General features: G+C 65.1%; 105 protein-coding genes, 2 tRNA genes and 1 pseudogene (2 of these 108 running past the window's edge). 50 read left to right on the top strand and 58 right to left on the bottom strand.

What is annotated here, in order from left to right; translation table 11 throughout:
* Positions 1–65: the final stretch of a tRNA epoxyqueuosine(34) reductase QueG gene (gene queG / locus BP26_RS0101560; RefSeq protein WP_036515793.1), read on the top strand. It extends 1024 nt beyond the left edge of the window; the window shows 65 of its 1089 coding nt (coding positions 1025–1089); its start codon lies off the left edge, out of view; its stop codon occupies positions 63–65.
* 56 nt (positions 66–121) lie between these two features.
* On the opposite strand, the gene BP26_RS26320 is transcribed toward queG, so the two are convergent.
* The 5 genes from BP26_RS26320 to panB all read right to left on the bottom strand — a co-directional run bounded on the left by BP26_RS26320 (position 122) and on the right by panB (position 5275).
* The gene (locus BP26_RS26320) at positions 122–1099 is read right to left on the bottom strand and encodes a PA2778 family cysteine peptidase (protein ID WP_157572304.1); all 978 of its coding nucleotides are present in this window, start codon (positions 1097–1099) and stop codon (positions 122–124) included.
* Positions 1100–1132: 33 nt separating this feature from the next.
* Positions 1133–2770: a glucose-6-phosphate isomerase gene (gene pgi / locus BP26_RS0101550; RefSeq protein ID WP_029918821.1), complete on the bottom strand. Its 1638-nt coding sequence runs from the start codon at positions 2768–2770 to the stop codon at positions 1133–1135.
* 74 nt (positions 2771–2844) lie between these two features.
* A complete protein-coding gene (panD, locus tag BP26_RS0101545) occupies positions 2845–3225 on the bottom strand; it encodes an aspartate 1-decarboxylase (RefSeq protein ID WP_029918820.1) in 381 nt (126 codons plus the stop codon).
* A 284-nt stretch (positions 3226–3509) separates the two neighbouring features.
* Positions 3510–4370 (bottom strand): pantoate--beta-alanine ligase, encoded by an 861-nt coding sequence (panC, locus tag BP26_RS0101540; RefSeq protein ID WP_029918819.1) that lies wholly within the window; start codon positions 4368–4370, stop codon positions 3510–3512.
* A 74-nt stretch (positions 4371–4444) separates the two neighbouring features.
* Positions 4445–5275 carry a 3-methyl-2-oxobutanoate hydroxymethyltransferase gene (gene panB / locus BP26_RS0101535; RefSeq protein ID WP_029918818.1) on the bottom strand — a complete coding sequence of 277 codons (831 nt, stop codon included), beginning with the start codon at positions 5273–5275 and terminating at the stop codon, positions 4445–4447.
* A 359-nt stretch (positions 5276–5634) separates the two neighbouring features.
* On the opposite strand from panB, the gene BP26_RS0101530 reads away from it, so the two are divergent.
* Positions 5635–5877, top strand: coding sequence for a hypothetical protein (locus tag BP26_RS0101530; protein ID WP_029918817.1), 243 nt, complete (start codon positions 5635–5637; stop codon positions 5875–5877).
* Positions 5877–6305: a TA system VapC family ribonuclease toxin gene (locus tag BP26_RS0101525; RefSeq protein ID WP_029918816.1), complete on the top strand. Its 429-nt coding sequence runs from the start codon at positions 5877–5879 to the stop codon at positions 6303–6305. Before BP26_RS0101530 ends, BP26_RS0101525 begins: the two co-directional genes overlap by 1 nt.
* A gap of 47 nt (positions 6306–6352) precedes the next feature.
* Here BP26_RS0101525 and folK read toward each other — a convergent pair whose 3' ends face one another.
* The 12 genes from folK to BP26_RS0101465 form a co-directional block, all read right to left on the bottom strand.
* Complete coding sequence (gene folK / locus BP26_RS0101520) at positions 6353–6901, bottom strand: 2-amino-4-hydroxy-6-hydroxymethyldihydropteridine diphosphokinase (protein WP_245611667.1); 549 nt, start codon at positions 6899–6901, stop codon at positions 6353–6355.
* Positions 6849–8303, bottom strand: coding sequence for a polynucleotide adenylyltransferase PcnB (pcnB, locus tag BP26_RS0101515; RefSeq protein ID WP_245611666.1), 1455 nt, complete (start codon positions 8301–8303; stop codon positions 6849–6851). Before pcnB ends, folK begins: the two co-directional genes overlap by 53 nt.
* Positions 8304–8517: 214 nt before the next feature.
* Entirely contained in the window at positions 8518–10158 is a 1641-nt protein-coding gene (locus tag BP26_RS0101510; protein ID WP_084182684.1) for an amidase family protein, read from the bottom strand.
* Positions 10159–10318: 160 nt separating this feature from the next.
* Positions 10319–11224 (bottom strand): dTDP-4-dehydrorhamnose reductase, encoded by a 906-nt coding sequence (rfbD, locus tag BP26_RS0101505; protein WP_051748025.1) that lies wholly within the window; start codon positions 11222–11224, stop codon positions 10319–10321.
* On the bottom strand, positions 11224–11769 hold the full coding sequence (gene rfbC / locus BP26_RS0101500) for a dTDP-4-dehydrorhamnose 3,5-epimerase (RefSeq protein ID WP_029918811.1): 546 nt from the start codon (positions 11767–11769) through the stop codon (positions 11224–11226). The genes rfbD and rfbC overlap by 1 nt, the downstream gene beginning before the upstream one ends.
* A gap of 18 nt (positions 11770–11787) precedes the next feature.
* Positions 11788–12690: a glucose-1-phosphate thymidylyltransferase RfbA gene (gene rfbA, locus BP26_RS0101495; RefSeq protein ID WP_029918810.1), complete on the bottom strand. Its 903-nt coding sequence runs from the start codon at positions 12688–12690 to the stop codon at positions 11788–11790.
* 71 nt (positions 12691–12761) lie between these two features.
* Positions 12762–13820: a dTDP-glucose 4,6-dehydratase gene (gene rfbB / locus BP26_RS0101490; protein ID WP_029918809.1), complete on the bottom strand. Its 1059-nt coding sequence runs from the start codon at positions 13818–13820 to the stop codon at positions 12762–12764.
* 85 nt (positions 13821–13905) lie between these two features.
* A complete protein-coding gene (locus BP26_RS0101485; RefSeq protein WP_157572303.1) occupies positions 13906–14958 on the bottom strand; it encodes an alpha/beta hydrolase family protein in 1053 nt (350 codons plus the stop codon).
* 138 nt (positions 14959–15096) lie between these two features.
* The gene (locus tag BP26_RS0101480; RefSeq protein WP_051748023.1) at positions 15097–16359 is read right to left on the bottom strand and encodes a glycosyltransferase; all 1263 of its coding nucleotides are present in this window, start codon (positions 16357–16359) and stop codon (positions 15097–15099) included.
* Positions 16360–16379: 20 nt separating this feature from the next.
* The gene (locus BP26_RS0101475; protein ID WP_029918806.1) at positions 16380–17948 is read right to left on the bottom strand and encodes a DHA2 family efflux MFS transporter permease subunit; all 1569 of its coding nucleotides are present in this window, start codon (positions 17946–17948) and stop codon (positions 16380–16382) included.
* A gap of 76 nt (positions 17949–18024) precedes the next feature.
* Positions 18025–19293 (bottom strand): glycosyltransferase, encoded by a 1269-nt coding sequence (locus tag BP26_RS0101470; protein WP_029918805.1) that lies wholly within the window; start codon positions 19291–19293, stop codon positions 18025–18027.
* Between the two features lie 91 nt (positions 19294–19384).
* Positions 19385–20311, bottom strand: coding sequence for an alpha/beta fold hydrolase (locus tag BP26_RS0101465; protein ID WP_029918804.1), 927 nt, complete (start codon positions 20309–20311; stop codon positions 19385–19387).
* Positions 20312–21149: 838 nt separating this feature from the next.
* On the opposite strand from BP26_RS0101465, the gene BP26_RS0101460 reads away from it, so the two are divergent.
* Both BP26_RS0101460 and BP26_RS0101455 read left to right on the top strand, forming a co-directional pair.
* On the top strand, positions 21150–22667 hold the full coding sequence (locus BP26_RS0101460) for an efflux transporter outer membrane subunit (protein WP_029918803.1): 1518 nt from the start codon (positions 21150–21152) through the stop codon (positions 22665–22667).
* A gap of 27 nt (positions 22668–22694) precedes the next feature.
* On the top strand, positions 22695–23885 hold the full coding sequence (locus tag BP26_RS0101455; protein WP_036515789.1) for an HlyD family secretion protein: 1191 nt from the start codon (positions 22695–22697) through the stop codon (positions 23883–23885).
* Positions 23886–24003: 118 nt separating this feature from the next.
* On the opposite strand, the gene BP26_RS0101450 is transcribed toward BP26_RS0101455, so the two are convergent.
* From BP26_RS0101450 to BP26_RS30020, 3 genes are all read right to left on the bottom strand, one after another.
* Positions 24004–24079 (bottom strand) — tRNA-Glu (locus tag BP26_RS0101450).
* Positions 24080–24154: 75 nt separating this feature from the next.
* Positions 24155–24622, bottom strand: a complete 468-nt coding sequence (locus BP26_RS0101445) for a MaoC family dehydratase (protein ID WP_029918801.1) — start codon at positions 24620–24622, stop codon at positions 24155–24157.
* Between the two features lie 307 nt (positions 24623–24929).
* On the bottom strand, positions 24930–25088 hold the full coding sequence (locus BP26_RS30020; protein WP_169740620.1) for a hypothetical protein: 159 nt from the start codon (positions 25086–25088) through the stop codon (positions 24930–24932).
* A 109-nt stretch (positions 25089–25197) separates the two neighbouring features.
* Here BP26_RS30020 and BP26_RS27225 point away from each other — a divergent pair, with 109 nt between their 5' ends.
* The gene (locus tag BP26_RS27225) at positions 25198–25719 is read left to right on the top strand and encodes an RDD family protein (protein ID WP_051748020.1); all 522 of its coding nucleotides are present in this window, start codon (positions 25198–25200) and stop codon (positions 25717–25719) included.
* On the opposite strand, the gene lptG is transcribed toward BP26_RS27225, so the two are convergent.
* Positions 25716–26777, bottom strand: coding sequence for an LPS export ABC transporter permease LptG (gene lptG / locus BP26_RS0101430; protein ID WP_029918799.1), 1062 nt, complete (start codon positions 26775–26777; stop codon positions 25716–25718). The two genes, BP26_RS27225 and lptG, sit on opposite strands and share 4 nt — an antisense overlap.
* Positions 26774–27847 (bottom strand): LPS export ABC transporter permease LptF, encoded by a 1074-nt coding sequence (gene lptF / locus BP26_RS0101425; RefSeq protein ID WP_029918798.1) that lies wholly within the window; start codon positions 27845–27847, stop codon positions 26774–26776. Before lptF ends, lptG begins: the two co-directional genes overlap by 4 nt.
* Positions 27848–28125: 278 nt before the next feature.
* Here lptF and BP26_RS0101420 point away from each other — a divergent pair, with 278 nt between their 5' ends.
* The 4 genes from BP26_RS0101420 to BP26_RS0101405 all read left to right on the top strand — a co-directional run bounded on the left by BP26_RS0101420 (position 28126) and on the right by BP26_RS0101405 (position 33551).
* On the top strand, positions 28126–29637 hold the full coding sequence (locus tag BP26_RS0101420; RefSeq protein ID WP_029918797.1) for a leucyl aminopeptidase: 1512 nt from the start codon (positions 28126–28128) through the stop codon (positions 29635–29637).
* Between the two features lie 102 nt (positions 29638–29739).
* Complete coding sequence (locus BP26_RS0101415; RefSeq protein WP_029918796.1) at positions 29740–30174, top strand: DNA polymerase III subunit chi; 435 nt, start codon at positions 29740–29742, stop codon at positions 30172–30174.
* A gap of 20 nt (positions 30175–30194) precedes the next feature.
* Positions 30195–30632 carry a hypothetical protein gene (locus tag BP26_RS0101410; protein ID WP_029918795.1) on the top strand — a complete coding sequence of 146 codons (438 nt, stop codon included), beginning with the start codon at positions 30195–30197 and terminating at the stop codon, positions 30630–30632.
* A gap of 105 nt (positions 30633–30737) precedes the next feature.
* On the top strand, positions 30738–33551 hold the full coding sequence (locus BP26_RS0101405) for a valine--tRNA ligase (protein WP_029918794.1): 2814 nt from the start codon (positions 30738–30740) through the stop codon (positions 33549–33551).
* Between the two features lie 72 nt (positions 33552–33623).
* Here BP26_RS0101405 and BP26_RS0101400 read toward each other — a convergent pair whose 3' ends face one another.
* Positions 33624–35117: a DUF3336 domain-containing protein gene (locus BP26_RS0101400; RefSeq protein WP_029918793.1), complete on the bottom strand. Its 1494-nt coding sequence runs from the start codon at positions 35115–35117 to the stop codon at positions 33624–33626.
* 171 nt (positions 35118–35288) lie between these two features.
* On the opposite strand from BP26_RS0101400, the gene BP26_RS0101395 reads away from it, so the two are divergent.
* The 4 genes from BP26_RS0101395 to BP26_RS0101380 all read left to right on the top strand — a co-directional run bounded on the left by BP26_RS0101395 (position 35289) and on the right by BP26_RS0101380 (position 40769).
* The gene (locus BP26_RS0101395; protein ID WP_029918792.1) at positions 35289–36620 is read left to right on the top strand and encodes a UDP-glucose dehydrogenase family protein; all 1332 of its coding nucleotides are present in this window, start codon (positions 35289–35291) and stop codon (positions 36618–36620) included.
* A gap of 279 nt (positions 36621–36899) precedes the next feature.
* Positions 36900–38651 (top strand): ABC transporter permease, encoded by a 1752-nt coding sequence (locus BP26_RS0101390; protein ID WP_051748085.1) that lies wholly within the window; start codon positions 36900–36902, stop codon positions 38649–38651.
* 13 nt (positions 38652–38664) lie between these two features.
* Positions 38665–40011 (top strand): ABC transporter ATP-binding protein, encoded by a 1347-nt coding sequence (locus BP26_RS0101385; RefSeq protein ID WP_029918790.1) that lies wholly within the window; start codon positions 38665–38667, stop codon positions 40009–40011.
* 29 nt (positions 40012–40040) lie between these two features.
* Positions 40041–40769, top strand: coding sequence for a class I SAM-dependent methyltransferase (locus tag BP26_RS0101380; RefSeq protein WP_029918789.1), 729 nt, complete (start codon positions 40041–40043; stop codon positions 40767–40769).
* 213 nt (positions 40770–40982) lie between these two features.
* Here BP26_RS0101380 and BP26_RS0101375 read toward each other — a convergent pair whose 3' ends face one another.
* From BP26_RS0101375 to BP26_RS0101365, 3 genes are all read right to left on the bottom strand, one after another.
* Positions 40983–41447, bottom strand: coding sequence for a putative molybdenum carrier protein (locus BP26_RS0101375; RefSeq protein WP_036515782.1), 465 nt, complete (start codon positions 41445–41447; stop codon positions 40983–40985).
* A gap of 660 nt (positions 41448–42107) precedes the next feature.
* The gene (locus BP26_RS0101370; protein WP_029918787.1) at positions 42108–42482 is read right to left on the bottom strand and encodes a helix-turn-helix domain-containing protein; all 375 of its coding nucleotides are present in this window, start codon (positions 42480–42482) and stop codon (positions 42108–42110) included.
* Positions 42483–42490: 8 nt separating this feature from the next.
* Positions 42491–42784 carry a type II toxin-antitoxin system HigB family toxin gene (locus BP26_RS0101365; protein WP_029918786.1) on the bottom strand — a complete coding sequence of 98 codons (294 nt, stop codon included), beginning with the start codon at positions 42782–42784 and terminating at the stop codon, positions 42491–42493.
* 104 nt (positions 42785–42888) lie between these two features.
* Between BP26_RS0101365 and BP26_RS0101360 the strand changes: the two genes are divergently transcribed.
* Positions 42889–43545 carry a HEPN domain-containing protein gene (locus BP26_RS0101360; protein ID WP_029918785.1) on the top strand — a complete coding sequence of 219 codons (657 nt, stop codon included), beginning with the start codon at positions 42889–42891 and terminating at the stop codon, positions 43543–43545.
* Between the two features lie 51 nt (positions 43546–43596).
* Here BP26_RS0101360 and mobF read toward each other — a convergent pair whose 3' ends face one another.
* Positions 43597–46284, bottom strand: a complete 2688-nt coding sequence (gene mobF, locus BP26_RS0101355; protein WP_029918784.1) for a MobF family relaxase — start codon at positions 46282–46284, stop codon at positions 43597–43599.
* Positions 46285–47229: 945 nt separating this feature from the next.
* On the opposite strand from mobF, the gene BP26_RS29140 reads away from it, so the two are divergent.
* Genes BP26_RS29140 through BP26_RS29135 form a run of 3 tightly spaced genes read left to right on the top strand, consistent with a single transcriptional unit; the run spans position 47230 to position 49191 of the window.
* The gene (locus BP26_RS29140) at positions 47230–47994 is read left to right on the top strand and encodes a TIR domain-containing protein (RefSeq protein ID WP_157572302.1); all 765 of its coding nucleotides are present in this window, start codon (positions 47230–47232) and stop codon (positions 47992–47994) included.
* Positions 47995–48029: 35 nt separating this feature from the next.
* On the top strand, positions 48030–48752 hold the full coding sequence (locus tag BP26_RS0101345) for a hypothetical protein (RefSeq protein WP_029918782.1): 723 nt from the start codon (positions 48030–48032) through the stop codon (positions 48750–48752).
* On the top strand, positions 48679–49191 hold the full coding sequence (locus BP26_RS29135) for a hypothetical protein (protein ID WP_157572301.1): 513 nt from the start codon (positions 48679–48681) through the stop codon (positions 49189–49191). The genes BP26_RS0101345 and BP26_RS29135 overlap by 74 nt, the downstream gene beginning before the upstream one ends.
* A 42-nt stretch (positions 49192–49233) precedes the next feature.
* Here BP26_RS29135 and BP26_RS0101335 read toward each other — a convergent pair whose 3' ends face one another.
* From BP26_RS0101335 to BP26_RS0101320, 4 genes are all read right to left on the bottom strand, one after another.
* Positions 49234–50460 carry a hypothetical protein gene (locus BP26_RS0101335; RefSeq protein ID WP_157572300.1) on the bottom strand — a complete coding sequence of 409 codons (1227 nt, stop codon included), beginning with the start codon at positions 50458–50460 and terminating at the stop codon, positions 49234–49236.
* Between the two features lie 206 nt (positions 50461–50666).
* Positions 50667–51902: a tyrosine-type recombinase/integrase gene (locus BP26_RS0101330; protein ID WP_051748018.1), complete on the bottom strand. Its 1236-nt coding sequence runs from the start codon at positions 51900–51902 to the stop codon at positions 50667–50669.
* A gap of 164 nt (positions 51903–52066) precedes the next feature.
* A tRNA-Val gene (locus tag BP26_RS0101325) sits at positions 52067–52141 on the bottom strand.
* An 86-nt stretch (positions 52142–52227) separates the two neighbouring features.
* Complete coding sequence (locus BP26_RS0101320; protein WP_157572299.1) at positions 52228–52731, bottom strand: hypothetical protein; 504 nt, start codon at positions 52729–52731, stop codon at positions 52228–52230.
* Between the two features lie 202 nt (positions 52732–52933).
* On the opposite strand from BP26_RS0101320, the gene BP26_RS0101315 reads away from it, so the two are divergent.
* The 6 genes from BP26_RS0101315 (at position 52934) to BP26_RS0101290 (ending at position 59260) form a co-directional block, all read left to right on the top strand.
* Positions 52934–53470 (top strand): Csu type fimbrial protein, encoded by a 537-nt coding sequence (locus BP26_RS0101315; RefSeq protein ID WP_051748016.1) that lies wholly within the window; start codon positions 52934–52936, stop codon positions 53468–53470.
* 186 nt (positions 53471–53656) lie between these two features.
* On the top strand, positions 53657–54175 hold the full coding sequence (locus BP26_RS0101310; protein ID WP_029918777.1) for a Csu type fimbrial protein: 519 nt from the start codon (positions 53657–53659) through the stop codon (positions 54173–54175).
* Positions 54176–54211: 36 nt separating this feature from the next.
* The gene (locus BP26_RS0101305; RefSeq protein WP_029918776.1) at positions 54212–54769 is read left to right on the top strand and encodes a Csu type fimbrial protein; all 558 of its coding nucleotides are present in this window, start codon (positions 54212–54214) and stop codon (positions 54767–54769) included.
* A 15-nt stretch (positions 54770–54784) separates the two neighbouring features.
* Positions 54785–55588, top strand: coding sequence for a fimbrial biogenesis chaperone (locus tag BP26_RS0101300; RefSeq protein WP_084182680.1), 804 nt, complete (start codon positions 54785–54787; stop codon positions 55586–55588).
* A gap of 76 nt (positions 55589–55664) precedes the next feature.
* The gene (locus BP26_RS0101295; protein WP_169740619.1) at positions 55665–58196 is read left to right on the top strand and encodes a fimbria/pilus outer membrane usher protein; all 2532 of its coding nucleotides are present in this window, start codon (positions 55665–55667) and stop codon (positions 58194–58196) included.
* A gap of 8 nt (positions 58197–58204) precedes the next feature.
* Positions 58205–59260 carry a Csu type fimbrial protein gene (locus BP26_RS0101290; protein WP_029918773.1) on the top strand — a complete coding sequence of 352 codons (1056 nt, stop codon included), beginning with the start codon at positions 58205–58207 and terminating at the stop codon, positions 59258–59260.
* A gap of 64 nt (positions 59261–59324) precedes the next feature.
* Here BP26_RS0101290 and BP26_RS0101285 read toward each other — a convergent pair whose 3' ends face one another.
* The gene (locus BP26_RS0101285; protein ID WP_029918772.1) at positions 59325–60698 is read right to left on the bottom strand and encodes a class II 3-deoxy-7-phosphoheptulonate synthase; all 1374 of its coding nucleotides are present in this window, start codon (positions 60696–60698) and stop codon (positions 59325–59327) included.
* A gap of 53 nt (positions 60699–60751) precedes the next feature.
* On the opposite strand from BP26_RS0101285, the gene BP26_RS0101280 reads away from it, so the two are divergent.
* From BP26_RS0101280 to BP26_RS0101270, 3 genes are all read left to right on the top strand, one after another.
* Complete coding sequence (locus BP26_RS0101280) at positions 60752–61477, top strand: DUF2520 domain-containing protein (RefSeq protein ID WP_029918771.1); 726 nt, start codon at positions 60752–60754, stop codon at positions 61475–61477.
* Between the two features lie 68 nt (positions 61478–61545).
* Positions 61546–64134, top strand: coding sequence for a DNA mismatch repair protein MutS (mutS, locus tag BP26_RS0101275; RefSeq protein WP_029918770.1), 2589 nt, complete (start codon positions 61546–61548; stop codon positions 64132–64134).
* Between the two features lie 89 nt (positions 64135–64223).
* Positions 64224–64742 carry a DUF3617 domain-containing protein gene (locus tag BP26_RS0101270; protein WP_084182678.1) on the top strand — a complete coding sequence of 173 codons (519 nt, stop codon included), beginning with the start codon at positions 64224–64226 and terminating at the stop codon, positions 64740–64742.
* Between the two features lie 53 nt (positions 64743–64795).
* Here the strand turns inward: BP26_RS0101270 and BP26_RS0101265 are convergent, their stop codons facing one another.
* The 4 genes from BP26_RS0101265 to BP26_RS0101250 form a co-directional block, all read right to left on the bottom strand.
* Positions 64796–66619 (bottom strand): DUF885 domain-containing protein, encoded by a 1824-nt coding sequence (locus tag BP26_RS0101265; RefSeq protein WP_245611665.1) that lies wholly within the window; start codon positions 66617–66619, stop codon positions 64796–64798.
* Positions 66620–66739: 120 nt separating this feature from the next.
* Positions 66740–67234, bottom strand: coding sequence for a DUF2505 domain-containing protein (locus tag BP26_RS0101260; protein ID WP_029918767.1), 495 nt, complete (start codon positions 67232–67234; stop codon positions 66740–66742).
* A 79-nt stretch (positions 67235–67313) separates the two neighbouring features.
* Complete coding sequence (locus BP26_RS0101255; RefSeq protein ID WP_029918766.1) at positions 67314–68636, bottom strand: DUF1329 domain-containing protein; 1323 nt, start codon at positions 68634–68636, stop codon at positions 67314–67316.
* A 240-nt stretch (positions 68637–68876) separates the two neighbouring features.
* Positions 68877–70253: an ABC1 kinase family protein gene (locus BP26_RS0101250; RefSeq protein WP_245611664.1), complete on the bottom strand. Its 1377-nt coding sequence runs from the start codon at positions 70251–70253 to the stop codon at positions 68877–68879.
* A gap of 69 nt (positions 70254–70322) precedes the next feature.
* On the opposite strand from BP26_RS0101250, the gene BP26_RS0101245 reads away from it, so the two are divergent.
* The 5 genes from BP26_RS0101245 to BP26_RS0101225 all read left to right on the top strand — a co-directional run bounded on the left by BP26_RS0101245 (position 70323) and on the right by BP26_RS0101225 (position 77482).
* Positions 70323–70781 (top strand): DUF6918 family protein, encoded by a 459-nt coding sequence (locus tag BP26_RS0101245; RefSeq protein ID WP_029918764.1) that lies wholly within the window; start codon positions 70323–70325, stop codon positions 70779–70781.
* 200 nt (positions 70782–70981) lie between these two features.
* Positions 70982–73480, top strand: coding sequence for a DUF1302 domain-containing protein (locus tag BP26_RS0101240; RefSeq protein ID WP_051747988.1), 2499 nt, complete (start codon positions 70982–70984; stop codon positions 73478–73480).
* Between the two features lie 158 nt (positions 73481–73638).
* A complete protein-coding gene (locus tag BP26_RS0101235; RefSeq protein WP_029918762.1) occupies positions 73639–74058 on the top strand; it encodes a MerR family transcriptional regulator in 420 nt (139 codons plus the stop codon).
* Between the two features lie 107 nt (positions 74059–74165).
* Positions 74166–76085: an N-acyl-D-amino-acid deacylase family protein gene (locus BP26_RS0101230; RefSeq protein WP_036515777.1), complete on the top strand. Its 1920-nt coding sequence runs from the start codon at positions 74166–74168 to the stop codon at positions 76083–76085.
* A 164-nt stretch (positions 76086–76249) separates the two neighbouring features.
* Complete coding sequence (locus tag BP26_RS0101225; RefSeq protein WP_029918760.1) at positions 76250–77482, top strand: acyl-CoA dehydrogenase family protein; 1233 nt, start codon at positions 76250–76252, stop codon at positions 77480–77482.
* An 81-nt stretch (positions 77483–77563) separates the two neighbouring features.
* On the opposite strand, the gene BP26_RS0101220 is transcribed toward BP26_RS0101225, so the two are convergent.
* Entirely contained in the window at positions 77564–78331 is a 768-nt protein-coding gene (locus BP26_RS0101220; RefSeq protein ID WP_157572298.1) for a DUF4397 domain-containing protein, read from the bottom strand.
* 204 nt (positions 78332–78535) lie between these two features.
* Between BP26_RS0101220 and BP26_RS0101215 the strand changes: the two genes are divergently transcribed.
* The 4 genes from BP26_RS0101215 (at position 78536) to BP26_RS0101200 (ending at position 82413) form a co-directional block, all read left to right on the top strand.
* Complete coding sequence (locus BP26_RS0101215; RefSeq protein WP_029918758.1) at positions 78536–79228, top strand: histidine phosphatase family protein; 693 nt, start codon at positions 78536–78538, stop codon at positions 79226–79228.
* A gap of 22 nt (positions 79229–79250) precedes the next feature.
* Entirely contained in the window at positions 79251–79997 is a 747-nt protein-coding gene (locus BP26_RS0101210) for an SDR family oxidoreductase (protein WP_029918757.1), read from the top strand.
* Between the two features lie 65 nt (positions 79998–80062).
* Complete coding sequence (locus BP26_RS0101205) at positions 80063–80752, top strand: glutathione S-transferase family protein (protein WP_029918756.1); 690 nt, start codon at positions 80063–80065, stop codon at positions 80750–80752.
* A gap of 218 nt (positions 80753–80970) precedes the next feature.
* Entirely contained in the window at positions 80971–82413 is a 1443-nt protein-coding gene (locus tag BP26_RS0101200; protein ID WP_051747986.1) for an alkaline phosphatase family protein, read from the top strand.
* A gap of 91 nt (positions 82414–82504) precedes the next feature.
* Here the strand turns inward: BP26_RS0101200 and BP26_RS0101195 are convergent, their stop codons facing one another.
* Positions 82505–83011, bottom strand: a complete 507-nt coding sequence (locus BP26_RS0101195) for an MgtC/SapB family protein (RefSeq protein WP_036515775.1) — start codon at positions 83009–83011, stop codon at positions 82505–82507.
* Positions 83012–83182: 171 nt separating this feature from the next.
* On the opposite strand from BP26_RS0101195, the gene BP26_RS0101190 reads away from it, so the two are divergent.
* On the top strand, positions 83183–84964 hold the full coding sequence (locus BP26_RS0101190; protein WP_029918753.1) for a DUF885 domain-containing protein: 1782 nt from the start codon (positions 83183–83185) through the stop codon (positions 84962–84964).
* Between the two features lie 252 nt (positions 84965–85216).
* On the opposite strand, the gene BP26_RS0101185 is transcribed toward BP26_RS0101190, so the two are convergent.
* From BP26_RS0101185 to BP26_RS0101175, 3 genes are all read right to left on the bottom strand, one after another.
* Positions 85217–86005 carry a pseudouridine synthase gene (locus BP26_RS0101185; protein WP_436233345.1) on the bottom strand — a complete coding sequence of 263 codons (789 nt, stop codon included), beginning with the start codon at positions 86003–86005 and terminating at the stop codon, positions 85217–85219.
* Positions 86006–86272: 267 nt separating this feature from the next.
* Positions 86273–87385, bottom strand: a complete 1113-nt coding sequence (locus BP26_RS0101180; protein WP_029918751.1) for a CaiB/BaiF CoA transferase family protein — start codon at positions 87383–87385, stop codon at positions 86273–86275.
* A 108-nt stretch (positions 87386–87493) separates the two neighbouring features.
* Positions 87494–88654: an acyl-CoA dehydrogenase family protein gene (locus BP26_RS0101175; protein WP_436233344.1), complete on the bottom strand. Its 1161-nt coding sequence runs from the start codon at positions 88652–88654 to the stop codon at positions 87494–87496.
* A gap of 69 nt (positions 88655–88723) precedes the next feature.
* On the opposite strand from BP26_RS0101175, the gene BP26_RS26315 reads away from it, so the two are divergent.
* The 3 genes from BP26_RS26315 (at position 88724) to BP26_RS0101160 (ending at position 90083) form a co-directional block, all read left to right on the top strand.
* Positions 88724–89395, top strand: a complete 672-nt coding sequence (locus BP26_RS26315; protein WP_051747984.1) for a TetR/AcrR family transcriptional regulator — start codon at positions 88724–88726, stop codon at positions 89393–89395.
* Positions 89396–89521: 126 nt separating this feature from the next.
* The gene (locus tag BP26_RS0101165; RefSeq protein WP_029918748.1) at positions 89522–89758 is read left to right on the top strand and encodes a ribbon-helix-helix domain-containing protein; all 237 of its coding nucleotides are present in this window, start codon (positions 89522–89524) and stop codon (positions 89756–89758) included.
* Positions 89745–90083 carry a type II toxin-antitoxin system PemK/MazF family toxin gene (locus tag BP26_RS0101160; protein ID WP_029918747.1) on the top strand — a complete coding sequence of 113 codons (339 nt, stop codon included), beginning with the start codon at positions 89745–89747 and terminating at the stop codon, positions 90081–90083. The genes BP26_RS0101165 and BP26_RS0101160 overlap by 14 nt, the downstream gene beginning before the upstream one ends.
* A 52-nt stretch (positions 90084–90135) precedes the next feature.
* Here the strand turns inward: BP26_RS0101160 and BP26_RS0101155 are convergent, their stop codons facing one another.
* Positions 90136–90663: an SRPBCC family protein gene (locus BP26_RS0101155; protein ID WP_029918746.1), complete on the bottom strand. Its 528-nt coding sequence runs from the start codon at positions 90661–90663 to the stop codon at positions 90136–90138.
* A 326-nt stretch (positions 90664–90989) separates the two neighbouring features.
* Here BP26_RS0101155 and BP26_RS0101150 point away from each other — a divergent pair, with 326 nt between their 5' ends.
* Positions 90990–91247 carry a type II toxin-antitoxin system Phd/YefM family antitoxin gene (locus BP26_RS0101150; protein ID WP_029918745.1) on the top strand — a complete coding sequence of 86 codons (258 nt, stop codon included), beginning with the start codon at positions 90990–90992 and terminating at the stop codon, positions 91245–91247.
* A 131-nt stretch (positions 91248–91378) separates the two neighbouring features.
* On the opposite strand, the gene BP26_RS27220 is transcribed toward BP26_RS0101150, so the two are convergent.
* From BP26_RS27220 to BP26_RS0101130, 4 genes are all read right to left on the bottom strand, one after another.
* Entirely contained in the window at positions 91379–92140 is a 762-nt protein-coding gene (locus BP26_RS27220; RefSeq protein ID WP_051747980.1) for an O-methyltransferase, read from the bottom strand.
* A complete protein-coding gene (locus BP26_RS0101140; protein ID WP_029918743.1) occupies positions 92130–92870 on the bottom strand; it encodes an HAD family hydrolase in 741 nt (246 codons plus the stop codon). Before BP26_RS0101140 ends, BP26_RS27220 begins: the two co-directional genes overlap by 11 nt.
* Positions 92871–92957: 87 nt before the next feature.
* Entirely contained in the window at positions 92958–93164 is a 207-nt protein-coding gene (hemP, locus tag BP26_RS0101135) for a hemin uptake protein HemP (protein WP_029918742.1), read from the bottom strand.
* A 29-nt stretch (positions 93165–93193) separates the two neighbouring features.
* A complete protein-coding gene (locus BP26_RS0101130) occupies positions 93194–94126 on the bottom strand; it encodes a LysR family transcriptional regulator (protein WP_036515772.1) in 933 nt (310 codons plus the stop codon).
* Between the two features lie 117 nt (positions 94127–94243).
* Between BP26_RS0101130 and BP26_RS0101125 the strand changes: the two genes are divergently transcribed.
* Positions 94244–94870 carry an NAD(P)-dependent oxidoreductase gene (locus tag BP26_RS0101125; RefSeq protein WP_029918740.1) on the top strand — a complete coding sequence of 209 codons (627 nt, stop codon included), beginning with the start codon at positions 94244–94246 and terminating at the stop codon, positions 94868–94870.
* A 431-nt stretch (positions 94871–95301) separates the two neighbouring features.
* Here the strand turns inward: BP26_RS0101125 and BP26_RS0101115 are convergent, their stop codons facing one another.
* From BP26_RS0101115 to BP26_RS0101080, 8 genes are all read right to left on the bottom strand, one after another.
* Positions 95302–96774 carry a hypothetical protein gene (locus BP26_RS0101115; protein WP_029918738.1) on the bottom strand — a complete coding sequence of 491 codons (1473 nt, stop codon included), beginning with the start codon at positions 96772–96774 and terminating at the stop codon, positions 95302–95304.
* Between the two features lie 83 nt (positions 96775–96857).
* On the bottom strand, positions 96858–98015 hold the full coding sequence (locus tag BP26_RS0101110) for a glycosyltransferase (protein WP_051747975.1): 1158 nt from the start codon (positions 98013–98015) through the stop codon (positions 96858–96860).
* 92 nt (positions 98016–98107) lie between these two features.
* Entirely contained in the window at positions 98108–99250 is a 1143-nt protein-coding gene (hpnH, locus tag BP26_RS0101105) for an adenosyl-hopene transferase HpnH (RefSeq protein WP_029918736.1), read from the bottom strand.
* Positions 99251–99363: 113 nt separating this feature from the next.
* Positions 99364–99945 (bottom strand): isopentenyl-diphosphate Delta-isomerase, encoded by a 582-nt coding sequence (idi, locus tag BP26_RS0101100; RefSeq protein WP_245611678.1) that lies wholly within the window; start codon positions 99943–99945, stop codon positions 99364–99366.
* Between the two features lies 1 nt (position 99946).
* On the bottom strand, positions 99947–102208 hold the full coding sequence (locus BP26_RS0101095) for a hydroxymethylglutaryl-CoA reductase, degradative (RefSeq protein ID WP_029918734.1): 2262 nt from the start codon (positions 102206–102208) through the stop codon (positions 99947–99949).
* Positions 102209–102327: 119 nt separating this feature from the next.
* Positions 102328–103404, bottom strand: a complete 1077-nt coding sequence (locus tag BP26_RS0101090; RefSeq protein WP_029918733.1) for a mevalonate kinase family protein — start codon at positions 103402–103404, stop codon at positions 102328–102330.
* Positions 103401–104429, bottom strand: a complete 1029-nt coding sequence (gene mvaD / locus BP26_RS0101085; protein WP_051747973.1) for a diphosphomevalonate decarboxylase — start codon at positions 104427–104429, stop codon at positions 103401–103403. Before mvaD ends, BP26_RS0101090 begins: the two co-directional genes overlap by 4 nt.
* A 232-nt stretch (positions 104430–104661) precedes the next feature.
* Positions 104662–105108, bottom strand: a complete 447-nt coding sequence (locus tag BP26_RS0101080; RefSeq protein ID WP_029918731.1) for a DUF2147 domain-containing protein — start codon at positions 105106–105108, stop codon at positions 104662–104664.
* A gap of 181 nt (positions 105109–105289) precedes the next feature.
* On the opposite strand from BP26_RS0101080, the gene hpnI reads away from it, so the two are divergent.
* The 7 genes and pseudogenes from hpnI (at position 105290) to BP26_RS27215 (ending at position 112973) form a co-directional block, all read left to right on the top strand.
* Positions 105290–106525: a bacteriohopanetetrol glucosamine biosynthesis glycosyltransferase HpnI gene (hpnI, locus tag BP26_RS0101075; RefSeq protein ID WP_084182674.1), complete on the top strand. Its 1236-nt coding sequence runs from the start codon at positions 105290–105292 to the stop codon at positions 106523–106525.
* A gap of 8 nt (positions 106526–106533) precedes the next feature.
* Positions 106534–107961 (top strand): hopanoid biosynthesis associated radical SAM protein HpnJ, encoded by a 1428-nt coding sequence (gene hpnJ / locus BP26_RS0101070; protein WP_029918729.1) that lies wholly within the window; start codon positions 106534–106536, stop codon positions 107959–107961.
* A gap of 113 nt (positions 107962–108074) precedes the next feature.
* Complete coding sequence (gene hpnK, locus BP26_RS0101065; RefSeq protein ID WP_211254788.1) at positions 108075–108914, top strand: hopanoid biosynthesis-associated protein HpnK; 840 nt, start codon at positions 108075–108077, stop codon at positions 108912–108914.
* A complete protein-coding gene (locus BP26_RS0101060; RefSeq protein ID WP_029918727.1) occupies positions 108911–109915 on the top strand; it encodes a lysylphosphatidylglycerol synthase domain-containing protein in 1005 nt (334 codons plus the stop codon). Before hpnK ends, BP26_RS0101060 begins: the two co-directional genes overlap by 4 nt.
* Positions 109916–109958: 43 nt before the next feature.
* Entirely contained in the window at positions 109959–110858 is a 900-nt protein-coding gene (locus BP26_RS0101055; RefSeq protein ID WP_029918726.1) for a hypothetical protein, read from the top strand.
* 207 nt (positions 110859–111065) lie between these two features.
* Positions 111066–111358 (top strand): annotated as a pseudogene (locus BP26_RS0101050) (thiamine pyrophosphate-dependent enzyme); the annotation flags it as partial.
* A 331-nt stretch (positions 111359–111689) separates the two neighbouring features.
* A complete protein-coding gene (locus BP26_RS27215; RefSeq protein ID WP_084182673.1) occupies positions 111690–112973 on the top strand; it encodes a S1C family serine protease in 1284 nt (427 codons plus the stop codon).
* Between the two features lie 129 nt (positions 112974–113102).
* On the opposite strand, the gene BP26_RS0101040 is transcribed toward BP26_RS27215, so the two are convergent.
* Genes BP26_RS0101040 through BP26_RS0101025 form a run of 4 tightly spaced genes read right to left on the bottom strand, consistent with a single transcriptional unit; the run spans position 113103 to position 114716 of the window.
* Positions 113103–113531, bottom strand: coding sequence for a DUF1801 domain-containing protein (locus BP26_RS0101040; RefSeq protein WP_029918723.1), 429 nt, complete (start codon positions 113529–113531; stop codon positions 113103–113105).
* A complete protein-coding gene (locus BP26_RS0101035; protein ID WP_029918722.1) occupies positions 113528–113776 on the bottom strand; it encodes a hypothetical protein in 249 nt (82 codons plus the stop codon). The genes BP26_RS0101040 and BP26_RS0101035 overlap by 4 nt, the downstream gene beginning before the upstream one ends.
* A 41-nt stretch (positions 113777–113817) precedes the next feature.
* On the bottom strand, positions 113818–114384 hold the full coding sequence (locus BP26_RS0101030; protein ID WP_036515768.1) for an SRPBCC family protein: 567 nt from the start codon (positions 114382–114384) through the stop codon (positions 113818–113820).
* A complete protein-coding gene (locus tag BP26_RS0101025) occupies positions 114384–114716 on the bottom strand; it encodes an ArsR/SmtB family transcription factor (protein WP_029918720.1) in 333 nt (110 codons plus the stop codon). Before BP26_RS0101025 ends, BP26_RS0101030 begins: the two co-directional genes overlap by 1 nt.
* 164 nt (positions 114717–114880) lie before the next feature.
* On the opposite strand from BP26_RS0101025, the gene BP26_RS0101020 reads away from it, so the two are divergent.
* On the top strand, positions 114881–115067 hold the 5' end (the start) of the coding sequence (locus BP26_RS0101020) for a DUF3228 family protein (RefSeq protein ID WP_029918719.1). Its footprint extends 392 nt past the window's final position; the window shows 187 of its 579 coding nt (coding positions 1–187); its start codon is at positions 114881–114883; its stop codon lies beyond the right edge, outside the window.

The raw sequence follows: 115067 nt of genomic DNA, 5'->3' as shown, positions 1-115067 counted from the left end.
ACACGCAGTGGGCGCTCAGGCAGCAAACCGCATGGGAATCGGGAATGGAGAATCGGAAATCGTGAAAAGCTGAAGCGTCAGCGCTTTGCGATTCCCGATTCTCCATTCCCGATTTCCGGCTTCACTCCAGCGGACACACCACCGACGGCCCCGAATGCTTTGCCACTTCGCGCTGCGTCTGCTGGTAAGAGGCGCGCAGATTGGGCGTGCGCTCCAGTTCCAGTGCGCGATTGACTTCGTCCTCGGCCTGATCGGCGCATTGCCGGTCGAGCAGCGCCTTGGCCAAGCCGTGATGCGCGGCGGCATTATCCGGCTGCAAGGTGATGGCCGTGTTGAAGGCAAGCGTGGCGCCACGCAGGTTGTGGATGGCGTAATCGTTGCGGCCCAGCCCGGCCCAGGCCTGCGCCTCATTCGGCCAGCGCCGCGTGACCGCAGCATAGGCCTGCGCGGCGGCGTCGGGCTTACCCTCCCGTTCGATCAGATCAGCGCCGGTCAGCCAGTCCTGCGCGGAGGCCGCCTCCGGAATTTCAGCCGGCAGCGCGGTCAACATGGCCCAGTAACTGCTGTCGTGCCAGGCAGCGAGGAAATCGCCGTAGCTCATCACCCGGCGCTGCTCGGTGCCGGTGCGCAACGTGAACGTGCTGGCGCCGGGATCGACACCCAGCACCACGGCGTATTGCCACTGCTTCAGCACCAGGCCTTCCCGCAGCAGCACCAGCACCGGATGACCGGCCTGCACCTGGTGCACCACGTCGAGGTCGAGCTGTTTCGACTTCAGCACATAGGGCACGCGCCCGTAATGGGCCGCGGCGCTGTGCATATAGCCCTGCGGGGTATCGTTGGTCTTGGGCTCGTAGACCAGGCTGACCAGATCGGCCGGCGCCACCTGTGCGCCGTTCGCCGCCAGCATCATCGCCAGCGCGGCAGGACCGCCCTGGTAACCCTCCTGCGGATAGAACGGCACTTCCTTCAGATCCACCGCCGCCCCGTTGACGTGGTAGTCACGCAGCTGCGGACCGGCTGCGCATCCGGCAAGAACGGCCAGGCACCACAAGGCAAGGGCGTGGACAAGGCGTGAATTGGAATGGGACGGAAGCACGGGGCAATCCTGTCAAAAATACAGGGGAGAGAACTATTGACCGCTGCGCGCCAGCAAAGTGCGGGTCGACGGGTCCAGGCTGACGCCGGCGTCGCCCGCCATCGCCGCCAACACCGACTGCGCCAGCTGCTTGCCCAGTTCCACGCCCCATTGGTCGAAGGCGTTGATGTTCCAGATCACGCTCTGCACGAAGGTGCGATGTTCGTACAGTGCCAGCAGCGCGCCCAAGTGATGCGGATCGAGCTGCGGCAGCAACAGGGTATTGCTGGGACGGTTGCCGCTGAACACGCGATGCGGCAGCGCGGCTTCCAGCGTCTCTCCCTCCAGGCCCTTGCCCTGAAGTTCGGTGCGTACCTGCTGCGGCGTCTTGCCCAGCATCAGCGCGGCGCTCTGCGCCAGGCAGTTGGCGATGAGCATGCGTTGCTGCTCTTCCAGCGCGTGCGCGGCGCGCAGCGGCAGGATGAAATCCACCGGGTGGATGGCCGGCCCCTGGTGCAGCATCTGGAAGAAGGCATGCTGGCCATTGGTACCGACATCGCCCCAAAGCGCGGGAGTGGTGGCGTAGTCCACCGCCTGTCCCTGGCGGTCGATGCTCTTGCCGTTGGATTCCATCTCCAGCTGCTGCAGCCAGGGCACGAAGAATTCCAGGTCCTGCGCATACGGCGCGACCACCTGGCTGCGCGCGCCGAAGCGGGCGCCCAGACAATTGCGGTTCCACACCGCCAACAGGCCCAGCAGCACCGGCAGGTTCTTCTCCAGCGGTGCGCTGCGGAAATGCGCATCCATGGCATGCGCACCGGCGAGCAACTCGCGGAAACGCGCGGCGCCGATGGCGACGGCGATCGACAGTCCCACCGCCGACCACAAGGAATAGCGCCCGCCGACCCAGTCCCAGAACTCGAACATGTTGGCGGCGTCGATGCCGAACTTCGCCACCTCCTTGCTGCTGGTGGATACCGCGACGAAATGGCGGCCCACCGCGCCCTCGCCCAGTGCCGCCACCAGCCAGCGCCGCGCCGCGCCGGCATTGGCCATGGTCTCCAGCGTGGTGAACATCTTGGAGGTGACGATGAACAGCGTCGTCGCCGGCTCCAGGCCATGCAGCACCGCGGTCAGCTGGGCGCCGTCGACGTTGGCGACGAAATGCACCCGCGGACCATCCGCATGCCCGGTCAGCGCCCGGCACACCATGCGCGGACCCAGATCCGAACCGCCGATGCCGATATTGACCACATCGGTGATGGCGCATCCGCTCGCGCCGAGCCAGTTGCCGGAGCGGACCTGCTCGGCGAAGGCGCAGACCCGATCCAGCACGCCGTGCACCTGCGGGCCCACATCGCGCCCACCGATCCGCATAGCGGCATCCCGCGGCGCGCGCAAGGCGACGTGAAACGCCGCGCGATTCTCGGTCTGGTTGATGGCTTCGCCCGCAAACATGCGCCCGATCCAGCCCGACAAGTTCTGCTGTTCCGCCAGCACCAGCAGCAGCTTCAGCGCCTGCTCGTCAGCCTGCTGCTTGGAATAATCGAGATAGATTCCCGCCGCCTCGGCGGAAAAGCGCTGCGGCCGCTGCGCATCGGCGCCGAACAGGTCGGAAATATTGCCTTCGGCCAGCTGCGCCGCATGCTTCCGCAAGGCTATCCAGGCCGGGCTTTCGGTCAAAGAGGACATCACAAGATCGCAGGCAATAAAAAAGAGGTCCAAGCTTACTGGGCCTGGACCTCCGATATCTAGCGAAAACGTCTTTAGGCGGCTTGAACCGGGATCGTGTTAGCAGTGCGCGTCACGCGGTTGCCTTCGTCGAGATACACCAGCTTCGGCTTGTGCACCTTGGCCTCGCGCGCATCGACATCGCAGTAGCTGCAGATGATGACGCGATCGCCGACGCGGGCCTTATGGGCGGCAGCGCCGTTGACCGAGATGATGCCGCTGCCGTTCTCGGCGCGGATGGCGTAGGTGGTGAAGCGCTCGCCGTTGCCGACGTTGTAGATCTGGATCTGCTCGTATTCGTGGATACCGGCGAGATCGAGCAGGCGACCGTCGATGGCGCAGGAGCCTTCGTAGTCGAGTTCAGCGTGGGTCACGCGGGCGCGGTGCAGTTTGCACTTGAGCATAGTCAGTTGCATGGCGTATTCCTGGATGTTTGGGAGACCCCGGGCGGCCCACGAAGACATACACCCGAAATCGACTACAGATAACATCAAGGGCGGCCCAAAAAGACATACGCCCATCGGCTGTGACATCGGTCACAGTTCAATAACGAAAGTGTAACCGTCCGGATCGCGGACGCCAACCCTGCGGACCTAAGCATAGAACCGGTCCGACAAACGGCGGCAGTGGCAAAAAACTCCCACAACCTTCAGAAACCTCGCACAAACATTCAATAAATCAGGGCCTTGAAATATGAACCTCAGGCCGGTCCGTCAACCCTGATCTGCAAATTGTCGATGAGCCGCGTGGTACCCAGATGCGCCGCCGCCAGGATCGCGAAGGCCGCCGCATCCGCCTGCGGCACACCCAGGTCGGGCGCCCGCACCTCCAGATACTGGGGACGGAATCCAGCGCTTTCCAGCGCCGCCCACTGCTCGGCGCAGAGGGCCTCAAAATCGCGGCGGCCGGCCCTGAGCCCTTCGCCGATCGCCGCCAGGGCTGCATACAAACGCGGCGCCAGGGCACGCTCCCGCGGATTCAGATACTGATTGCGCGAGCTCAGCGCCAGCCCGTCGGCATCACGCAGGGTCTGCGCACCGGCGATGCGCAAGGGCATGCCGAGGTCAGCCACCATGCGGCGGACCACCTGCAGCTGCTGCCAATCTTTCTCGCCGAACACGGCCACGTCAGGCCGTACCAGGTTGAACAGGATATTGACCACCGTGGCCACGCCCTCGAAATGGCCCGGACGGAAATGGCCGTCGAGGATTTCGGTGAGCGCACCGCCGACCCGCACCGTGGTGGCCGGCGGATAGCCCGCCGGGTAAACATCCGACACGGCGGGCGCGAACAAAAGGTCGGCACCGGCTTCGCGCAGCAGCTTCGCATCGGCTTCCAGGGTGCGCGGATAGCGCTGGAAATCCTCGTTGGGACCGAATTGCAGCGGATTGACGAAGACGCTGACCGCCACGCATTCGCCGAGCTGGCGTGCACGCTCCACCAGGCTGAGGTGGCCGCCGTGCAGATTGCCCATGGTCGGCACCAGCGCAACGGTTTCACGCCGGCTGCGCCATTCGGCCAGTTCGGTGTGCAGTTCGGAAACTTTGTGGACGATGCGCATGGATTCAGGCAGGTAAGGCGCAGACCAGTTCGGTCCGGTCTGCGCCGTGGGAACACCCGAAATTATGACTTATGTCACTGGAAACAGTGTTCCGGCGCAGGATACTTGCCGCTGCGGACTTCCTGCACATAGGCGCGGATGGCGCCCTCGATGTCCGGCGCGCCTTCCATGTAGTTCTTGACGAAGCGCGGCTTGTGGCCGAGCGTGACCATGGGCGAGATGTTGAGGATGTCCTGCAGCACCAGGATCTGGCCGCTCACGTCCGGGCCGGCGCCGATACCGATCACCGGGATATGCGCCTGTTCGGTGATGCGCTTGCCCAGGCTGCTGGGGATGCACTCAAGCACCATCAGGTCGGCGCCGGCTTCCTCCAATATCTTGGCGTCGCGCACCATCGCCTCGGCGGCGGCGTCCTCGCGGCCCTGCACCTTGAAGGCGCCCATCTTGTGAATCAGCTGCGGCTGCAGGCCCAGATGCGCACACACCGGCACACCGCGCACCGAAAGATATTCGACGATATCGGCCTGCTCACGGCCGCCTTCGAGCTTGACCATCTTGGCCCCGCCTTCCTGCATCAGCCGCTGCGAAGCGTCGAGCGCACGCTCACGCGTGGCGAAGGAGAGGAACGGCAGGTCCGAGACCAGGAAGGCGCGCTGCAGGAACGGCGCCACCAGGCGCGAGTGGTAGGCGATATCGGTCACCGTCACTGCGGTGGTGGAGTTACGGCCCTGGATCACCATGCCGAGCGAATCGCCCACCAGCACCACGTCGACACCGGCGCGGTCTTCGAGATAGGCAAAGCTGGCGTCGTAACAGGTCAGGGCGACGATCTTCTCGCCGGCCTCGCGCATGCGGCGCAACTCGGCGACCTGGATGGCGGAACTGGGTTTGGCCTGGCTGCTCATGGGTGTCTCCCGGTCGGGCTGGTGGAAAGGGCGCCGCAAGATTCAAAACAAAACAGGGGCTGGCCGTACTGAATCACAGTCGGTTGCATGGAAGTTACCTGGATCGGCAATGCGGGGTGGCCCACCAAGACATGCACCCGGCATCGAATTGCTTGAACAGCTGAGGGCGGCCCACCAAGGCATGCGCCCGTTGACGTGGCCTCTTGCCACGTTATTGCGGCAGAAGTGTAACGGCCTGCTCCCGAGATACCAAATCATCGCAAAATCAATCACCTGCCCCCAGGAAATTGCGGATTTACTCACAGAAGCCTAGCATTTGATGCACAATCATCAGATGCAATATCACGCGGACAAACTCTATGCGCACCACACTCGACATCGATGAAGATGTGCTGACGGCGGCCAAGGAACTGGCCCGTCGCGAAGGCAAGACCGCAGGCGCGATCATCTCCGAGCTTGGACGCCGCGCACTGTCCGGTGCCGTGGCCGCTCCTGCACCCGGGAAGGGGCAGCGAATTCCCGGATTTCAACCGTTCGCGTCACGCGGCGGTGTCGTCACCAATGCACGTATCGATGAATTGCGCGACGAAGAGGGTGCTTGATGCGAGCCCTGCTCGACGTCAACGTATTGATCGCATTGCTCGATGCCGATCATATCCATCACAACGCAGCTACCGACTGGCTCGCGGGAAATATCGATCGGGGCTGGGCATCCTGTCCGATCACGCAAAACGGCTGCGTTCGCATTCTCGCCCAGCCCAGATACCCCAATCCACTGCCGGCGGCGCAGGTAGCGGAAAGGCTCGCGACAGCCGCAGCGACGCCGCATCACGAATTTTGGGCAGACAGTGTCAGCCTCCTGAATCCAGCGATAATCGACCGCTCCAGACTGCTCAACGCCAAGCAGGTGACCGACGCCTACTTGCTCGCCCTGGCTGTTGCTCATGACGGCCGTTTCGTCACCTTCGATCGCGCTATTTCGCTCGCTACCGTGATGGGAGCCCAGGCTCGTCACTTGATCGCGCTGTAACCACACACACCGGCAACGCAACGATCGAACCGGTGGAAGTAGCGCTCCTACCGGGATTCGAACCCGGATTTAACCCCCGATCGGTCCACTGCTGCGACAAGATCACGCACTTTGCCAAGGCCTGGGATCAGAAGGTCAGGGGCAATTTCAGCAAGCGGCACCAGCACGAAGGCACGGCGCTGCAATTCAGGATGCGGCAGGGTCAGGCGCGGCGTCCGCGACACCCTGCCCTCCATGTGCAACAGATCGAGATCGAGCAGGCGCGGGCCCCAGCGTTCGCCGTCGCGCTTGCGGCCGGCGGCGTTCTCGATGCCCTGCAGCAGGTCGAGCAACGCCTCCGGCTCCAGCGCGGTCTCGACCACGCAGACGGCGTTGCAGTAGTCGGGCTGGCCGGGCGGACCGAGCGGCGGCGTGCGGTAGAACGGCGAGACGGCAACAACTTCGAGCGCCGGTGCACTGCGCAGGCTGCGCAACGCCGCCTGCAGCTGTGCCGGCGGATCGCCCAGGTTGGCGCCCAGGGCGATATACGCCCTGGTCTTGTTTCTAGCCTTCTCCGCCACCCGGCGCTTCACCCGGCTTGCGGCGGCGACGGCCACCGCGGCGGCGGCGCTTCTTCTTCGGCGCCTCGCCGGGTGCACCCGGGGCCTCGTCCTGCTCCGGCGCCGGACCACGGCCGTGGTCCTCGCGCGGCAGCGGCGGCAGGTCTTCGCCCTTCTGCGCCTGCGTCCACCACTCCGCCAGCTCCATCGCGCCGGGTTCGCCGGACTGGCCGCGCAGCAGCAGGAAGTCGTAGGCGGCGCGGAAACGCGGATGGCTCAGCAGGCGCTTGACCCGGGCGCCGCGGCGGTTTTCGAAGCGCGGCTGCAACGACCAGATCTCGCGCATCGGCAGCGAAAAACGCTTGGGGATGGCGATGCGCAGCTGCTGGTGGGCGATGACTTCCTCGGCCGCCTGCACCTGCGCCACCGGCGGCGCATGCCCCTGCTTGCGCTCCAGTTGCTCCAGGCGCTTGGCATAGGCCGGCCACAGCATGGCGGCGAACAGGAAGGCCGGGGTCACCGGCTGGTCGGCGACGATGCGCGCGGCGGTGTTGGCCAGGGCGCGGTTGATCAGTGTCTCGACACTGGGGCCGTCCGCGTCCAGCGCCTCGTCGGTCAACGGCAGCAGGTGGCTGAACAGGCCGTACTTGCGCAGGCCCTTGAGGTTGGCCACCGCATCGCGGCTGAGGAACAGCTTGAGCACCTCGTCGAACAGGCGCGCCGGGGGAATTTCCCGCAGCAGGGACGCCAGCCGGTGGATCGGCTCGGCGGTGTCCTTGGCGATGGAGAAGCCCAGCTTGTTGGCGATGCGCACCGCGCGCAGCATGCGCACCGGGTCCTCGCGATAGCGCAGCTCCGGGTCGCCGATCAGGCGCAGGCTGCGCTGCCGCAGGTCCTCGACGCCGCCGGCGAAATCGACGATGGAAAAGTCGCGGATGTCGTAATACAGGGCGTTGACGGTGAAATCGCGGCGGAACGCATCTTCCTGCAGGGTGCCGTAGACGTTGTCGGACAGGATGCGGCCGGTCTCGTCGCGCTCGTGGCTGTCGGTGATCGGGCCGCGGAAGGTGGTGACTTCGAGAATCTCCTCGCCCATGCGCACGTGGGCGATGAGGAAGCGGCGGCCGACCAGGCGGCAGGAGCGGAACAGCCGGCGGATCTCGTCGGGATGGGCGCTGGTGGCGATGTCGAAGTCTTTCGGCTCGATGTCGGCCAGCAGGTCGCGCACCGCGCCGCCCACCAGGTAGGCTTCGTGGCCGGCGTCCTTCAGCGTGTACAGGACCTTGAGGCTGCCGTTGGAGATATTCGAACGCGAGATCGGATGCTGATCCCGCGGAATGCGGAGCGGCTCGATGATGATCGGCTCCTTGTCTTCCTTGACCTCGTTGCCCGATTGCGCGCCGAACCAAGCCGCCGCGCGTGTGAAAAACTTTACGATAAAGCCCCCTTGGCCGGTCAAACGAAAAAGCCCGCGCGCGCGGGCCCTCGTGTAAACCGGCACTCATTCCTCGGCGCCCGGCCGACATCGCCGTTCCAGCCACAAGCCCCCGTCGGATGCGGTGCATCGGCGGAAACGCCCGCCATTGGGCGCGTCCACGAGGGAAATTCCTGAGCAGCAGTCTAACATGGGCTGCGCGGCCAACGGCAGGCCGGCAGCCCCACCCGTCGCGGTTTCAGTTGCCGAGGTGGTCGCCGGGCAGCTCCGGCGTGTATTTCGGCAGCACACGGGCCTGCGTGGCCTGCTCGAAATCGTAGCCGTAGCCGAGCAGCTTGCCCTCGCTCCAGGCGCGTCCCATGAAGGAGATCGTCACCGGCAGGCCTTCGACGGTCATGCCCGCGGGCACGATCAGGTCCGGAAAGCCGGTCTGGCTGGCCAGGGCCGCCGGGGAGGCGCCGCCACTGCCCGCGCCGGGCGCCGGGCGGGGTTCGTCGATCACCGACGCCGGGCGCGGCACCGAGGGGTAGACCATGGCGTCGAGCTTGTACTTGGCGAACAGGCTCTCGGCCACCGCCGTGGTCGAAGCCAGGCCCTGGTCGCGCGCCGCGAGGTAGGCGGGATCGTCCAGCGCCAGGGCTTCCTTGTCCATCTTGGCCATGGCGTCGCGCTTCCACGGGCTGGTGTAGCCGGTATGCGGATCGCGCGCTTTGGCCACCACCTCGGCCAGGGTGCGCGGGAAGCCGGGCGCCAGCGTGGCCAGGTAATCGGCCAGCTGCGATTTGAACTCGGCGTCGATGATCAGGGTGTGCAGCGGGCCGATGCCCTTGAGCAGGTAGTCCGGCAGCTTCACCGGGTCGATCACGGTGGCGCCGAGCTGCTGCAGCCGCACGATGGCCTGCTCCATCACGAAATCGGTGCCGGGGCTCTGCCCCATGTAGTCGCGCATCACGCCGATGCGGGCGCCCTTGAGCGAACCCGCCTTCAGGTACTTGGTGTAGTCCGTCTCGAAATGGCCGGCGCTGGCCGCGGTGGCCGGGTCGGTCTTGTCCACGCCGGTCATCACGCCGAGCGATACGGCCAGGTCGCTGACGTTGCGCGCCATCGGGCCGCCGGTGTCGAACGACAGCGCCAGCGGGATGATACCGCTGCGGCTGAGCAGCCCGCGCGTCGGCTTGAGTCCGGCGATGCCGTTGGCCGAAGAGGGATTGCGGATCGAGCCGGCGGTGTCGGTACCGAGCCCGAACTGGGCGAAGGCGGCGGCGATGCCGGCACCGGTGCCGGCGCTGGAACCCGAGGGGCCGCGCGTCAGATCGTGGGGATTGAGGGTCTGGCCGCCGAGCGAGCTGTAGCCGTTCGGCGCACCGCCGGAATAAGCGAATTCGTGCAGGTTGACCTTGGCGACGATGACCACGCCGGCGTCGCGCAGCTTCTTCACCATGAAGGCATCGCTGGACGGGATCGAGCCCAGCAGCGTTTGCGAACCGCCGGTGGTCGGCAGGTCGTAGGTGTTGTAGTTGTCCTTCACCAGGATCGGGATGCCGTGCAGCGGACCGCGCACCTTGCCGGCCTTGCGCTCGGCATCGAGCGCCCGCGCCGTCTCCAGCGCCTTGGGATTGAGGGTGATGACGGTGTTGATCTTCGGGCCGGCCTTGTCGTAGGCCTCGACGCGCTTGAGATAGGCCTGGGTCAAAGCCTCGGAGCTGACCGAGCCGTCACGCATCGCCGCCTCGACCTCGGCAATGGTGGCGTTGGTGATGTCGATGGTCCGCGCCTGTGCCGGCAGCGCCGCCGTCAGGGACAGCAGGGCCGCGCCGATGAGGGCCGGCAGCCGGCGGGTAGGCAGGGACGGGACGGGGGCGCGCAACGGGTGGTGCATGGTCTCTCCGGGGAGGGCCGTCGCGAACGGACGGATTCCGGAACAAGACGCGGCGCGGCGGGAGCCCCCTACCCGCGCCGGTACCGCACCCCCGATTTAAACGAAACAGCCCGTCCTGGCGATATGGCCCATCCCTATGGCACCGGCCGGAGAAGCCGCTCTAAAGCCCCAGGATTTCCCTGAACCGCGGCCCGAAATCATCACGCCAATGCGGCAAGCTTAATCCGAAGGTGCGCGCGATCTTGCCGCAGTCCAGGCGGGAGTTCGCCGGCCGCCGAGCCGGCGTCGGATAGGCCGAAGCGGGGATCGGCAGGATCTCGCGGCAGCGGACCGCCGCTGCGTCCATGGCGCGCAATTGTTCGACGATGGCGCCGGCAAATTCATACCAGCTTGCCTCGCCGGCGCTTTGCAGGTGGTAGAGGCCGCTGATCGCGGCCTCGCCGGCGCCCGCTAATTGCCAGATCAGTTGCGCGGTGGTTTCAGCGATGAGATGGCTGGAAGTGGGCGCGCCGATCTGGTCGGCGACGATGGAAAGCTTCTCGCGCTCCCGCGCCAGCCGCACGATGGTCTTGGCGAAATTGGCACCGTGCGCACCGTAGACCCAACTGGTCCTGAGGATGATATGGGCGCCGCCCTCCGCCGCGATGGCGGCCTCGCCCGCCAGTTTGGAGCGGCCGTACGCATTGATCGGACCCGTGGCATCGGTCTCCAGGTAGGCGCCCTGCGGCTTGTCCCCGGCAAACACGTAGTCGGTCGAATAGTGCACCAGCCAGGCGCCCAGGGCAGCCGCTTCCTGTGCCAGCACGGCGGGCGCGCGCGCATTGACGGCAAACGCGAGGTCAGGCTCGCTCTCGGCCTTGTCCACCGCGGTGTAGGCGGCGGCATTGACGATCAGCGTGGGACGCACCCGCCGCACCAGGGCGCGGATGGCTGATTCGTCGCACAGGTCAAGCGTGGCCCGGTCCGCGGCAATCACTTCCCCCAGCGGCGCCAGCGTCCGCAGCAACTCATGTCCGACCTGGCCGTTGCGGCCGAGCAGCAGGATCCTGGCACCATCGATGGTCATCAGGGAAACACCTCGGCGTCGCGCAGCAAGCTGCCTGCCGCATCCTTCTTGGCCAGGACCGGCTCGAAATCGATCGGCCAATGGATGCCGATCCGCGGATCGTTCCAGATGATGCTGCGTTCATGCGCCGGCGCGTAGTAATCGGTGGTCTTGTAGAGGAATTCCGCCGTGTCGGACAGCGTGACGAAGCCATGTGCAAAGCCGGGTGGCACCCACAGCATGCGCTTGTTCTCGCCGGACAGTTCCATGCCGGTCCATTGACCGAAAGTCGGCGAGGAACGGCGCAGGTCCACCGCCACATCGAACACCCGTCCCTGCACCACTCGCACCAGCTTCCCCTGCGTCTGCTGGATCTGGTAGTGCAGGCCGCGCAGCACGCCGCGGCTGGAGCGCGAATGATTGTCCTGCACGAAGTCGGGATCGACGCCGGTGCCCTGCGCGAACACCTTGCGATTGAAACTCTCGTAGAAGAAGCCGCGATCGTCGCCGAACACTTTCGGCTCGATCAGCACCACATCGGGTAGTTCCAGGCGGATAAAGTTCATGGCCTGCTCTTGAAGGATTCAGAAGATATTGATGTGCAGCAGCTCTTTCAGGTACTTGCCATAGCCGCTCTTGCCCAGCTTGGCGGCCAGCACTTCGAGCTGCTCGCCGTTGATGTAGCCGAGACGGTAGGCGATCTCCTCGGGGCAGGCGATCTTCAGGCCCTGGCGCTTCTCGATGGTCTGCACATACTGGCTCGCCTCGATCAGGGAATCATGGGTGCCGGTGTCGAGCCAGGCATGGCCGCGCCCCATGATGGTGACCTGGAGCTGGTTCATCTCCAGGTAGCGGCTGTTCAGGTCGGTGATTTCCAGCTCGCCGCGGGGCGATGGCCGCAGCGACCTGGCGATTTCGGCGGCGCGGTTGTCGTAGAAATACAGGCCGGTGACGGCGTAGCGGGATTTCGGCTTGGCCGGCTTCTCCTCCAGGCTGACCGCACGCCCGCCGGCGTCGAACTCGACCACGCCATAACGCTCCGGATCGTGCACGGGATAGGCGAATACGGTGGCGCCCTCGGCGCGCCGGTCGGCCGCCTTCAGATCGTCGGCGAGGTCGTGACCATAGAAAATGTTGTCGCCCAGCACCAGCGCCGACGGCGCATCGCCGAGGAAGGACTCGCCGATGATGAAGGCCTGGGCCAGACCGTCCGGCGAAGGCTGGACGGCATAGCTCAGATTGAGCCCCCACTGCCCGCCGTCGCCGAGCAGCTGCTGGAAGCGCGGCACATCCTGCGGCGTGGAGATGATCAGGATGTCGCGGATTCCCACCAGCATCAGCGTCGACAGCGGGTAGTAGATCATCGGTTTGTCGTATACCGGCAGCAATTGCTTGGATACGGCCAGGGTCACCGGATAGAGCCGCGTGCCGGAGCCGCCGGCGAGGATGATGCCCTTGCGTGCGGGCGTAGCGGTGTTGTTTGGCATGGGCGTGGAGGTCCGCGAAAAAGTGGTGAGTGGAAGCCTGTGGTGCTGCTTGTGCGGCCGGCGGGTGAGCCTCAGGGGCCGTACTGGCGGTCGATCCAGTCGCGATAGCTGCCGCTCTGCACGCGCGACACCCAGGGCTGATTGTCCAGGTACCAGTGCACGGTCTTGCGAATGCCGCTGGCGAAGGTTTCGGCCGGTCGCCAACCCAGTTCGCGCTCGATCTTGCGCGCGTCGATGGCGTAGCGGCGGTCGTGGCCGGGCCGGTCCTTGACGTAGGTGATCAACTGCTCATGCGGCGTCACCGGCGAACCCGGATGCAGTTCGTCGAGGATGGCGCAGATCAGGCGCACAATGGAGATGTTGGTCTGCTCGTTCCAGCCGCCGACGTTGTAGGTTTCCCCGACCCGGCCGCGCAGCAGCACCTGGCGGATGGCGTCGCAGTGGTCGCCGACGTAGAGCCAGTCGCGGATGTTCATGCCGTCGCCGTAGATCGGCAGCGGCTTGCCGGCCAGGGCGTTGGCGATGACCAGCGGAATGAGTTTTTCGGGAAACTGGTACGGGCCGTAGTTGTTGGAGCAGTTGGTGGTCAGCACCGGCAACCCATAGGTGTGGTGCCAGGCCCGCACCAGGTGATCGGAGGCGGCCTTCGATGCTGAATACGGGCTGTTCGGCTGATAGGGTGTGGTCTCGCTGAACTGCGCGTCGCCCGGCCCCAGGGAGCCGTAAACCTCGTCGGTGGAGACGTGCAGGAAGCGAAACGCCTGCTGCGCCACCGTGTCCAGCCCCGACCAGTAGCGCTGCGCGGCTTCCAGCAGGGTGAAGGTGCCGTTGACGTTGGTTCGGATGAAATCGCCCGGCCCCAGGATGGAGCGGTCGACGTGGCTCTCCGCCGCGAAATGCAGCACGGCGCGCGGCCGGAATTCCTCCAGCAGGCCGCTCACCAGCGCCGCATCGCAGATGTCGCCGCGGCGAAAGATATGGCGCCGGTCGGCTTCGACAGCCGCCAGGTTTTCCAGATTGCCGGCATAGGTCAGCACATCCAGATTGAGAACCGGCTCATCGTTGTGCGCCAGCCAGTCCAGCACGAAATTCGAGCCGATGAAGCCGGCACCGCCCGTCACTAGAATCACAAATGCTCCGTTTGCGCTTGAAGAATCACTGTATTCCTTCGTCCCTGCGCGGTCGCCGGCTTCGCCCGAAAGATGCAGCCATGGCTCATTCCGGGTTGTCGCGCATGAATTCCAGCAAAGTATCGTTCCACTGTCGCGGCCAGGTGATGTGCTCCAGCTGGCCCAGCGCGTCGCCCGCCGCCGTGCCGGGATCGCACTGGGCATTGCACTGATTCACCGCCTTGGTACTGCTGTCCAGAATCACCCCCGACACCAGCGACGGGGCCAAAACACCGCTGCGCAGATCGCTGAGGAACTGCTGCTCGCCCGGGCAGGCGCCGCCAATGTCGCAGGCGCGCGCCATCAGGTAGAACGGCCGCTTGTTGTTGAGGGCAAAAGCCGCCGTCGGACAGGGATCGGAGGGATCGTCGAACGGGCTGGTGGTCGAGTAGACACCGGTGGCGGCGACACCCGGCGTGTTGAGGCCGTAGAAGCTGCCCATGTCGGCGCCCTCCGACCAGCCGGAGACGTAGACGCGGTTGTCGACCACATTGCCGCGCTGCTTGGCCACGGCGATGAAATGGTCGATGGTGGCGAAATCGACATTGAGATAGGGGCTGCTGCGATCGACGTTGCGGTACCAGTGGTCCCAGCCCACACCGGTGTTGAGCGGCGCCGGCAGGAATTGCTGGATGTTGCGGCCCAGCGGCAGCAGCAGGATGAAGCCCGGGGTGGACGCGTCGCCGCTGAGATTGGCGCTGTTGATCTTGTCCAGCAGCCCGGTGGCGAGGATCGAGTCCTGGCCGAACAGGGTGGGATGCAGCCAGACCAGCATCGGCAGCGGTTTGCTGGTGCTGGCGGCTTTCGGAGTGATCAGGCAGGCATGGCGCGGCGTACCCTCGGAGTCGGTCCAGTCGAGGGTATCGCCGCCCTGGTTGTTGCACACCTGTACCAGCAGCGAGAGGGCGTCGTTGATCAAGCCGTCCGGCGACAGCGGCGCCAGCGGCCGCGGCGGCGCGCCGTATGCGGTGCAGCCCTTGGCATCCACCGCCGGGGGACCGGCGTCTGCGCTGTCGGCAGGCGTGGAACTGCCGCCGCAGGCGTGCAGCAGCAATGCCGCCGCCAGCAAAACCAGAGTCCTGTGCTGCCTGAGTTTCATCCCCAATGTCCCATAGCCCCTGTGGTGTTTGTAGTGCCGCATTTTTCTCCCCTTGTCCTTGATATCCAGCGCGAAATCTTCGTTTCGCGGCAAAGATACAGCGGTCTTCGCCATTTCGCAGCGGTAGCCGCCAGTTCGTTATTGTGGCGTCCGTCCCCCGAATGAATCCCGTCCGAGCTGCTCCACCACGTCCGCCGCACGCGCCGCCGCGATCCGTCCCGGCTCGATCAGCCCCTGGTAGCGCCTGCAGGCCTGGCGCACGCCGTCATTCTCCAGCAAGCGTGCCAGGGCCAGTTCCGCCGCGGGCAACTGGCCAAAATCCTTGAGGCTGTCGCCGCAGCCGAGACGGCGCAGGCGCTCGCCGTTGTCGAACTGGTCGTACGCATAGGGCACCACCAGTTGCGGAATGCCCGCCGCCAGCGCCTCCGCCGTGGTGCCGATACCACCGTGATGCACCAGCGCGGCGCTGCGCGGCAGCAGGGAGTTCATCGGCGCGTATTCCCGATAGAGGATTTCCGCCGGCAGGGCGGCGGGAATCTGCTGCGCGGATTTGCTGAGGAAAACCCCGCGCCGGCCCACCCGCCGCAACAACTCCACCGCGGCGGCGAAGAAGGCATGGGCATGGCGCATACCGGTCCCGGCGGTAAACACCACCGGCGGCGTGCCGGCGGCGAGAAACTGCTCCAGCAGCGGATCGGCGGTATGACGGCCTTCGTCGAACAAGGGAAAGCCGGTGAGCGACAGCTTCTCCGCCCAGTCGCTCTGCCGCTGCGCATACCACTCCGGGAACAGGCCCAGCGTGCCCTGCGGCGAGAACACCCGCCGGCTGCGGATGCGCGACACCGGCGACAGACCCAGCTCGGCGCGGAAGCGGTTGAGATCGGGCGCCATCACGCTGTCGATGGCGAAATCAAGCCCACGCAGCAGGGCGGCCCGCGCCGGATACGGCAACCAGGGCGGCACCGGCAGACCCTTGGCCGGACTTCTTGCCGAAAAGAACACCTGCGGCGACAGCACCACGGTCAGCAGCGGCACGCCGCGCCGTTCCTGCACCGCGCGGGCGAATGCCGCGGTGAGCAGGCCGCAAAGGATCAAGGTGTCGCCCTGCACCTGGCCGTCCAGCAGATCGTGCAAGGGCCGCAGCCGCGGCACCACGATTTCCTTCCACGCGGTAACCCGGGCCTTGCTCGAACTCCACATGTCCGGATTGGACGTATTCGCTTCGTACTCCTGTTCGGTGCCGGTGGAGACGAAGCGGAAGCCGAGGCGCTCGACCGGCGCGCGGTACACGTCGTTGGTGCAGACCACGATGTGGTGGCCGCGCTGCGCCAGTTCGCGCCCGACGGCGAAAAACGGGTGCATGTCGCCGGAGGTGCCGTCGTTGACCAGGACAATATTCATGCGGATGCTGGGAGCAGGGCCTAATGCCCGATGGAGGCGGTGGCGCCGGCCGGCGGCCGCGCGAACCAGATCATCACGGCCAGCACCAGGCACAGTGCGCCGGAAACGTAGAACACTTCGTTGGTGGCGATCATGTAGGCCTGCTGCGTCACCAGTTGATCCATCAGCGCGAGGTCGCGGCCGGAGCCGATGCCGCCGGCATGCAGCACGTCCAGATAGTGCCGGGTGGCGGCCGAGGCATGGGTTACCGACTCGGTCAGCACGGCGTGGTGATAGGTGGCGCGGTTGTCCCACACGGTAACGCTGATCGCCGTGCCGAACGCGGCGAACAGATTGCGCATGAAATTGGACAGGCTCGAGGCATCCGCCAGGCGATGGCTGGGCACGCGCGACAGGGTTGCCGTGGTCAGGGGAATGAAGAAGCAGGCCACGCCGAGGCCCTGCACGAAGCGCGGCAGGATCACCTGGCCGAACGACATGTCGAGGGTGAAATGCGAATTCCAGAACAGCACGCCGGCGAACACACAGAAGCCGAAGGAGGACAGCAAGCGCAGGTCGAGCCGGCTCATGTTTTTCGCAATCAGCAGCGAAAAAATCAGGGTCAGCAGCCCTACCGGGGCGGTGGCCAGACCGGCCTGCTCCGCCGTATAGCCCATCAGCGTCTGCAGCCACAGCGGGAAGATCACCGCCACGGTGGAGAACACCATCATGCCGAGCGAGGCCACCGCCACGCATGAAGCGAAAGTGCGCTCCCTGAACAGGCTCAGGTCGATGGCCGGGTGCTTCTCGTACGATTCCCAGATCAGCAGGAAGCCGATGCAGACGAAGGCGATGATGGCCAGGGTGACGATGAAAGAGGACTGGAACCAGGCGCGGTCGCGCCCCAGGTCGAGCATCATCTGCAGCGCGCCGACGCCGAAGACCAGCAGGCCGATGCCGATGGCGTCGATCGGCGGCTTCTCGATCGCCGTCTCGCGTCCCTTCAGCAGGATGGCGCAGCTGGCGAAGGAGAACAGGCCGATCGGCAGGTTGATGTAGAAGATCCACGGCCAGGAATAGGTGTCGATGATCCAGCCGCCGACCACCGGCCCCAGGATCGGCGCGATAACCAGGGTCATGGCCCATAGCGCGATCGCCAGGTTGCGCTGCGTTTCGGGGAAACTTCGCACCAGGATGGTCTGCGACAACGACATCATCGGCCCGGACACCAGGCCCTGCACGATGCGTAGCGCCACCAGCGCGTGGAAGCTCGGGGCCAGCCCGCACAGCATGGATGCGATGGTGAAGAGCAACACCGACAGCAGGAACAGGCGCACTTCACCGACGCGACGCGCCAGCCAGCCGGTCAGCGGCACCACGATGGCGCCCGCCACCGAGTAGGAGCTGATGACCCAGGTGCCCTGGCTGTTGGACACGCCCAGGCTGCCGGCGATGGTGGGCACCGCCACGTTGGCCACGGTGACGTCCAGCACTTCGATGAAGGTGCCCAGCGACAGGCCCAGGGTGAGCAGGGCCAGGTTGAAGCCGCGCAGGGGCTGCAGCACCGACGAAGGAGCGGCAGCGGCCGGGTCGAGGGCAATGGTGCTCATGCGCTCAGCATGGCCGAAACGTCGTCAGCACAACAGACGGTACAGCGATGGCCGGCCCGCGGGCGGGACCGCGTCATCACCGTCCAGCCGATGCCTGCCGGACCGCGGGCCTGCTCGCCGCCTCGACAAAATCGACCGCCTTGCCGCAGGCCACTTCGCTGCTGTCGACGCGCGCCTGCAATTCCTTGCACTTCGCCGTCACCGCGGGATCTTCCAGCAAGTGCTGCAGCGCTTCAGTCAGCGGCTGCGCCTGTGCCGGCGCATCCAGCCGCACGCCGCAACCCAGGCGCTCCAGGCGCGTGGAATTGTCGAACTGGTCGTGGGCGAAGGGTGTGGCCAGTTGCGGAATGCCCGCGGCGAAGGCCAGCGCGGTGGTGCCGATGCCGCCGTGATGCACCAGTGCCGCGGTGTGCGGCAGCAGCACGCTCATCGGCACATAGGGACGCAGCAGGATTTCCGGCGGCAGCGGCGGCACCTGGCGCTCGTCCTTGGTCAGGAAGATGCCGCGGCGGCCCAGCTTGCGCAGGGCCTGCAGTGCGGTGAGGAAGAAGCTCTGCCCTTCCAGCATGGTCGAGCCCGGCGTGAACACCACCGGCGCGGAACCGGCCGCGAGGAATTCCTCCAGTCCGGCGTCCATCTGGTGAAAGCCGGCCTCGTCGAACAGGGGAAAGCCGGTGAGTGCGATCTGTGAGGGCCAGTCGCTCTGCGGCGGCGCGAACCAGTCCGGGAACAGGCCCAGCACGCCCTGCGGCGAGTGCATCCAGCGCCCCATGATGCGCGAAGCCGGCGCCAGGCCCAGCTCGCCGCGCAGACGGTTCAGTTCGGGGCCGCAGATGCGGTCGAGCACGCCGCGCTCGATCAGCCACAGGATGGCGGACTTGAGGCTGTCCGGCAGCGTGTCCGGAATGGTGAAGCGCTTGTGCACCGGCGGCGACTTGGCGGAAAGGATGGTGGACGGCGACACCTGCGCGGTGATCAGGGGCACGCCCAGCTTTTCCTGCACCAGCCTGGCGCTGAATGCCCAAAGGGAGCCCACCAGGACGGTGTCGTCGTCGCATTCCGCGACCAGGGTTTCGAACAGCGGCCGCAGGGTCGAGGCGATGACCTGCCACAAGGTCGGCAGCGAGGTGCGTGGATTCCACAGCGCCGGATTGCCCATCGCCGTGTTGTATTCCTCCGCCGTGCCGACCGGCAGGAAACGCAGGCCGCAACGCTCCACCAGGGGCTGGAACACCGGGTTGGCGCAGAACGAGACGCGATGGCCTCGCTCCTTGAAGCTGCGCCCCAGGCCCAGGAAGGGATGGACGTCGCCGGCGGAACCGATTGCGATGATGAGAATATGCATAGCGCCAATTGATCTGGAAACTTCAGCCCGATATCAGGCACGGGCCCGCCGACATCGTGTCGGCGAGCCGCTCAGGCAGTGACAATAATTTTCAACTAGTGGCAAACGCCGGCCCGAACGAGCGCACTACGTCCACCGCGCTGGCCGCCGTTTCCGCCGCGTTCTCTGCCTTGGCTTCGGCTTTGGCCTCCGCCGCATCGAGCAGGAATTCGTTGGTGATGCGGCGCACCTCCCCCCAGCTGCGCTTGTTTTCCAGGTCAAGGAAATGCCCGGTAGCCGGCACGGTGACGAAGCGGCTGTGGCGAATGTACTGCGACAGCGGACGGATATCGCTGGCCGTCGTGTATTCGTCCAGTTCACCGTTGACGAACAGCACGGGAATCTTGATGCCGACAAAGCGATTGACGTAGCGCTGCGAATCGAGCTGGCGGATCTGCTGCATGTGGAACGCGATCTGCGCGTACTCGTGCTCCGCCAGATTGCTCAGGTAGCGGTAGTTGTAGAGCTTGAGCAGCCGCGGCAGATACTTGCCCACCGTGCTGTTGAGCAAGGCCGAGGCGCCGGCCTGGTCGTTGGACTCCAGGTACTGCTGGCCCTTGTCCAGGTAATCCAGCATCGCCGCATTCAGCTTCGGCGAGAACGAGCCGATCACCGCCTTCTTCACCGATTTCGGCGCGCGCGACAGCGCCAGCAGCGCCGCGACGCCGCCCCAGGAAATGGAGATCAGATGGCTCGGTTCGAAGCGGCCGATGAGGAACGACAGGATATCGACCTCGTCGTCCTTGGTCAGCAGGGCGCTGTTGGCGTTGTGCTGCTTCGACTGGCCGGCATACGGCAGGTCGTAGAGCACGACGTTGAAGTTTTCTTTCAGATACTTGACGGTCTGATTGAACGAGGTGGTGGTCGCCAGGGCGCCGTTCACCAGGATGACCGTCTCGAATGAAGGATTGATCCGGTAGTGTTCAACGTAAACCTTGAACCCACCCGGGACGCTGATCAGCAGAGTTTCCGGTTCCATATGTTTAGTTTCCCTTCGCCACGACAGTGCTTAAAAACGGTTCAAAATCCGTTTACCGCTTCCAAACGCGCTCTTGATTTTTTTGTTTTTCTAACAGGACAGCTGGTAACCCGCGCGTACCCGCGGCTACCGCACGTCCTCCTCGCTCGCACTGTCACGATCGGACGCCGGATGGCGCGACCGCGGACGGCCTGCAGTTGACCGCCTCGGGTAACCGCGGAAGAATTTCCCGCGATCCCCCTCGTCTACTGCATGCCGCGTGCCAAGATTTGAATCATCGCTCAGCAACAGGCGCGCGCCATGCAAAAAATCCGAAAATGACCCACACTCCGACATGCGCTGCGATGCAGCCACATCGCCTCGCCACTCTGCCAGCCTAGTACTACACGCAGCTTACGGGACGAATATTTACAATTCTTGAACAGTCCGACGTTCGACTCAGGCGCACCCCCCATCACCGATCGCAGGCGCCGGACGGCACGTCGCGCTCACGCCAGTTTGGACGCGCCAAGCTGGCGCCTTCTGGGCTTCATTCCTTGCGCCCAGCCTGCTGGCCGGCAGCGGGCGCTACTTTACCCGCGAGCAATCGTCGCAGCCAGGGCTTTACTAAGAATTATTTTTTGACATATGCGCGTCATGCGCAGCCGGTACTACGCACTGGCGCCAACGGCGGGCGCGCACTAACATCCTGCCGGCCTTAGGGCATTCCGGCATAGAATGCCGCCGCTTCCGGATCATCCGGTCAGGGCTTGGCACGGCGGCTGCGAAGCTTATCCAGCCACCACCGAACCGTCTCTGCCATGCCGTCAGGCCTGTATCCGCATCACGCAAGACCTCAATGACCCTGTCCCGCCCCGCTTCGCCCCGGCAGCACCTGCGCTTCAAGCACCTGGCGGCAGCAATGCTGCTGCTCGGCCTGTCGGGCTGCGCCAATTACTTCGGCATCCACGCGATCGAGCCGCTGGCGCAGCCTGGGACCTACCAGGCTCATTCGAGCCTGGCCGGCAGCGGCGGTACCTGGCCGGATTCCGGCTGGGTGAAACAGTTCGGCGATGCGCAACTGGTAGCGCTGACCGCCGAAGCGCTGGCGCACAATCCGGACATCCAGAGTGCGCGGGCGCGCATCGCCGCGGCGCGGGCACAGGCCGAGGGTGCGCATGGCGCTGCCCTGCCCAGCGCCTACATCTCGGCCAATGCCGACCGCAGCTATATCTATCAGGACATCGGACTGCAGACGCCCTCCGGCCCTACCCAGCCCGGCAGCACTTGGTCCAATTCCGGCCAGGCGCTGCTCGGCCTGACCTATGAGCTCGACCTGTGGGGCAAGAACAGCGCGACGCTGGCGCGCGCCGTGTCGCAGGGCAAGGCCGCAGAAGCACAGGAGCAACAGGCGCGGCTGTCGCTGACCGCCGCGCTGGCCAGCGCCTATAACCAGCTGGCGCAGCAATACGCCACGCGCGACGTGATTGAGCAGCTCGCCAAACAGCGCGAAGGGTTAAGCCGCCTTTCCGACACGCGCCTGAAAGCCGGGCTGGACAGCGAGCTGGAACAAAGCCAGGCGGCGCAGAGCGCCGCCGAGATGCGCACCCAGCTGGCTCAGCTCGACGAGCAGATCCTGCTCACGCGTTACCAGCTCGGCGCCCTGCTCGGCCAGGGCCCCGATCGCGGCCTGAGCATCGCGCGACCGCAGCTGGCCAACCTGCCGCCGCCCAGGCTGCCGGACAATATTCCGCTCGACCTGCTTGGACGCCGTCCGGACATCGTTGCCGCACGCTGGCAGGTGGAAGCCGCCAACCAGCAGACGCGGGTGGCGAAGGCGCGCTTCTATCCGGACGTCAATCTGTCGGCCTTCGCCGGCTACTTCTCCTTCGGCCTCAGCGATCTGGGTAACTCCTATGCCAAGGGCTTCGGAGTCGGGCCCGCGGTCACGCTGCCGATTTTCGAAGGCGGCCAGTTGCGCGCCAACCTCAAGGGCGAATACGCCCAATACGATACCGCCGTCGCCAGCTACAACCAGACGCTGAACAGCGCGCTCACCGACGTCGCCAATCAGATCGCCTCGGTGCGCGCGGCGGAGCTGCAACTGCAATCGCAGACCCAGGCCCTGCAACAGAGCGAGCGCGGCTACGCCATGGTGCGGCAGCGTTACGGCGCCGGCCTCGCCTCGGAGTTGACCCTGCTCAACGCCCAGGCCGGCATGCTCGGCACGCGGCAGCGCAGCATCGATCTGGAAGCACGCCGCCGCAACCTGCAGATCGCGTTGATCAAGTCGCTCGGCGGCGGCTTCGACGCGCGGGCCGCCGGCCTGGCCCTGAACGAGCCTGCGGATGCGCAGCACCGCCCCAATAAACAATGACGCATTGCCGATCCAGGAACATGAACGATGAGTGAGTCCGCAGCGCCCGAGCAGAACGGCTTCGAGGACCGCAGGCGGCAACGCGCCATGCTGGCGTTCGGCGCAGCCGTCGTCATTGCCGGCTTGCTTTACGGCCTGTACTGGCTGTTTCACGCCCGCTTCTACGAAGACACCGACAACGCCTATGTCAGCGGCAACGTGGTGCAGATCACGCCGCAGGTCGGCGGCATGGTAGTCGGCGTCAACGTCGACGACACGCAGCCGGTGAAGGCCGGTCAGCCGCTGGTGCAGATCGATCCTACCGACGCGCAGGTGGCGCTGGCACAGGCCGAGGCCGACCTGGCGCAGACAGTTCGGCAGGTGCGCACGCTCTACGGCAATAACGACCAGTACAGCGCCACCGTGGCCGCGCGCGAAACCGAACTGGCGAGGGCGCAGGAGGATTTCCGCCGGCGCCAGCTGGCGGGCGGCGCAGTATCCCGCGAGGAACTCGATCACGCCCGCGACGCGGTGAAGGCCGCCAACGCCAACCTGGTCGTGGCCAGGACACAGCTCAGCTCCAACCAGGCGCTCAGCGGCTCAGGCGCCGTCGCCGAGCACCCAAACGTGCTGCAGGCTGCCGCCCGCGTGCGCAATGCTTATCTCAACTATGTCCGCACCAATGTACCCTCACCGGTGGACGGCTATGTGGCGCAGCGCGCGGCGCAGGTCGGCCAGCGGGTCGCGCCCGGCAGCGTGCTGATGTCCGTGGTGCCCCTCAACCAGGTCTGGGTCGATGCCAATTTCACCGAGGTGCGGCTGGAGCGCGTCCGCATCGGCCAGCCGGTGACGCTCACCGCCGACCTGTACGGCGGTGACGTGCGCTATCACGGCAAGGTTGCCGGCTTCTCCCCGGGAACCGGCGGCGCCTTCGCCCTGCTGCCGGCCCAGAACGCTACCGGCAACTGGATCAAGGTGGTGCAGCGCCTGCCGGTGCGGATCAGCCTCGACCCGCAGGAACTGATCGATCATCCGTTGCGCATCGGCCTGTCGATGCGGGCGACCATCGACGTACATGACCTGAGCGGCAAGGACATCGCCACTGCCCCGGCCGTGCCTGTCCATCAGACCGATGTCTACGCGCTGGAAGCGCACAAGGCGGATGAACTGGTGGCGAAGATCGTCCAGGACAATATAGGCGAACCGGCTTCCGCCGCACCGGCCGGAGTCAAGCCCTAGCCGCGATTCTGCGAACCCGGTATTACACCGGGCGCCGCGACCAAATGAAGGAACCGCACCGCCGCTTCATCGCGGTGCATGGTTTCGGCCAGTAATACCGGGATGGACCCGGCAAGAATGGCGCTCCTACCGGGATTCGAACCCGGGTTTAAGCCTTGAGAGGGCTCCGTCCTAGGCCTCTAGACGATAGGAGCGTTGCAAGGCGCGCATTATAGGGGAGGCCGCGGCGCGACACAAAAAGCGTGCGGGCCGCGGCGGCCGGGCGCGTTTCAGCGGAACATCAGCACCATCAGGTCCGCCGTCAGGGCCGGGGTGGCCCCGCCCTCCACTTCCAGTTCCACCGCCGCGGTAACCAGGCTCTGGGTCTCGTTGAGCGGCGCAACCCCGGCGATGCCGGCGCGGGCGCGAACCCGCGCCCCGGCCAGCACCGGCGCCCGGAAACGTACGTTGTTGACGGCGGTATTGATGGCGCCGGTGGCGTCCTCCGGAATGCCACCGAGGTCCGCCACCAGCTTGGCCAGCACCGACAGCACCAGGAAGCCATGCGCCACCGGCGCGCCGTAGGGGCTTTCCCGGCGGCAACGCTCGGCGTCGACGTGCATCCACTGCCGGTCCCCGGTGCAGTCCGCGAACAGGTTGATCTGCTCCTGGCTGATCACGGTCCAGTCGGTGACGCCCAGTTCCTTGCCGATGAAATCCGACAAGGAGTCGAAAAGGTACTTTTTACGCACGGCCATCGGCCAGCGATCTCCCATTTTGAATTCAGCTCCCGCCGGAATGCCCTGGTGGATGCCGGATTGCGTCCCGTCACGCGACCCTGGGTTCCAATCCTAACGCAGGAACCGGGCCGTCATGGGCGGATCCAGGCATCGGGAGTCCCGGCTGGTACCGTATACCGGTTTGATGCGAACGGAATATGACGGCCGGCCCGCCGGGCGGCAATCGAGTCGCGGACTCCCGGCAAGGGCAGCCGGCATGCGGCCCGGAAGCCGCCCAGGTTCGGGAACGTCGGCGGGGCTTGGGCCGGTCGTTTTTGCGCCGACTTCAGAAAAACAGGCGCACCACCACGAAACCCGTAGCGAAACCGACCAGCAGGGCCCACAAGGCCCAGTGCGCGCGCCGGGTCAATTTGCGGCGATGCTCGCGCGGGCTGATATAGAAAATGCCACTACGATCAAGCAGTGAAGGATCGTCGTCCGCCATGTTCTCCCCCAGAGCGCAACCGCCAGTTTGTACAATACCCGCTTCCGGCAAGCTGCTGGAATCGTGGCAAGTAGTCCACCCATCCTACGCTTCTGCGACGCACCACACCATGACAGCCCCCGCCCTCCCCGCTTCGCCCTGGCGACGCCTGGCCGCCGCCTGCTACGACGGCCTGCTGCTGGTAGCGCTGTGGATGGTGGTCCTGCTCGCCAGCCTGTTCGCGCACAGCCTGTTGGGAGTGGCCCGTAACGACCATGCCAATTCGCTGCTCCTGTTCCTCACCGGGCTGTCCTTTTTCGGCTGGTCCTGGACCCACGGGGGACAGACGCTGGGAATGCGCTCCTGGCGCCTGCAACTGGTGCGCGCCGACGGCGCGGCCGTGCGCTGGCCGGTGGCCGCGGTGCGCTATACCCTGATGCTGGCAAGCTGGCTGATCGCTCTGGCGGTGCCGATACTGCCGGCGCTGCCTGTCGCCGTCACGGCGACCATGCCGTACCGCGTCGAAGCGACGGGCGCCTGTGCGGCCTACACCTTCATTGCGGTGGCGTTCCTGCTGCTCGACGGCAGGCGCCGCGCATTCTATGACCGCCTGACCAGCACCGAGATCGTGGTGCTGCCCCGCCCGGCTTAACGCGACCGCGACAGCCGCCACCAGGACAGCAGGGCCAGTCCCAGGGTCGGCAATCCGGCCGCCAGCGGCGCCGGCCACTGGTAGATATCGCCGAGGCTGACCGACACCTTGTTGACGACATAGAAGACGATGCCGACCAGGGCGCCCGCCAGCAGTTTCTGGCCGGCCCCCGCGTCGCGCAGCTGGCCGATGACGAATGGCACCGCAAACAGCATCATGACCATCACCGTCAGCGGTTCGGTCAGTTTGCGCCACAACAGCAAGCGGTATTTGGAGGCGTCGAGGTGGTTTTCGTCCATGTAGCCGATGAGCCGCACCAGACCGTGCGCCGACAGGCTGCCGGCTTCGAGGATGAACAGCTTCAGTACGTTGGGGCTGATGCCGTTGCCCAGATCCATCTGGTCGAGCACGGTGACGGTGGTGTGGTCATCGGCGAAATCGGTGCGCTTCACCCCCGACAGCCGCCAGTGGCCATCGGCGTAGACCCCCTCGTCGACGGTCAATGCGGCTTCCAGGCGGCCGTCGCCGCCCAGCCTGAACACCGTGACGTCGCCGATGTGGTCCTCGCTCTGCAGTTTGCTGATGCGCACCACGCGGTCGGCATCGCGCAGCCATACCGACTTGCCGGCATTGCCGCCGCTGCCGCGCGAGCTGTCGCGTAGTTCGGTGGCCACGGCCTCGCTGGTCGGCGCCAGCCAGTCGCCGAGGAAGAAGGCGAAGACCGCCAGCCCCGCCCCGGCGATGAGGGTCGCCCCGCCGATGCGGGACAAGGACACGCCGGCCGAACGCATCGCGGTCAGCTCGCCGCTGCGCGACAGCGCGCCGATGCCCATCAGGGTGCCGAGCAGCGCCACGATCGGCATCAGGATGTAAAGGCTGCTGGGAATCATCAGCAGGCTGTATTCCAGCACCTGCAGCACGCCGTAACTGCCCTTGCCGGTCTCGTTGACGTCGGAAACGAACACCACCAGGGTGTAGATCGAAACCAGGCCCAGCGCGACGATGCCGGTCAGCTGCAATACGTGGCTGATCACATAGCGGTCGAGACGGTTGATCATCGCAGCCACCCCTGCCGGCGCGCGATCAGCACCAGGGCGACGCTCAGCATCAGGCCATGCACCCACCACAGGCCCAGCATCGGCGGCACCTTGCCCTTGCCGACCCAGGTGGCGCCGAAGCTGATCAGGTTGAGGTAGACCAGCACCGCCAGGATGCCCAGCACCAACTTGCCGTAGCGGCCCTGGCGCGGCCGCAGATGGGACAGCGGCACCGCCAGCAGCGCCAGGATCAGCACCGACAGCGGCGCCGCCAGGCGCGACTGCAATTCGGCCTGGTCGCGCGGATCGGCGCTGCCCATCAGGTCGCTGGTGGGGCTGAGCACGCGCTGGTTGTTGATGTAGTCGAAGGCCGGGGGCGACAGGCGCAGGGTCAGTTCCTTGAACTTGACCACATCGTATTCAGCCGTACCCGGGATGCCGGAATAGCGGTAGCCGTCGAACAGCCGCACCGAGCGGTCCCCGGTGGCGGGGTCGCTGTTCTGCTCGCCACGGGTGGCCACCACCACGCTGCTGCCGTGGGCTTCCTCGATCTGGGCGAACACCTGCCCGAACTGGGTGCCGTCGGGATTCATCGAAGCGGTATAGAACACCGCCTTGCCGCCGGCGGTGGGCTTGAATTGCCCGGGCTCGAACGGGGTGTATTGCACCAGCCGCTTGGCGTCCTTGACCAGGAAGTCGGCTTGCCGCCCGGCCCAGGGACCGATGGAAAACGACAGCGCCGCGGTCAGCCCCGCCAGCAGCACCGCCAGCCACAGGAAGGGCCGGTACAGCCGGCCGAGGCCGACGCCGCAGCCGGTCATGGCGGCGATCTCGTTATCGCTGTAAAGACGACCCAGCGACATCATGATGGCCAGCAGCAACGAAGCCGGGATCAGGATGACGAGATAGCGCAGGGTCGACAGCAGGGCCACGTTGAGCAGCAGGTCGCGCGGCAGATCGCCCTTGGCGGCGATGCCCAGCACGCTGGCGAAACGAGTCGACAGCATGATGGCGAGCAGCACGAAGGTGACCGCGAACCAGGCGGTCGCCGCTTCACGCATCAGGTATCGGTCGAGGACCAGTCGGTTCATGAGCCGGGAAGTTTAACTGCTGCCGACCGGCAGCGGGGATGGGGAGCGAACGGGCAAACGGATTCTTGCACCTGGCCGGTGCGGACGGGCCAAAGTGGTCGCCGCCTCTGGCGATTTTCGAAGAATGGCTTACAATCAGCGCCGCATCCGAAACAGCCGGTAAAAATCAGGAATACTCCAGGCCGCCCCGCTCACCCGGGCCGCCCGGCACGAGGCTTGCAGCCCCACACCGGCTTTTGCCTGTTTTCAAGCGTTCTACCGCCAGATTCAGAGAAAAAATGGAATATTTCGTAAAAAGCGGCAATCCCGAGAAGCAGCGTGTCGCCTGCGTCGTCGTGGGCATTTTCGACCGCCGCAACCCGACCGAGTCGGCAACGACCATCGACCAGGTCACCGAAGGCGCCATCGGCAGCATCATGCGTCGCGGCGACATGGACGGCAAGCTCGGCCAGACCCTGGTGCTGCACAACCTTACCGGCGTGTTCTGCGACCGCGTCATGCTGGTCGGCCTGGGCCGCGAGCGCGATTTCGACGAGGGCGCCTTCCGCAAGGTGCACGCCTCGGTGGCCCGGGCGCTGCGCTCCACCGGCGCCATCGACGCCGTGATCTACCTGACCCATCTGGCGGTGAAGGGACGGGATTACCACTGGAACGTGCAGCAGGCCACCCTGGCCATCGAGAACGAGAACTATCGTTTCGACGCCATGCGCGGCGAGCGGGCCCGGGAAGACCTGCCCAAGCCGAAGATGGAGCGCCTGACCTTCGACGTACCGCGCCGCAGCGACCTGCCGGCGGGTGAAAAAGGCCTGGCGGAAGCGCTGGCCATCGGCCACGGCGTGGCCCTGACCAAGGACCTGGCCAACCTGCCGGGCAATTACTGCACGCCGGCCTACCTGGCGGACCAGGCCATGAAGCTGGCCGAAGCCTACCGCTTCAAGGCCAAGGTGCTGGAGAAAGCCGACATGGAGAAGCTGGGCATGGGCGCCCTGCTCTCGGTGGCCCGCGGCAGCAGCCAGCCGCCCAAGCTGATCGTGATGGAATACCTCAAGGGGCCCAAGGGTGAAGCACCCATCGCCCTGGTCGGCAAGGGCCTGACCTTCGACGCCGGCGGCATTTCGATCAAGCCCGCGGCGGCCATGGACGAGATGAAGTTCGACATGTGCGGCGGCGCCTCGGTGTTCGGCGTCTTCGCCGCGGTGGCCGAGCTGAAGCTGCCGATCAACCTGATCGGCATCATTCCCTCCACCGAAAACCTGATCAACGGCGAAGCGGTGAAGCCGGGCGACATCGTCACCAGCATGGCCGGCATCACCATCGAGGTGCTGAATACCGACGCCGAAGGCCGCCTGATCCTGTGCGATGCCCTCACCTATGCCGAGAAGACCTACGACCCGGCGGTGTGCATCGACATGGCCACCCTCACCGGCGCCTGCGTCGTCGCCCTCGGCAGCCACGCCTCGGGCCTGTTCGCCAACCAGTCCGGCCTGGCCCGCTCCCTGCTCAGCGCCGGCGAGCAGATCGGCGACCGCGCCTGGGAATTGCCGTTGTGGCCGGAATACGAACCGCAGATCAAGAGCGAATTCGCCGACGTGGCCAATATCGCCACCGTCGGTGCGCGTGAGGCCGGCGCCATCATCGGCGCCACCTTCCTGCACAAGTTCACCCGCAAGCTGAAGTGGGCGCACCTGGACATCGCCGGCACCGCCTGGACCGGCAAGAAGGCCAGCGGCCGGCCGGTGCCCCTGCTGGTGCAGTACCTGCTGAATTACGCGGCGAAGCATGAAGAATAAGCAGTGGTCAGTGACTAGTGATCAGTGGCTGGTAAAAGCGCGCGCGGCGACAATCTCCGCTTGACCGGCCACTAGTCACCAACCACTAATCCCTGCATTCCAATGACCCGCGTCGATTTCTATATCCTCCCCGAAGGCGGCAAGCCGCCCGAGGGTGCGGTGATGACGGCCTGCAAACTGTGCGACAAGGCGGCTGCGGGCGGCCAGCGGGTCTATGTCTACGCGCCGGACGCGGCGGTGTCGAACGCCGTCGACAGCCTGCTGTGGAGCTTCCGCCAGGGCAGCTTCATCGCCCACGAACGGCTCGGCGCGCCCTTGCAGGAACCCCTGCCCTATGTGCTGATCGGCGACGGCGAACCGCCGGAAAGCCACCACGGGGTGATGATCAACCTGGGCCTCGACGTGCCGCCCTTCTTCAGCAGTTTCGAACGGGTGCTGGAAATTGTCGACGGCGATGCCGCACAGCGCGCAAAATCGCGCGAACGGTACAAGTTCTACCGGGACCGCGGTTACGAGCTGTCCTCCCACAATCTTTGAAGTTCAGACCAAGGCATTCCATGAGCCCCCATTCCGCCCGTTTCGCCGCAGGGCTCGCTGCCAGCCTCCTGATCGCCGGTTGCAGCACCTTCAGCGGCCTGCACGACTACGTCAACAGCACCTTCAGCCAGACCGTCGATCCCAAGATCAGCGACCACGTGCACAGCAGTGTGCCGATCGGCACCACCATGGTGGCGGCCGAAGCGACCCTGTCCTCGCAGGGCTACAACTGCGACACGCGCACCGGCAACTTCACCGACGAGCTGGGCCGCAACCGCAGCGCCTCGCGCTTCCTGTCCTGCGTGCAGCGTGCCGGCAAGCTCAGCTTCGCCTGCGAGAACCGCGACCAGGTCGTGGTGCTGCCCAGCGGCGGCGTGGTCGACGAGGTCGACGTGGTACGCGGCCCGGACTGCGACCGCACGCCCGGCCCAGCGCTGACGCCGAACAACGCCAGCTGAGCCTTGCCGCCCGCCCCCGCGCCGGGCGCGCGGTAAAATACCCCCCGCACGGCGGCCGCAGCGGCGGCCGGTACATTCGCGCCTTTCGCGCCGACAGACCCCGACATGGAAAAGACTTTCGACCCTCGCGCCATCGAAGCACGCTGGCGCGATACCTGGGAACGCAGCGGCTGGTTCGCGCCGCAGGGCCGCGGCACGCCCTATTCCATCATGATCCCGCCGCCGAACGTCACCGGCACGCTGCACATGGGACACGCTTTCCAGCACACCATCATGGACGCGCTCACGCGCTATCACCGCATGCGCGGCGACGACACGCTGTGGCAGCCCGGCACCGACCACGCCGGCATCGCCACGCAGATGGTGGTGGAACGCAACCTCAAGCTGGCCGGCAGCTCGCGCCTGGACCTGGGCCGCGAGAAGTTCGTCGAGAAGGTGTGGGAGTGGAAGAAATACTCCGGCGACACCATCGAGAACCAGATCCGCCGCATGGGCAGTTCGGTGGACTGGTCGCGCAAGGCCTTCACCATGGATCCCGGCTATTCCGAAGCGGTGATCGAGCACTTCGTACGCCTGCACGAGGACGGCCTGATCTATCGCGGCAAGCGCCTGGTCAACTGGGACCCGGTGCTGCAGACCGCAATCTCCGACCTGGAAGTGGTGCAGGAGGAGAAGGACGGCAAGCTGTGGCACTTCCGCTACCCGCTGGCCGGCGGCGCCAGGACGCAGGACGGCCTCGACTACATCGTCGTCGCCACCACCCGTCCGGAAACCATGCTGGGCGATACCGCGGTGGCGGTGCATCCCGAGGACGAGCGTTACAGGCACCTGATCGGCGGAAGGGTGAAGCTGCCGCTGTCGGACCGTGAAATCCCCATCGTCGGCGACGACTACGTCGACCGCGAGTTCGGCACCGGCTGCGTCAAGATCACCCCGGCGCACGACTTCAACGACTACGCCCTGGGCCAGCGCCACAAGCTGCCGGTCATCAATATCTTCACACCCACGGCCGCCATCAACGACGAGGCGCCTGCCGCCTATCGCGGCCTCGACCGCTTCGAGGCCCGCAAACGTGTTGTCGCGGACCTGGAAGCGCAGGGCCTGCTGGCCAAGATCGACGATCACAAGCTCAAGCTGCCGATCGGCGACCGCACCGGCGTGGTGGTGGAGCCCTACCTTACCGACCAGTGGTTCGTCGACCTGACCCGCAAGACCCTGGACGACGGCCGTCCCGGCGGCTGGACCGCGATCACCGAGCCGGCGATCCAGGCGGTGGAAGGCGGCAGCATCAAATTCGTGCCGGAGAACTGGAGCAATACCTACTTCCACTGGCTGCGCAACATCCAGGACTGGTGCATCAGCCGCCAGCTCTGGTGGGGGCACCGCATCCCGGCCTGGTACGACGCGGACGGCAACATCTACGTGGCGCGCAACGAGGCCGAGGTGCGCAGCAAGTACAAGCTGGCCGCCGACCTGGCGCTGCGGCAGGACGAGGACGTGTTCGACACCTGGTTCTCCTCGGACATCTGGCCGCTGGCGACGCTGGGTTGGCCGCGGGAAACGCCGGAGCTGAAGAAGTTCTACCCCAGCAGCGTGCTGGTGACGGGCTTCGACATCATCTTCTTCTGGGTGGCGCGCATGGTGATGATGGGCCTCAAACTGCACGGCGACGTGCCGTTCCGCGAGGTCTACGTACATGGCCTGATCCGCGACAGCGAAGGCCAGAAGATGAGCAAGTCCAAGGGCAATGTGCTCGACCCGCTGGACCTGGTCGACGGCATCAGCCTGGACGAGCTGCTGAAGAAGCGCACCACCGGCCTGATGAAGCCGGAGACCGCGCCGAAGATCGAGAAGGCGACGCGCAAGGACTACCCCGCCGGCATCGAGGCGGTGGGCGTGGATGCGCTGCGCTATACCTTCGCTTCGCTGGCCAGTCCGGGCCGCGACATCCGTTTCGATTTCAGCCGCGCCGCCGGCTACCGCAATTTCTGCAACAAGATCTGGAACGCCACCAGCTACGTGCTGATGAACTGCGAGGAACAGGATCCGAATCCAGACGGGCAAGCCTGGCTGAGCGAGGCCGATCGCTGGATCATCTCCAGGCTGCAGAAGGTCGAGGCCGAGGCGGCCGAGCATTTCCGCACCTATCGCTTCGACCTGCTGGCACAGGCGCTATACCAGTTCGTGTGGAACGAGTACTGCGACTGGTACCTGGAGCTGACCAAGCCGACCCTGCGCGGCGACAACGACTCGGCCAAGCGCGGCACGCGCCGCACCCTGCTGCGCGTTCTGGAAACGATCCTGCGTCTGCTGCACCCGCTGATGCCCTTCGTCACCGAAGACCTGTGGCAGCGCGTGGCGCCGCTCGCCGGCAAGGCGGGCAAGACCATCATGCTGCAGCCTTACCCCACGGCGCAGCCGGAGAAGATCGACGAGACGGCGGAAGCCGATGTGGAATGGCTCAAGGCCTTCATCCTCGGCGTGCGCCAGATCCGCAGCGGCATGGACATCTCGCCGAAGATCACGCTGCCGCTGCTGGTGCAGGACGCGGCAACCGAAGACGCGGAGCGTATCGCCCGCCTCGCCGGTTCGATCATGGCGCTGACCAACGTCCAGGAACCACGCCTGCTCGCCGCCGGCGAGGAACCACCGGTTTCAGCAACCTCCTTGCTGGGAAGCATGAAGATCCTGGTGCCGATGGCCGGCCTGATCGACAAGGAAGCCGAACTGGCACGCCTGCGCAAGAAGAAGGCCCAGACCGAGTCCGACCTGGCGAAGAACCTGGCGCGCATGGGCAGCGAGAAGTTCGTCAACGGCGCCCCGCCCGAGGTTCTGGAACGCGAACGTGCCCGCATCGCTCAGCAACAGCAGGAACTGGCGGCGCTGAACGAGCAAATCGGGAAGATCGAAGCCCTGTAACATCGCAGGGCGGCCCACGGCCGCCCTGCGATCGATGCGCTGCCTTCCTTGCTTCCGGAGTGCAACGCAGCCTTACGCGTCCTTGCTGCGCACTACGCTAAGATTCGGCTTCTTCGCCGCTTCACCACGCACGCTCTTGTTGAGCCGCTGCGGCTCCAGCCGCCGCAGGCAGCGCTCCAGGGTCTGCGCGATCAGCAACTGATTGCGCACCATCTCGATCCGCTTCCAGGTGGCCCGCTCGCCCTCCCTGATGAAGCGCTGGATCACGTCCATGCGCGGATTGGCGGTGACGTTGGCGTAGCGCCACACCGTCAGCTTGGGCACGATCATGATGTTGCCGCGGTAATCCTGGTCCAGGATCGAGGAGGCATAATCCAGCGTGTGCCGCACCTTCTGCACCGGCACGCTGATGCGGCCCACGCCGATCGCGTACTGCGCGGAGCCGCGCACCAGCGAATAGCCGAAGTCGCGCAGATTGCCGACCAGGCCCTGCTCTTCCAGCGAGCCGCGCACGAAGGGAATGACGTGCGGATTGGTCTGGCTGACGATGAAGTGGTTGACGTTGTGCAGGCGGCGCAGGCGCATGCCCGGCAGGTCGGACTTGAGTGAACCATCAGTCCAGCGCAGAGAAGGCATGTAGGGTACGCGACGGCCGTTCTCGTCGCGGGTCATCAGCAGCACCGGTTCGAACAGGAACGGCACCGCGCTGGAGGCCAGCACCGCCTCGCGCAGGTACAGGTAGGGGAAAGTGAGATAGTTGAGCAGACGCGGCGACTGGTTGCTGCCGGCCGGCGACACGGTGATGTTGATGATCTTGCCGGAGCGCTGGTAGGACTCCTCAAAGGTCAGGTCCGGGATGTTGGAGGCGATGGCCTTGCGGATCTGGCGCTGGTCCATCAGCACGCCCTTCTGCCACATTTCGCGCAGGCCCAGCGGCTTCCAGAAGTGGTAGTAGGCATTCTGCGGATCGAGCAGGTCGATCAGTTCGTCCGGAGTGCGCGTGCCGACGGTGGAGGCGACCACCGAGCCCGCGCTGGAGCCCGAGATCACATCCGGCAGCAGATCCTCCAGCACCAGGGCCTTGACCACGCCGACATGGAACAGGCCCAGCGTGGCGCCGCCGGATAGCATCAGGGCGGAGCGGCCATAGGACGCCGCCGTATCGTGGAAGAAGCGGCGCTTGGCGGCGCTGTCGAACTCGGGGAAATCGCCGTCGCTGAGATAATTGAGCGCGATCACCACTTCGGCGACGTAATCATGGATCAGTTGCTTGGTGCCGACCAGGGCGTTGCCGTAGAGCGCCGGATTGCACAGGTTGCCCAGGTTCCAGTACAGGCCCTGGCGCAGGTGGTGCACCAGCTTGACCACCTGCCCGTCCTGGCGCAGCTGGCGGATCTGGCGCAGCCGGTTCTTGACCAGTTTCCAGTCGTATTGATCGGACTCTTCCTCTTGCTTCCAGTCCTCGCGGCCGGTGGCGCGGTCGAAATCCGTCGCCGCTTCCCGCCAGGTGGCGTAGTCGGTGGCATTGCGCATCGCCAGCCGGCACTCACGCGCTCGTGAATCCAAGACCGCCTCCACTTAAATCAAACATTTGTTCAATCAATATGGTCGCCCATCGCGAGCCAACCGACAACCCGGTCACACGCAGTCACAGGTTTTTCGCCGCCCCAGTGCTACCATTTAGTGGATTGCTGCCGATTTTCAGGCGGCGAACAGAAATTTGAACTTCGGAAATTCATGAATATCACCATTTTCGGTTCCGGCTACGTCGGACTCGTCACCGCCGCCTGCTTCGCCGACGTCGGCAACGACGTGCTATGCGTGGATATCGACGCCGGCAAGGTCGAACGCCTGCGCCAGGGACAGATCCCGATCTACGAGCCGGGCCTGACCGAGCTGGTGCTGAAGAACGCCGCGGAAGGCCGCCTGCGCTTCACCACCGACGCCGCCGAAGGAGTGGCCCACGGCCTGTACCAGTTCATCGCCGTCGGCACGCCGCCGAACGAGGACGGCTCCGCCGACCTGCAGTACGTGCTCGCCGTGGCGCGCTCCATCGCCACCCACATGAGCGACTACCGCCTGATCGTGTCCAAGTCGACCGTGCCGGTCGGCACCGCCGACAAGGTGCGCGACGCGGTGCGCGAGGTGCTGGCCGCGCGCGGCGCGGCGCTGGAATTCGACGCCGTCTCAAACCCGGAATTCCTCAAGGAAGGCGACGCCATCGTCGACTTCAACAAGCCGGACCGCATCATCGTCGGCGCCGACAGCCCCCGCGCCGCCAAGCTGATGCAGGCCTTGTATGCGCCTTTCAACCGCAACCACGACCGCGTCATCGTCATGGACGTGCGCTCCAGCGAGCTGACCAAGTACGCCGCCAACGCCATGCTGGCGACCAAGATCAGCTTCATGAACGAGATCGCCAACCTGGCCGAACAGATCGGCGCGGACATCGAAAAGGTTCGCATCGGCATCGGCGCCGATCCGCGCATCGGTTATCACTTCATCTACCCGGGCGCCGGCTACGGCGGCTCCTGCTTCCCCAAGGACGTGAAGGCCCTGGTGAAGAGCGCGGCCGACGCCGACTTCGACGCCGCCATCCTCAAGGCGGTGGAACTGGTCAACAACAAGCAGAAGCAGACCCTGCACCGCAAGCTGCACAAACACCTGGGCAGCCTGCAGGGCAAGACCATCGCGCTGTGGGGCCTGGCCTTCAAGCCGCGCACCGACGACATGCGCGAAGCCCCCAGCCGCACCCTGATGGAGGCGATCTGGGCCGAGGGCGGCAAGGTGCGCGCCTACGATCCGGTGGCGATGGACGAGGCCCGCAAGATCTACGGCGAGCGCGCCGACCTGGTCCTGGTGGACTCGCCGATGGCCGCGGCCGAAGGCGCCGACGCGCTGGCGGTGGTGACGGAGTGGCGCGTGTTCCAGAGCCCCAACCTGGGCAAGCTCAAGCAGCTGCTGAAGCAGCCGGTGATCGTCGACGGCCGCAACCTCTACGACCCGGCCTGGGTGCGCGGCGAAGGTTTCGTTTACGACTGCGTCGGCCGGCCGGTGCAGAAGCATTGATCGAAGGCGATCGTGCCTGAAGCGGGCCGACTGAAAGCGCGCTGAAAGCAGGCTGAACACCGGACCTCCTCCCGGATGCTGCAAGGCATCCGGGAGTCACCGGACTGCAACAAAAAAATCCTTGCCGCAGCATGGTCTTGCACTAGACTATGCGCCGGACCGGCGTGGCCGGCGCACTCAACTCCATCAGCATCTGCGACGAGGCCGCCCTTGGATTCCAGGACCGGCGCTGGCGACCCGAAAATCACCTTGAACGAGCTGGCCCGTGCGCCGGCCGCCGTGCGTCGCATCGTCGCCCATCCCTACCTGGCCGTGCGCGGCATTGCCCGCGGCAATCTGCCCAGCCCCTGGGACATCGTCGCCTTCGCCATGCTGTTCGGCACCCTGGTCCTGATCTCGGTCGGCACCTCGCAGTTCGGCGCCCCGCTGTCGGCCCTGGAAAAGACACCGGTGGACCTGAGTCCCTCGGCCCTCCCCTATTACGCCCTGCGCACCACCCTGCGCATGGGCGCGGCGATGGTCCTGTCGCTGGTCTTCAGCATCGCCTACGCCGGCCTTGCGGCGAAGAGCAAGCGCGCGGAGCGCATCATGATCCCGGTGCTGGACATCCTGCAGTCGGTGCCGGTGCTGGGCTTCCTCACCTTCCTGGTGCCGTTCTTCCTCGGCCTGTTCCCCGGCAAGGTGCTGGGCGCGGAACTGGCCTCTGTATTCGCCATCTTCACCGCCCAGGCCTGGAACATGGCCTTCTCGGTCTACCAGTCCCTGCGCACCCTGCCGCCGGATCTGGTGGAGGCCTGCAAGAGCCTGCGCTTCAGCCCGCTGCAGCGCTTCCGCCGACTCGAACTACCCTTCGCCATGCCGGGGCTGATCTGGAACATGATGATGTCCATGTCCGGCGCCTGGTTCTTCGTGGTGGCGTCGGAAGCGATCACGGTGGGCAACCAGACCATCACCCTGCCCGGCGTCGGCTCCTACGTCGCCACCGCCATCGCCGAGAAGAACCTCGGTGCCATCGGCTGGGCCATCCTGGCCATGCTGATCGTGATCCTGCTCTACGACCAGCTGCTGTTCCGCCCGCTGATCGCCTGGGGCGAGAAATTCCGCGCCGACAACGAACCCGGCGAGGTGGAGCCGGAATCCTGGGTGCTGCGCATGCTGCAGCGCTCGCGCTTCGTCGGCACCCTGTGGCGTCCGACCGAAGCGTTCATCAGCTACGTGCTGCGCCAGCGGCGTGCCGCGAAGGTGGAAGCCGAAACCAGCCTCAACCTGCCACCCTGGACGCCACTGGCCATCGACATCGCCTGGTACGGCCTGATCGTCCTGGCCGCCGCCTACGGCGCATGGACCACGGTGCGCTACATCAGCCACAGCCTGGGCTTCGGCGAACTCGGGCACGTCACCCTGCTGGGCCTGATCACCATGACGCGGGTGATCCTGCTGGTGGCGCTGGCCAGCCTCATCTGGGTACCGATCGGCGTCGCCATCGGCCTGCGGCCACGGCTGGCGGCGATGGTGCAGCCGGTGGCGCAGTTCCTCGCCGCGTTCCCGGCCAACCTGCTGTTCCCGGTGGCGGTGGTGCTGATCGTCAAGTTCGGCCTCAACCCGGACATCTGGCTCAGCCCGCTGATGATCTTCGGCACCCAGTGGTACATCCTGTTCAACGTGGTGGCCGGTGCCAGCGTGTTCCCGCACGATCTGCGCGACGCCGCCGACAATCTGCACCTGCGCGGCTGGCTGTGGTGGAAGCGGGCGATGATTCCGGGCATCCTGCCCTACTATGTCACCGGCGCCATGACGGCGGCCGGCGGCTGCTGGAACGCCAGCATCGTTTCGGAAATCGTCACCTGGGGCGACAAGCACATCCAGGCGCACGGCCTCGGCACCTATATCACCCAGGCCACCAACGACGGCGACTATCCGCGCGTGGTGCTGGGCGTGGCGATCATGTCGCTGTTCGTGGTCGGCTTCAACCGCGTGCTGTGGCGGCCGCTGTATCGCAGCGCCGAGCGCCTGGCCGGCGTCGAGGAATAACCGGAGGCAGTTGATGAACGACGAGTACAAACAATCTGCCCCCATGGCCGCCCCCGGCGATCCCCCCCTGGCCGATACCGTGCTGGAAGTGCGCGGCGTGCGCCGCGCCTTCAAGCGCCCGCACGGCGAACCCCTGGTGGTGCTGGAATCGGTCAACCTCAACCTGCACAAGGGCGAGATCATCGGCCTGCTCGGCCGCTCCGGCTCGGGCAAATCGACCTTGCTGCGCATCGTCGCCGGGCTGATCAAGGCCTCCGATGGCGAGGTCATCTACCGCGGTGAGCCGCTGCACGGGCCCGCCGAAGGCATCTCCATGGTGTTCCAGTCCTTCGCCCTGTTCCCCTGGCTGACGGTATTGCAGAACGTGGAAGCGGGCCTGGAAGCGCAGGGCTTGCCGCCCGACGAGATCCGCGAGCAGGCCCTGCGCGCCATCGACGTCATCGGCCTCGACGGTTTCGCCAACGCCTATCCGCGCGAGCTGTCCGGCGGCATGCGCCAGCGTGTCGGCTTCGCCCGCGCGCTGGTGATGAATCCCTCCATCCTGCTGATGGACGAGCCGTTCTCGGCGCTGGACGTGCTGACCGCGGAAACGCTGCGCACCGACTTCCTCGACCTGTGGACGGAAAACAAGCTGCCGATCCAGTCGGTGTTGCTGGTGACGCACAACATCGAGGAAGCGGTGTTCATGTGCGACCGAATCCTGGTGTTCTCGGCCAACCCGGGGCGCGTCGTGGCCGAAATCAAGGTGCCGTTCAAACACCCGCGCAACCGCCTCGACCCGCGCTTCCGCCAGCTGGTGGACGACATCTACTCGCGCATGACGGTGCGCCATGCCACCGGCAAGGCCACCGTGCTGTCGATCGGCGAACGCCTGCCCGAGGTCTCCACCAACCTGATGGCCGGTCTGATCGAAACCCTGGCCTCGGAAACCTACAAGGGCCGCGCCGACATGCCGGCACTGGCCCAGGCCCTGGCGCTGGAAGTGGACGAACTGTTCCCCCTGGCCGAGTCGCTGCAGATGCTCGGCTATGCCGAACTGGAATCCGGCGACGTGCAGCTGACCCCGCTGGGCCTGCAATTCGCCCAGGCCGACACCCAGGTGCGCAAGGTCGGCTTCGCCAAGCAGATGCTGACCCGCATCCCCCTGGCCGCGCACATCAAAAGCGTGCTCGACGAACGCCCCGGCCACCGCGCACCGGCGGTGCGCTTCCTGTCCGAGCTGGAGGACTACCTCAGCGACAGCGCCGCCGAGCACACCCTCAGCGCCGTCACCCAGTGGGGCCGCTACGCCGAGCTGTTCACCTATGACGACGCGGCCGAAGCCTTCAGCCTGGACATGCCTGAAGCGGAGGCGAGCTGAAGTCCGGTTCGTCGCCGGCTGACGCAGGCATGGAACCCCGCTCTCCCGAAGAAGCGCGCATCCTCGCCTCCTGGTCGAAAAACGTATCGGCCTGGACCGATGCGGTGCGGCACAGCGCGATCGAGAGCCGCAAGCTGGTCACCGACCGCGCCATCGTCGACGCGATACTCGACGCCGCCCCGCGTTCGGTGCTGGACATCGGCTGCGGCGAAGGCTGGCTGGTGCGCCAACTGGCTGCGCGGGATATCCAGGCGACTGGCGTCGATGCGATTCCCGCCCTTGTCGAACAGGCTCGCAAAGCCGGCGGGGGCGATTTCCAAGTTGTTTCCTACGAGGATCTCGCCGCCGGCAGGTTCAACCGGCGCTTCGACCTCGCCGTGTGCAATTTCGCCCTGCTGGGCAAGGAATCGGTCGAAGACCTGTTCGGCGCCATACCCAGGCTGCTCAACCCCGGCGGCTGCTTCATCGTGCAGACCCTGCATCCGGTAAGCGCCTGCGGCGATGCCGCCTATGTGGACGGCTGGCGCGAAGGATCGTGGAATGGATTCAGTGCCGACTTCACCGATCCGGCACCGTGGTATTTCAGGACGCTCGGAAGCTGGGTCGATCTGTTCCGGCGGCACGGCTTCGAACTGCGCCGGATGCACGAACCCCTGCACCCGCTGACGCGGAAACCGGCCTCGGTGATCTTCGTCGCATGCAATGTGCGCCCTCAGCAAACCGCTCTTTCAGGGCAAGCTCCCGAAACAGGAGAATGACGACGGCGCCGGAAGCGGCGGCAGTGCAGGTGCGCCGGGTTTGAGCACGGCCAATTCTCACTACGTTCATGGGCATACCCGAAAGAACGGATCACACGTCGCCGGTTACTACGCCACCAATGCCACCACGGCAGACAACTGCTCGCCCCATCGCAACATCGACCCCTATGCGGGTAAGGCCGGCACAGCCGGCTCTGGGCGGCGGCTGTGGCATCAGGCTTGGCCCGCCAGCAGCACCAGGCGCAGGAATTCCCTGGCCTCGGCGTAGATCGCGGGGTTCTTGGTTTCCTTGGGCCCGGCGATGTTGAGGATCGTAACGTGGTTCTCACCCAGCCATCGCCGCACGGCACCGGCATCGGCCTGGCCCAGCTCCACCGCCAGCACCGGCCGCCCAAGTTCCGCCGCAAACTTCACAGTCAGCGCGGTTCCACCGGTCATTTCTCCGCGGTATAAGATCAGCGTGGCGTCGCTGTCGCGCACGTTCCACTTCGTCCGCTGCCTGTAGCCGCGGCTGGGAGTTTCAATGAGCAGGTATTCCGGCGAAATAGCACCGTCCTCGGCACGACGGCCGGCGGGGCACCAGCCACGAGCCTCAAGGCCTGAGCAGCGGGCAGCATCGAGAGCTGCCCGATCGACTCCTGTTTGACCGCCGCTGACTATCGCTTTGAGGGTGGGCATTTCACGAGTGCTTTGTCGGTGTGGTTCCCTTGTGCGCCCTGCTGTTGATGCGGCCTCGCCGCCATCGTCCTGTTGCTCGTGCGGCTGTCGGTCTGCTCGATGCGCCATCTCTTATTGGTTGCCCTTGAACCCGAGGGAAATCACCGATCGACGGCTGGTGGGAGGCCGCCCGCACCAGGATCGCGGAAGAAAAGCGCGCCTCAGGAAACTGAACACCCACATCGCGCAGCCCATCCACTGCGTCATGACTCGATGTCTGCACCCGCCTGGAGACAAGTGCTGTGCGTCTGCCAGGTTCATATCGAGCAGAGCTTTTTCGGGATTCCAGCATAGCCGGGAAGGTAACGGGCAACCGGATGCGCTCGCTGCGCGCGGATGAGGCTGGATACAATACTCCAGAAACAAGAAACCCCACGTTTCCATGGGGTTATGAGACTCCGCGAGACTGCCTGAGTCTGGTATCTGGTGGTGGTACATCCCTCGAAAAGTAGGACTATCTGTTTGAATTAAAAGCAAAACAGGTCCGTCCGAATTCATCAATGCCCCTGCTGTTGCCCCCACGAAATTGGTACTGGAAAAACCACGGGTTCGAGGGAGGGTCGGGTCGTGGATTGCCGGAAGTTTCCGGACTCTATCGGACGGTGCCGGACCTCAGCTTGGCTACGCGGCGTGCTTCACCTCGTACCGCTGCACCAATACCTCGGCCGGCAGTCCCAGCCCTTCCGACAGCCGCCGGATCATCTCCAGCGTCAGCGGGCGTATCCGGTTCAGCACCTCGGCAACCCGCGCCCGCGAACCGATATAGGGCTCCAGATCCTTGCGGGTGAGTCCGCGCTGTTCCATCACATAGAGCAGGAAATCCACCGGTTCAGGATCGCGCACCGGGTGGTGCTTGGCTTCATAAGCTTGGATCAGCAGCGTCAGCACATCGAGACGGTCAGCCTCCGCACTGCCCTCCGGTGCATCCCAAAGGGTATCCGCCAGCTTGAGCGCGGCCCGGTAGTCGCGCTCGGTCTTGATCGGCTTCAGTTCCATATCACACCTCAAATCGTTCCAGCGTCGATGCGGTCATACTCAGAATGCGTGCCTACGAAGCGCACAAACATCATTCCGCGGTTGTAGTGCACGGCGACGACCAGCCGATAATCGTTACCCTTAATGTTGAATACCACGCGATTGTTTGCCAGGAAACTCGCGTTACGATGGGCTTTCTTGATGGCCGCCGGGCTGGTCCAATCCGCACGGCTGGCTTCCGCATACCATCCCCGCAGCGGCGTTTCGGCAGGCGGATGCTTCGCCCAAAATTCGCGTAGTCTGCTCAACGCAATCACTCGCATGAATCATTTTACACCGCTCCCGCCATGGGAGCAAATGGCTGCTAGCGGCCCGTTTGAAGCGGGGCGAGAAAGGCCTGAAGTGAGTAAGGAAAGGGCTGTAATCCATGTCTGATACTCGGAAATCCACGGACTTTCTCGATCTTGCGCTTGACGACTATCTGGCGGCCCGGCTGCTTCTGCGTTCTGGCTTGCTTTCTCAAGGCTTGGCGGTTGCAGCGACCGCCGTGGAGAAACATCTAAAAGCGGCATTGGCGCTGAAGAATTACTACCTTAAGAAACACCTTGAATCCGGCCTGTTGCAAGGTATCGAGAAACTGTATCCCAGCCTGTACAACGCGCTGGACCCGGATTTTCTAAGGTATCTCAAACGGGGTTTCATGCTGCGCTATGCCACGGTGGACAGCGATGGTTTTTCGATAGTCATCAATCAGCATCGAACCCTAGTTGCCCTGGATGAGACGATGGTACGAATCGACAACGGCTTTCTGATCAAGCAAGGATCAAACGAACTCGATACCCCGCTGCGCAGAGCCGTGAAAGCCCAAAATTCCACGCTACTCGAAGACAACGTTCCCTTGGGCGGAATAACGCTCCCCGAACTCGCCAAGCGAGTGAACAAGATGTTTGAGCTGAAGGTTGACCACAAGCTGGCAACGATGAGAGTCCAGTACGAGACCGAAGGGCTAAATATCGTCGGGGACTTCTGCAAGAAATCGGACATCGGCATGAATAGGGCCACACAAAAGCTTTCTATGGGCTAACGTCCGTTTGTTTTGTTTCAGGTCGCTGATGTCTACAGACATCGGCGAATCCTATGGCCGCCCCATCGTAGGCGGCGCCGGGGATGGCCCTTGCTTTGAGCGTGCGTTGCTCGCCTCGTGGGAAGCGCCAGCACGCTGACGCCGCACGTTCTCCCCCGATACATCAAGCGCTGCCGTTTTCTCGGACTGCCGCACAATTGCCTGCGGCAGCGCGCGGCGGTCATTTGTATAGATCACAGCGGCTTCCCGCGCCCGCGTCAGGTCCGTATAGAAGCTGCGGTGATCGGTTGTGCGCGCCTTCGTATCCTTGTCCAGCAATACACGTTCGGCGCCCAGTCCCTGCGAGCTGTGGCCGGTTGCTGCGTAGCCGTATTCGACCGGCAACGCGCGATCTGCCGTGAGCATCCGGCGCGTGCCGTCGGCCGCTTTCAGCGTGATCCCGTCCCTGGACACCGATTCCACGACGCCGCGTTCGCCATTCCGGACGCCAAGCACCCGGTCCGTGCCGGTAATGCGCAGGGATTCTCCGGCGGCGATCTCCCGCGTCTCGATGCGCCCGATCACCAAGCCCCTGCCACTGAGCCGGGCTGGCTGCACGGCGATCTCCTTGCCCGCCTCGTTGCGCGCGATGAGCTGGTAATCGGCGATCTTCGTCACCTTGTAAACCTCACCGCGCTCGACGCCAAGCGAGCGATACGAGCGCTGGAACCACAGCGCATCGCCCTCCCTAAAGCGATCCAGCCGCTTCTGTTCGGCCGTCGTCATGTCCTTGCGCTGGAAGGTCTGAATGGTCGCCTTCGCGCCGTCCAGCTCGCCGCGCTCCTTCAGTGCGCTCCGGACGGCCTGGTTGATCTGCGCCCGCGCCTCGTTGGTGCCGGTCAGGATCAGCGTGCCGTCCCGTCCCGTCCGGGACAGTCCGGCATAGTCCTGGGCGATCCGCTGGTAGCGCTCGCCCGCGTTGGCGATCTCCCGGATTTCCAGATACGACAGCGCGCGGGCCGGCTCGTCCAGCGAGAGTCGCGCAGCCGTCCGGATACGTCCGTCCCGCTGGCGCAGGAATTCGGACATCCGGACCGTCGCCATGCCGTGCTTCTGTAACTCGATGAAGGCCCTGCCGGCATCGACGGACTGATACTGCCGGTTGTCCCCGACCAGCAACACCCGCGCGTCGTGGTTCCGCGCTCGCTCCAGGGTGGACAGCAAGTTCCGGTTGCCGACCAGTCCAGCCTCGTCCACCACCAGGACCGTCCGGCTGTTCAAGGTCTTGGTCGCTTCCCGGTCAGCCAGCCAGCCTTGCAGCGTACGGGCCTCGATGCCGGACTCGTTAAGAGCTTTGACGGCACTGTGCGAGGGTGCGACGGCCTGGACCTTGTAGCCTTGCCGTTCGGCCAGCTCCTGGAATTCCCGGAGCGCGGTGGTCTTGCCGCTGCCGGCGACGCCCTGGACGCCGTTGATGCTATTTCCGCTAGTGGCAGCCAGCTCCACCGCCTGCGCTTGGCCGATGGTCAATTCCCGCTCGGCTAAGTGCCGGGCGGTCGCCTCTGCGCTCGCAATGGGCGCGACCTGTCGGCGGCCATCTTCCTCAATTGCCAATATCCGCCGCTCGATGTCCGTCGCCTGCCGTGTGGTCAGCCGCTGTCCGCCGTGGGAGTGCAGCACCTCGAAGCTGGACTCCCGCCGCTTCAGCTCGGTTTCGATGGCCTTGTACCCGGCATCGCCGCGCGATTCGCGCAGAGCTACGGCCAGGACTTCGTGCCGGTCGAACGCGGCCTCGCGCTCGCCCAGGTGGGTCAGGGCGAAGTCCAGGGCGGCGCGGGCGGATTGGCGTTCGGACGCGGCCAAACCCGCCTCTCTGTCCGGATTGCGCTCGCGCGTAGACCGCACGTCGGCGACGCCAAGCTCTTTTGCGCGCGCCTGCCACTGTCGGGCCAGCTCCTCCCGGTCGTAGTCCTGCTTGGCGTCGCGCGTCGCCATGACCGCCGCTTTCTTCTGTACTGCTGTTGCCGTTTCCAGGGTCAACCCCTGGGCAGCCAGGGCGGCTTCGATCTCGGCCGCCCGGTTGCTGAATCCCTCGATCTGCTCACGGCTGATGTGGGCCAACTCGGGATTGCCATGCTTACCCTTGGTAATGTCGTAGCCCAGCTCGTGGGCACCTCGGGCCAGCTCGGACAGATAAATCTCATACATCAGGCGCTGTTCCTTGAACATCGCCGTGTTGTCCACGCTGCGCCATTGGCCGTCAGCGCGCTGGGTGATGTTGAGGGCGACGACATGACTGTGCAGGTCCGGGTCGCCGGCGCGGCTGGTGGTATGCAGGAATTCAGCGATGACGGCGTTGCCTGTGGTCTCCACGGTGGTTTTGCCGTCCTGGGTGACGCGGGTAGCGGTCAGGGCTTCGATGCGCTGGCGGGCCACAGCGACGGCTTCCTGGTGGGCTCGGACGAGTCGGTCATCGCCGAGGACAAGGGCCTGGATCGAAAACGACTTGGGCGCCGAGAACTCAAAATCCGTACCGGCCCTCCGTTCGTTGATGCCGCCGCGGTGTAGTGCGGTCCCGTCCGGCAGCTCGCCGCGAACCAGGGCCTTGAAGTCGTCGGGTCTGACCGGCCCAGACAACCCGAGCGCTTCCGCGCCCTTGCCGTGCCAGGACGACGGCGACGCCGAGTCCTTGGTGTAATAGTCATCCTTGTCGTAGTAGCCGCTCGCCTGCGACGCGCTGATGTTTTTTGGCCTCGCCATGCCGCACCGCCTGCACGATCCTTGTGCTGGTTTGACCGCTGAGGCGAGAACAGTTCACGGCCGGGCGAAACGAGAAATGCGCTGCCGCTAGTCTTCGGGTCGCTACCGAACCGGCGCCATTTCGGTGCGCGTACCGACCGGCACTGAGTCCGCCATCCTGCACGGAAAACCGGTGACCCGGAACGGAGGCAGGGTCAAGATTGCGGGCGCAGCCCGCACCCGCAGGGCTCGATCTTGACGCTGCCGCAGTGGAGGGTAGGCTTGTTCCGGGCAGGGTGGCGACACGGGTGCCCCCGAATACACCTGAACGGCCGGAAAATCCGGCGCTTGTGGCGGATTTTCGGGGTGCGCGCATACATTGGCAGGGGACCCCGAATACACGCAAACCCGCGCCAGATAAGAGCCGCAGCCGCTATCGGAGATTGCGTACTGTATCAAGGCCTTTGCGGCGCGAAGCGACGCTGGCGTCACCGCCCGTGGCACGGCGAAGCCGCCTGCAAACGAAGAATCGCCACAGCAACGCTTACCCACCAATCGAGGCGCGACACGGGGTCAGATAGATATGGAACCGATCGCCAGCGTCGGCACCGGGGGTGCCTGATACCATGGGGGCAACTTTCACTCGGCGCAAACTTTCGTATCTTTTGTCAGATCGGCACGCTCGGCCTTGCGCATTCAGTTGTAACAGGGCCGGGAGATGTTCTCGTAATGACTCTACCGGTGTTACAACTTCTGAGAGGATGCGGCCAAATGTCCAATGCTTGCCCTGTGTGCGGCTCGGAACTCCGAGACGCAAAGCAATATACGAACGGCCGTGATGCCTCACTATTTTCGTGCCCCTTATGCGGAGACTTCACGCTGTCAAATAGCTCACTGGCGTCTTTGCCGAGCATTCTTGGCGCGCACAAGGATTCGACAGCGAAACTAAGCCACGCACTTCGACTAATGCAGTACAACAACAAAGGCGTGGAACTCTACTCAACAACCATAGAAACAATCGTCAAGCAGCCGCTGCCCCGTCCACGCGAGCAAGCTGATCTGTTCATTCGATGGCTTGCGGAGAATGTTCCGGGACCAGGAGAGACCGTTTGGGTGCAACCCAGTACGCACAGCTCCATCATGGGCGCCAAATCTCCTGCAGGGTTTGGATTAGTGCTTAGACACCTTTTCGACGTCGGCCTCGTAACTGGAAAGATGTCAGAAGCAATTGGCGCCCCAGGGAGAGCCCATGTCACGTTGTCATTTTCTGGTTGGGACCGATACGAAGAACTACGTCAAGGGCGAGCAACATACAGAAAGGCCTTCATGGCGATGAAGTTTGGCGATCCGACTCTTGACGATGTACTTGAGAGAATATTCAAACCCAGCGCGAAACTCGCCGGCTTCGAACTGTTTCGTCTTGATGATATTCCACGGGCGGGCCTAATAGACGACCGGCTACGCGTTGAAATTCAGGCATCCGATTTTCTGGTCGCCGACCTCACCCATGACAACCTTGGTGCATATTGGGAGGCCGGATATGCCGAAGGGCTCGGCAAGCCCGTCATCTATACATGTGAAAAGAGAAAATTTGACACGCAGAAGACCCACTTTGACACAAATCACCATTTGACCATTATCTGGGATCTTGCTTCGCTTGAAGCCGTCGGCGAACAACTGAAGGCGACTATTCGCGCGACATTACCTCAATGGGCGAAGCAGGAAGATTGATTGTAGGTATAACGCGCAAATCCTTGAGACGATTCATGCCAAAGAGACCCTCGAATAGCGTCGCACTTGCCAAAGTTGCTCGTGAAGCGCTTATTCAGGACGAATGCGCAACCTCGCGCTGGCTCGCCACGGACAACCTCTCAGAGCTGCGCCTGTTTTTGGACACACTGGAAAATTTTATTGAAAACGAGGAACGGCGTGATGTTGAGGCTCTCAAACCGCACGCCAAATACCCCGACTTCTGGGCCGATCACTACCCATACCAGTGGCAGCAAATTATTGGCAGCCAGCTTCGGCAATCGTTCCTTGTATCTCTCATGTCGGCAACCGAGTTCCATCTTGGTATGCTTAGCCGCGACGCTGCATCAATTGTGCAAACGCCCATCAGTCATGATGATCTGAAGGGATCTATGCTGACGCGTTCCAAGAAATTTCTTGAGGCGTTTGCACATTTCTCCGCGCCAAGTCACAGTTCGTGGGAAATTATTGGAGACCTGTACGCGCTGAGGAATTCAATCGTTCATAACGCGGCGCTAGTAGACGCTGACCGCAATGAAGGCCGTATTGCAGCGATGATGAAAAGGAGCCCTGGCATTTCGCAACCATCGGCCGGCATGCTTGAGATGAAACGGGAGTTCTGTTCGTATGCCCACAAAGCAGTCGAGTCCTTTTTTAACGATCTACATGATCAGCAAATACTGCTTTGCAGGCGAACAGCTAAGTTCGCGCTTCAGAGCCACAGCAAGCCGGGGCGGTGACCTAAAAATGGTTCGACCAACACTCATTGTATGCACAGCACTGGCGCTTTCAGCATGTGCGACGACTCCGGTTTCACTGGATGCCGCGAAGCAAACTCCCGCAGAAAGGGTTCTCGCGTTCCAGCAACCGCCTAGTGGCACCCCCAGCTCCATCGTGGTCACGCGAGATAAAGGTTTTTTGGGTGGTGGCTGTTACTACGCGCTATTGATCAACGGCACGCTAGCTGCAAGGTTTGATACGGGGGAAACAGCAAAATTCTTCATGGAGCCGGGAGAGATTCTATTGCGCGCAGGCCGTGACCCCGAGGGCAAGGCATTGTGTGCCGCCGGGCAAGATGACTGGACACAACGAGAGACTGTCCTGCATCCGCAGGAGACCAAATATTTTCGCCTGTCAATCGACGCGAATGGAAAAACAGACATCCAACGGGCGGAGTAGCACGATAGGTTGGAGTGAGCCTGCGAACCCCAACGTATGGGCTCAAAGGTTTTTGTTTTTTCGCTCCTTGAGCGCCCGATCGCATTCTTGAGCGTTCGCGAACGAATACTCAACCTCGATGTGACCTTCGTCGCCGCTGTCGGCAACTGCCATCAACGAGATGTTCGTCAAACTGTTTGAAAGGGATGATCCTGACTTTTGATCCCAAATCTTGAACAGGTAACGCTCCTTTTTACGCAGAGCCATCATCCAGTCTTTACCATCGCTCCAAATGCTGCCAGGAATTAGCTGATCGGTCTTCTTGCCGCGACCATAGCGTTCATCCAAGCCTGACTCAAGCTCCTCAAAGGCCGATCGAATCGACAACCCAAAAGAATTTGACGGTAGTTCGTGGCCGATTCCCTTCACCCAGCATAAGCCCTGATTGTCAGTAAGTTGCAATATGTACCTCTCGAAGGACGGGTGCGGCCGCGGCGCCGTCGTCAAACTATAGTATCCGTCCTGTAACGCGTTAAGCTGCGCCCCGAACTGGTCAGCCTTCATACCCATTGTGAACCCGAAGGGCCCGTCACCTGCGATAGACGCTAATGACACCTCCGGCGGTGGTGGGCTAGATGTTGGCGATGCAGATGCAACTGCCGTTGGCAGTGTTTGAAATGGCGCAAGACCGTATTTCGCAGCCAGGTAACCCTGCTCAAGCATTGCCAGAGTATTTTCCTGTGTCGCGACGTTTGCGAGGTTCAAAGCACCGATCAACCCACCGCTAGACTCCCTTCGAGTCCTAGCGATCTCCTCTTGAACCTTCAACATTTCTTCGTGAATTTGCTCCGCCTTAGTCGGGTCAGGTTGCTGCGCAGACACTTGTATGACGACTTTTGCTCCCGTCTCGATCGCGTGAATTTGTTGGGTAACAAGGGCTTCATTCGTTTTGAGGATATCAAGTCGAACTTGTGCCAGCGCTTGCACGAGACCACCAAATTTCTTTGTTTCTTCCTCCGTTGCAGTGATATTTCTAGCAATCTCGCCCTGCTCCCTTGTCAGCGCGGCGACTTTCGATTTTTCCTCGTCCGTAAGATGGCGTTGGCATCCCACAGCCAAGATTGTACCCATCAAAACAATAACAGCCTCGCGTCGTAAGCTGCGCATTAAACTCTCTCCCCATTTCGATCTGCGAATACCGACGGGACGCCCCATCGGAGGCGGAACCACTCTTTCCGATTCCGACAAACGCGATTTCGACGGATCTAGGGCAGCAAATACTTGCTGCATTTAGGCAATTCCCTTGGCTGATAGATCCGTGAGGCATTGATCCAGCGAAGGTCGGTTGCACTGTTCCCCAATTGAACCGTTAAATCAATGTTCCCCGATGGCCTCACAATATCCCCTTTCAAGCCCAAGCTGTCAGATCAGGCCCCTCGAATTTCCGATGCCAAAAATCGGGCAAAGCCAAGATGAGACCGAACAAAGCTGACCATTCACAAACTGGCGCGCTGACTAAATCCTCCGAAATTGGCCGTCACAATCTTGCGTTCGTCTCGGAGTGCGTCCAAATAATCCGCCCAAGCCTGCATCATTTTCCTGCGCTCCGGCAGATGCTCGGCATAGTTGTAGGCTGCCCGCACGCGATTGCGCTCGCCGTGGGCAAGCTGGCGTTCGATGGCATCGCGCGGCCAGCCTTGCTCGTTCAGAAGCGTGGAGGCCATGCTGCGGAAGCCATGCCCGGTCATCTGCTCTCCGGAGTAGCCCAGGGCACGCAGGGCTGCGTTCACGGTGTTTTCGCTCATCGGCCGACGGTTGGCGCGCACGCCGGGAAACACGTAAGGCCCTGATCCGGTGGCTGGTCGCAGCCTTTCCAGAATCGCAAGCGCCTGAACAGACAGCGGCACGATGTGCAGCGCCTTCATCTTCATCTTGCCAGCGGGGATGCGCCACTCGGCAGCGTTTAGGTTGAACTCCGTCCACTCGGCATTGCGCAGTTCGCCGGGGCGCACGAACACGTAGGGAGCGAGTTGCAGGGCACATTGCGTCACCAAACCACCGGAATACCCCTGGATGGTGCGCAGGAGATGCCCGACCTCGGCCGGATCGGTGATCGACGCAAAATGACCCTGCTTCACCGGCGGCAGGGCGCCGCGCAGATCGGCGGATGGGTCCCGTAGGGCTCTGCCGGTGGCAACGGCGTAGCGGAACACCTGGCCGCAGTTCTGGTGTGCCCGATGCGCCGTGTCCAGCGTCCCACGGCTTTCGATCCGCCGGAGCACCATCAACAGTTCAGGCGCGGCAATCTCTGCAACCGGGCGAGCGCCGATCAGCGGAAAAATGTCACGCTCAAAGCGGCGGATGATCTTGTCCGAGTGGCTGGCCGCCCAGCCCGCCGAAAACTTGGCGAACCACTCGCGGGTGATCGCCTCAAAGCTGTTCGCCGCAGCTTCGATCTTGCGGCTTTTCTCCAACTGGCGGTGCAGGGAGGGGTCGATGCCGCTGGCCAGGAGCTTGCGGGCCTCGTCCCGCCGGTCCCGCGCGGCCCTGAGAGGCACTTCAGGGTAGACGCCATGGGACAGGCGCTTTTCCTTGCCTGCGAAGCGGTATTTGTGGCGCCACCACTTCGATCCGGTCGGGGTGACTTCGAGATAAAGCCCTTTCTCGTCAGAGAGTTTGTAGGGTCTCTCGCGGGGCCTGGCGTTCCGGCAGGCGGTGTCAGATAGGGACATTGGGGGCAACTCCCAAGGCGTCTGAATGACCTGCCCCCGATGTTGCCCCCTGTTGCCCCCGGATGCAAGCGGACGGGTATGGACCGCGCCGGACGAAAATCCAATAAAAAACCCCGCGTTTTCGCGGGGTTATGGACTTCTTCGGATTTCTCCGGACTTCTAATTGGTGGATGGTACAGGGATCGAACCTGTGGCCCCCGCCGTGTGAAGGCGATGCTCTACCGCTGAGCTAACCATCCGTTTGAGCCGCGCATTGTAGGCATCCGGACACCCCAACGCAACGCTTTTGGGCAAAGCTTCCGGTTTTACGGGCCGCCCGCCTGCGTCAGGCCGGCATGGGTGCCGCCTCGCGCCGGGTCAGCAGCCAGACGCAGGTCGAGATCACCGCGACATCGATCACAACGTGCAGCACGCTGAACGGATTGGGCCGCACCGTGAGAAACCGCAGGATGCCCAGGCTGCCGCCGATGAGGGGAAAGATCGACGCCAACCACAGCGCCGCCCGCTTGGGTGTCAGCAGGTAGGCGCCAAGCAACAGATACAGCACCCCGAACATCGCCGCCCCGATGACATCAGCGTGCCCCTTGTAGACCGCAAGCTGCGCGATATGGGTAACGCCCGAAAGCAGCATCAGGCCCGCGGCAAATCTGCGGGCGGGTGGAAGCACTGTTTGCATCTGGACCCCAATCTGGCCGGACTCGAACTCCGTACAGATTAGCGTCTCCCGGTAGTACGTGCTGGCAGACACCTTGATGCGGCGGCAGCCTCGGTGAAGCCGGCGAAAAACGACCGGCTTCATCCGGGAAAGTGACATTTTTTTGGCGCGCAAGGCCTCCCCTGGCGGTTTCGGGCCTACCGTCCGTCTGCTTCGGATTGCCGTCTAGGGGGTCCTATAGCCACCCCTCCCATCAGCGCTGCCGCCCATCCGTTTTGACGGTCCGGCAACCCTGCCCTGAATAGGATTCGCGGCGTAAGGGCAGGCATTCATTCCGAAGCACCCTTCAACTTCAGTTTCGTTGGGAGAATGTTCGATGATCAAGATCCGCGCCTTACCCGCCCTGTCGGCCTGTGCCGCCCTTGCCGCCACCTTCGCGGCCGGCGTGGCGTCCTTCTCAGCCGAGGCGGGCACGTCCCCCCAGTCCTCCACCTTCCTGGTGTCCCTGACCGTACACGACGACTGCACCATTTCCGCCGGCAACGCGCTGAACTTCGGCACGGCGACCAGCAGCCTGATCAACACCGCGATCAACGGCACGACCACCTTCACGGTCACCTGCACCAACACCACGCTTTATCACATGAGCCTGGACGCTGGATCGACCACCGGCTCTACTGTCACCAACCGCCTGCTGCTTGGCGGTGCGACCGGTGCTACGGTTCCCTATCAGCTCTACACCGACAACACCTACACCGCAGTGTGGGGCGACAGCACCGGCGGCTCCATCATCGATGGTCACGGCACCGGCCAGGCCCAGACCATCACGGTCAACGGCAAGGCGCTGTCGACCGGCAGCATGCCCGCCCCGGACACCTACACCTCCACCGAGACCGTGACGATCACCTTCTGATCGAAGGCCTGATCCCAGCGATTTTCGGAGCGGGTACGCCTCGGAACGCAAGCGGTGCCAGTCTCCATCCGGCAGCCGGCACCGTTTGAAGCCGCAGAGCCCGCTAAAGCCCCGTCCAAATACGGGCCGCATACAGCGGCGGGGAGCGTTTTGGCCCGCGTCTGCGCTTCAGGATGAGGTTTACGGATGAATAATAAAACCAAGTTACGCGCTCTGGGCGCAGTTGCAGGCGTGATCTTGGCGGCGGGCTCCTTCAACGCCGAGGCCGCCACCACCACCAGCACCTTCCAGGTGCAGATCACGCTGATTGCAAGCTGCGCAATCAGTGCGACCACCCTCAATTTCGGCTCCAGCGTGGGCGTGTTGACCTCGGTGGTCAACGGCAGCTCCACGCTCAGCGTTACCTGCTCCAATACCACGCCTTACAACGTCGGGCTGGATGCCGGCACCGTCAGCGGCTCCACCGTCGCCACCCGGCTGATGGCGGGCACCGCCGCCGGCAATACCGGCACCACCATGCAGTTCCAGCTCTACTCCGACAGCGGCCACACGACGACCTGGGGCAATACCGTCGGCACCAATACCGTCAGCGGCACCGGCAACGGCAGCGCCCAGACCATCAACGTCTACGGCCAGGTACCGGTGCAGACCTCGCCCAAGCCGGATACTTACCAGACCACGATCACCGCCACGGTCACCTACTGAAGCATGCGTCCGTGCCAACCGACAGGGAGCGCTGACATGAACGGCAAGCGATCGGGCAAGACGGCAATCCTTGCGGCACTGGCGCTGATGCTGCCGGCGTCCGCGCAGACCTCCTCGGCCGCCGCGACCAACGTGCGCACCGCAACCTTCATGGTGTCGGTGATCGTCGACAGCGACTGCGTCATCGTCAATGCGAATGCGCTGAATTTCGGCCATATCGGCGCCCGTCTGGGCTCGAGTTCCGGCCTTCCCTTCCTGCGCACCGAGCAGGTCACACGCTTGAACGTCACCTGCTCGAAGAACACCCGCTACACGCTGTACATGGACCAGGGCAGCGTCGCCGGCTCGACAGTGGATGCGCGCCTGATGGCCGGCAGCAGCGCGGGCAACGGCGACCGGCTGCAGTACCAGCTCTACACCGATCCGACGCGTTCCATTCTGTGGGGCGACGGCAGTTCCGCCAGCTCCAACAGCGTCGGCGGCACCGGCACCGGCACGCCCCAGACCTACATCGTGTACGGCCGTATACTCGATCAGAGCATGCCCACCCCGGATCTCTATAGCTCAATCATCACGGCTTCGCTGACCTTCTAATTCTGGAGAATGCACATGGCTCAGTCACAGGGACAAAACGGACCGGCGGCAGCGGAGTTGCCTCGCAAACTGTCGTTGCGGACAGCGGCGGCGCTGGGCCTGTTCGTACTGGCCTGCGCCCAACCGGTGATGGCCGCGTCCCTCCAGGTATCGCCGGTGACCCTGCTGTTCCAGCCCAGCCAGCCCGCGCTGGGCATCACCCTGCGCAATACCGGCGATGCGCCCCTGACCGGCCAGGTGCGCGTCTTCGCCTGGAGCCAGGACGGCAAGGATGACAAGCTCGACCCGGTGCAGACCTTGGTGGCCAGCCCGCCGATGGTGGTGATTCCGCCTCAGGGAGAACAGCTGGTGCGCGTCGTGCGCACCAGCCGGCAGCCCGCCGACCATGAAATCACCTATCGCCTGCTGATCGACGAACTGCCGCCGCCCCAAGAAGCCTCGACCGCGGCCGGCGTCAGCGGCGGCGTCAATTTCCGCCTGCGCTATTCGATTCCGGTATTCGCGCCGATGGCCGGCGCACCGGCAGACCCCAAGCTGAGCTGGACGCTGAAGCAGCATGACGGCGCCTGGTTCCTCGGTGCCAGCAACCAGGGCCCCACCCATGCGCAGCTCAGCATGGTCAAGCTAACCGGCACCGACGGTGAAAGCTTCGAGGTTTCTTCCGGCCTGCTGGGCTACGCCCTCGCCGGCAGCGGCCGCGAATGGCGCCTGTCGGAAAAATTTCCAGCCAAGCTCGCCGGCGCCGGGCTCAAGGTCGAAGCAATGGTGAACACGGTGGCCCAGCCGGCCGCGGCCGTCGCAGTCGGCGGCGCTCCGTAAACGGAAGCGTGGCGGCATTCGCCACCCGATGCCGCGGCAGGTTTCCCGGGGCAATGGACGCGACAAGCCGCCCGCCATGCGCCCTTACCTCCATTCATCCGGTTTCAGGCAAGCCGCCGCGGCCCTGGCCGCCGCCGTCGGCATGCTCGGCATGACGGCGGCGCCCGCCGACGCAACGGCACCGGCCACGCTCGACCTCGGCAAGGCGGCCGCCACCCGGACACCGCTGCAATCCACGCCGCCGGATACCACCGCCGGTGGATCCGCCCCTGGCTCCGCCTATATGGCGCTGTATCTCGAAGTCACCCTCAACGGACGCCAGACGCAGACCATCGTCTCCTTCTACCAGAAGGACGGGCACCTGCTGGCGGACGTGGCGGACCTGTACCAGATCGGCCTGGAGACCGGCAGCCTGGAAAACCTGCCGGCCCTCAAGTCGATCCGTCTCGACCAGACGCAAGGCGGCACCGTCAGGGTGACGCCACTGGATCAGGTGCCCGGCCTGAGCTACCACTACGACGCCAGCAAGCAGACCATCGACCTCGTCGCCGACGACAGGCTGGTGCCGCCAACCCTGCTCGGCGACCGGCCGGGCGGCCTGGTCGCCGCGGCCCCCGATTCCGGCCTGGTGTTCAACTACGACGCCTTCCTGCAAGGCAGTCCGGACCGCGACGGCACCACCACGCTGAGCGTGGCGAACGAGGAGCGCCTGTTCAACCGCTTCGGTATCTTCAGCAACACCGGCGTCGCCCGCGCCGGCGGCGAACTCGATCACTACACCCGCCTGGACAGCCTGTGGCATGACGACGATGAGCGGAACCTCACCACCATCCAGGCCGGCGACTCGATCTCCTCCTCGCTGAACTGGTCGCGCGCGGTGCGCCTCGGCGGCTTCCAGTTCCGCCGCAACTTCGCCCTGCGGCCGGACCTGATCACCTTTCCGGTGCCGACGCTGTCGGGCAGCGCGGCGGTACCCTCCTCGGTGGACCTGTACGTCAACAACATCCGGCAGTTCAGCGGCCAGGTACCGAGCGGCCCCTTCATCATCAACAATCCGGTGGCGCTTACCGGCGGCGGCCAGGCACGCCTGGTGGTGCGCGACGAGCTCGGCCGCGAAGTCAGCACCACGCTGCCGATCTACGTCGACAACCGCATGGTGGCGCGCGGCCTGAGCAATTATTCGGTGGAGACCGGCTTCCTGCGCCGCAACTACGGCGCCAGTTCCTTCGACTACGGCGCCACGCCCAGCGCCAGCGGTTCGTATCGCTACGGCTGGTCCGATGCACTCACCTTCGAAAGCCACGGCGAAGCCACCGCCGGGCTCTACAACGCCGGCCTCGGCGGATTGCTGCGCCTGGGACAGTGGGGTGTGGTCAATGCCGCCCTGGCCGGCAACGTCGGCAGGACCGCCGGCACCCAGGGCAGCGTCGGTTACCAGCTGATCCTGCCGCGCGTCAGTTTCATCGCCCAGACCACGCGCAACTTCAGCGGGTACCGCGACCTCGCAGCCATCGGCGGCACGGCGCCGCCGCGCATCTTCGACCAGATCAATCTGTCGATGCCGATCCTGGCAACGCAGAGCATCGGCATCAGCTACATCCATACGCAGAACATCCCGCTGCCGGGGCAGACTGACGCCACGGCCGGCACACCACTGACCGACAGCGCCTCGAACGCGGTGTCGCGTACCGTCTCGCTCACCTACACGGCGCAGCTGACCAACTGGTGCAACCTCTTTGCCAATGCGTATCAAAATGTCGATGCCAGCCATTCCCGCGGCTTCTGGTTCGGCGCCTCGCTCAATCTCGGTCACCGCCTCACCGGCTTCATCGACGGCGGCCGCAATAGCGGCCAGAACAGTTACGGCGCCAGCCTGGTCAAGACCTCCGACTACAACGGCGGCTGGAACTGGGGTGTGCAGGACAACGAGGGCGACCAGTACAGCCGGCTGGCGCGTGCCGGTTACCTGGGACGCTACGGCCAGCTCTCCGCTTCCGCCCAGGACAGCCAGGGCCAGACCCTGCTGTCGCTGGAGGCCGACGGCGGCCTGATCTTCATGGACGGCGTGCTCGAGCCCTCGCGCCACATCTACGACAGCTTCGCCCTGGTTTCCACCGATGGCATTGCCGGCATCCCGGTGCTCAACGAGAATCGCGTCATGGGCAATACCGACCGTGGCGGCCACCTGCTGATTCCGGATCTCAATTCGTACCAGCACAACCACCTGGAAATCGACAGCATGGTGCTGCCGGTGGATGCCAGCATCCCGGTGACCAAGATCGACGTGGCGCCGCGCAGCCAGGCCGGCGTGCTGGCGCACTTCGCGGTGCAGCGTTATACAGCCGCCACCGTGATCCTGGTGGATGCCGCCGGCCAGCCCCTGCCGACCGGCACCCTGCTCAAGCACCAGGAGTCCGGGCACGACTTCGTGGTCGGCTACGACGGCCAGGCCTTCATCGAGAACCTGGACAGCCGCAATCACCTCACGGCCCGCGGCAAGAACCTGAACTGCATCGCCACCTTCGACTACGCGCAGGCCGGCGGCAGCACCGACCTGCCGACCATCGGCCCGGTGACCTGCAAGGCGGCCGGCGCACACACACCATGAGCCCCCATATGAAGATCCAGCTCCGCCGCAGGCTGTTGCAGCCTGCCGTCCTGGTCTGCGTGGCCCTGGCACTGCTGCAGCCCGGCCGCGCGCTGGCGCAGCTGTGTACCGCCAGCGCCACCACGGTTGCGTTCGGCAGCGTCGATGTGGTCTCCGGCGCCGACTATCCCGCCACCGGCACCTACACCATCACCTGCAATATCGGCCTGCTCGGCCTCGGCTCCGTCAACGTCTCGGCCTGCGCCAACATCGCAGGCGCCAACGGCACCACGCCGCGCAGCATGAGCAGCGGCGCCAACAGCGTGGCTTACAACCTCTACTCCGACAGCGCCCACAGCACCGTATGGGGCGCCTTCGGTACCACGCCCGGCATTCCCAACCCGCCGAACCCGGTCAACCTCACCGTCAGCAGCTTGCTGCTCGGCGGCACCGCCAGCAGCAGCCCGATCACCATCTACGGCAACCTGAAATCCAGCCAGAACACCACGGCCATCGCTGGCGGCTACAGTGCCAGTCCCACCGCGACCCTGACCTACAACTACTCCTATTCAGCCCTGTTCCTTCCGGGGACTCCTCCCTCCTGCGTTTCCGGCCCCAGCGGCAACAACGGCAGCAGCACCTTCGCCCTCAACGTCAGCGCCACGGTGATCAACAACTGCAGCGTCACCGCCACGCCGGTCAACTTCGGCAACAGCGTCGGCGTCCTCACCAGCGCGCTCACCGCCACGGGCACCATCGCCGCCACCTGCACCAACAGCGACAGCTACACCATCGCCCTGAACAAGGGCACCACCGCCGGCGCCAGCATCGGCGACCGGCAGATGGCCGGCAGCGGCAGCGCCGTGGTGCATTACCAACTATTCGCGCCCACCACCGTCACCAGCGCCGGCGGCTCCGGCTGCAACTACGCCACGGTCTGGGGCGACACGACATCCGGCGCCCTGGTCAGCGGCACCGGCACCGGCGCGGCGCAGAACTACACCGTGTGCGGGCGGGTGCAGGCGCAAACCACGCCCGCGCCGGCGACCTACCAGGACACGATCCTGGTCACGGTGACTTACTGAATCTCGGACGCTTGATGATCGGAATGAACGATCATCATCAAGCGCACCTGCCGCCGGCCACGCTTCAGGCGCCGGCAACCGCTCCCTTGAGCGAAACAATCCGCAACGCCAGCTCCAGCGCCTGCTCGTAGTTGAGGCGCGGATCGACCGCGCTGCGATAGGCACGCTCCAGGTCGGTCTCGCTGAGGTCGCGCGCCCCGCCCAGGCATTCCGTGACGTCTTCGCCGGTCAGCTCGAGGTGCACGCCGCCTAGCCGCGAACCGCAATCCGCGTGGATGGCGAAGGCCTGCTCGATCTCGCCGAGGATGTCGGAGAAGGCGCGGGTCTTGAGGCCGTTGCCGGCGGTCTGGGTGTTGCCGTGCATGGGATCGCACAGCCACAGCACCTGATGACCCCTGGCGCGGACGGCGTCGATCAGGCCCGGCAGGTGCTGCGCGATCTTGCCGTTGCCCATGCGATGGATCAGGGTCAGGCGGCCCGGCTCGTTGTCGGGGTTGAGCAACTCGCACAGTTGCAGCACCCACTCGGTGCTCATCGAGGGGCTGACCTTGACGCCGACGGGGTTGCGGATGCCGCGGCAGTATTCGACGTGGGCGCCGTCCACGGCGGCGGTGCGCATGCCGATCCAGGGGAAATGGGTGGCCAGGTTGTACCAGCCCGGCTGGCGCGGCACGCGGCGCGTCTGCGCCGCTTCCGCGTTGAGCAGCAGGGCTTCGTGCGAGGTATAGAACTCGACGCGGTTGAAGTCGCTGATGGTCTGCCCGGCCAGCGTCTCGAAGAAGCGCAGCGATTCGCCGATGGCCTCGACCCGCTCGCGGTATTCGTTGGCGTGCGGCACATGCTCCACCCAGTCCAGGTTCCAGTATTCCGGATGGTGCAGATCGGCGAAGCCGCCGTCGATCAGGCCGCGGGTGAAGTTCATGGTCATGGCCGAGCGCTTGTGGCCCTCGACCAGGCGCTGCGGGTCGGCGGCGCGCGCGGCGGCGGTGAATTCCGGCAGGTTGACCAGGTCGCCTCGGTAGCATGGCAGGGTAATGCCGTCGCGGGTCTCCGTATCCGCCGAGCGCGGCTTGGCGTACTGGCCGGCAAAGCGGCCGATGCGCACCACCCGCTTGCGCAGGCCGTGCACCAGCACCAAGCTCATCTGCATCAGCACCTTGAGCCGGTTGGCGATGATGGTGGACTCGCAGTCGGCGAAGCTCTCGGCGCAGTCGCCGCCCTGCAGCACGAAGCGGCTGCCGGCCTGCGCCTCGGCCAGTTGCGCCTTGAGATTGTTCACCTCCCAGGACGTCACCAGCGGCGGCAGGCTGGACAGCTCGGCCAGGGCCTGCCCCAAGGCCGCTGGATCGAGGTAGGTGGGCTGCTGCACGGCCGGGCGGGACTGCCAGGAATCGGGGGTCCAGCCTTGCGCGGCGTCACTGGTCTTGTGGGAGGTCACGGCGGAACTTTTGCGGCCATAATGGGGCAGGAATTATAGGCCTTATCACCAAGATGACCCTGAACCCGGCCCTGCAGGGCACCGCCGAAGGTCCTTTCGGAATCGTCGGGGACGGCCGCGTGGCGACGCATTTCGCCCATTACTTCCGGCTTGCCGGCATCCCGTTCCGGCAATGGTCGCGCCGCTCCCCCACCGTCGACCTGGCCGACTGTCCGGTCATCCTGCTGCTGGTCTCGGACCCCGCGATCGAGGAGCTGGCGAGCCGCTACCCCGGCCGCAGGCACATCCATTTCTCCGGCTCCTTCAACAGCCCCGACGTACACGGCATGCACCCGCTGATGAGCTTCGGCCGCGAACTGTATTCGCTGCCGGACTATGAACGCATTCCCTTCGTCGTCGAGGACCCGGCCCTGTTCCGCAGTGTCTTTCCCCGGCTGCCGAACCCCTGCTACGGCATCCGCCGCGAGGACAAGGCGCACTACCACGCGCTCTGCGCCATGGCGGGCAATTTCACCGGCTTCCTCTGGGCCCGGCTGTTCGAGCAGTTTCCGGCCACCCTGGGCATCCCGCCGGAGGCCGCCATTCCCTACCTCGAACAGGTCTGCCGCAATATCGCGGCGGCACCGACACGGCCGGAAACCTTTCTCACCGGCCCCATCGTCCGCAACGACACCCATGCGGTGGAAAAGCACTTGACTGCGCTTGAAGGCGATCCCTACCGTGCTGTGTACGAGGCGTTCGCCCGCATTTATCTGGACCCGCACAAGCCGCGCCCATGACCTTAGAATGGGCCAAAGTCCCGCGCGCCGTGCCCACGACGGCAGCCGCCCATAATCAGTCGATTTAAATGCACAAAGAAGATTTCTCGGCGCACACGCCGCTGATGCAGCAGTTCCTCACCATCAAGGCCCAGCACCCGGACACCCTGGTGCTGTTCCGCATGGGCGACTTCTACGAGCTGTTCTACGAGGACGCGCGCAAGGCCGCGCGCCTGCTCAACATCACCCTGACCAAGCGCGGCGAATCCGCCGGCGCGCCGGTGGTGATGGCCGGCGTGCCACACCATGCCATCGAGCAATACCTGGCGCGGCTGATCAAGCTGGGCGAATCGGCCGTGATCGCCGAGCAGGTCGGCGAAGTGGGCCTGGACAAGGGACCGGTGCGGCGCGAGGTGGTGCGCATCGTCACCCCCGGCACCGCCACCGAGGAAGCCCTGCTCGACCCGCGCGTGCAGAACCTGCTGGCCGCCGCCTGTCACTCGGGTGGCCGCTATGGCCTGGCCTGGATGGAGCTGTCCTCCGGCCGCTTCGCCGTGCTGGAAACCGAGCGCATGGCCGACTGGCAGGCGGAGCTGCACCGCCTGCGGCCAAGCGAGCTGCTGACGCCGGAGGAAGCCGGGCTGGAACTGGGCGGCCTGAAGAGCCGCGCACGGCCGGTATGGCATTTCGATCCTTCCTCGGCGCGCCGGCTGCTCACCGAGCAGTTCGCCACCCGCGACCTGCGCGGCTTCGGCGCCGACGAACTCGGTGCCGCCCTGGGCGCGGCCGGCGCCCTGCTGCAATACGTGCAAGAGACGCAGAAGGCGCGCCTCACCCATCTCACCGGCCTGCGTGTCGAGGCGGTGGAAGACGCCCTGATCCTGGACCCATCGACGCGGCGCAACCTGGAAATCGAGCACTCGTTGTCGGACGCGCACGAGATCACCCTCGCCGGCGTGCTGGACCGCTGCGTCAGCGCCATGGGCAGCCGCCAGCTGCGGCGCTGGCTGCTGCGCCCGCTGCGCGACCGCGCCAGGGTCGGCGCGCGGCACGACGGCGTGGCGGCCCTGCTCGACGGCGGCAGCTATCGCGGCCTGCGCGAGGCCTTGCGCAGCGTCGCCGACATGGAGCGCATCCTGGCGCGCGTGGCGCTGCGCTCGGCGCGTCCGCGCGACCTCACCGGCCTGTCGCTGAGCCTCGCCGGCCTGCCGGCGGTGAAGGCATCGCTTGCCACGGTCGAGGCGCCGCTGCTGCGCGAGCTGCTGCAACAACTGGGCGATCACGCCGAACTGTCCGCCCACCTCGGCAACGCGCTGGCGGAGGAACCGCCGCTGACGGTGAAGGACGGCGGCGTGTTCCGCCGCGGTTTCGATGCGCTGCTCGACGAACTGCGCGGCCTCTCCGAAAACGCCGACGGCTACCTGGTGGAACTGGAACAGCGCGAACGCGCGCGCAGCGGCATCGAGGCGCTCAAGCTCGGCTACAACCGCGTGCACGGCTACTACATCGAGATCGGCAAGAGCCATAACGCCAAGATCCCACTGGACTACACCCGCCGGCAGACACTGACCAACGCCGAACGCTACATCACCGAGGAACTGAAACGCTTCGAGGAAAAAGTGCTGAGCGCGCGCGAGCGCGCCCTGGCCCGCGAGAAGCAGCTCTACGAGGAACTGCTGGACCGGCTCACCGCGCAGCTGCGCCCCCTGCAGGAGGCCGCCGCCGCGCTGGCCGAACTGGACGCCCTCGCCTGCTTCGCCGAACGCGCCGAAGCCCTGCGCTGGAACCGCCCTCGGCTCGACGACACTCCCGGCATGGAGATCCGCGCCGGCCGCCATCCGGTGGTGGAACAGGTGCTGACCACACCCTTCGTACCGAACGACCTGGAACTCAATCCCGGACGGCGCCTGCTGGTCATCACCGGCCCGAACATGGGCGGTAAATCGACCTACATGCGGCAGACGGCGCTGATCGTGCTGCTGGCGCACGCCGGCAGCTTCGTGCCGGCGGAAAGCGCGCGCATCGGACCGGTGGACCGCATCTTCACCCGCATCGGCGCCGCCGACGACCTGGCCCGCGCACAGTCCACCTTCATGGTGGAGATGAGCGAGACCGCCAACATCCTGCACAACGCCACGGCGCAAAGCGTGGTGCTGATGGACGAGATCGGCCGCGGCACCTCCACCTACGACGGCCTGGCCCTGGCCCGCGCCTGCGCCGAACACCTGGCCTCCCGCGTCGGCGCTTGGACCCTGTTCGCCACCCACTACTTCGAGCTGACCGCCCTGGCCGGCGAGATGGCCGGCATTGCCAACGTCCACCTCGATGCCGCCGAGTACAGCAACGCCGGCGGCGAGCAGCTGGTGTTCCTGCACCGGGTACAGCCCGGTCCGGCCAATCGCAGCTACGGCTTGCAGGTGGCGGCCCTGGCCGGCGTGCCCGCGCCGGTGACGGCGCGCGCCCGCGCCGTGCTGGCCGAACTGGAGCGCGGTGCGGCCGCCGCCCCGGCGGCAAGCGGACCGGCCGCGTCACCGGCCCAGTCGGAACTGCCGCTGTTCACGCCGGCACCCGCCCCGGTGCTGGCCTTGCTCGAAGGACTGGACCCGGACGCCCTGTCGCCGCGCGAAGCGCTGGACTATCTCTATCTGCTGAAAAAGGCCCACACCGGATCGACCTGAGGCCCCTGATATGCGGGGTGGATGGCATTTTTGAGCGGGGCTTACCGTATCCTTTTGCAGGGACCTTCGCGCTCAACCAAAGGGATGCCATGAACAAGACACTCATTCTCGGAGTCACTGCCGCCATGCTCCTGCCGCTGGCGGCTTCAGCCGCCGGTCATCGCAAGCCTGGTTTGTGGGATACCACGGTGCAGATGAATTTCACCAAGGGCGGGCCACAGATCCCGCCGGACCAGCTGGCCAAGATGCAGCAGATGGGGATCAAGCTGCCGATGATGGGCGGTGAGCCGCATACCTTCAAACACTGCGTGACGCCGGAGGAAGCCGCCAAGGACGATCATCCGGACACCGGCAACGGCGACTGTCAGATGCAGAACCAGAAGTGGTCGGGCGACAGCTTCTCGGCCGACATGATCTGCCACGGCCGCCAGGGCGACATGCACGGCAACATCAAGGCCTCGTTCAGCAACGACTCCACCTACACCGCCACCACACACATGGAAGGCACCAGCCCCCACATGGGCGGCGACTTCGCCATGGAAAGCCAGATCAGCGCGAAGTGGCTGGGCGCGGATTGTGGGAGCGTGCCGGCCGGCGGCATGCGCTGAGAAACAGCGGCATCATGCGGCAGGCCCGTGACGGCCTGCCGCATGGATAACGACTAGCGGGCAAGCTCGGCCGGCACGAACACTTCCAGCACCGCCTTCTGCAACAACCCCGGCGGCAGCAAGCCTTGCGCGATGACGAAGTCGTGGAAGCGCTGCTTGTTGAACTTCGTTCCAAGCTGCAACTCCGCACGCTGACGCGTTTCCATCATGGCCTGGTAGCCGACGAAGTACGAGGTGGCCTGGCCAGGCCCGCGGAAGGTATAGCGGTCGGTCTCTTCCTTCGCCAACCCCTCCGACAGCACCACCTCGTCCATCAGGAACTGCTTCACCTGCTGCGGCGTGATCATGCCGAGATTGACCATGGGATCGAGGAAGGCACGCGCGGCGCGCATCAGGCGATGCTGCAGGCCGATGAGCTGCCCGTCGAGCGGGAAATACGGCTTCATCTCGGCTTCGGAGTACAGCGCCCAGCCTTCGACGTTGACGCTGTTGAAGGCGAACACGGCGCGGGCGATGGAAACGCCATGGTCCATCATCGCCGAGAACTGCAACTCGTGGCCGGGCCGCGCCTCATGCGCGGTCAGGGTCCAGGCGGCGGCATCGAAGGTGAAGTCGTCGGTCTTCAGATCCTTTTCACCAGCCTTGCCCGGCGTCTTCAACGGCAGCACGAACTCGCCGTATTCACCGGTATTGCCGATCAGGCGCGGCGGGCTCATGTGCGGCGCCGGAATCTGCGCCGACTCGGCCTCGGTGGCGAGGCGGATCACGGCATGGCGCTGCGGCACGGTGATCTCGTGTTCGCGCCGCAGGATGTCCTCGATCGCTGCCAGGCGCTTGCGGTAGAACGGCAGGATCGCCGGGCCGGTGATCTGCGCCTTCTTCAGCTCGCGGATGACATCGCGGTAGTCGCCGGACTTGTAGCCCTTCTGCTTCGCCACCAGGGGCGCCAGGGCGCGCATCTCGTTGCGGATTTCGGCAAACGACAGCAGGGCGCGGCGGATCAGTTCCTCCGGCGGCACGGTGTTGCCGAACTGCTTCAGATTGTCGGCGTAGATCGCAGGCGGCAGGCGGTTGTCGGCGCGGCAGCGCGGCACGATTTCCTTGCCGACCCAGGCGTTGTAGGCCTCGATCTGGCTGTTCAGGGCCGCCAGCGGCTGCTCGTAACCGGCGAGACCGCTGCCCTTGAACAGCTCGCCGATGCCGGCCATCAGACGCGGCGCATCGGCCAGATCCTGCTCCACTTCGTCCTTGAACGGGCCGGTGAGGCCCTTGTCGCCGAAGCGCTCCACAGTGCGCGCCTTGGCCAGCTCGGTCAGCGCGGTCGAGCCCGGCTCCAGGCCGGCATAGCGGCGCAGACGCACCAGGGCGGCAGCCTGCCGCTCCTTGGGAATGCGCGGATCGAGCAGGTCATGGACGCCCTGGAACACGGTGCCGGCTATGGCGAAATACGGCAGCATCAGGTCGTTCTGCAGCTTGTTGGTGTCGTACTGCTGCTGGGCCGCGGTGATCATGATCTGCAGATCCTGCTTCAGCGAAGGATCGGCCGCCTGCGGCAGCTGGGCATTGAGCCCGTCGATGACCTTCTGCAGGGCGGCCTGGCTGCGCTCGTAGATCTTCGGCTGCAGGTCGATGACCTTGTCGTCATAGCCATCGACCCCCAGCTGCGCCGTCTGTTCAGGGTTGAAGACCGCGATGGCCTGCAACAGGGGCTGCGCCGCCTTGTTGCTGTCCGCCACCCAGGCCGGAGAGGCGGGAACGGCGGTCGCCTCGGCGGCGGACACGGTGGCCGCGCAGGCGGCCAATACCCCGATACAGGCCCCTGCCAGGAGCCGCGGCAGCTTTGTGGCGGCGCCCCGCGTCATATTGGTTTTCGACATGACCGACTTCCCTTTTTTCCAAAATATAAAAGGTTAGATGCGCCGGCGCGGGGTTTGGGTTTGGATTCCGGGAAGCCGCCAGCCATTGTGCAGCCGGTGGCGGCCAGGGATACCCCGGCTTCAGTAATCAGCCAGCAGCTTGCGCGAAATCTCCAGGTCGGCCGCGGCCTTGTTGCGCATCTCGCTCATCAGCATCTGCTCCAGCTTGCCGCCGAGCAGCGGCACCGGGCAGTTCAGCGTCCATTGCAGCACGTTGGCGCAACCGCCCTTCTCCACCACCACGCGCATTTCGGCGCTCATGCGGATCGGCGCATTGCGGATCTCGATGCTCAACCGGCCGGTGGCGGTTTCCAGGTCCCACACATCCTCCTGCGTCACCTGTACCGACTCGCCGATGAACTTCTTGGCGAAACCCGGCACTTCGGCATCCGGCTTGCGGTGGTAGGTGCACTTGATGCGGAAGCGCTTGGCGCTCAGCTCATGCTCCAGCACCTTGATGTCCCAGCCGCCGCTGGCCGCGTACTTGCGCTCGAAATAGGCGCGGTCGCAGAACATGCGCAGCACCTTGTCCTTCGGCTGGCTGAAACTCTGGCGTTCTTCGTATTGGGTGCTCATTTGGAAATTTGGGGGATTCGATTAAACAAAAGGCCGCCGGGCTTGCGCCCGGCGGCCTGTAATGAAGCAGCAGCCGCTATTACTTGGTGGTCAGCTTCTGCACCGACGCGGCGGTGAAGTAGTCGTCCGACCAGTTGACGGTCAGGTCGACCGGCTTGTCTTCATTGAACGCGGCGGTGATGAAGTAACGGCCGGAGAAGAAGTCATAGATGATTTCCGGCACGGTCGAGGCCGCCTGGATGTTCGGGGCGGTGATCAGGTGACCTTCCTGGAACTTGTACAGCTGGTCCTTGTTGTCGTAGTCGTCAACCGCTTCGATGTTCCAGCTGTCCTCGTCGACGTAGAAACGGCGCGTCTTGAAGGTGTGGTTGGTGCCCGGCTTGAGATTGGCCTCGACCACCCAGTAACGATGCAGCTCGTAGCGCGGCAGGTCCTGGTTGAGATGCTTGGGACGGATGATGTCCTTGTACTTGACGGTGTTGCCGGCGATCTTGTCGGAGTTGTACGGCAGGTAGAACTCCTTCTTGCCGACCAGCTTCCAGTTGTAGCGGTCCAGGGCGCCGTTGAACATGTCGACCTGATCGTAGAACTGGTTGCCGTCGGTGCCTTCGTACGGGTTGTCGTACTGCACCGTCGGCGCGCGGCGGATGCGCTTCAGGCCCGGGCTGTAGAGCCAGGCGGCGCGGCCGTTGTCGCCGGTGCCGGACTTCTCGTGCACCAGGATGAAGGTGCCGGCCAGGCGCGGCGGCGACAGGGTCTGCGACAGGTACTTGAGGAACTCGCCCTGGCCGATCTTCATCGGCACCGGGTTCTTGTCGTTGGCGTAGGAGAACTTCACCTGCTCCAGGATCTTGGTCTGCTGGTAGTCGCCGGAGGGCTGCACGATGAACTGGTTGTTGTAACGCTGGGCGGCGTCACCGCGCCACTTCAGGCGGTGGTTCCAGATCACCTCGGCGCCGGTCTTGGGCGCCGGGAAGGGGAAGCCCAGGGTGCAATTGTCCGGCTCATCCGTGCCGTTGAGCTTGCAGGTGGTAGCGTTGGCGGCGGTGGCCTTGTAGATGAAGTCCGGGAACGCCACCGTGCGGTGCGTCGGGTAGACGTTCATCTTGTAGTCGGCGTAACGCTTCAACAGTTCCTTGTGGCCTTCGGTGAGCTTGTCGGCGTACTTGGAATAGTTGTCGTGGGTGATGGTAAAGACAGGCTTGTCGCCGTCGACCTGCTCGTCGTGGGGGAATTCGCCGGCAAGCGGGCCGCTCTTGGCACGTCCGCCGGTCCAGGCCGGAATGGTGCCATCGGCGTTGGCGCCCTTTTCGGCGCCGACCGGGGTCATTTCAGCGGCCGCGGCCTGCTGGGCGGACAGCCCCAGTGCCACGGCGCCGATGAATAGGAGTTGTTTCTTCATCGCTAATACTCTCCTCAACAGGGTGTTTGTAACCGTTCGGCAGCGTACGGTTGGATTATCGGGCCCGATGCTACAGAAAAAGTGCACGTCCGCCAATGACAGAAGCGCCCGGACCGACGCCCGGCGGACGGCGCCGGATGGATGAATGCCCGGAGTTTGAGTGTCAGGTTAGGGGTGAAGTTCAGCGCCATGCCCGCCTGCGGGTTTACACGGGTCCATGCTTGCCGGATGCAACACCCTTTATCCGCCAAGCAGATCCTCCAGGCCCAGGCGCTCCAGCAGGCGCTCGCGCGCGTCCAGTTCCACATCCAGCGTCGCCAGCATGATGAAAACCCCGGCCAGGCGCCGGTGCAGGAACACGATTTCGCGCGGCGGCACCCGGAAATGCACCGACAGGGCGTTGCGCGCGGCGACATTGGCGGCGCGCATCGGCAGATCGCTGGCCCCCCAGCGGTACTCGCCTCTCGCATTGCGCAGTTGCGGCGGCGTACGCGGATCGTCGATGGCATTGAACGGCTCGACGATCAGCTGGCACATCTCGGTGAAGGCCTTCAGCACCGGTTCGGGGAAGGTGCCGCGCATCAATCCGATGGCATCCGCGCCGCGCAGGATCTGGGCGCGGTCGCCGAGCAGGGCGCCGCGCACGATGCCCTTGTAGGCATCGACGAAGCGGCGCTCGAAGCGGCGGGTTGCACCGAAATCGAGCAATATGATGCGATCTTCGCTGGCCTTGTCGCCGAGACGGATGCGGTAGTTGCCGAAATGGGGATCGCTCTGCACCAGGCCCCAATCGAAGAATTCGGTCAGGAACAGATCGAGGAAATTCAGACCAAGCCGGTTGCGGCGCGCCTGCGGCAGCGCCCTGATCTCGGCGTCGCGCGCCGATACGCCGGATTCGTAGGTGGTGGTCAGCACCTGCCCGCTGGAATACTCGGACAGCACGCGCGGCACGCAGTAGCGCGGATCGTCCGCCAGCCGCCGCGCGAATTCCTCGGTGAAACGGGCCTCCGCCTGGTAGTCCACCTCGCGGTACAGCATCTCGCGCACCTCGGCGAAGACCGGCGCGAGGTCCAGCCCCTTGGGCGAAAGCCGCGTCACCATCAACAGGCGCGACAGGGTCTTGATGTCGCTGTCGATGGCGTCGGCCACCCCGGGATACTGGATCTTCACCACCAGTTCCAGGCCATCGGAGCGGCGCACGGCGCGGTGCGCCTGCCCCAGCGAGGCAGCGGCCAGCGGTTCCTCGTCGACATCCAGCTCGGCCAGGCGCTGCCGGCCGAGATTCTTTTCCAGCACCGGCGCCACCACGCGCCAGGCCACCGGCGCGGTGTCGTCCTGCAGGGCGGACAACACCTCCACCGCTTCCTCCGGCAGAAAATACTGGCCATAGAGGGACAGCATCTGGCCAGCCTTCATCACGCTGCCCTTGAGGCGGCCCAGTTCATCGGCCAGCACCTGGGCCTGTTTCTCGTAGAATTCCCGGTCGGCGGAACTGCGCGCGACTTCCCCGCGGAAGATATTGACCAGGGAGTGCGCCACGATCTTGGTGCCTGCGCCCAGACCCAGTTTGGTCAACGCAATGTTGCGTTCAAGGGGGCGGGTCTTGATCGACGTCATGGTAGGCTTTTTGATGTTGCCCGAGTCCATAGGTTCCCGCTTCATTTTTCCACTGAGGGATTGATCGCCATGCCGGCGCTGGCCGATATTGTATTGACTGTGCAGAACAAGGATGCGCTTGTCGCCGATTGCGTGCAGTTGACCGAGGGGCGCATCGCGGCCAGGGGCGGGCTGCGCGGCATCGCCATGAAAACCAGCCTGTCCCTGCTCAAGGCGGCGCGACCGGACATCCTGCCGCGCGCCATGCAGGCCCTGTTGCCCGATTTCGTGGGGGCGCTGGACCCGTTGTACCAGGATTTCGTCGCCGCGCCGGCTCAGCAGGATTTTGCCTGCTTTCTGCTAGGGCGATCGGACGCGGCGGTCTGCGCCCTGTTGCAGGTCACAGATGAACGCGCCGCCCGCGCACAGAATGCCGCCGTCAAATCGGTCTACGCCCGCCTGCGCGGCGGCGCCGAGAGCGAAGTCGGCGCCGCCCTGCCCGATTTCGCCAGGCTGCTGTCGAACTACCTGCCGCGTACCGCGCGCTGAGCCGTCCCGCTTTTTTGCGCACGCGTTGCGCGCGGATTTGCCGAAATCCCGCAGGCGGTGTCGCCATGGCGCTTGACACAAAAGCTTGATCCGGCAAGATGCGCGCAAGACCGGCAAGGAGCCGGCGCCGCGGCCCGTGCAGCCGCCACGCGAACACAGAATCCGGCAATAGAATTCGGTAAAGGAAGGAGGACGGGGTAATGCGGCTGAAGGGATTCCATCGTGGCGTCATCATCATGGCGCTCGCCGCCGGCGCCTTGGCAACAATCAGTGGACCAGCCTCGGCCATCGATTTCAACATTCCGCTGCCGATCGGCAGCGACAACAGCATCCACGGCCAGCTCAACACCACCGCCACCGCCGGCGTCGGCTTCCGCACCCAGGGCCAGAACGTCGACCTGATCGGCAAGTCGGATCTCAATCCGAACGCCTGCGGCACCTCGCCCGGCTCGGCCGGGCTCATCGTCTACCAGAACTGCCAGGGCGTGTTCCGCACCCAGGGCTATACCTCGCAACGCCTGCAGCAGGTGCCGGGCTCCTATTCGATGGCGCACGACGACGGCGACCTCAACTACAACAAGGGCAGCTTTTTCCAGGCGCCGGCCAAGGTCACGCCCGACCTGACCCTGACCTGGGGCGATTTCGGCTTCTTCGGGCGCCTGTTGTACTTCTATGACGCCGTCAACAACGATTTCAACGAGCGGCACCCGGACATCATCACGCCGCAGAACGTGAAATCGGTGGGCCGCGTCGGTTCGCCGGTACCGGGCCTGTCGGCCCTGCAGATTCCGGTCGCGATCGGCGGCGGCAACATCCCGTTGTTGTCCGAGCGCCTCTACGGCGTCGGCGCCTACGAGCGCACCAAGCGCACCGATCCGGCGGTGCTGAAGCAGGTCGGCACCAACCTGCAGTACCTGGACAGCTACATCTACGGCAAGATCCCGATTCCCTTCACGGACGACAAGAAGCTGACCTTCAAGCTCGGCCGCCAGGTGATCAACTGGGGCGAGAGCACCACCCTGGTATTCAACAGCATCAACCAGGCGAACCCGATCAACGGCAACAATTTCTATCGCGTCGGCAACCAGCTGGAAGAGGATTTCATCCCGCTGAACCAGGTGTTCCTCAGCTTCGAGCCGTTCTCCAATGCCACCCTGGAGGGCTTCTACCAGCTCGAATGGCAACCGCTGGAAGCACCGGCGCCGGGCAGCTACTTCTCCTCCAACGACCTGGGCACCAACGGCGCCGGGCACTTCGCCAACCTGGCCTTCGGCACCAGCGCCGACGATCCGAGCAATATCGGCACGCCGCTGGATAGCCCGCTCGGCCTGATCACCTACACCACCACCTATGCCGGGCGCTCGCCCGACATGAATCCGCGCACCAGCGGCCAGTACGGCGTCAAGCTGGACTACTATGCCGACGAGCTCAACAACGGCACCGACCTGGCGCTGTACTTCGAGCACTACCACTCGCGCCTGCCCTACGTCGGCTTCTTCGCCCTCAAGGCCAGTTGCGCCCGCCGCGAAGGCAATTCACGCGGCAACGACGCCAACAGCCTCGGCGCCTTCCTGCTCGACTGCCCCGGCATTCCCGGCCTGAACGGGCTGCTGACCTCGCGCAAGGACGACGCCGTGCCGCTCAACAGCGGCAAGGTGTTCCTCGAATATCCGGAAGACATCGACCTGCTCGGCGCCAGCTTCAGCACCACCTTCGGCAGCTACTCGGTGCAGGGTGAAGCCTCCTACCGCCCGAACCTGCCGATGCAGGTGTCGATCGCGGACCTGGAATTCGCCGCCGCCGGCCCGGCGCTGACCCGCTGCAGCGACGTCAACCTGCATTGCACCGGTACCGCCGGCCTCAACATCGCCAATCAGGCCAACGGCGGCGTCGCCTCCGACGGCAGCAGCGATTTCGTCACCGCCAACGGTACCAATCCGTATCCCGACACCTTCAACCTGTTGGGCCTGGGCGCCGCGCCCGGCTCGGCGCGCTCCTTCCCCAACTTCATCATCCCCTACCGCGGCGGCGTGGTCGGCGAGAACGCGCCGACCGACTACACCAAGCCTCTCAACCGGCAGAACCCCGGCTACATCCAGGGCTACGAGCGCTTCGGCCTGGTCAAGCTCGATGTCGGCGTAACCAAGGTGCTCGGCGCATCGGACAACCCCTTCGGCGCGGACCAGATCATCGTGCTGGGCGAAGTCGGCGCGGACATCATCCCCAACCTACCCGACAAGAGCGTGCTGCAGATCGACGGCCCCAACACCCCGCTCAGCGCCACCGCCGGCGCCGACGGCAGCGGCGCCGACCGCTCCCGCCTGGCCTGCTCCAATATCCCGGACTGCTCCTACGGCGTCGACGGCCTGCGCTTCAATCCGCATCAGCAGCCGATCAGCGATTTCGTGAAGTCGTTCGCCTGGGGCTACCGCGTGGTGGTGATCGGCAGCTACGAAAACGTGCTGCCGAACATCGGCATTCACCCCACCCTGCTCTTCTCCCAGGACATCCAGGGCACTTCGCCCGGTCCGGCGTTCGAATTCGTCGGCGGCCGCAAGGAAATCGACTCCCTCTACGAGATCCGCTACAAGGCCTCGCTGTCGTTCAACGTCGGTTACACCTGGTACTGGGGTGGCGGCGACCAGAACGTGCTGTCTGATCGTGACTTTGCGCAGGCGTTCGTCAAGTATCAATTCTGACGCGGCGCCGGATTTGAGCGTTGTTTCCCGACGCCCCATCGCTCAGCGGTGGGGCGTTTTGCTGTGTGCTGCGCAAGCGATCCAGATCGAAGCAGAACCATTGAGCCCGGAGTAGACTCCAGACTTCAAGCTGCCCGTCAGATTTCCGGGATACCCACATGCCCAATCATCCTGCCCAATTCACCATCGGCCGCCTTGCCAAGGCCGCCGACGTCAATATCGACACCGTCCGTTTCTACGAGCGCCAGGGCCTGCTGCAACCCGCCCCGCGTACCGCCGGAGGCTACCGCCTCTACGGCGCCGCCGATGCGCAGCGCCTGCAATTCATCCGCCGCGCCAAGACCCTGGGCTTTTCCCTGGAGGACATCGCCGAACTGCTGCGGCTGACCGAGGACGGCCATGACCGCGGCAAGGTCAAGGCGATCGCGCAGAAGCGTGTCGCCGACCTGGAATCGCGCATCCGCGAGCTGGAAAAGATGCGCTCGGTGCTGGCCCACCACGCCGGGCACTGCTCCGGCCACGGCGAGGTCAGCGGCTGCCCGATCATCCAGGCCCTGCTCGACGAACCCGCCGCATGAGGACGATTCGCCCCAGCCGCCCCATCATGGTTAGGTCAATGTTCCTACTAGGTGGGACCATCCTCAGGCCTTAAGGTGTAGATAAAGAAAACACCAGAGGATGCGCAATGGATGCGAACCCCACCCTGTTCAGGAACGCCACCATTTTCGACGGCAGCGGCAAAGAGCCGCAACTGGCCGACCTGCTGGTGCGCGAAGGTCGCGTCGCGGCACTCGGCCAGAACCTTTCCGCCCCGGCGGGAACCACCGTCATCGACTGCGCGGGCCGCTGGCTGATGCCAGGCCTGCTCGACATCCACACCCACCTCGACCTGGAAGTGGAACTGGCGCCGGAGCTGCCGGAAGCGGTGCGCCACGGCACCACCACGGTGGTGATGAGCAACTGTTCGCTCGGCGTGGCCTACGGCAACCAGCGGCGCAATGGCGACGACCCCATCGTCGACTGCTTCGCGCGGGTGGAGAACGTGCCCAAGCATGTGCTGCGCAAGGTGGGCGACGTAGTGAACTGGAACGATTCCGCCGCCTACCTGGAGCACTTCGAGCGGCTGCCGCTCGGCCCCAACGTAATGCCGATGATTCCCCACTCGATGCTGCGCATCGAGGTGATGGGCCTGCAGGCTTCGGTCAGCCGTGAACCGACGCCGGAAGAATTGGCGCGGATGTCGGCGCTGCTGGAGAAGGGCATGCAGGAAGGCTATGCCGGCTTCTCCACCGACGCCCTGCCCTTCCATTACCTGGCCAACCGGCCCAATACGCGCAAGCAGATTCCCACCCAGTTCGCCCCGTTCAGCGAGCTGAAGCTGCTGACCGATATCGTGCGCCGCTGGGACCGGGTGTGGCAGGCCACGCCGCCCAAGGACAGCCCGCTGGCGACGCTGCGCACCTTCCTGCTGAGCAGCGGGCGTCTCCACGGCCGCCGGTTGAAGACCACCGCCGTGGCGGCGATCGACCTGCACACCAATCATTCCCTGGCCAAGCTCGGCATGGCGCTGTCGCGCCTGCTCAACTCGAAGCTGGTCGGCGGCCTGTTCCGCTTCCAGGCCCTGTCGGCGCCGTTCAAGCTGTGGAGCGACGGCGTCATCACGCCGATCGCCGAGGAGATCCCGGAACTGCGCGTGCTCAACGAGTGCGAACTGGACGACCACGCCGGGCGCCTGCGCATCCTCAACGATCCGGAATACGCCCGCGCCTTCCGCGCCATGTGGCACAAGGGCAAGCGCGGCTTCAATCTGGCCAATCTCAAACGCCTGCTGGGACGCGCGGACAATGTGCTGAGCCGCCGGCTCGACGACATGCACGTCGAATCCTGCCCGTTGACCTGCTGGAACGGCGAGACGCTGGAAACGGCGTACCGCCGCCTGCTCGCCTGGCAATCCGGCGCGGGCGTGGCGCTGAACGAGGAAGAGGCCGCCTTCTTCGCCACTTTCCCCACTCCGGCCGGCGACGATGCCGATTTCTTCCTGCACCTGCTGCGGCAATGGGATACCCGGCTGCGCTGGCACACCACCACCGCCAATCGCGATCCGGCGGTGGTGAAGAAGCTGCTGTTCCATCCGTTGAATCTTCCCGGCTTCAACGATTCCGGCGCGCATCTGACCAACATGGCCTTCTACGACGGCAACCTGCGCACCCTGAAGATCGCGCAGGAGGATGGCCTGCAACAGGTGGCAGTGGCGGTGCAGCGCATGACGCGGCTGCCGGCCGAGTTCTTCGGCCTCAACGTCGGCACCCTGGCGCCCGGCATGCAAGCCGATCTGTGCGTGGTCGATCCGCAGATGCTGCGGCAGTGGCAGCCGGAAAGCACCATCGAATACATCCGCCGCGAGATCTTCGACTGCGAACAGCTGGTAAACCGGCCGCAGGGCGTAGTAACCCAGGTGATGATCGCGGGCAAGCTGGCGTGGAACGAGGGTGTTTACACCCAGGCTTACTCGCGCGAGCGTTTCGGGCGGGTGCTGCGGGCCAAAGATCATCCGGCGGAGCTGGCGCTGGCGGTGGCGAGGCCGCCGTTGCTCGAAGCGGCGTAACCGTCGTCTCCCCGTCATCCTGAGCGCATCAAAGGGTGACAAAAAGCCGGGGGGGACGGAGCGTGCCGCCCATGAATCCGGCGCATGGCAGGCAATCAAAAACGATCATTTCATGATTGACTCGCGGGCGCCTAGGATGTGCACTCCCGCAGGAGGAGCATCCCATGGATTTCGAGCCCAGCCCCAAGGCAAAAGACATCATCAAGCGCGTGAAGGCCTTCATGCGCCAGCACATCCTGCCGGTGGAGCAGCAGCACTGGGAAGGCCTGCTCGCCGCGCGCAAGGGCGGCGAATGGAAGGAATGGACCATCCCGCCGCTGGTGGAGGAACTGAAGGCCAAGGCGAGGGCCGAAGGCCTGTGGAACCTGTTCCTGCCTGACGACAAGCTCGGCGGCGGCCTCAGCACCCTGGAATACGCGCCGGTGGCGGAAGAGACCGGGCGCAGCCTGATGGCGCCGGAAATCTTCAACTGCAACGCGCCGGACACCGGCAACATGGAAGTGCTGTGGCGCTACGGCTCGGAGGAGCAGAAGGAACGCTGGCTGAAGCCGCTGCTGGCCGGCGAGATGCGCTCGGTGTTCTGCATGACCGAGCCGGACGTCGCCTCCTCCGACGCCACCAATATGCAGGCGACCGCCGTGGTCGAAGGCGACACCGTGGTGCTCAACGGCAAGAAATGGTGGTCCTCCGGCATCGGCGATCCGCGGGCGAAGATCGCCATCTTCATGGCGTTGACGCCGGACGCGACCAAGGATCGCCACCACCAGCATTCGATGGTGCTGGTGCCGCTGGATGCGCCGGGGGTGGAGATCAAGCGCATGGTGCCGGTGTTCGGCGAGTACGACGAGCCGCACGGTCACGGCGAGGTGCATTTCACCGATGTGCGCGTGCCGCTGTCCAGCATCATCGCGGGGCCGGGCAAGGGCTTCGAAATCGCCCAGGGGCGCCTGGGGCCGGGGCGCATCCACCACTGCATGCGCTGCATCGGCGCGGCGGAACAGACGCTGGACTTGATGATCGCGCGCGGCATGAAGCGCACGGCCTTCGGCAAGCCGATCCTCAACCTCGGCGGCAACCGCGAGCGCGTGGCCGAGGCACGCATCGCCATCGACCAGGCGCGCCTGCTCACCCTGCACGCGGCCTGGAAGATCGACAAGGTCGGCGCGCTCAACGCGATGACGGAAATTTCCGCCATCAAGGTGGTGGCGCCGAACGTATTGCAGAAGATCGTCGATGACGCCATCCAGATCCACGGCGGCGCCGGCGTGTCGCGCGACGTGCCGCTCACCGCCTTCTACATCCAGGCGCGCTCGCTGCGCCTGGCCGACGGGCCGGACGAGGTGCACAAGGGCCTGATCGCGCGCATCGAGCTGGCCAAGCGCGGCTACATGAAATGAACTGAGGTCATCGATGCGTCGCCGACATCGGCGCTGCCGGCGGCGGCCTGAGAGCTCCTCGAATCCGCGTCGACTCCAGCCTCAGTTCTGGCCGTTGAACAGGGGCAGACTTTCCCCGGTGTTCTGCAGCACCAGCACGGAGATGGCCGAGCCGTCCTTGCTGCCGCCGGAAGCATCCAGTGCGGCGATCTCGATGGCGTACGCAGACGTGCTGCTGCCGGTCAGCGGCAGGGTGACGCCCTTGCTGCCGCTGTCGAACACCACCTTGTTGCCGCTGTTCGGGTCGGTAATGACGATTTCGTAGGTGCCGGCGGCGACGGTCACGGCGGTAGAGGCGGTCCCGAACGGCACCGTGGTTGACGTTGCGCCCGCGATGCCGCTGCCCGGGGGGATCAGATAGATGGCAAACTGCGGCACCGACTGTGATTCGGCATAGGCCGCATGCGCCCATTGCAGCCGCAGCTGGCCGGTCGACGGCACGACCAGGGACTCCTGTGCGGTGAAGCCGCCATGGGTGCCGCTGATGGTGCCGGTGCCGAACAGGGTGGTCAGCTGGTCTTCCGCGATGGCGACGCCGGCGATCTGAAAGGACTCGGCATTGCTGCTCAAGGTAGCGGTATAACTGCCGGTAGCCACGACATAGTTCTTGCTGACTGCGCCGAAGCCGGTGCTCTCGGTCGCATTGCCGCCGCCGAGGCTAGCGCTCAGTCCGGTCGAATCCGGGATGCCGTTGACCACGCGGAACCCTCCGGCCGGGGAGGCATTGCCCACGCTGACGTCGCTGCCGCCGCAGCCCGCCAGGACAGCAGCGGCGAGCAAGGTAAATGTGGGGATCAAACCGGTTTTCAATGTCGTTCTCCTGGCCTTTTTGGGGGGCTCGCAACCAAGCCCTAATCTTGGTACGCCGGATGCTGCAATTTGCGTGCCGCCGCCATGAATCCGGTGCATGGCCTGCAATGCAAAACGAGCATTTCATTAGCGGCCATCGCGCACGTAGCATGTGGCCTCCAAACGGAGAGCAGGCATGTATCGACAATCGAGCGGGCCGGCCTGATGGGTGCCATCTATCTGATCCGCCACGGCCAGGCTTCCTTCGGCAAGGCCGACTACGACGAGCTGTCGCCGACCGGCGTCGAGCAGGGCCGTGTCCTGGGCCTGGCGCTGCGTACACGCGTGCCGCAGGTGGATACGGTCGTCACCGGCGCGATGAAGCGTCACCGCCAGACCGCCGCCAGCTGCCTCGAAGCGATGCAGCTGGCGGCGCCGACGCACGATGTGCCGGGCTTTCGCGAATACGACCACGACGAAATCATCGTGCGCTTCGAGCCGCGCTTCGCCAAACCAGAAGCGATGATGGCCGAGCTGGCGAAGATGCCGGAGCCGCATCGCGTATTCCAGGAAATGTTCGGCAAGGCGATGGAACGCTGGATCGACGGCGGCCACGACGCGGACTACGGCGAGTCCTGGACGGCGTTCCGCGAACGCTGCAACCGCGCCCTGAGCGAACTGATCCGGTCCCTCGGCCCGTCGAAGACGGCACTGGTCTTCACCTCCGGCGGCGTGATCAGCGCCATCTGCCGCGAGTTGCTGCAATTCTCCGAGCATCAGGCTTACCGATTGAATCTCACGCTGGCCAATTGCGGCGTGACCAAGATCATCTACAGCGAGCGCGCCCGCTACCTCAGCACACTCAACGAGCACGCCCACTTCGAGGGCGCGCAGCATAAACTCATCACCTACCGCTGATCCGACGAGCCGAAGAATCACCATGCGCAAGAACATCCTCATCACCGGCGCCAGTTCCGGCCTCGGCGCCGGCATGGCCCGCGAATTCGCCAAAAAGGGCCGCGACCTGGCCCTGTGCGCTCGACGCACCGAGCGGCTGGAGGAATTGAAGCAGGAGCTGCTGACGCTCAATCCCGCCATCCGCGTTTCGATCAAGCCGCTGGACGTCAACGACTACGAGCAGGTCTTCACCGTGTTCCGCGAGTTCGCCGAGGAGTTCGGCGGGCTCGACCGCATCATCGTCAACGCCGGCATCGGCAAGGGCAAGCCGGTCGGCACCGGCTACTTCTGGGCCAACCGCCAGACCGCCGAAACCAACTTCGTCGCCGCGCTGGCGCAGTGCGAAGCCGCGGTGGAGATCTTCCGCAAGCAGGGTCACGGCCACCTGGTGATGATCTCCTCGATGAGCGCCATGCGCGGCATGCCCGGCAACATCACCACCTATGCCGCCACCAAGGCCGGCGTGGCGGCGCTGACCGAGGGCATCCGCGCCGACCTGATGCGCACCAAGATCAAGGTAACCACCTTGTATCCCGGCTACATCCGCAGCGAGATCAACGAAAAGGTGAAGAAGACGCCGTTCATGGTCGATACCGCCACCGGTTGCCGCGCCCTGGTCGCGGCCATCGAGAAGGAAAAGGCCGAAGCCTGCGTGCCGGCGTGGCCCTGGAACGTGATGGGGTTCGCCATGCGCAACCTGCCGCTGCAACTGGTTGCCCGCATGGGTTGATGTAGGATGCGGGGAAGAGCCTCGGGCGGCTGCCGAGGCGACTTCGAATACAAGGGAGAGCGCCAGTGTCCGAAATCGTCCTGCACCAGTGGGTGATGTCGCCGTTCTGCAACAAGATCCGGCGCTGCCTCGAGTTCAAAGGCCTGAGTTACCAGGTGGTCAACTACAACGGCCTGCGCGCATTGCAGGCTGCAAAGCTGTCGCCCGCCGGCAAGCTGCCGGTGCTGGATTACGACGGCGAACGCCTGCAGGACTCGGCGCACATCGCCCGTTTCCTCGACCAGAAGCACCCCGACCGGCTGCTCTACCCGGCCGATCCGCAGGCGCTGGCGCAGTCGCGCCTGCTGGAGGACTGGGCGGGGACCTCGCTGTATTTCTACGAACTGTACCTGCGCATGCTCGATCCGGTGGCGATGGAGAAGGCGCTGGACCTGGTCTGCACCGGTCGTCCGCGCTGGGAGCGCGCGGTGGTGAAGCTGGTATTGAGCCGGCGCTATCCGAAGAAGCTCGGCAACCAGGGCCTCGGCAATTACACCAAGGTCGAGGTGGTGAAGATGCTGCTGCAACACGTGCAGGATCTCGACACCCTGCTGCTGGAGCAACCGTTCCTTACCGGCGAGGCGCTAACCATCGGCGACATCGCGGTGGTGGCACAGCTCGACGAGATGATCCGCACCAGCGATGTGGCGGAGCGCATCCTGTCGTTTCCCCGGGTCAAGGCCTGGTATGCGCGCTGTGGCGGGATGAACGGCTGAAGCGATTCACGAAGACATAGCGGACTTCGTGTTTTTGCTGCATCGCAGCAGCAGAATCCGAATATTGCAGAAATATTACAGCGGCATGACAATCCCCTCGCCGCCCGATCTCATCCAGAGCGCATAGACGCAGACCGCTGACGCCCCGTCGCAGCAGGCCGGAAGGATCGGGCACCGCCGCAATCCAGCGGCCCGGCATGGCAAGGGGAGAATCTGCGATGGCAGCAGGCAAGCGCGGCAAGGGCAGCAACACACCCGTTGATGCATCGGCAGAAACCATCGACTCGAACCGGCGGCGCTTCATCGCCGGCGCGGCGGCGGCCGTCGGCGGCCTGGCGTTGAACTCACAGGGCGCGGGCACTCCCAAAACCAGTGCGTTGCCGGCCTTGCCCGACCCGGCCACCTGCGGCATCGACCACATCGTGGTGGTGATGATGGAGAATCGCTCCTTCGATCACTTCCTCGGCTGGGTGCCGGGGGCCGACGGCATGCAGGCCGGGCTGAGCTTCAAGGACGCCTCCGGCAAGGTCTACCAGACGCACGACCTTGCGCCGCGCTACCAGAACTGCTTCCTGGCCGATCCCGACCACAGCTACGAAGGCGGACGCACCGAGATCAACGACGGCGCCATGAACGGCTTCCTGCTGACCCAGCCCAAGGGTGACACCTTTCCCATCGGCTATTACACGGCGGCCAGCCTGCCCTTCTTCAAGGGCTGCGCCGATAACTGGACCATCTGCGACCGCTACTTCAGCGGCATCCTGGCGCCGACTTCACCCAACCGCTTCTACATGCATGCGGGCCAGACCGACCGCATCACCAACACCACCACGGTCTCGACCCTGCCCACGGTGTGGGACCGCATGCTCGGCGCCGGGCGCAGCGTGGCTTATTACTACGAGGATGTGTCCTATACCGCGCTCTGGGGCAGCAAGTACAAAAGCTTCTCGCAGAAATTCAGCAAGTTCGCATCGGACGTCGCCGGCGGCAAGCTGGCCGACCTGACCTTCGTCGACAACGTCGGCACCGACGTGCATGAACTGATCGGCATTTCGCGCGACGACCATCCCTATGCCGATGTGCGCGATGGCCAGGCCTTTCTCAACCAGGTGTACAACGCCATCCGTCAAGGGCCGCACTGGGCCACCACGCTGATGATCATCAACTACGACGAATGGGGCGGGTTCTACGACCATGTGCCGCCGCCCTACGCTCCGGTAACCGCACAGGAATTCGCCGCTACCGGCAACGATGGCCGACTTGGTTGCCGGGTGCCCTGCGTGCTGATCGGGCCACGCGCGCGACGTGGCGTGGTCGACCACAACCAGTATGACCCCAACTCGATCCTGAACATGATCGCCTGGCGCTTCGGTTTCGCGCCGCTGGGTGCGCGCGCGGATTCGATCAACATCGCCCATGCCCTCGACTTCAGCAATCCACCCAATGGCTATGCGCCTTCGTTCAAGGTGCCGCTCGGGCCATTCGGTGGGCTGGCCATCGATGCCTGCCTGCCGATCGGGGATCTGCTCGGGGCGGACGATCCGCTCAGTCCCATCCTGAAACCGATCCTCGGCAAGCTCAGCGTCAGCGACCAGCGCCGGGTGGAGCATGAGAAGGAGTTGGCCGATCTGCGGGCGCTGGGGAAGAAGTACGGGTTCTGACGTACCGCGGCCCAGTTGCGCCGCCGCAGCGGAAGCTGCGATGGACAGGGCGGATTCTTCGCCGCGCCCAGAATGAAGGAAGACTTGCCGGCTAGGCCTTCCGCCGAGGGGAATCCTTGGCCGCCGCATCCGCCTCGTGCCGTTCGATGCGTATCTGGATGGCGTGTTCGATCGGGCCGCAGACGATCAGCAGGAACAGGGTGGCGACGAAACCGACAATCAGAATCGGCCATTCGGCCAGGGCACAGGCGATGCCCAGGGCGGCGACAACCAGGATGGCGGCGGCGGTGGTCAGGCCGTAGACGTGAATCTGGTCGGGGCCGCGCAGGATCACACCGGCGCCGAGGAAGCCGATGCCGGAGACGATACCCTGGGTAACGCGGCTGGCGCCATCGGAGCTGTTGAAGCCATGCTGCTGGGCGTATTGACTGACGGTCAGTACCAGCAAGCAGGCGCCGAGGGAAACCAGTCCGAGGGTACGCAGGCCGATGGACTTGCGGTGCAGATCACGGTTGACCCCGACCAAGGCACCGGCCAGCAGGGCCAGGCCGATGCGCAGCGACATGTCCAGCCAGTATCCGGCGTCGTAATTCAGCATGGTGCGGCTCTTTCCTTGGCGGTGCTGTCCGGCCCACAGTGTACCGCCCCAAGGCTCCCCCTCGCCTGCAGCAAGCTGTGTAGACTTCCGCCCATACATCCGCCGGCCATGCATGGCCCGGATCGCGCGGTAGCGCCGTCCAGGCGGTTCACAACTTTCGGGAGAGATTCGATGATGCGTCTGCCACGTCATTTGGCCTTGCTGATGCTGACTGCCGCCGCCCTGGTCCACGGCGCCGCCTCGGCGGCACCGACGGCACCAAGCACCGATGCCAACCAGGCATTCGCCGAGGAATTCGGCGACCGTTTCTTCAAGGCTTACTGGCCGCTGCATCCGGACGCGGCCATCGCGGTGGGTTATTACCAGGTGGCGGACAGGCTGCCTGCACCGGATGCCAAGTTGCGTACCGCCGAGTTGCATTTCCTCGACGCACAGCTGGCGCGCCTGCGCAGCTACAAGCCGGAGGATCTGGACGATGCCCATCGCACCGACCAGGCACTGCTGGAGAACGAGCTGGAGTCCGAGCGCTGGCACATCGACGGCCTGCGCGACTGGCAGTGGGATCCTTCCGGCTACAACGTGGCCGACTCCTTCGCCCTGCTGCTCAACACCGACTATGCGCCGCTGGAGCAGCGGCTGCGTACGGTGCTGAAGCGCCTGGCCGCAGTGCCGGCTTACTATGCCGCGGCCGAACATGACATCGCCAATCCGACACGCGAGCATACGCAACTCGGAATCGAGCAGAACCAGGGCGCGCTCGACGTGTTCGGTCCGGAGCTGGAGAAGCAGATCGCCGGCTCCGGGCTGAGCAAGGCGGAGCGCGCGCTGTTCAAGACGCGCATCGCGGCGGCGCGCAAGGCGATGCAGCACTACGTCGCCTGGCTGAAGACGCTGGATGGCGAGCTGGCGCAGGACGACAAGGCCCGCTCCTTCCGCCTCGGCCGCGAGCTGTACGAGCGCAAGTTCGCTTACGACATCCAGTCCGGCGGCACGGCGGAGACGCTGTACCAGCGCGCCAAGCTGGAGAAGGAGCGCCTGGTGTCGCGAATGGACGGCTTGGCCGACCAGCTGTGGCCGAAGTACATGGCGGATGCGCCGAAGCCGGCGGACCGCTTCGACAAGATCGGCCAGCTGATCAACAAGATGTCCGAGCAGCATGCGCCGCGCGAGAACTTCGTCGGCACGGTGGAGCAGATGATCCCCGAGCTGGAACAGTGGGTCACCGAGCACAAGCTGATCGACCTCGACCCGAGCAAGCCGCTACAGATCCGGCAGACGCCGGCCTACGAGCAGGGCGTGGCCATCGCCGGCATCGAGGCGCCGGGGCCGTACGATCCGACCGCGAAGACCTATTTCAACGTCACGCCGCTGGACAGCTACAGCCCGGAACGGGTCGAGAGCTTCCTACGCGAGTACAACAAGTGGATCCTGCCGGTATTCATCATCCACGAGGCCATTCCCGGCCATTACGTGCAGCTGATCTACGCCAACCGCTCGCCCAGCCGTATCAAGAGCATCTTCGGCAACGGCGCCATGATCGAGGGCTGGGCGGTGTACAGCGAGCGCATGATGCTGGAGTCCGGCTACGGCGGGAATACGCCGGAAGCCTGGTTGATGTATTCGAAGTGGAACCTGCGCTCGGTCACCAATACCGTGCTCGACTACAGCGTGCATGTGCTGGGCATGAGCCGCGAGGATGCGATCCAGCTCCTGACGCATGAAGCTTTCCAGTCGCAGGAAGAGGCCACCGCCAAGTGGCGCCGGGTGCAGCTGAGCAGCGTGCAGCTCACCAGCTACTTCGCCGGCTACTCGGAAATCTATGACTTCCGCGAGAAGCTGAAGCAGGAACAGGGAACGAATTTCGACCTGAAGCGCTTCCATGAGCAGTTCCTCAGCTACGGCAGTTCGCCGGTGAAGCTGATCGAGCAGTTGATGCAGGGGAAGGCGCAGTAAGGCTGCTATAGATCACTCTGGCACGCATGGCGGAAAACACCATGCGTGCCATGCGTGCCAAGGGTTTTTGTTGGCACGCATGCAGTGAGCGTGCGATTGGTGGTGCTTTTGGGGGCGGCCGCAGCGCTGGTTGAAAGTGGGTGGAAAGCGCCGCGGAGGTGCGCGGACGGCTTTTAAGGATTTTTGGGGGGCTTAGCGCTCTGGGGAGCCCTGCGGAGTCACAGCCCCGGGTAGCGCTGCGCGCTTCCCGGGCTACGAGGCGGCTTTGCCGAGTTGAGCCACTTCTTCAGGGCGCAGGTGGCGCCAGGCGCCTTTTTGCAGGTCGCCGAGAACCACGGGGCCGATGGCGACGCGTACCAGTCGCAGGACTTCATGACCCAGGGCCGCGAGCAGGCGGCGGATGTGGCGGTTGCGGCCTTCATCGAGCACCACTTCCAGCCAGGCGTTCTTGTCGCCGGTGCGAAGCAGGCTGGCGCGCAGGGCGGACAGGTGCTCGCCCTCGTCGGTGACGCCGGCGAGCATGGCGGCGACCGCGGTGGCATCGGGGATGCCGGAGACCTGGACGTGGTAGGTCTTTTCCAGCCGGGTCACCGGATCGGTGATGCCGGCCGCCCAGGCGGTGTCGTTGCTGAGCAGCAGCAGGCCTTCGCTGGCGCGGTCGAGACGGCCGACCGGGCCGAGCCAGGGCAGGCCCGTGTTCTCAAGTAGACCATAGACGGTGTCGCGGCCACGCTCGTCGGCTGCGCTGACCACGATCTTGCGCGGCTTGTTGAGGGCGATGTAGACGCGCGCCGCGGCTTGTACGTCCACGCCGTCCACGGCGATGCGCGCATGTTCGGCCTGGGTGGTAGGCCGTTCCGGGTCGCGCTCGATGCGGCCGCCAACGCTGACGCGACCTGCGCGCACCATCGCTTCCGCCTGGCTGCGGGAGCAGATGCCGAGCTTGGACAGCACGCGGGCCAGGCCATGGCGCGGAGCCTGGGGTGGGCGCTGGCTGGTGGTACTGCGCGTGGGGGGCTTGCGGATGGGGTTACGCAAGATTGGAGGGAGTCGGTTGCCGGTGGTGGTTGGAGTTTACCGGGGCTGGGGTTCTTGATGTTGTTGTGGCCTTTGATGTTTTTTGCTTTTGATGTTCCCCACAAATCACTTCGCGATTCATTCGGGACATTCGGAAAAGCACACCCGATTCGCGGACACTCGGGGCGAACGGAGATTGGTACAGGATCAAGGGAAAAGCGCCCCTCACCCCTCCCTCCCCATGTTCATGGGGAGAGGGAGAACAACGGAGCGCAATAGCTGCCGGAGTTGCTAGCTCCTCGACAGGCCGAACTCCGCCAACACCTGCTCGTTGTGCGCGCCCAGTGCGGGACTTTCGCTCACCGCTACACGGGGCGTGGAGAACTGGATCGGCATGGCGTAAGCCGGCTTGCCGCCGGTGGTCTCGACCAGGCCGCGGGCCTGGACCTGTTCGTTCTGCAGCACTTCATCGGGGCTGAGGATGCCGGAAGCACAGCTGTCATCGTTGGCCAGCAGTGCATCCCACTCGTCACGCGTCTTGCTCATGAACAGGGCCACCAGTTCGGCGCGCAGGCCTTCACCGGCCTTGCCGGGGGCCAGGGGCTTCTTCAGCAGGTCCGGGCGCCCGGCGAGGATGCAGGCACGCTGGAAAAACTTGGATTCGAGCGAACCGAGGGCGAGGTGCTTGCCGTCGGCGCATTCGTAGATGGCGTAGTTGGGCAGGCCGCCGGAGAGCATGTCCTGGCCGCGCGGGGCGGGCTTGCCGAGGGTGCGTAGGGTGGCCAGCGACACTACTTGCAGCGCCAGGGTGCCGTCCATCATGCCGACGTCGACCATGCTGCCCTGCCCCGAGGCCTTGGCGCCGATGACGGCGGCGAGGATGCCGACGGCACAGGTGAGCGCGCCGCCGGCAAGGTCGGCGATCTGGAAGTTGGAGGGCACCGGCGGGCCGCCGGCGAGGCCGGTCTGGTCGAGGACGCCGGCGTAGCCGCAGTAGTTCATGTCGTGGCCGGGGCGGTCACGGTAGGGGCCGCTCTGGCCGTAGCCGGTGAGCGCGGCGTAGACCAGGCGCGGGTTGAGCGCCTTGAGGGTTTCGTAGCCGCAGCCGAGCTTGTCCATCACGCCGGGGCGGAACGATTCCAGCACCACATCGCTCTGCTCGACCATGCGGTGGAACAGCTGCACGTCTTCGGGCTTGCGCAGATCCAGAGTGAGGGACTTCTTGCCGCGGTTGACCACGGCGAACAGTTCCGGCGACAGGGTGCGGGTGTAGTCGCCGCCGTTGGGCTCCTCGATCTTGATGACGTCGGCGCCGAGCTGGGCCAGGTAGAGGGTGCAGAAGGGGCCGGGGAGCAGGCGCGACAGGTCGAGGACGCGGATGCCGGCGAGGAGGGGGTTGGTCATGGTAGGAAGTGGCCAGTGGTTAGTGATTAGTGGCTAGTTAAAAGATTGGGAGTCAGGATGCTTGCGCTTTTCACCGACCACCAATCACTGATCACTAGCCACTGTCTTTTACAGCGTGCGCGAGATCAGTTCCTTCATGATCTCGTTGGTGCCGCCGTAGATGCGCTGGGCGCGGCTGTCGATGTAGGCCTTGGCGATGGGGTATTCCATCATGTAGCCGTAGCCGCCGTGGAGCTGCACGCATTCGTCGATGACTCGGGACATCATGTCCGAGCACCAGTACTTGGCGGTGGCGGCGGCATCGACGCCGAGCTTGCGCTTCAGCACCTGTTCGATGCAGCGGTCGACGAAGACCTGGCCGATGGCGATCTCGGCTTTCATCTCGGCCAGCTTGAAACGGGAGTTCTGGAACGAGGCCACCGTCTTGCCGAAGACCTTGCGGTTGCGGGTGTATTCGAGGGTGTGCCTGAGCGCGGCTTCCGCACCGGAGACGGAGATGATGGCGATGATCAGGCGCTCCCAGGCCAGCTCCTGCATCAGCATGATGAAGCCCATGCCCTCCTTGGGGCCGAGCAGGTTGGTCTGCGGCACGCGCACGTCCTTGAAGAACAGTTCGCAGGTATCCTGGGCGTGCATGCCGACCTTCTTCAGCGGCTTGCCCTTGCTGAAGCCGGCGCGGTCGGCTTCGACCACGATCAGGGACATGTCCTTGGCGCCTTCGCCGCTGTCGCCGGTCTTGGCCACCACGACCACCAGATCGCAGAGATAGCCGTTGGTGATGAAGATCTTGGAGCCGTTGATGACGTAGTCGTCGCCGTCCTTGACGGCCCGGGTCTTGACGCCTTGCAGGTCGGAGCCGGTGCCGGGCTCGGTCATGGCGATGGCGCCGACCAGCTCGCCGGTGGCCATCTTCGGCAGCCACTGCTTCTTCTGCGTCTCGTTGCCGAAATTGTTGATGTAGTTGGCGACGATGTCGGTGTGCAGGTTGAAGCCAATGCCGGAGGCGCCGGCGGCGGACAGCTCCTCCATCATGATGACGCTGTAGAGCCGGTCGGTGCCGGCGCCGCCGTACTGCTCCGGCATGGTGTTGCAGAGGAAGCCGAGTTCGCCGGCGCGGTTCCAGATGGCGCGGTCGACATGCTGCTGCTCTTCCCAGCGCTCGTGGTGCGGCATGATTTCCTCGGCGATGAAGCGCCGCACGGTCTTGCGGAAATCGTCGTGCTCGGAGTTGAACAGGGTTCTCGGGATCATGCGGGCTCCATCCTTTATCGTTTTTTACATTTACATACAGTCTGGACTGTATCATAGTAAGCCCATGCCAATCCGAGCAAGTCTTCCTTGAGCGCCGCCCTGCCCCGGCGCACCCAGGCCGAGCGCAGCGACGCTATGCGCCAGCGCCTGCTTGCCGCCACGCTGGAGAGCCTGGCCGAGGATGGCTATGCCGGCAGCACGCTCAGCTCCATCGTGCGCCGCGCCGGGGTGTCGCGCGGCGCGCAGGTGCACCACTATCCCAACAAGCAGGCGCTGATGCTCGATGCGGCGGACGACCTGCTGCGCAGCAGCTACCGCACCCTGGGCGCGGTGCTGCTGTCGGTGGCGGACGAGGACAACCGGCTGGAGATGCTGGTGCAGGCAACCTGGGAACAGCTGTTTGCCACGCCGCTGTACCGCGCCTATACCGAACTGCTGGTGGCCAGCCAACGTGACGCGGTGCTGGCCGAAGCCCTGCGCGGCATGCTGCTGCGGGTGAGCAAGGTGTTCGAGCCGGCGGTGGAGCATTACTTCATGCCGGCGCCCGGTACGCGCGAGAACCTCAAGGCGGTGTTCCTGCAATTCGCCTGCCTGCTCGGCGGCCTGGCTTCGCAGGCGCACCTGCTCAACGACACGGCTCATGTCGCCGCCCAGCTCAAGCTGTGGACGCGGCAGGCGAAGCTGGTGATGCATGCGCGGAAGGGCGTGCGGCTGCCGCCGCCGCGGCCGGTGGAATGGGATCGGCCGGTGCACTCTTGAATGCCGAGTTGTTGCGTCAATCAAATTCGACGCAATGCGCTGCGCTTATCGCGCCCAACCAAGGGGCGCGAATTGCGACGGGCCGCGACGATTGCACGGGTCATACTTTGGTGATACCGTTGCCCCATGAAAGTAGCCATTTCCATTCCCGACCCGGTATTCGCCCAGGCGGAGCATCTCGCCCGGCAGCTCAAGAAATCGCGCAGCCAGCTGTATTCTGAGGCGATCGCAGATTACGTCGGCTCCCGCGGCGCGGTTGCGGTTACGGAGAAGCTCAACGCCGTCTATGGCGCCGCGAAGTCCGGAGTGGACAGTGCCCTGGAACAGGCTCAGCTTCAATCGTTGACCGATGAAGCGTGGTGAAATCTGGTGGGCGTCTCTGCCCGCCCCTGCCGGCTCCGGACCGGGGATGCGGCGTCCGGTGGTGGTCGTTCAATCCAATCCGTTCAATGAAAGCCGCATCGCCACCATCGTCATCGCGGCGATAACCTCGAACCTCGCCTTGGCGGAAGCGCCTGGCAACGTGCGAATCGGCAAAGCGGATTCAGGCTTGACCAAACCGTCGGTCATCAACGTGTCCCAGGTTTTGACGGTGGACCATTCATATCTGACGCAGCGCATCCGCATTCTCCCCGCCCAGATCATGAACCGGGTGGATGATGGTTTGCGATTGGTGTTGAGCCTGTAAGCACCAGGCGCGTAAAAAAGGCCCGTCTCCGGGCCTTTTCTATCGCCGAAAACTACTTCGCTTCGACCAGCGTTTTCAGATTGTCCAGGCCGCCGCGGTAGACGCTGCTGATGGTGGTGGTGGCGGCTTTATCGTCGGCGCCGTCGGCGGGCTTGTCGCTGGTGTCCTTGCGCTTGAAGGAACCTGACCAGGTGACTTTCGAGGCGCCCTTGCCGGCGGGTTTCACCACCAGGGTCGAGGTGTAGCTGCTCACCGGCAGCACGCCTTCGAGGATGGCGTACTTGAAGCTGTGCGAGGTGTCGCTGAAGCCGAGCAGTTTTTCCTTGATGGTGCCGCCGTCCTTCAGGGTCAGCAGGCGCACCGCGCCGACCTTGTCGTTGCTGCCTTCGACGATTTCGTCCTTGGCCACGGCCGGATGCCAGTTGCCGAGTCCATCGAAGCTCTTGACCTTGTCCCACACCGCGGCGACCGGGGCGTTGATGGTGACGCTCTCGCTGGCCTTGAGCTGCGGGGCCGCGGCGAGGCTACTGCCCGCGACGGAAAGCAGCGCTGCCACCGCAATCATTCTGACGACGTTCATGTGATTCTCTCTCCTTGCACCGAATGTCTGTTATAGGAATCCGGCGGGCGAACGCCGCCCGTCGTGGGGCAGTCTAGTCCCGCCTTCGATCCGTGAACAGGCCTTTGATTAAAAGGCTTTTTCGCGATTTTCGACGGTGTGTTGGGAAGGAAACAGTCGCGGCGGAAAGTGCAACACGTGGTGACGCGTAAAGGGGACACCTGCCAGTTATCGCAACCTTCAGATGCCGAGATTTCCATGAGGCTCGATGCACCAGACCACACCGATATGGGCGGCGTCCCATCACCGGATTTGCGTTATGCAAAATGCTATTCCAGTATCGCTTCATGCGCACCGAACTTGTTACCACCCTGAAGCGCCGGGCCAGCGAACTCCTCGCCGAGCTGAAGCGGGATCGGGAACCGATCCTGATCACCAACCACGGCCAGCCCGGCGCCTACCTCGTGGATGTCGAAACCTACGAGACGCTGCAACGTCGCATGGGCCTACTCGAAGGAATCGCCCGCGGAGAGATGGCAATCGAGGAAGGGCGCACTGTTATCCATGCACAGGCCAAAAAGCGCACGGCACGGAGGCTGGAATAATCTGGATCGAACCGGCGCGCTAAGCGATCTGAATGCCATTGCCGATTACATCGACTGAGCAACTCAAAACCTGCAAGGTAATTCACGCAAAGGTGTTCAACCACACAGCCTACGTCCGTCCTCCAAACCCTTTATTTCCGAACCGACATCTCCAGGCATTCCCGGTACGGCAGTGAAATGGAGGTGAAGCAGCCGGCGGGATCGCGCACATGGCGCAGGTATCCCGCATAAGCGTATCGCTCGCCCTTCGGGCGCAGCGCCAGGACCACGGCGCCGGGGCGCAGTCTTTCCTGTAATTGCTTGAGCACCGGCAGCATCAGCGCCGGGTAGCCGTTGAGCAGCAGGCAGTCCACCGGCTGGTCGATGCGCGACAGGGCCTGCTCGGGCCGGCCTTCGCGCAGGTCGACGTAGCGGGAGACGCCGGCGGCGCGCAGGCGGCAGCGTGCGAGCTGCGCCAGTTCGTGCGTCGGTTCGCAGGCGATGATGCCGCGGTCGCCGGCGTGGCGGTGGTTGGCGCGCATGGCGCAGGCCAGCCAGATGGTGGCGGCGGCATCGCCCGCGCCCAGGGTGACGACAAGGCGCGCATCGCCGAGGCGGGCCAGTTGGTACAGCAGGGCGCCGCATTCAGCGCTGATCGGACGATGCGGGCAGTCGGCACAGGGCTGGGGCGTAGCCGCCCTGGCCTGCCGTAACCCGGCGAACCATTCGCGCAGGGCCATCCACACACCGGACCAACCGTTGCCGTCAGCATGGAGAGCTGCCAGCGTGGCTTCGGCGCGGCTGCTGCCGTTGGCGGATGCCTGCTCGTGTTCCCGCCGTCCCTCTATCCGATGTAGCGCCTGCGGCAGGAAATCGGGCCCGGTGCCGGCGGTGTGCCAGCGCTCAGTGAACACGCTGGCCCTCCGCGGCCGGGGCGGCATGCAGGAAGGTGCCGAGGCAGGCGGAGACGTCGGCGACGCTGGCGGCGATGGCGCTGGGACGCAGTTCGCACAGCGTGGGCAGCGGCGCGCGGCCGTAGCCGAGGGCGATGGCGCGCAGGTGCAGGCGCTGCGCGGCCAGCAGTTCGCAGGGGTGATCGCTGAGCAGCAGCCAGGACGAGGGCGGCTGGCCGCTGTTTTCGATCAGGTGTTCCATCAGCGGCAGGCGGATGCCTGGGGCGCACTGCTGCTCGGGGGTGATGATGGAACGCGGGAAGTGCTGCAGGCCGTAGACGTCGAGCAGGCGCGCGGCGGCCCCCGCGCCGATATGGGTGAGGTAATGCAGTTCGACGCGCCACTCCGCGGCGAGCCGGAACAGCAGTTGCAGGCTGCCGGGGCGCAGGGTGCAGAGGTAGCGGCCGGTTTCGTCGTAATGGTGGAAGTAGCGGGCGCAGGCTTCGCCGATGCACAGGGCGTCCCGGGTCTGCATCAGGATGGAGAAGGCATCGCGCAGCGGCGTGCGCAGCGACCAGTGGCGGAAGGCATCCGCCGGCAGCTTGTGACCGACGTCGTAGAGGGCGCAGCGCAGGCTGTGCTGCACGCCGCGGGTGGGATCGAGCAGCAGGCTTTCGGCATCGAATATGGCCTGCCGGCGGGTGGATTGTCCGAACGCGAAGCGCTGGTCCGGATCAAGGATCTGTTGCATGGGCCTTCCTCCTGTGTGCGGCTGTGCGATCGGATCGATCGCGCCGGCTGGCTCCCCGCAGGTGGCTGGCTTGGCGCTACTGTGTTGTTACTTCGTCAGGATCAGTTTCCCGGCACGGGTCAAACGCAAGCGGTAAAGCGCGCCGTCATGCCGGATCAGCAATTCGCGCGCGGCGCCGAACAGCGCCTGGCTGTCGAACTGCGGGACATTGGCCGGAGGCCGCTGCGGCGCGGGGGTGGCTGCGGTGCTGAGGGGTTTTGTCTGCGACATGTACTTGATGATAATGATTATCATTTGTATGTCAACAGTGAAAATCCCGACCGCTATCCGGATGAGCGCAGCCCCTTGTCCTTGGCCGGCGCGGTGGACCCGGGTGTGCGCAGGAAATCCACCAGTGCGCGCACCTTGGCCGGGACATGGCGCGTGGCGGGATAGACCGCATGGATGCCGGCGCGGGGCAAGGTCCAGTCGCCAAGCAGGCGCACCAGGCGCCCCTGCGCCAGGTCCTGCTCCACGGCGAAACTGGCCAGGATCGACAGGCCCAGGCCTTCGCGCACCAGGGCCTGGACCGTGCCCGGCGCGTTGGCGCGCGCGACCGGCTGCATGCGGACGATGCGGCGCGTGCCCTTGCGGCTGAAGTTCCAGGTCAGCGGGGCGCGCAGCAGGGTCAGGGCCACCCAGCGATGCTCGGCCAGTTCCTGCGGCTGGCGCGGAATGCCGTGCGCGGCGAGGTACGACGGCGCGGCGCAGACGTATTGTTCGAATTCATCGAGCCGGACCGCACGCAGGGTGGAATCGCGCAGCCAGCCGCCGCGGATGGCCACGTCGATGCCCTCACCCACCAGATCCAGCACCTGGTCGGTCGCCACCAGGTCCAGATGCAGGGCCGGATGCAGGGCGGCGAAGCGCGCCAGGCGCGCAGCGAGGGTGCCGGAGAGGAAATCATGGGCGGCGGTGAGGCGCAGGGTACCGCGCAGTTCGCCGCCGCCGCTTCCGACGCGGTCGAGCGCGGCTTCGAGCTCGCGCAACAAGGGCGTGCATTCACTTTGGAGTTGCTGCCCCGCTTCGGTCAGGGTGACGCGGCGGGTGGTGCGGGTGAACAGGGTGGCGCCGAGTTCGGCCTCGAGCTGGCGCACCTGGGCGCTGACCATGGCCTTGGTGGTGCCCAGGCGCGCGGCAGCCGCGGTGAAGCCGCCGCCCTCCGCCACCGCGACGAAGACCGCCAGCCGTTTGAGTTCGCCGCGTTTCCGGCTCATTTTCCGATTGTATCTATTATACGAACTTTATTTTATCGATAAGGCTGTTTATCCGATCAATACATAAGCGCATGATGGCGCCATCGACAACCGCTTTTCCTACAGAAGGAGTAGGACATGAAGATCACACTGTTTGGCGCCGGCGGCATGATCGGCAGCCGCATCGCCCAGGAAGCGCTGTCCCGTGGGCATGAAGTAACGGCGGTGGTGCGTACGCCGGGCAAGCTGGCGCTGAAGCACGACAAGCTGAAAGAGGTGACGGGCGATGCGTCCGACGCAGCCTCGGTGGCACGTGTCACGGCCGGGCAGGATGCGGTGATCAGCGCCATCAGCATAGCGGACCAGGAAGGGTTGCTGCGTGCGACCTCGGCGCAGATCCAGGGCGTGAAGCAGTCCGGGGCGCCGCGCCTGCTGGTGGTGGGCGGGGCCGGCAGCCTGGAGGTTGCGCCAGGCCTGCAACTGGTGGACGCGCCCAACTTCCCCGCCGCTTACAAGGCGCCGGCGCTGGCGCACCGCGAGGTGCTGAAGGTGTATCGCAAGGCCGACCTGGACTGGACTTACCTGAGTCCGGCGGCTGTCATTGCCCCCGGTGAGCGGACCGGCAAGTTCAGGCTGGGCGGGGATCAGCTGGTGGCCGATGCCAAGGGCGACAGCAAGATCTCGGCGGAGGATTATGCGGTGGCGATGATCGATGAGGTGGAAAAGCCGAAGCACATCCGGCAGCGGTTTACGTTGGCGTACTGAGTCTTACGATGACGCAGTCCCGGGTAGCGCGGTGCGCTTCCCGGGCTACGTTAACCGAGATTCGTCGCAGATTGAGAGACGGCGGGCACGGCCCGCCCTACAAAAGCTGGGCGGGGATCAGCTGGTGGCCGATGCCAAGGGCGACAGCAAGATCTCGGCGGAGGACTATGCGGTGGCGATGATCGATGAGGTGGAGAAGCCGAAGCACATCCGGCAGCGGTTTACGCTGGCGTACTGAGTCTTACGATGACGCAGTCCCGGGTAGCGCGGTGCGCTTCCCGGGCTACGTTAACCGAGATTCGTCGCAGATTGAGAGACGGCGGGCACGGCCCGCCCTACAAAAGCTCGAGGCGAACGGAGTTCGGGATAGGCCGGGGTAAAAAAAGAAAGCCGCCGCACCCCTGCGGGTGCGGCGGCTTTTTGCCTTCCACTCAGGCGCGGTAGCGGTAGTACTCGAGGCCGAGGTCGTAGAACTTGGCGTCGTGGGATTTGCCGACGCGTTCGATGGTGAAGCCGGGACGCTGCGGGATCTGGGCCTCCTGGGGCCATTGGGCGGCGTGCAGGCGGGCATAGTCGTCCTGGCCGACGGTGACGGCGTTGCCCTGGGCCTTGGCCAGGCCGATTTTCGCGGCGGCGGCGCGCCAGTTGGGCATGACCTTGGCCACCACGGTTTCGGCGGCGTCGCCGCTGCCGTAGCCGACCAGCAGCAGCTTGTGGCCGTTCAGTTCGGTGGGCTGGGACTGGGCTTCTTCCAGGCCGGCGGCCATCCAGGCGGGCAGCGCGGCGGTGTAGAGGTTGCCCATGTGCATCATGGCGGCGGCGCCGAGGCGCAGCTTGCCTTCGACCACCTCCTTGTAGCGCGGGGACTTGCGGAAGGCCTTCATCACCTGGGCGGTGAGCGGGTACGGCTCTTCCGGCGGGTGGCCGCTGATGACCTTGTCGACCAGGGAGGGACGCAGGGCCATTTCGGCCAGCAGCTGCTTCAGCTCGACGCCGGCGGCGGTGCAGTAGCCGTTGAGTTCCTCGTGCTCCTCGCCGCCGTCCGCGCCCATGGCGAACAGGTAGGCCATGGTCCAGGCGCTGACCGGCATGTGGTGGTAGGGGCGGTGCATGAAGGCGGCGGTGAGGCTGCGCAGGAAGGCGGCGCGCTTGCCGTCGCGGCGCAGGAACAGGGCGTCGAAGGCGCAGACCACTTCGTCCAGGTAGCAGGCGGTGGAGTACTTGCCGTTGAATACCGGGAAGTCGCGCAGGCGGCCGTTGGCGCCCGGGGTCTGGCCGTTGAAGCGCAGGAAGGGCTTGCGGAAGTCGGCGATGCGGTAGCTGGAGGAACTGCCGGAGGTGTGCAGGTCCAGCGCCAGCAATTGCGGATCGCGATCGACCAGCATGGCGACGGCGCCGGCGCCCTGGGTGGGCTCGCCGGTGCTGCCGCGATCGTATTCGGCGATGTCGGCGGAGACGACGATGGCCTGGCGTCCTTCACCGTCGAAGGCGAGATAACGCATGGCGCCTTTGACGCCGTAGAGGCCGGCGATGCAGGCCTGCTTGAACTCGGGCACTTCGCAATAGCGCGACAGCGGCGGCAGGCCGCGCACGGCCAGGGCCTGGTCGACCAGGCCGCGCACGATGACGGCACCGACGGCATTGTCGGAACTGGATTCGGTGGCCAGGGCGAGGTAGCCGATGCGGGCGGGATCGACCTGGTAGTCGAGGATCAGCTTGAGCACGGCCTCGGCGGCCATGGTGTAGACGCTGTCCTCGGGGCCGGCCATGCGGAAGCTGTGGCCGACGACGGCGCTGATCTTGTCCCAGGCGTTGCCGGTCCAGCCGCACCAGTCCTGCAGGCTGACGCGGTAGGGCGGAACGAAGACCGAGATGCCGCTGATGCCGAATTGTTCGCGATTCATGTCCATTCGCTCTTGTTGTTGCCTCGGAGGGGGAAATCCAGATTGTTCGATGTGGCGCGCGGGAGGGCAAGCTGACGCCGGCGTCAGCTTTGGTGGCCGGTACCGGCCGGTTCGGTACGCTCAGCGCCGGTGGCGTAGACCCGGCCCTTCCAGCGCGAGCGGGTGCCGCGCCAGTAGCGGATGGCGGAGCTCCAGGTCATTGCCAGGTACAGGGTTGCGCCCAGCGGGGCCAGCAGCAGCCACAGCGGCGACAGGCCGTAGTACCGCAAGGTCGGCCAGTAACCCAGGGCCATGGCCAGCAGGGCGGCGGCGGCGAGCGCCTGCGCGCCGGGCACGAACAGCGCGGCCAGCGGCAGCCAGTAGGCGGCGGCGAAGATCACGGTGACCAGCAGCAGCAGCAGGTTGGAGTAGTACAGCTGGGTGAAGGCGGAGCGCGCCACCATCTCGTGGATGGAACCCAGGCTGCCGTAGGGACGCAGGCTGACCACGCCGCGGCTCAGGCCGACCCAGGTGCGGTGGCCGGCGTTCTTGACCTGGCGCGCCAGGGTGCAGTCGTCGATCAGGGCGTCGCGCAGGCCGGCGAAGGCACCGGCCTTCTCCAGGGCGGCGGTATCGACCAGGATGCAGCCGCCGGCTGCGGCGGCGACGTGGCGGAAGCGCGAGTTGGACAGGGCGAAGGGATAGAGCAGCTTGAAGTAGTAGACGAAGGCCGGCAGCAGCAGGCGATCCCAGAAGCTGGTGCGGCGCAGGTCGGCCATCAGCGAGACGAAGTGCAGGCCGTGGGCGCGCTTGTGCCGCAGGAGAGCGGCGAGCAGGCCGGGGCGCAATTCGATGTCGGCGTCGAGCAGCAGGGTCAGCGGCGTGCGCACCTCGGCCTTGCCCTGCTCCAGCGCCCACAGCTTGCCGGCCCAGCCCTGCGGCAGGGGCTTGCCGCTGATGATGCGTGTATTGGGAAAGGAGGCGGCGATCCGCGCGGTGGCGTCGGTGGACTGGTCGTCGACCAGCACCACTTGCAGGCCCCTGCCCTGCGCCTGCAGGCCGGACAGGGTGGTGCCGATGACTTCGGCCTCGTCGCGGGCCGGGATCAGCACGGTGATGTCGGCGAGATCGGCCCCGTCCGCGGCGGCCGCATCGGGCTCGATGCGCTCGCGCGTACTCCAAGGGCGCCAGGGCGCCAGCAGGGTGCCGAACCAGATGATCGCGGCTGGAGCGGCCAGCCACAGCGCTGCCGTGCCGGTCATTTACGGAGTTCGATACAGGGAAGTAAAGCGCTCAGCCCCGCTCCGGAGAGGAGCGGGGCTGAGCGGATGCAACGTTCCAGGCAACGGCAGCACTAGCTGGACTTGGTGTCACCGGCATTGGTCGGGCGGCGCTGGATGGCGCTGACCGGGATGTGCACCGCGGTGGCGGCGGCACGGTCGCCGTACTTGACCGGCAGGTCGGCGGCGAAGGCGCCTTCGGTGCGCGGGCCGAACAGGGAGACGCGCAGGGCCTTGAGCGGGTTGGCGAAGGTGTCGTTGACGGCGCTGCCTTCGAAGCCGCAGTGCGCCATGCAGTTGTCGCACTTCGGGTTGATGCCGACGCCGTACTTGTCCCACTCGGTGTCTTCGATCAGTTCCTTGTAGGTCTTGGCGTAGCCTTCATCGACCAGCAGGTAGCAGGGCTTCTGCCATCCGAAGATGTTGTACGTCGGATTCGACCAGGGGGTGCACTGGTAGCTCTGATTGCCGGCAATGAAGTCGAGGAACATCGACGACTGGTTGAACACCCACTTGCTCTTGCGTTCCTTGCCGAGCTTGAACACGTCGCGGAACAGCTGCTTGCTCTCGTTGCGGGCGAGGAACACGTCCTGGCGCGGCGCATGCTGGTAGCTGTAGCCGGGGGACACGGTGATGCCCTCGATGCCCAGCGTCATGGCGTAGTCGAAGAACTCGGCGATCTCGGCCGGCGGTTCCTTGTTGAACAGGGTGCAGTTGATGGTGACGCGGAAGCCGCGCTCGCGCGCCATCTTGATGGCGGCGACGGCCTTGTCGAACACGCCTTCCATGCACACGGATTCGTCGTGGCGCTTTTCCAGGCCGTCGAGATGGATCGACCAGGTGAAGTACGGCGAGGGCTTGTACTCGTCGATGTGCTTGGGCATCAGGATCGCGTTGGTGCACAAGTAGATGAACTTCTTGCGCGCGATGAGGCCCTGGACGATCTGCGGCAGTTCCTTGTGGATCAGGGGCTCGCCGCCGGGGATGGACACCACCGGGGCGCCGCACTCGTCCACCGCGCGCAGGGCATCCTCGACGCTCATGCGCTGCTTGAGGATTTCCTTCGGGTGATCGATCTTGCCGCAGCCGGCGCATTCCAGATTGCACTGGAACAGCGGCTCCAACATCATCGCCAGCGGATACTTGGTTTGACCGCTGAGCTTCTTGCCCAGTAGATATTTGGCGATCTTGACCTGCTGGATGAGGGGGATACCCATGGATACTCCGAATTCAGGAACAGTGTCCGCTTGGACAGCGTTCGTAGGGGGTTGACTGCAATCTCAAGTTACCAATTTTGTCACACTTCCGGCTTGCGCACCGCTAAAGAGCCCTACAGCGGCTCCAGAACCTCCGCATGGTCGCGGCGGATCCGCGCCCATTCGATCTTGAACCAGGGGGTGAAAGCCTCCGGATTGGCCGCCATTTCGGCGTCCAGGGCGTCGGGGGCGATATAGCGCAGACCGGAAATCTCGTTCGGATTGACCTTGGCTTTGTCGTCGCTGCGCCCGGCGTAGACCCAGCACAGCTCGTGTTCGGCGCCTTCGGCGTCGAACTGGGCCTGGTACTGGAACTTGAACAGGTATTGCAGCTGGGACTTCAGCCCCAGTTCCTCGTCCAGGCGCCGGTGGATGGCGTGGTCCAGGGTCTCGCCGCGGCGCGGATGGCTGCAGCAGGTGTTGGACCAGTAGCCCGGCCACAGCCGCTTGCCGGCCGCGCGCTGCTGCAGCAGCAGCTCGCCCTTGGCGTTGAAGATGAACAGGGAGAAGGCGCGGTGCAGGGTGCCGTGGCCGAGGTGGGCCGAGGCCTTGTCCATGTAGCCGATTTCGCGGTCGTGCTCGTCGACCAGCACCAGGGGCTCGTCGTCGAAGGAGACGATGCGGTCCGCATCCTGCATTTCCATATCGAGCGCCATGCTATCCAATGCTCACCTCCATGCCCTGGTAGCCGGCGTCGCGCATCGCGGCGATCACCTTCTCGGGGTTTTCCGGGCACAGGGCGATGATCGAGCCGCCGCCGCCGCCGCCGGTCAGTTTGGCGCCGAGGGCGCCGTGCTCGCGCGCGATCTGCACCAGTTCCTCCACTTCCCAGCTCGACACGCGCAGGGCGTTGAGCAGGCCGTGGCAGATGTTCATCAGGTCGCCGAGGCGCTCGAGGTCGTTGCCCTGCACCGCGTCCACGCCCTGCAGGGTGAGCTGGTCGATCTCGCGGAAGATGCGCTCGTACAGCTCCGGGTTGCGCTGCCAGGCGGTGCGCACGCCGCCGACGGTCTTGGCGGTGAGGCTTTCCTTGCCGCTGATGCCGATGACCATGGGGATGGGCTTGGGCACGTGCAGCTCGCGCATCATCGGCGCTTCGTCGGCCTTCTCGCCGCGCTTGTAAAGGACGAACTTGCCGTAGGTGGCGACGGTGTTGTCGATGCCGGACGGGGTGCCGTGGGCGACCTTCTCGCAGTTGAAGGCCAGTTCGTTGACCTGGACATCGCTGAGGCCCAGCTTGAAGTGCTGGTCCAGCGCGCGGATGATCGCCACCGCCATCGCGGCAGAGCCGCCCAGGCCCATGGCGCGCGGTACGTTGGGGAACACTTCGATGCGCACGGAGCGCTCGGTCAGGCCCAGGGTGTCGAAGATGATGCCGAGCGAGCGCTGGAACGAGTCGCGGTGCGCCGGATCGCGGTGCAGACGATATTCCACACCCCAGCGCGGGATCATCATGTCGACGCCGCCGGACTTGGTGTCCTGCACCGCGGCGCGCACCGCCAGGGGCACCGGCGCGGCGATGGCATGGCTGCCGTACACCACGGCGTGCTCGCCGAGCAGGATGATCTTGCCGTAGCCGCGGCCGGCGTGTTCGGGAATGACTTCGGCGGCGGCGCCGCGGGCTTCCTTGCGCACCTGCACCACGATTTCCTGCGCCTTCCAGATCTTGATCTCGCCGCTTTCAACGAGACGCTCGACCACGGTGTCGAAGATTTCGGCGGTGGCGCCGGCGGCAACGGCGACGCTGCGCGCGTGCAGGGTCATGTGGCCCTGCTGGATGCCTTCGGTGACCAGGGCGCGCAGGGCGGAGAAGTTCTGCGCCAGGCCGACGGCGCCCATCACTTCGGCCAGTTCCCGCGCGGTCTTCACGCCGAGCAGGCGCAGATTCAGCGCCACGGTGGCGTTGGACTGGAGCGGACCGCCGACGGTGCCGACCTTCATCGGGATGTCGAGTTCGCCCACCAGTTCGCCGTTGGGACCCTTGTACCAGCGGGTCAGCGAGGTGTAGCGGCCGCCGCGCGCGGCGTAGGCATGCGCCGCGGCTTCGATGGCGCGCCAGTCGTTGCCGGTGGCCAGGGCCACGGCGTCGACGCCGTTCATCACGCCCTTGTTGTGGGTGGCGGCGCGGTAGGGATCGATGGTGGCGAATTCGTTGGCCAGGATCACGCCATCGCGCACTTCCTCGCCGGTGTAGCCCTGGCGGCCGCCGAGCTTGTCCACCGAGATGACGCAGCGGGCGCGCACCATGGCGCGGTCGGTGAGGTTGGACAGGATGCGCAGGAAGACGCGGCCGCCGGTGATGGACTCGACCAGCGAGGCGACGCCTTCGCACATGGTGTTGACCAGGTTGGCGCCCATGGCGTCGCGGGTGTCGACCAGCAGGTGCACCACCAGCATGTCGCCGCCCTCGGGGCGGGCGTGCAGGTGCACTTCGAGATCGTTGGCGCCGCCGCCGCGCGCAACCATCTGCGGGTGCAGGCTGTTGGCGAGATTGAGGATCTCGCCCTTGCGCTGCAGCAGGGCGGCCTTGGCCTTGGCGACGTGCGGCACGTCCACGACCTGCACCTGGCCGATCAGCACCGGCTCGGTGCTCTCGACGGTGAAGCCGCCGGCGCCGCGCACGACCTTGGCGGCGGAGGACAGGGCGGCGACGATGGAGGGTTCCTCCACCACCAGCGGCACGATGTAGTCGCGGTTGTTGACCAGGAAGTTGAGTCCGAGACCGACCGGCAGGCCCATCACGCCGACGACGTTTTCGATCATCTTGTCGGCTTTGTGGATCTTCAGGGTGTGCTCGCCCGAGATCAGCGCCTGGTAGTCCTCGGCGGAGACCCAGCCGCGCTCGTGGATGATGCGCACGCGATCCGACACCGACAGCTTGTAAAACTCGGGGAAGCGCGATCTTTCACTGTTATTCATTACGTTCCGCTCCGTATGGACATCCCGTCCAAGCTCCCGGCCATCCATGACCGGGCACTGTGGGCATCCTGCCCAAGAAGCCGGCCATCCTGGCCGGACTGCTCAAATAAGCTAAAAACTCAATAACCCGTGTATTCCAGATGCAAGCCCGGCTCATCCACCGCCAGCGGCACGCAGCGGAAACCCGCCGCGACGATGTCACGCTCCAGCGCGGCCAGGCGGTCCGGATCCAGCGAAAAGGCCACGCCGAAATCGCCGCCGCCGGCGCCGCAGGGCTTGTAGCTGACGCCCGCCTGGGCTGCCAGTTGCCCCAGTTGGACATGCTCGGACGAAAAGATATCCAGGCCGCAGGCGCTGCCGAAGGCGCGCAAGGCCGCGGAATAGGCGGTCGCCGCTTCGACGAAGCCCCTGCCCTGCTCGTGCATCATGGCGTCGGAGGCCGATTTGGCAATGGCGGTGAGCATGCCCATATGGCTTGCATACTCCGCGCCATGACCGGTGCGCCACTGCGCCAGCCGGCTGAGGAAATCCGAGGTGCTGGCGGAGCGGCCTGACCAGACGAAGAGGGAATGAACCTCTTTGGGCCAGTTCACCGGCTCGAAGCGCGGCTGGGTGCCGCCTTCGAGCAGGCGGTAGGAAATGACGCCGCCGATGAGGCCGGCGGCGACGTCGACGCCGCTGCCGTGACCGCCCTGGAAGTCGCGGTGGAGCTGCAGCAGGTGCTCCAGCCAAACGCGGCGGTTGGCGGTGGCGGCGCCGCGGCCGACGAAGACGGCCATGGCGGAGGCCAGCGCCACCGTCAGCGCGGCGCTCGAGCCGAGGCCGAGCTTGGCCAGGCCGTCGCGGCCCTGGTCGAAGAATTCGGAGGTATCCAGGTGCAGGCTGAAGCCGCGGCCGGACTCCGGCGCCAGGCCTTCGTGGGCCAGGCCGCGCAGGGTCTGGTCGACCAGGCGCAGCTTTGCGGTCTGTTCAGGGGTGCCGAGCCATTCCGGCTGGCCGCCGGCGCCGATGCGCAGCGGCACGTTGGAGACCTGCATGTCCGGGGCGCTGACCTCGGCAACGCCGCCAGCCTTGGCGGCGATGCGCACCTTGGCGTGGCGGTTGACCGCCATGACCAGGGCCGGGGCGCCTTCGAGTACCGCGTAGTCGCCGAGCAGGACCAGCTTGCCGGGGGTACTGGCCAATACTTCCATCATGCCGTGTACTCCGCTTCGGTAAGGTTGCGGGCGCCGGCGCCGAGGCCGGTTTCGACCACGTCGAGCACACCCGGAATATCGCGCAGGGCGGCCTTGACCTGTTCCACGGCCTGCGGCTCGCATATGGCCTTGACCTGCGGGCCGGCGTCGACGGTGAAGAACACCGGCACGCCCTGCCCGCGCAGCGCGCGCACGCGGCGCATGCATTCGACCGAGGCGCCGTTCCAGTAGAGCAGGCCGGGCTGGGCCGCGAGGGCCAGGGCGTGCATCTTCAGGCAGCTGTATTCGGAGATGGCGGCCAGCGCGGCGAAGTCGCGCGCCAGGATGGCGGCGCGGGCGGTGGCGAGGTCGGCTTCCTGGGTTTCGATCCAGGCGGACTGGAAGGGCGAGGTCTGGGCGGTGCGGCGCATGCCCTCGCTGGAACCGACTTCCTTGGCGGCGGTGGAGGTGATGGCCACCGCCACGCGCAGCGGCCAGGCATCGGCTTCGAGCAGGGGGCTGGCGACCGAGTCGGTGCCGTCGGCCAGTTTGCCGTGGGCCCATTCGACGTAGCCGCCGAAGACCGAGCGCGCAGCCGAGCCGGAGCAGCGGCGGGCCAGCACGGATTTCTCGGCGTCGGAGAGGTTCAGGCGCAGGGCGCTGTCGCCGGCGTGGATCAGGGCGGCGAAGCCGGAGGCGGAGGAAGCCAGGCCGGCGGCGGTGGGGAAATTGTTGCGGCTGTCGACGGCGGCGCGCCAGTTGACGCCCGCGCGCTGGCGCAGCAGGTCAAGGCAGGCGCTGACGCGCTTGGCTTCAGCGGCGTCGCTGCGGCCGTTGAGGCTGACGCGGTCCTGCTCCAGTCCCGGCTCGAAGGCGACGCGGGTGCGCGTCCACAGGGCGTCGAGGGTGATGGAGATGGAGCCGACCACCGGCAGGTTCAGCGCGGCATCGCGCTTGCCCCAGTATTTGATCAGGGCGATGTTGGGTTGGGCCTGCGCCATGGCGCAATGCTCACCGAGAACCACGGCGCGGGGTTCGGAATTCATTGAATTTGGGGGAACAAGGGCGTTATCCGGGCGACAGGGGGCGGCAATTCAAGCACTTGCACGGGCTTTGCCAAGTTTTTGCGCCGCCCGGCGCTCCATCGCTTGGGGAAATCATGATTCCTTCATTTTAGCAAAGGCGGGGGGGGCCGTGCACGGCTATAGGGCGCGGGAGCCTTAATTGGGGGAAAACGGGCTGGTACCGCCGCCGCGGCAAGCCGCGTTGCGGGGGACTTCAGGGCGGGATTTTGCGGGTACGGCTCCAGATGCTGGTGCCGCCGATCAGGCTGATGCCGAAATAACCACGCAACTTGAGGTGGTCGGCATCGATGATCCACATCTGGCAACTGAACGTATGGCCGTTGTCGGCGTCATACACCCGCCCACCATTCCACTCCTGATTCTCGGGGTCGTAATGCAGATCCCACAGCAAGCGCAGGCCATCGAGCGTACGCGAGCGCTGCGCCGGGTCGGAATTGTGGCGGTCGACCACCGGTTTGCCATCCAGCTCGGGGCCGTCTTCCGGGCCGTAGGTGTCATGAAGTTGCCAGACAATGTGGCCATCGTAGCTGTCGCCGTTGCGCGCGATGCGGATCACCGCGTCCCCGCTCGCCACCAGCCAGTCGCCGACGATGGCGTCGGCCGGGTCGGCCCAGGCCAGGGCGGGGATCAGCAGCAGCATCGCGAAGCAGGCAAAAAGCGCCCGCCGGCACCGCCGCATTATTCGGAACATGCCATGACAATCAAAAGCTTACACCATGCTTTCAAATGGGGCGCGACGCCTGGAAAATTGTCACAATAGTCTCAGGCGGCGCATCAACTTAACTATTGTAAAGTTTACGCTGGACCCTAAGTCCAATTCCATGATCCAACACCTTCCAATCCTGATTGGGACTTGTTTGGCCGCAGCAGCAGCGGGTTACGCCTGCTTTGCCATTTATGCGGTGTTGAACGGGGTGCGCCGCGCCAGCGATGCGGCGCTGGAAGGATTGCGTGCCTCGGTCTGTCCCGGCACCGGCCCGCGGCCGGTCAGCGTGCTCAAGCCGCTGTGCGGCAATGAACCCGGCCTGTACGAGAACCTGCGCAGTTTCTGCGTGCAGTCCCACCCGGTGTTCCAGTTGCTGTTCGGCGTGCGCGATGCCGCGGATGACGCCATCGCGGTGGTGCGGCGCCTGCAGGCGGAGTTTCCGGCGGTGGACATCCAGCTGGTGATCGAGCCGCAGGTCTACGGCAGCAATCTCAAGGTGAGCAATCTGCTCAATATGCTGCCGCAGGCCCGCCATGACTGGCTGGTGCTGGCGGACAGCGATATCGGCGTGAGCAGCGACTACCTGAGCCGCGTCACGGCGCCGCTGGCGGACCCGGGCGTGGGGGTGGTGACCTGCCTGTATCGCGGCGTGCCGCGCACGGGCTTGTGGTCGCGCTTCGGCGCGCTGTTCATCGACGACTGGTTCGCGCCCTCGGTGCAGGTATCGCACGCGCTGGGCTCGACGCGCTTTTCGTTCGGTTCGACCATCGCTCTGCGGCGCGATGCGCTGGAAGCGGCGGGCGGCTTCGAGGCGCTGAACGACGTGCTGGCGGACGATTTCTGGCTGGGCGAATTCACCCGGCTGCAGGGGCTGCGCACGGTGCTGTCCAACGTGGTGGTCACCACCGATGTGACCGACGACAGCTTCGCCACGCTGTGGGCGCATGAGCTGCGCTGGCTGCGCACCATCCGCGCCGCGGCGCCGACCGGCTTCGCCCTGACCTTCGTCACCTTCACCTTCCCGGTGCTGGCGGGGGGCCTGGCGCTGGCGCAGACCGGCCTGTGCCTGGCGCTGGCCGGAATCGGGGCCACGGCGCGGCTGGTGCTGCACTACCTGCAGCGCCAGTGGCGGCTGGAACCCGCGCCCGCCTATGAGGTCTTGTTGTTGCCGCTGCGCGATACCCTGCTGTTCGGAGGCTGGGTGGCGTCCCATACCGGCTCGCGGGTACGCTGGCGCAACCAGGTTCTCGATGCCACCATCGAGCGCGCCGCGCCGATGGCGCCGCGGGCCCCGGGCCAGGCCCCGGCTTCTTCACCGAATTCCCTTCCCGATCCGGACTCTGTGCGATGACTTCCATCATGAAAACCTTGTTCCTTCAGGCGCCCTCCTTTGACGGCTTCGACGGCGGCGCCGGCAGCCGCTACCAGGCCAAGCGCGAGATCAAGTCTTTCTGGTACCCGACCTGGCTGGCGCAGCCGGCGGCGATGGTGCCGGGCAGCCGGGTGCTGGATGCGCCGGCGGACGAGATCGACGTGGAAGCGGCGCTGAAGATCGCCGCGGAGTACGACCTGGTGATCATGCACACCAGCACGCCGTCCTTCCCCACCGACGCGAAGTTCGGCGAGCTGCTGAAGCAGCGCAAGCCGGGGATCAAGATCGGCCTGGTCGGCGCCAAGGTGGCGGTGGACCCGACCGGCTCGCTCAAGGCCAGCGCGGCGATCGACTTCGTCGCGCGCGAGGAATTCGACTACACCTGCAAGGAAGTGGCGGAAGGCCGGCCCTACAGCGAGATCGCGGGGCTCAGCTACAAGCTCGAAGACGGCACGGTGAAGCACAACACGCCGCGCGCCACCATCGAGAACATGGATGAGTTGCCCTTCGTGGCGCCGGTGTACAAGCGCGACCTGAAGATCGAGAACTATTTCATCGGTTACCTGAAGCACCCTTACGTCAGCTTCTATACCGGACGCGGCTGCCGCTCGAAGTGCACCTTCTGCCTGTGGCCGCAGACGGTGGGCGGGCATCGCTACCGGGTGCGCTCGGCGCAGAACGTGATCGCGGAAGTGAAGTGGATCAAGGAGAACATGCCCGAGGTGCGGGAGATCATGTTCGACGACGACACCTTCACCGACAGCTCGAACATGGAGCGGGTGCACGAAATCGCGATCGGCCTGGGCAAGCTGGGCATGACCTGGTCCTGCAACGCCAAGGCCAATGTGCCGTACGAGTCGCTGAAGATCATGAAGGACAACGGCCTGCGCCTGCTGCTGGTGGGCTACGAGTCCGGCGACGACCAGATCCTGCACAACATCAAGAAGGGCCTGCGCACGGACATCGCGCGGCGCTTCACCGAGGACTGCCGCAAGCTGGGCATCCTGATCCACGGCACCTTCATCCTCGGCCTGCCGGGCGAGACGAAGGAGACGATCGAGAAGACCATCGAGTTCGCCAAGTCGATCAATCCGCACACCATCCAGGTCTCGCTGGCGGCACCCTACCCCGGCACCACCCTGTACAAGCAGGCGGTGGACAACGGCTGGCTGCAGGAGAACGACGCGGTCAACCTGGTCAACAGCAAGGGCGTGCAGCTCGCCGCGATCAGCTATCCGCACCTGTCCAAGGAAGAAATCTTCCACAGCATGGAAGTGTTCTACAAGCGCTTCTATTTCCGCCCCAGCAAGATCTGGGAGATCGTGCGGGAGATGCTGGCGAGCTGGGAGATGATGAAGCGCCGGCTGCGCGAAGGCGTGGAGTTCTTCCGCTTCCTGCGCGCGCACGAGGCGTGAGGAACTATTCCTCTCCCTGTGGGTGAGGGGCACAAGTCGGTCGAGTGAAGTACTTTGTTGACCCCGTGCCCCTCCCCCCTGCCCCTCTCCCGAAGGGAGAGGGGATTACATTTATGGCGATGTCGCATACCAGTAGACGCGGACTGATTGTCACGGCCGACGATTTCGGCCTGCATGCCGCCGTGAACGAGGCGGTGGAGTTGGCGCATCGCAAAGGCGTGCTGACTGCCGCCAGCCTGATGGTGGGGGCGCCCGCCGTTGCCGATGCGGTGGCGCGCGCCCGGCGCCTGCCGGGCCTGCGTGTGGGACTGCACCTGGTGCTGGCGGATGGCGCCGCGGTGCTGCCGCGGGCGCAAATCCCAGCGCTGGTCGATGATGATGGCCGGTTCGGCGACAACATGGCGCTGGACGGCGTGCGCTTCTTCTTCCTGCCGGCGGTGCGGCGGCAACTGGAAGCGGAGATCCGGGCGCAGTTCGAAGCGTATGCCGCGACGGGCCTCACGCTCGATCATGTCAACGCGCACAAGCATTTCCACCTGCATCCGACGGTGCTGTCGCTGATCCTGCGCATCGGCCGCGAATACGGGCTGCGCGCGGTGCGCCTGCCGGCAGAAGCCGGGGCGCCGCTGCCGCTGCGGCCCTGGCTGCGTCTGCTGGCGCGACGGCTCGATCGCGCCGGCATCGCCCATAACGATCAGGTGATCGGCATCGCGCGCAGCGGCCGGATGGACGAGAATGCGCTGCTCGAAGCACTCCAACACCTCCCCATGGGCATCACCGAAATCTACCTGCACCCCGCAACCCTCTCCGGCAGCGGCATCGCCGCCTCGATGCCGGACTACCGTCATGCCGATGAACTGGCGGCGCTGCTGTCGCCGCGGGTGCGCGCCGCGGTGGAGGGGCTGGGTGTGCCGAGGGGCGGTTTCGCCGATCTGTGCGGCCGCGACGCATGAAGGTCGCCAGCTACATCGCAGGCCTGATCGGCCTGGCCATCCTCACGGTGCTGGTGCTGCACCACGGCCTGCACGACGTGATGCAACTGCTCTCCGAGGCTGGCTGGTCGCTGCTGTGGCTGGTGCCGTTCCATGCGCTGCCGCTGCTGCTCGACGCGCAGGGCTGGCGGGTGCTGCTGGCGCCGCGCGATCCGCAGTCGCGCGCGGCCCTTCCCTTCCTGTTCTGGGTGGCGACGATACGCGAAGCGGTCAACCGGCTGCTGCCGACGGCCAATGTCGGCGGCGAGATCGTCGGCATCCGCCTGACCAAGTGGCGCGTGCCGAATGGCGCGGCGGTGACCGCCAGCATCATCGTCGAGGTGGTGCTGACCCTGATCAACCAGTACGTTTTCACCGCGCTGGGCATCGTGCTGCTGGTGGCGGCGACGCAGGCCACCGAGCAGACCTGGACCATCCTGGCCGGCTTGGCGCTAAGCCTGCCGCTGCCGATCATACTGGTAGCGCTGCTGCGCTACGGCAAGGTATTCGAGCGGATGGAGAAGTTCGTCGAGGGCATGCTCGGCGGCGGCATGGCCGCGCTGCTAGACGGCTCCAGCCTCGACGCGGAGATCCGCGCGCTGTACGCGCGCCACGGGCGCCTGCTGGTGGCGATGCTGTGGCAGCTGTCCGGCTACGTGCTGGGCGCGTTCGAAACCTGGCTGGCGCTGCGCCTGCTGGGCCATCCGGTGAGCGCCTGTGCGGCGATCGCGGTGGAAGCGACCACCCAGGCGGTGCGCCACATTGTCTTCATCGTGCCCGCCGGCCTCGGCATCCAGGAAGCCGGGCTGGTGCTGTTCGGCCAGATCGTGGGCATCGACAGCAATGTGGCGCTGTCGCTGTCGCTGGCCAAGCGCATGCGCGAGGTGTTGTTCGGCGTGCCGGCCCTGCTCAGCTGGCAGGTGCTGGAAGCGCGGCGCCTGCGCAATTCGCTGGTGCAGCCCGAGACGCGCACCGACGCCTGACGGAATTTTTCATCGCCTGGTCCGACCAGAACTGGAGCCGCCGATGTCCGATGCCTTCACCATCGCCGATGCCGACCATGCCATGCGCAACTGGTCCGGGCCCGATCCGGGCCGGATCGAGATCGGCTCGGAGGCGCACAAGCGGCTGTTCTGCCGCATGCTGCTGGAGACGCACAACCCCTACAAGCCGGCGGTGATCGACTGGCCGCAGCTTTCCCCCGAGGCGCTGCACCGGGTGACCTCGCTGCCGATCTGGGACATCGCGGTGCAGACCGAGGGGCGCGCCTCGATCCGCGTGCAGACCTTCGCCGAAACGGTGCGCGATCCGCTGCTGCGCGAGGCGCTGGACATGGACGGCGGCGAGGAAGCGCGGCACAAGGTAGTGCTGAGCAAGCTGGTGGAAGCCTACGGCATCAAGCTGGCGCCGGAGCCTGAGTACCTCAGGCCGAAGGACCCCGAGTGGGCCTGGATGGTCACCGGCTACAGCGAGTGCATCGACAGCTTCTTCGCCTTCGGCCTGTTCGAGGTGGCGAAGCGCTCCGGCTACTTCCCCCCTGAACTGGTGGAGACCTTCGAGCCGGTGATGCAGGAGGAAGGCCGCCACATCCTGTTCTTCGTCAACTGGGCTGCCTGGTACCGCAAGAATCTGCCGTGGTGGCGCCGCCCGGCATTCTTCTTCAAGACGCTGGCGGTGTGGGCATTCCTCATATGGGAGCGCATCGGCATCGCACGCGGCATCGATGCCGGCGGCGAAGCGCAGGATGCGAACTTCACCCTGACCGGCAGCGGCGCGGTGGGCATCGAACTGAAGCCGCGCGAACTGATGGAGTTGTGCCTGGCCGAGAACGACCGGCGCATGGCGGGATATGACCCGCGGCTGCTGCGGCCGATGACGGTACCGCGACTCGCCCGCCTGGCGCGCAAGCTGCTGCCGAAGGGCTAGGAGCCTGTAACGGGATCCAAGAAAGGCAGCGGGCCCGCGGATCGCTACCCCGGGTCGCCCACCGCGCTGTGCTGGCCGGAATGTCCGAACAGTTCACTGAACAAGGAGCGGCATCATGGCCAAGGTTGCAGATCAATTCGCGGAAACACTGGCTGCCGCGGGCGTCAAACGCATCTACGGCATCGTCGACGACAGCCTGAGCCGACCGGCTTCCTCGACTGCGGCACCGGTTTCAACCGAATTTCGCCGCGACGGCAGAAGCGGCAGGCATCAAGGGCATCCGCCTGGAAGACGTGGCCGACGTGGAGCCCGGGATCAAGGCGGCGCTGGCGCACGACGGGCCGGTGCTGGTCGACGCGGTGGTGAACCGGCAGGGGCTCGCCGTTCCGCCCAAGATCAGCAGCGAGATGGCCACCTGCTTCACGCTCTACATGCTCAAGGCGGTGATGAGCGGCCGGGGCGATGAAGTGCTCGACCTGGCACGGACTAATCTCTGGCGGGACGGGAGACTCTCCTTCGACTGGGGCCGGGTAGCGGCTGTTGGCGCGTGCGCCAGACGGGCGCATCTTCGCGCCACCGGCACGCTTCAATAGCCAGACGGCAAACCCGGTTACGGCCCCGAGGAATCCATGGGTCGCCCTGAGCGCCATGCCCGCCGGGCTTCAGTGATGGCTCAGTCGGGGTGCCCGTACCTCGCCTGAGCCGGCGCAAAGGGGGGTGCCGGGTGCAAGGTCCCGGTGCGAACCAGGCCACAGCGCCGTTCATCGACGGAAGCTAAACTGATCGCAAATCGGGGAATTTTGCGACCACTTGGGGAAGGGGGAAGTCGTGATGCGAACTTTTTTTGCCGCACTCGGCAGTATTTTGCTGTTCGGCTGTTCCGCCACTGGCTCGATACCGGTAGTTACCACCCAGGCGGCGCTCGATGTGACCGAAGGCAGCGATGCCAAGCCGTTGCTTCTGAGCCGGGTGGTGATAAAGCTGCATCGCGGCGACGATGTCGGCAAGCAGATGGGTGGATTGTTCTGCAAAACCCGCGGCCGCCTGATCTGGCGCGCGGGACGCGCCGACATAGGCAACGAGGAACTGGCCCAGACTTTCCAGGAAGTCCTGAAACAATCCAACTATCCGGTAGTGGGGGACCCGGATGCGCTGTTCGACGATGCCGGCGCATCCCAGGCGGAACTCAAGGTCGCCGGCCAGATCGATAAACTGGAGATCGACGCCTGTTATCCCGACGATAATTCGCAGAACTACGAATACGCCAAAGGCGGCGCCTACATCCACGTCAACTGGCAAATCTACGACGTCCTGACACGCAAGGTCGTCTATGAAGTCTCCACCGAAGGCGCATACAAAAACGATTCCACCAGCACGTACGGCATCCCGACCTTCATCACCGGGGCCTTCGATGTTGCCGTGCGCAACCTGGTGGCCAACCAGGGGTTTCATGACCTGGTGATGCGCAAGCGGAATGCCCAGTCCACATCAACCGAACTTCCGCCGATCCAGCTGCGCGCCGCCACCACACCGCCCACAGGCGTCAGCGATGCCCGGGCCGGGACGGTTACTGTCATCACTTCCACCGGGCACGGCAGCGGTTTCATCATCAGCCCGGACGGCTACGTGCTGACCAACCAGCACGTGGTGGAGCAGGCACATGTGGTCAAGGTCCGCCTCGCCTCGGGACGGGATGTGATCGGGGAAGTGCTGAGGACCGACGCCGCGCGCGACGTCGCCCTGATCCGTCTGGCGGAATCCAATCTTCCCGCGCTGAATCTGCGGCTTGCCACCGCGCCCGAAGTGGCCGACGAGGTGTTCGCCATTGGCACGCCGCTGGATTTGGCGCTGGATACCACGGTTACACGGGGCATTGTCAGCGCCTATCGCAACGATGGAGGATTCAAATTCATTCAATGCGATGTGGCTGTCACGCACGGCAATTCCGGCGGGCCGCTGCTGGACAAATCCGGTGCCGTGGTGGGTTTGACCGAGAAGGGACTGCATCCGGATCAGACGGGCAGCTTGAACCTGTTCATCCCCATCGACGATGCCATAAGGCATCTGAAAATCAGGTTCAGCCCGGAAACGGCAAGCTCCAGCCATATGCAGTAAGCTTTGATTTGCCCCCCCTTGATTCCCTGGCACGGACCAATCTCTGGCGCTGGGGAAGCAGCGATAAGCTGCCGCGGTCGTCAATGCGTCCGCGGCTGCAACGATCCAGCATGAACAGCCGCGAGCGGCCTACTTCGCCCGCTTTGGCTTCGCCTTGCCGCCGGAGGTGTTGAGGGTGATCGCGGCGCGGATGAGTGTCTTGAACGCGCCCGCGTCGACTTCCTCTCCCTCGTGGATGTCGATCGCGCGCCGGGTGTTCCCATCCAGGCTCGAGTTGAAGAGCTTGGACGGATCCTTCAGCGACGCGCCCTTGGCGAAGGTCAGCTTCACGATCGCCTTGTAGGATTCGCCGGTGCAGATGATCCCGTCGTGCGACCACACGGGCGTGCCCATCCACTTCCACTCCTCCACGACCTCCGGGTCTTCTTCCTGGATGAGCTTGCGCATCCGGCTCAAGGTCTCGCCGCGCCAGTCGCCGAGATCGGCGATTCTCCTGTCGATCAGCACGGAGGCCGGCTGGCCCGTGGTGGAGTCCGCTTTCTTCGCCGGCTTCTTCATGTCCTCATCCCCGGCTGGGAATCCGCGCGGGATTCAGCGCGTCCGCCGCGCCACCGGACGGCATAGGGCAGCACGAACATGTACAGGCCGCTGAAGAGCAGCAAGGCGAGCGGGGGCAGCGGCGAGTAGGTCACCCAGTCCGGCGGCGTGCCCTGTGCCCGGATGGCGAAGTTGGCGGCAACGGTCGCCGTGAAGACGATGGACAGCCAGCGGTGGGTCTGCCGATTCCATTTGTTCCAGTTCAAGGCGAGCTCCTCCGAAGACGGGACCTGGCGGTTCCCTCGATTCACGATTTCTTGGCGGTCCCGGGCGCCCCGCCGGGCGTATCGGTACCGAACTGCTTCCCATACTCGGCTTTCAGGCGCGGCCAGCCGAATTTCATCGCTTCGCCACCGACGATACGCCCGATGGGTTCATCGGCAAGAAGCCGATCGAACACGTCGAGGCAGATGTGCCAGCCGGCCGCACCCATCGAGATGAAGTCGCGGCCGATGCTGTGCCAGAGCGTGAGGCGCGTGCCCTCGCCGAACGACTCGAGTTGCCAGCGCATGTCGTTGTCGCCCCAGCGGTACTCGAGCAGGCTGGGCGCTTCGGCGCGCGTCACCTGCGTTTCCGAGATCAGCGGCGTCGGCGTTCCGACCGTGGAAAGCCTGACGGGGCCGACGGAAGCGAGGCTGCGATCGGCCTCGAACGGCGCCCACTCGCGCAGATTGGCCGGTTCAGTCAGCGCTTGCCAGACTTTCTCCGGCGGATGGCGCAGCTCGCGGACAAGAACGAGCGTCCACTTCTCCCCATCGTTGCGGGCTTCGGCGCCGAAAGCAGGGCCCGGCAGGTATTGATCACGGTTGCTCATCATTTCCTCCCCTTGCGGCGTGGCGCGGGATTCATCTGGTCGAGGTGGCGTTCCAGGGCATCGACGTGAGCCGACCAGTAGCGGCGGAATGGCGCGAGCCAGGCGTCGATCTCCATCAGCGGTTCCGGCTTGATCCGGTACAGGCGCCGCTGCGCGTCGATGCGCGACTCCACGAATCCGGCCTCCCGCAGCACCCGCAGGTGCTTCGAGACCGAGGGCTGCGAGAGATTCAATTCCTCCTCGAGATCTCCCACGGAGCGCTCGGACGTTGCGAGCAGGCTCAGGATGGCGCGGCGGCTTGGCTCGGCAATGATGGCGAAGGTTGATTCCATATCAGTTATATAACCATACGAGTATATTCAAGTCAAACGAGCACCGACGAGCCAGGCTCGAAGGCCGCCGCGGAGCGATTGTTCCGCGATAAGATGCGCCGGAATCAGCAGCCAGGGCGCTGCCCCACCCTCGTGCCATCCATGATCCGTTCATCCCACCTCCCATGAACATCGCACTGACGGACTTCGCCATCGGCCGCCTGTTTCCCAGGCAGAAGCGCGGCAATACGATCCAGGATTGCTCGGCGGAGGAATTCGAGCGCTACCTGAACGAGCACGCGCCGCTGAAGGTGCTCGACGGCTACGCCGAATTCTGCAAGCTCCATGTCCACGCCAACTGGACGTCCACGC

The sequence above is a fragment of the Nevskia soli DSM 19509 genome, from assembly GCF_000711955.1.
In the GTDB taxonomy this organism is placed as follows: domain Bacteria; phylum Pseudomonadota; class Gammaproteobacteria; order Nevskiales; family Nevskiaceae; genus Nevskia; species Nevskia soli.
Note: the sequence above shows the minus strand (reverse complement) of the source record. Positions and strands in the feature narration are given on the sequence as shown.

Coding starts and splice junctions, on each gene's coding strand:
- BP26_RS0101055 (WP_029918726.1), top strand. CDS start 109,959: ATGTCCGATGCCTTCACCATCGCCGATGCCGACCATGCCATGCGCAAC.
- BP26_RS0101260 (WP_029918767.1), bottom strand. CDS start 67,234: ATGAGCACCCAATACGAAGAACGCCAGAGTTTCAGCCAGCCGAAGGAC.
- panD (WP_029918820.1), bottom strand. CDS start 3,225: ATGCAACTGACTATGCTCAAGTGCAAACTGCACCGCGCCCGCGTGACC.
- BP26_RS0101210 (WP_029918757.1), top strand. CDS start 79,251: ATGCGCAAGAACATCCTCATCACCGGCGCCAGTTCCGGCCTCGGCGCC.
- hpnK (WP_211254788.1), top strand. CDS start 108,075: ATGGCGATGTCGCATACCAGTAGACGCGGACTGATTGTCACGGCCGAC.
- mobF (WP_029918784.1), bottom strand. CDS start 46,284: ATGGCGAGGCCAAAAAACATCAGCGCGTCGCAGGCGAGCGGCTACTAC.
- BP26_RS0101525 (WP_029918816.1), top strand. CDS start 5,877: ATGCGAGCCCTGCTCGACGTCAACGTATTGATCGCATTGCTCGATGCC.
- BP26_RS0101115 (WP_029918738.1), bottom strand. CDS start 96,774: ATGAATCGCGAACAATTCGGCATCAGCGGCATCTCGGTCTTCGTTCCG.
- idi (WP_245611678.1), bottom strand. CDS start 99,945: ATGGCGCTCGATATGGAAATGCAGGATGCGGACCGCATCGTCTCCTTC.
- hpnJ (WP_029918729.1), top strand. CDS start 106,534: ATGAAAACCTTGTTCCTTCAGGCGCCCTCCTTTGACGGCTTCGACGGC.
- BP26_RS0101410 (WP_029918795.1), top strand. CDS start 30,195: ATGAGCCCCCATTCCGCCCGTTTCGCCGCAGGGCTCGCTGCCAGCCTC.
- BP26_RS0101155 (WP_029918746.1), bottom strand. CDS start 90,663: ATGAACGTCGTCAGAATGATTGCGGTGGCAGCGCTGCTTTCCGTCGCG.
- BP26_RS0101225 (WP_029918760.1), top strand. CDS start 76,250: ATGGATTTCGAGCCCAGCCCCAAGGCAAAAGACATCATCAAGCGCGTG.
- BP26_RS0101140 (WP_029918743.1), bottom strand. CDS start 92,870: ATGCAACAGATCCTTGATCCGGACCAGCGCTTCGCGTTCGGACAATCC.
- BP26_RS0101240 (WP_051747988.1), top strand. CDS start 70,982: ATGCGGCTGAAGGGATTCCATCGTGGCGTCATCATCATGGCGCTCGCC.
- BP26_RS0101060 (WP_029918727.1), top strand. CDS start 108,911: ATGAAGGTCGCCAGCTACATCGCAGGCCTGATCGGCCTGGCCATCCTC.
- BP26_RS0101365 (WP_029918786.1), bottom strand. CDS start 42,784: ATGCGAGTGATTGCGTTGAGCAGACTACGCGAATTTTGGGCGAAGCAT.
- BP26_RS0101480 (WP_051748023.1), bottom strand. CDS start 16,359: ATGAATATTGTCCTGGTCAACGACGGCACCTCCGGCGACATGCACCCG.
- BP26_RS0101290 (WP_029918773.1), top strand. CDS start 58,205: ATGAAGATCCAGCTCCGCCGCAGGCTGTTGCAGCCTGCCGTCCTGGTC.
- BP26_RS0101330 (WP_051748018.1), bottom strand. CDS start 51,902: ATGTCCCTATCTGACACCGCCTGCCGGAACGCCAGGCCCCGCGAGAGA.
- BP26_RS0101530 (WP_029918817.1), top strand. CDS start 5,635: ATGCGCACCACACTCGACATCGATGAAGATGTGCTGACGGCGGCCAAG.
- BP26_RS0101080 (WP_029918731.1), bottom strand. CDS start 105,108: ATGCTGCTGCTGATCCCCGCCCTGGCCTGGGCCGACCCGGCCGACGCC.
- mvaD (WP_051747973.1), bottom strand. CDS start 104,429: ATGAATTCCGAACCCCGCGCCGTGGTTCTCGGTGAGCATTGCGCCATG.
- lptG (WP_029918799.1), bottom strand. CDS start 26,777: ATGATCAACCGTCTCGACCGCTATGTGATCAGCCACGTATTGCAGCTG.
- BP26_RS0101305 (WP_029918776.1), top strand. CDS start 54,212: ATGAACGGCAAGCGATCGGGCAAGACGGCAATCCTTGCGGCACTGGCG.
- BP26_RS0101345 (WP_029918782.1), top strand. CDS start 48,030: ATGCCAAAGAGACCCTCGAATAGCGTCGCACTTGCCAAAGTTGCTCGT.
- BP26_RS0101465 (WP_029918804.1), bottom strand. CDS start 20,311: ATGGAACCGGAAACTCTGCTGATCAGCGTCCCGGGTGGGTTCAAGGTT.
- hpnI (WP_084182674.1), top strand. CDS start 105,290: ATGATCCAACACCTTCCAATCCTGATTGGGACTTGTTTGGCCGCAGCA.
- BP26_RS0101510 (WP_084182684.1), bottom strand. CDS start 10,158: ATGCACCACCCGTTGCGCGCCCCCGTCCCGTCCCTGCCTACCCGCCGG.
- BP26_RS29140 (WP_157572302.1), top strand. CDS start 47,230: ATGCAGTACAACAACAAAGGCGTGGAACTCTACTCAACAACCATAGAA.
- rfbD (WP_051748025.1), bottom strand. CDS start 11,224: ATGACCATCGATGGTGCCAGGATCCTGCTGCTCGGCCGCAACGGCCAG.
- BP26_RS0101245 (WP_029918764.1), top strand. CDS start 70,323: ATGCCGGCGCTGGCCGATATTGTATTGACTGTGCAGAACAAGGATGCG.
- BP26_RS0101405 (WP_029918794.1), top strand. CDS start 30,738: ATGGAAAAGACTTTCGACCCTCGCGCCATCGAAGCACGCTGGCGCGAT.
- BP26_RS0101335 (WP_157572300.1), bottom strand. CDS start 50,460: ATGCAGCAAGTATTTGCTGCCCTAGATCCGTCGAAATCGCGTTTGTCG.
- BP26_RS0101380 (WP_029918789.1), top strand. CDS start 40,041: ATGGAACCCCGCTCTCCCGAAGAAGCGCGCATCCTCGCCTCCTGGTCG.
- panC (WP_029918819.1), bottom strand. CDS start 4,370: ATGCGCATCGTCCACAAAGTTTCCGAACTGCACACCGAACTGGCCGAA.
- BP26_RS0101180 (WP_029918751.1), bottom strand. CDS start 87,385: ATGACCAACCCCCTCCTCGCCGGCATCCGCGTCCTCGACCTGTCGCGC.
- BP26_RS0101295 (WP_169740619.1), top strand. CDS start 55,665: ATGCGCCCTTACCTCCATTCATCCGGTTTCAGGCAAGCCGCCGCGGCC.
- BP26_RS29135 (WP_157572301.1), top strand. CDS start 48,679: ATGATCAGCAAATACTGCTTTGCAGGCGAACAGCTAAGTTCGCGCTTC.
- BP26_RS0101265 (WP_245611665.1), bottom strand. CDS start 66,619: ATGTCGAAAACCAATATGACGCGGGGCGCCGCCACAAAGCTGCCGCGG.
- mutS (WP_029918770.1), top strand. CDS start 61,546: ATGCACAAAGAAGATTTCTCGGCGCACACGCCGCTGATGCAGCAGTTC.
- BP26_RS0101190 (WP_029918753.1), top strand. CDS start 83,183: ATGATGCGTCTGCCACGTCATTTGGCCTTGCTGATGCTGACTGCCGCC.
- BP26_RS0101125 (WP_029918740.1), top strand. CDS start 94,244: ATGAAGATCACACTGTTTGGCGCCGGCGGCATGATCGGCAGCCGCATC.
- BP26_RS0101040 (WP_029918723.1), bottom strand. CDS start 113,531: ATGAAGAAGCCGGCGAAGAAAGCGGACTCCACCACGGGCCAGCCGGCC.
- lptF (WP_029918798.1), bottom strand. CDS start 27,847: ATGAACCGACTGGTCCTCGACCGATACCTGATGCGTGAAGCGGCGACC.
- BP26_RS0101195 (WP_036515775.1), bottom strand. CDS start 83,011: ATGCTGAATTACGACGCCGGATACTGGCTGGACATGTCGCTGCGCATC.
- BP26_RS0101375 (WP_036515782.1), bottom strand. CDS start 41,447: ATGCCCACCCTCAAAGCGATAGTCAGCGGCGGTCAAACAGGAGTCGAT.
- BP26_RS0101415 (WP_029918796.1), top strand. CDS start 29,740: ATGACCCGCGTCGATTTCTATATCCTCCCCGAAGGCGGCAAGCCGCCC.
- BP26_RS0101025 (WP_029918720.1), bottom strand. CDS start 114,716: ATGGAATCAACCTTCGCCATCATTGCCGAGCCAAGCCGCCGCGCCATC.
- rfbC (WP_029918811.1), bottom strand. CDS start 11,769: ATGAACTTTATCCGCCTGGAACTACCCGATGTGGTGCTGATCGAGCCG.
- BP26_RS0101470 (WP_029918805.1), bottom strand. CDS start 19,293: ATGCATATTCTCATCATCGCAATCGGTTCCGCCGGCGACGTCCATCCC.
- BP26_RS0101255 (WP_029918766.1), bottom strand. CDS start 68,636: ATGAAGAAACAACTCCTATTCATCGGCGCCGTGGCACTGGGGCTGTCC.
- BP26_RS0101150 (WP_029918745.1), top strand. CDS start 90,990: ATGCGCACCGAACTTGTTACCACCCTGAAGCGCCGGGCCAGCGAACTC.
- BP26_RS0101395 (WP_029918792.1), top strand. CDS start 35,289: ATGAATATCACCATTTTCGGTTCCGGCTACGTCGGACTCGTCACCGCC.
- BP26_RS0101030 (WP_036515768.1), bottom strand. CDS start 114,384: ATGAGCAACCGTGATCAATACCTGCCGGGCCCTGCTTTCGGCGCCGAA.
- BP26_RS0101370 (WP_029918787.1), bottom strand. CDS start 42,482: ATGGAACTGAAGCCGATCAAGACCGAGCGCGACTACCGGGCCGCGCTC.
- BP26_RS0101230 (WP_036515777.1), top strand. CDS start 74,166: ATGGATGCGAACCCCACCCTGTTCAGGAACGCCACCATTTTCGACGGC.
- BP26_RS0101110 (WP_051747975.1), bottom strand. CDS start 98,015: ATGACCGGCACGGCAGCGCTGTGGCTGGCCGCTCCAGCCGCGATCATC.
- BP26_RS27215 (WP_084182673.1), top strand. CDS start 111,690: ATGCGAACTTTTTTTGCCGCACTCGGCAGTATTTTGCTGTTCGGCTGT.
- panB (WP_029918818.1), bottom strand. CDS start 5,275: ATGAGCAGCCAGGCCAAACCCAGTTCCGCCATCCAGGTCGCCGAGTTG.
- BP26_RS0101360 (WP_029918785.1), top strand. CDS start 42,889: ATGTCTGATACTCGGAAATCCACGGACTTTCTCGATCTTGCGCTTGAC.
- BP26_RS0101160 (WP_029918747.1), top strand. CDS start 89,745: ATGAAGCGTGGTGAAATCTGGTGGGCGTCTCTGCCCGCCCCTGCCGGC.
- BP26_RS0101455 (WP_036515789.1), top strand. CDS start 22,695: ATGAGTGAGTCCGCAGCGCCCGAGCAGAACGGCTTCGAGGACCGCAGG.
- BP26_RS30020 (WP_169740620.1), bottom strand. CDS start 25,088: ATGGCGGACGACGATCCTTCACTGCTTGATCGTAGTGGCATTTTCTAT.
- BP26_RS0101445 (WP_029918801.1), bottom strand. CDS start 24,622: ATGGCCGTGCGTAAAAAGTACCTTTTCGACTCCTTGTCGGATTTCATC.
- rfbA (WP_029918810.1), bottom strand. CDS start 12,690: ATGCCAAACAACACCGCTACGCCCGCACGCAAGGGCATCATCCTCGCC.
- BP26_RS0101165 (WP_029918748.1), top strand. CDS start 89,522: ATGAAAGTAGCCATTTCCATTCCCGACCCGGTATTCGCCCAGGCGGAG.
- BP26_RS0101130 (WP_036515772.1), bottom strand. CDS start 94,126: ATGAGCCGGAAACGCGGCGAACTCAAACGGCTGGCGGTCTTCGTCGCG.
- BP26_RS0101235 (WP_029918762.1), top strand. CDS start 73,639: ATGCCCAATCATCCTGCCCAATTCACCATCGGCCGCCTTGCCAAGGCC.
- BP26_RS0101200 (WP_051747986.1), top strand. CDS start 80,971: ATGGCAGCAGGCAAGCGCGGCAAGGGCAGCAACACACCCGTTGATGCA.
- BP26_RS0101090 (WP_029918733.1), bottom strand. CDS start 103,404: ATGATGGAAGTATTGGCCAGTACCCCCGGCAAGCTGGTCCTGCTCGGC.
- BP26_RS0101250 (WP_245611664.1), bottom strand. CDS start 70,253: ATGACGTCGATCAAGACCCGCCCCCTTGAACGCAACATTGCGTTGACC.
- BP26_RS0101270 (WP_084182678.1), top strand. CDS start 64,224: ATGAACAAGACACTCATTCTCGGAGTCACTGCCGCCATGCTCCTGCCG.
- hpnH (WP_029918736.1), bottom strand. CDS start 99,250: ATGGGTATCCCCCTCATCCAGCAGGTCAAGATCGCCAAATATCTACTG.
- BP26_RS27225 (WP_051748020.1), top strand. CDS start 25,198: ATGACAGCCCCCGCCCTCCCCGCTTCGCCCTGGCGACGCCTGGCCGCC.
- BP26_RS0101215 (WP_029918758.1), top strand. CDS start 78,536: ATGGGTGCCATCTATCTGATCCGCCACGGCCAGGCTTCCTTCGGCAAG.
- BP26_RS0101095 (WP_029918734.1), bottom strand. CDS start 102,208: ATGAATAACAGTGAAAGATCGCGCTTCCCCGAGTTTTACAAGCTGTCG.
- pgi (WP_029918821.1), bottom strand. CDS start 2,770: ATGTCCTCTTTGACCGAAAGCCCGGCCTGGATAGCCTTGCGGAAGCAT.
- BP26_RS0101280 (WP_029918771.1), top strand. CDS start 60,752: ATGACCCTGAACCCGGCCCTGCAGGGCACCGCCGAAGGTCCTTTCGGA.
- BP26_RS0101475 (WP_029918806.1), bottom strand. CDS start 17,948: ATGAGCACCATTGCCCTCGACCCGGCCGCTGCCGCTCCTTCGTCGGTG.
- BP26_RS0101300 (WP_084182680.1), top strand. CDS start 54,785: ATGGCTCAGTCACAGGGACAAAACGGACCGGCGGCAGCGGAGTTGCCT.
- BP26_RS0101460 (WP_029918803.1), top strand. CDS start 21,150: ATGACCCTGTCCCGCCCCGCTTCGCCCCGGCAGCACCTGCGCTTCAAG.
- BP26_RS0101485 (WP_157572303.1), bottom strand. CDS start 14,958: ATGAAACTCAGGCAGCACAGGACTCTGGTTTTGCTGGCGGCGGCATTG.
- BP26_RS0101310 (WP_029918777.1), top strand. CDS start 53,657: ATGAATAATAAAACCAAGTTACGCGCTCTGGGCGCAGTTGCAGGCGTG.
- BP26_RS0101385 (WP_029918790.1), top strand. CDS start 38,665: ATGAACGACGAGTACAAACAATCTGCCCCCATGGCCGCCCCCGGCGAT.
- BP26_RS0101315 (WP_051748016.1), top strand. CDS start 52,934: ATGATCAAGATCCGCGCCTTACCCGCCCTGTCGGCCTGTGCCGCCCTT.
- hemP (WP_029918742.1), bottom strand. CDS start 93,164: ATGATAATCATTATCATCAAGTACATGTCGCAGACAAAACCCCTCAGC.
- BP26_RS0101420 (WP_029918797.1), top strand. CDS start 28,126: ATGGAATATTTCGTAAAAAGCGGCAATCCCGAGAAGCAGCGTGTCGCC.